Annotated in this window: 91 protein-coding genes (1 of these 91 cut by a window edge); 29 read left to right on the top strand and 62 right to left on the bottom strand. The window is 73.8% G+C overall.

All coding sequences use genetic code 11. The annotated features are described in order from the left end of the window. A protein-coding gene (locus J3473_RS04395) for a sulfite exporter TauE/SafE family protein (RefSeq protein ID WP_242525682.1) crosses the window boundary here: on the top strand, positions 1–581 show its 3' portion. It extends 169 nt beyond the left edge of the window; only the last 581 of its 750 coding nucleotides appear in the window; its start codon lies beyond the left edge, outside the window; it ends in the stop codon at positions 579–581. A gap of 46 nt (positions 582–627) precedes the next feature. On the opposite strand, the gene J3473_RS04390 is transcribed toward J3473_RS04395, so the two are convergent. The 9 genes from J3473_RS04390 to J3473_RS04350 form a co-directional block, all read right to left on the bottom strand. Then, positions 628–2,049 (bottom strand): L,D-transpeptidase family protein, encoded by a 1,422-nt coding sequence (locus tag J3473_RS04390; RefSeq protein WP_207022083.1) that lies wholly within the window; start codon positions 2,047–2,049, stop codon positions 628–630. Between the two features lie 242 nt (positions 2,050–2,291). Next, entirely contained in the window at positions 2,292–3,797 is a 1,506-nt protein-coding gene (locus J3473_RS04385; protein ID WP_207022082.1) for a CoA-acylating methylmalonate-semialdehyde dehydrogenase, read from the bottom strand. 77 nt (positions 3,798–3,874) lie between these two features. After that, entirely contained in the window at positions 3,875–4,936 is a 1,062-nt protein-coding gene (locus J3473_RS04380) for a Gfo/Idh/MocA family protein (protein WP_207022081.1), read from the bottom strand. After that, positions 4,933–6,891 carry a 3D-(3,5/4)-trihydroxycyclohexane-1,2-dione acylhydrolase (decyclizing) gene (gene iolD, locus J3473_RS04375; protein WP_207022080.1) on the bottom strand — a complete coding sequence of 653 codons (1,959 nt, stop codon included), beginning with the start codon at positions 6,889–6,891 and terminating at the stop codon, positions 4,933–4,935. The genes J3473_RS04380 and iolD overlap by 4 nt, the downstream gene beginning before the upstream one ends. Further along, the gene (gene iolB, locus J3473_RS04370; RefSeq protein ID WP_207022079.1) at positions 6,888–7,823 is read right to left on the bottom strand and encodes a 5-deoxy-glucuronate isomerase; all 936 of its coding nucleotides are present in this window, start codon (positions 7,821–7,823) and stop codon (positions 6,888–6,890) included. The genes iolD and iolB overlap by 4 nt, the downstream gene beginning before the upstream one ends. After that, on the bottom strand, positions 7,820–8,722 hold the full coding sequence (locus J3473_RS04365) for a deoxyribose-phosphate aldolase (protein WP_207022078.1): 903 nt from the start codon (positions 8,720–8,722) through the stop codon (positions 7,820–7,822). Before J3473_RS04365 ends, iolB begins: the two co-directional genes overlap by 4 nt. Before the next feature lie 5 nt (positions 8,723–8,727). Continuing rightward, positions 8,728–9,681, bottom strand: a complete 954-nt coding sequence (gene iolC, locus J3473_RS04360; protein ID WP_207022077.1) for a 5-dehydro-2-deoxygluconokinase — start codon at positions 9,679–9,681, stop codon at positions 8,728–8,730. Continuing rightward, complete coding sequence (locus J3473_RS04355; protein WP_207022076.1) at positions 9,678–10,583, bottom strand: TIM barrel protein; 906 nt, start codon at positions 10,581–10,583, stop codon at positions 9,678–9,680. The genes iolC and J3473_RS04355 overlap by 4 nt, the downstream gene beginning before the upstream one ends. Positions 10,584–10,594: 11 nt before the next feature. After that, positions 10,595–11,599, bottom strand: a complete 1,005-nt coding sequence (locus J3473_RS04350; protein WP_207022075.1) for a Gfo/Idh/MocA family oxidoreductase — start codon at positions 11,597–11,599, stop codon at positions 10,595–10,597. A 59-nt stretch (positions 11,600–11,658) separates the two neighbouring features. Between J3473_RS04350 and J3473_RS04345 the strand changes: the two genes are divergently transcribed. Then, positions 11,659–12,399 (top strand): GntR family transcriptional regulator, encoded by a 741-nt coding sequence (locus tag J3473_RS04345; RefSeq protein ID WP_207022074.1) that lies wholly within the window; start codon positions 11,659–11,661, stop codon positions 12,397–12,399. Between the two features lie 15 nt (positions 12,400–12,414). Here J3473_RS04345 and J3473_RS04340 read toward each other — a convergent pair whose 3' ends face one another. Further along, complete coding sequence (locus J3473_RS04340) at positions 12,415–13,182, bottom strand: AAA family ATPase (protein WP_242525681.1); 768 nt, start codon at positions 13,180–13,182, stop codon at positions 12,415–12,417. A 158-nt stretch (positions 13,183–13,340) separates the two neighbouring features. Between J3473_RS04340 and lysS the strand changes: the two genes are divergently transcribed. From lysS to J3473_RS04315, 5 genes are all read left to right on the top strand, one after another. Beyond that, positions 13,341–14,792 carry a lysine--tRNA ligase gene (gene lysS / locus J3473_RS04335; protein ID WP_084696547.1) on the top strand — a complete coding sequence of 484 codons (1,452 nt, stop codon included), beginning with the start codon at positions 13,341–13,343 and terminating at the stop codon, positions 14,790–14,792. A gap of 5 nt (positions 14,793–14,797) precedes the next feature. Continuing rightward, a complete protein-coding gene (locus tag J3473_RS04330) occupies positions 14,798–15,007 on the top strand; it encodes a hypothetical protein (RefSeq protein ID WP_207022072.1) in 210 nt (69 codons plus the stop codon). Between the two features lie 124 nt (positions 15,008–15,131). Next, entirely contained in the window at positions 15,132–15,470 is a 339-nt protein-coding gene (locus J3473_RS04325) for an Lsr2 family protein (protein WP_207022071.1), read from the top strand. A 56-nt stretch (positions 15,471–15,526) separates the two neighbouring features. Then, on the top strand, positions 15,527–16,135 hold the full coding sequence (locus tag J3473_RS04320; RefSeq protein ID WP_207022070.1) for a (2Fe-2S)-binding protein: 609 nt from the start codon (positions 15,527–15,529) through the stop codon (positions 16,133–16,135). Positions 16,136–16,349: 214 nt separating this feature from the next. Continuing rightward, positions 16,350–16,790, top strand: coding sequence for a hypothetical protein (locus tag J3473_RS04315; RefSeq protein ID WP_207022069.1), 441 nt, complete (start codon positions 16,350–16,352; stop codon positions 16,788–16,790). Between the two features lie 162 nt (positions 16,791–16,952). Here J3473_RS04315 and J3473_RS04310 read toward each other — a convergent pair whose 3' ends face one another. The 3 genes from J3473_RS04310 to ligD (J3473_RS04300) form a co-directional block, all read right to left on the bottom strand. Further along, a complete protein-coding gene (locus J3473_RS04310; RefSeq protein WP_207022068.1) occupies positions 16,953–17,207 on the bottom strand; it encodes a hypothetical protein in 255 nt (84 codons plus the stop codon). Between the two features lie 157 nt (positions 17,208–17,364). Continuing rightward, positions 17,365–18,249 (bottom strand): non-homologous end-joining DNA ligase, encoded by an 885-nt coding sequence (gene ligD, locus J3473_RS04305; RefSeq protein ID WP_207022067.1) that lies wholly within the window; start codon positions 18,247–18,249, stop codon positions 17,365–17,367. Further along, the gene (ligD, locus tag J3473_RS04300; protein ID WP_207022066.1) at positions 18,242–19,198 is read right to left on the bottom strand and encodes a non-homologous end-joining DNA ligase; all 957 of its coding nucleotides are present in this window, start codon (positions 19,196–19,198) and stop codon (positions 18,242–18,244) included. Before ligD (J3473_RS04300) ends, ligD (J3473_RS04305) begins: the two co-directional genes overlap by 8 nt. Positions 19,199–19,257: 59 nt before the next feature. On the opposite strand from ligD (J3473_RS04300), the gene J3473_RS04295 reads away from it, so the two are divergent. The 3 genes from J3473_RS04295 (at position 19,258) to J3473_RS04285 (ending at position 22,997) form a co-directional block, all read left to right on the top strand. Further along, positions 19,258–19,812 (top strand): hypothetical protein, encoded by a 555-nt coding sequence (locus J3473_RS04295; protein ID WP_207022065.1) that lies wholly within the window; start codon positions 19,258–19,260, stop codon positions 19,810–19,812. 108 nt (positions 19,813–19,920) lie between these two features. Then, positions 19,921–20,877 carry a Ku protein gene (locus tag J3473_RS04290; protein ID WP_207022064.1) on the top strand — a complete coding sequence of 319 codons (957 nt, stop codon included), beginning with the start codon at positions 19,921–19,923 and terminating at the stop codon, positions 20,875–20,877. 92 nt (positions 20,878–20,969) lie between these two features. Then, positions 20,970–22,997 (top strand): hypothetical protein, encoded by a 2,028-nt coding sequence (locus J3473_RS04285; RefSeq protein WP_207022063.1) that lies wholly within the window; start codon positions 20,970–20,972, stop codon positions 22,995–22,997. A gap of 37 nt (positions 22,998–23,034) precedes the next feature. On the opposite strand, the gene J3473_RS04280 is transcribed toward J3473_RS04285, so the two are convergent. From J3473_RS04280 to J3473_RS04270, 3 genes are all read right to left on the bottom strand, one after another. Beyond that, entirely contained in the window at positions 23,035–23,595 is a 561-nt protein-coding gene (locus J3473_RS04280; RefSeq protein WP_207022062.1) for an amino-acid N-acetyltransferase, read from the bottom strand. Between the two features lie 295 nt (positions 23,596–23,890). Further along, positions 23,891–26,410 (bottom strand): ATP-dependent Clp protease ATP-binding subunit, encoded by a 2,520-nt coding sequence (locus J3473_RS04275; RefSeq protein ID WP_207022061.1) that lies wholly within the window; start codon positions 26,408–26,410, stop codon positions 23,891–23,893. Between the two features lie 681 nt (positions 26,411–27,091). Then, the gene (locus J3473_RS04270; protein ID WP_051749951.1) at positions 27,092–27,709 is read right to left on the bottom strand and encodes a CGNR zinc finger domain-containing protein; all 618 of its coding nucleotides are present in this window, start codon (positions 27,707–27,709) and stop codon (positions 27,092–27,094) included. 70 nt (positions 27,710–27,779) lie between these two features. Between J3473_RS04270 and J3473_RS04265 the strand changes: the two genes are divergently transcribed. After that, on the top strand, positions 27,780–28,349 hold the full coding sequence (locus tag J3473_RS04265) for a hypothetical protein (RefSeq protein ID WP_207022059.1): 570 nt from the start codon (positions 27,780–27,782) through the stop codon (positions 28,347–28,349). Positions 28,350–28,359: 10 nt separating this feature from the next. Here J3473_RS04265 and J3473_RS04260 read toward each other — a convergent pair whose 3' ends face one another. After that, on the bottom strand, positions 28,360–29,187 hold the full coding sequence (locus J3473_RS04260) for an Fpg/Nei family DNA glycosylase (RefSeq protein ID WP_207022058.1): 828 nt from the start codon (positions 29,185–29,187) through the stop codon (positions 28,360–28,362). Positions 29,188–29,218: 31 nt separating this feature from the next. After that, entirely contained in the window at positions 29,219–29,920 is a 702-nt protein-coding gene (locus tag J3473_RS04255) for a DUF305 domain-containing protein (protein WP_207022057.1), read from the bottom strand. Between the two features lie 183 nt (positions 29,921–30,103). Between J3473_RS04255 and J3473_RS04250 the strand changes: the two genes are divergently transcribed. Beyond that, entirely contained in the window at positions 30,104–31,525 is a 1,422-nt protein-coding gene (locus tag J3473_RS04250) for an LVIVD repeat-containing protein (RefSeq protein ID WP_207022056.1), read from the top strand. Between the two features lie 94 nt (positions 31,526–31,619). On the opposite strand, the gene J3473_RS04245 is transcribed toward J3473_RS04250, so the two are convergent. Continuing rightward, a complete protein-coding gene (locus tag J3473_RS04245; RefSeq protein WP_207022055.1) occupies positions 31,620–32,291 on the bottom strand; it encodes a DUF305 domain-containing protein in 672 nt (223 codons plus the stop codon). A gap of 156 nt (positions 32,292–32,447) precedes the next feature. Between J3473_RS04245 and J3473_RS04240 the strand changes: the two genes are divergently transcribed. Next, positions 32,448–33,305, top strand: coding sequence for an HAD family acid phosphatase (locus tag J3473_RS04240; protein WP_207022054.1), 858 nt, complete (start codon positions 32,448–32,450; stop codon positions 33,303–33,305). Between the two features lie 78 nt (positions 33,306–33,383). Here J3473_RS04240 and J3473_RS04235 read toward each other — a convergent pair whose 3' ends face one another. The 10 genes from J3473_RS04235 to J3473_RS04190 form a co-directional block, all read right to left on the bottom strand. Continuing rightward, positions 33,384–34,298, bottom strand: a complete 915-nt coding sequence (locus tag J3473_RS04235) for an A/G-specific adenine glycosylase (protein WP_242525680.1) — start codon at positions 34,296–34,298, stop codon at positions 33,384–33,386. Between the two features lies 1 nt (position 34,299). Then, positions 34,300–35,382 carry a DNA integrity scanning diadenylate cyclase DisA gene (gene disA / locus J3473_RS04230; RefSeq protein ID WP_207022053.1) on the bottom strand — a complete coding sequence of 361 codons (1,083 nt, stop codon included), beginning with the start codon at positions 35,380–35,382 and terminating at the stop codon, positions 34,300–34,302. A 143-nt stretch (positions 35,383–35,525) separates the two neighbouring features. Continuing rightward, positions 35,526–36,929, bottom strand: a complete 1,404-nt coding sequence (radA, locus tag J3473_RS04225; RefSeq protein WP_207022052.1) for a DNA repair protein RadA — start codon at positions 36,927–36,929, stop codon at positions 35,526–35,528. A 214-nt stretch (positions 36,930–37,143) separates the two neighbouring features. Beyond that, a complete protein-coding gene (locus J3473_RS04220) occupies positions 37,144–38,850 on the bottom strand; it encodes a BCCT family transporter (protein WP_207022051.1) in 1,707 nt (568 codons plus the stop codon). A gap of 369 nt (positions 38,851–39,219) precedes the next feature. After that, on the bottom strand, positions 39,220–39,666 hold the full coding sequence (gene rplI, locus J3473_RS04215; protein WP_030526146.1) for a 50S ribosomal protein L9: 447 nt from the start codon (positions 39,664–39,666) through the stop codon (positions 39,220–39,222). A 21-nt stretch (positions 39,667–39,687) separates the two neighbouring features. Next, positions 39,688–39,924, bottom strand: coding sequence for a 30S ribosomal protein S18 (rpsR, locus tag J3473_RS04210; protein ID WP_030526145.1), 237 nt, complete (start codon positions 39,922–39,924; stop codon positions 39,688–39,690). A gap of 110 nt (positions 39,925–40,034) precedes the next feature. Beyond that, positions 40,035–40,622, bottom strand: coding sequence for a single-stranded DNA-binding protein (locus J3473_RS04205; RefSeq protein ID WP_207022050.1), 588 nt, complete (start codon positions 40,620–40,622; stop codon positions 40,035–40,037). A 46-nt stretch (positions 40,623–40,668) separates the two neighbouring features. Then, on the bottom strand, positions 40,669–40,956 hold the full coding sequence (rpsF, locus tag J3473_RS04200; RefSeq protein ID WP_030526143.1) for a 30S ribosomal protein S6: 288 nt from the start codon (positions 40,954–40,956) through the stop codon (positions 40,669–40,671). A 31-nt stretch (positions 40,957–40,987) separates the two neighbouring features. Beyond that, positions 40,988–42,226: a hypothetical protein gene (locus J3473_RS04195; RefSeq protein ID WP_207022049.1), complete on the bottom strand. Its 1,239-nt coding sequence runs from the start codon at positions 42,224–42,226 to the stop codon at positions 40,988–40,990. A gap of 113 nt (positions 42,227–42,339) precedes the next feature. Further along, positions 42,340–44,562 carry a transglycosylase domain-containing protein gene (locus tag J3473_RS04190; protein ID WP_207022048.1) on the bottom strand — a complete coding sequence of 741 codons (2,223 nt, stop codon included), beginning with the start codon at positions 44,560–44,562 and terminating at the stop codon, positions 42,340–42,342. A 285-nt stretch (positions 44,563–44,847) separates the two neighbouring features. Here J3473_RS04190 and J3473_RS04185 point away from each other — a divergent pair, with 285 nt between their 5' ends. Further along, the gene (locus J3473_RS04185) at positions 44,848–45,411 is read left to right on the top strand and encodes a PadR family transcriptional regulator (protein ID WP_030526140.1); all 564 of its coding nucleotides are present in this window, start codon (positions 44,848–44,850) and stop codon (positions 45,409–45,411) included. A gap of 80 nt (positions 45,412–45,491) precedes the next feature. Further along, a complete protein-coding gene (locus tag J3473_RS04180) occupies positions 45,492–46,583 on the top strand; it encodes an inositol-3-phosphate synthase (protein ID WP_030526139.1) in 1,092 nt (363 codons plus the stop codon). A gap of 277 nt (positions 46,584–46,860) precedes the next feature. Here J3473_RS04180 and J3473_RS04175 read toward each other — a convergent pair whose 3' ends face one another. From J3473_RS04175 to J3473_RS04135, 9 genes are all read right to left on the bottom strand, one after another. Then, the gene (locus J3473_RS04175; RefSeq protein ID WP_207022046.1) at positions 46,861–49,404 is read right to left on the bottom strand and encodes a transglutaminase domain-containing protein; all 2,544 of its coding nucleotides are present in this window, start codon (positions 49,402–49,404) and stop codon (positions 46,861–46,863) included. After that, the gene (locus J3473_RS04170; RefSeq protein ID WP_207022045.1) at positions 49,401–50,987 is read right to left on the bottom strand and encodes a DUF58 domain-containing protein; all 1,587 of its coding nucleotides are present in this window, start codon (positions 50,985–50,987) and stop codon (positions 49,401–49,403) included. Before J3473_RS04170 ends, J3473_RS04175 begins: the two co-directional genes overlap by 4 nt. A 61-nt stretch (positions 50,988–51,048) precedes the next feature. Continuing rightward, positions 51,049–52,020 (bottom strand): MoxR family ATPase, encoded by a 972-nt coding sequence (locus J3473_RS04165; protein ID WP_030526136.1) that lies wholly within the window; start codon positions 52,018–52,020, stop codon positions 51,049–51,051. A gap of 40 nt (positions 52,021–52,060) precedes the next feature. After that, complete coding sequence (locus J3473_RS04160) at positions 52,061–58,411, bottom strand: Ig-like domain-containing protein (RefSeq protein ID WP_207022044.1); 6,351 nt, start codon at positions 58,409–58,411, stop codon at positions 52,061–52,063. Between the two features lie 488 nt (positions 58,412–58,899). Further along, positions 58,900–59,616, bottom strand: coding sequence for a hypothetical protein (locus J3473_RS04155; RefSeq protein ID WP_207022043.1), 717 nt, complete (start codon positions 59,614–59,616; stop codon positions 58,900–58,902). A 46-nt stretch (positions 59,617–59,662) separates the two neighbouring features. Continuing rightward, positions 59,663–61,120, bottom strand: a complete 1,458-nt coding sequence (locus tag J3473_RS04150) for a serine/threonine-protein kinase (RefSeq protein WP_207022042.1) — start codon at positions 61,118–61,120, stop codon at positions 59,663–59,665. Beyond that, complete coding sequence (locus J3473_RS04145) at positions 61,117–62,766, bottom strand: FHA domain-containing protein (protein WP_207022041.1); 1,650 nt, start codon at positions 62,764–62,766, stop codon at positions 61,117–61,119. Before J3473_RS04145 ends, J3473_RS04150 begins: the two co-directional genes overlap by 4 nt. A 12-nt stretch (positions 62,767–62,778) precedes the next feature. After that, positions 62,779–63,585: a PP2C family serine/threonine-protein phosphatase gene (locus tag J3473_RS04140; protein WP_242525679.1), complete on the bottom strand. Its 807-nt coding sequence runs from the start codon at positions 63,583–63,585 to the stop codon at positions 62,779–62,781. Continuing rightward, positions 63,582–64,058, bottom strand: a complete 477-nt coding sequence (locus tag J3473_RS04135; protein WP_207022040.1) for a hypothetical protein — start codon at positions 64,056–64,058, stop codon at positions 63,582–63,584. The genes J3473_RS04140 and J3473_RS04135 overlap by 4 nt, the downstream gene beginning before the upstream one ends. 216 nt (positions 64,059–64,274) lie before the next feature. Between J3473_RS04135 and J3473_RS04130 the strand changes: the two genes are divergently transcribed. Genes J3473_RS04130 through J3473_RS04120 form a run of 3 tightly spaced genes read left to right on the top strand, consistent with a single transcriptional unit; the run spans position 64,275 to position 69,611 of the window. Further along, positions 64,275–65,996 (top strand): stealth family protein, encoded by a 1,722-nt coding sequence (locus J3473_RS04130; protein ID WP_207022039.1) that lies wholly within the window; start codon positions 64,275–64,277, stop codon positions 65,994–65,996. 34 nt (positions 65,997–66,030) lie between these two features. Beyond that, positions 66,031–67,596, top strand: a complete 1,566-nt coding sequence (locus J3473_RS04125; protein ID WP_207022038.1) for a stealth family protein — start codon at positions 66,031–66,033, stop codon at positions 67,594–67,596. After that, on the top strand, positions 67,593–69,611 hold the full coding sequence (locus J3473_RS04120; RefSeq protein WP_207022037.1) for a glycosyltransferase: 2,019 nt from the start codon (positions 67,593–67,595) through the stop codon (positions 69,609–69,611). Before J3473_RS04125 ends, J3473_RS04120 begins: the two co-directional genes overlap by 4 nt. 28 nt (positions 69,612–69,639) lie before the next feature. Here J3473_RS04120 and J3473_RS04115 read toward each other — a convergent pair whose 3' ends face one another. After that, positions 69,640–70,761 carry an SGNH/GDSL hydrolase family protein gene (locus tag J3473_RS04115; RefSeq protein ID WP_207022036.1) on the bottom strand — a complete coding sequence of 374 codons (1,122 nt, stop codon included), beginning with the start codon at positions 70,759–70,761 and terminating at the stop codon, positions 69,640–69,642. A gap of 113 nt (positions 70,762–70,874) precedes the next feature. On the opposite strand from J3473_RS04115, the gene J3473_RS04110 reads away from it, so the two are divergent. From J3473_RS04110 to J3473_RS04095, 4 genes are all read left to right on the top strand, one after another. Further along, positions 70,875–72,764, top strand: coding sequence for a glycosyltransferase (locus tag J3473_RS04110; protein ID WP_207022035.1), 1,890 nt, complete (start codon positions 70,875–70,877; stop codon positions 72,762–72,764). Between the two features lie 15 nt (positions 72,765–72,779). Next, positions 72,780–74,024, top strand: a complete 1,245-nt coding sequence (wecC, locus tag J3473_RS04105) for a UDP-N-acetyl-D-mannosamine dehydrogenase (RefSeq protein WP_242525678.1) — start codon at positions 72,780–72,782, stop codon at positions 74,022–74,024. A gap of 99 nt (positions 74,025–74,123) precedes the next feature. After that, positions 74,124–76,514 (top strand): glycosyltransferase family 4 protein, encoded by a 2,391-nt coding sequence (locus J3473_RS04100; protein ID WP_207022033.1) that lies wholly within the window; start codon positions 74,124–74,126, stop codon positions 76,512–76,514. Beyond that, positions 76,508–77,329 carry a hypothetical protein gene (locus J3473_RS04095; RefSeq protein ID WP_207022032.1) on the top strand — a complete coding sequence of 274 codons (822 nt, stop codon included), beginning with the start codon at positions 76,508–76,510 and terminating at the stop codon, positions 77,327–77,329. Before J3473_RS04100 ends, J3473_RS04095 begins: the two co-directional genes overlap by 7 nt. Positions 77,330–77,351: 22 nt before the next feature. Here J3473_RS04095 and J3473_RS04090 read toward each other — a convergent pair whose 3' ends face one another. From J3473_RS04090 to J3473_RS04020, 15 genes are all read right to left on the bottom strand, one after another. Next, entirely contained in the window at positions 77,352–79,019 is a 1,668-nt protein-coding gene (locus J3473_RS04090) for a DUF563 domain-containing protein (RefSeq protein ID WP_207022031.1), read from the bottom strand. A 43-nt stretch (positions 79,020–79,062) separates the two neighbouring features. Beyond that, positions 79,063–81,843, bottom strand: a complete 2,781-nt coding sequence (locus J3473_RS04085) for a heparinase II/III family protein (protein ID WP_207022030.1) — start codon at positions 81,841–81,843, stop codon at positions 79,063–79,065. A 212-nt stretch (positions 81,844–82,055) separates the two neighbouring features. Beyond that, positions 82,056–85,304, bottom strand: a complete 3,249-nt coding sequence (locus J3473_RS04080) for a hypothetical protein (protein ID WP_207022029.1) — start codon at positions 85,302–85,304, stop codon at positions 82,056–82,058. A gap of 147 nt (positions 85,305–85,451) precedes the next feature. Beyond that, positions 85,452–87,194 carry a glycosyltransferase gene (locus J3473_RS04075; protein ID WP_207022028.1) on the bottom strand — a complete coding sequence of 581 codons (1,743 nt, stop codon included), beginning with the start codon at positions 87,192–87,194 and terminating at the stop codon, positions 85,452–85,454. Beyond that, positions 87,191–87,589 (bottom strand): hypothetical protein, encoded by a 399-nt coding sequence (locus tag J3473_RS04070; protein ID WP_207022027.1) that lies wholly within the window; start codon positions 87,587–87,589, stop codon positions 87,191–87,193. Before J3473_RS04070 ends, J3473_RS04075 begins: the two co-directional genes overlap by 4 nt. Beyond that, complete coding sequence (locus J3473_RS04065) at positions 87,589–88,785, bottom strand: glycosyltransferase family 4 protein (protein WP_207022026.1); 1,197 nt, start codon at positions 88,783–88,785, stop codon at positions 87,589–87,591. Before J3473_RS04065 ends, J3473_RS04070 begins: the two co-directional genes overlap by 1 nt. A gap of 91 nt (positions 88,786–88,876) precedes the next feature. Further along, the gene (locus J3473_RS04060; protein WP_207022025.1) at positions 88,877–89,650 is read right to left on the bottom strand and encodes a DUF6270 domain-containing protein; all 774 of its coding nucleotides are present in this window, start codon (positions 89,648–89,650) and stop codon (positions 88,877–88,879) included. A gap of 5 nt (positions 89,651–89,655) precedes the next feature. Continuing rightward, entirely contained in the window at positions 89,656–90,798 is a 1,143-nt protein-coding gene (gene wecB, locus J3473_RS04055) for a non-hydrolyzing UDP-N-acetylglucosamine 2-epimerase (RefSeq protein WP_207022024.1), read from the bottom strand. A gap of 13 nt (positions 90,799–90,811) precedes the next feature. Beyond that, positions 90,812–91,726, bottom strand: a complete 915-nt coding sequence (locus J3473_RS04050) for an ABC transporter ATP-binding protein (protein WP_207022023.1) — start codon at positions 91,724–91,726, stop codon at positions 90,812–90,814. Further along, a complete protein-coding gene (locus J3473_RS04045; RefSeq protein ID WP_207022022.1) occupies positions 91,719–92,621 on the bottom strand; it encodes an ABC transporter permease in 903 nt (300 codons plus the stop codon). The genes J3473_RS04050 and J3473_RS04045 overlap by 8 nt, the downstream gene beginning before the upstream one ends. Further along, positions 92,618–93,904, bottom strand: a complete 1,287-nt coding sequence (locus tag J3473_RS04040; RefSeq protein ID WP_207022021.1) for a glycosyltransferase family 4 protein — start codon at positions 93,902–93,904, stop codon at positions 92,618–92,620. Before J3473_RS04040 ends, J3473_RS04045 begins: the two co-directional genes overlap by 4 nt. A 173-nt stretch (positions 93,905–94,077) precedes the next feature. Continuing rightward, positions 94,078–95,343 (bottom strand): glycosyltransferase family 4 protein, encoded by a 1,266-nt coding sequence (locus J3473_RS04035; protein ID WP_207022020.1) that lies wholly within the window; start codon positions 95,341–95,343, stop codon positions 94,078–94,080. Continuing rightward, on the bottom strand, positions 95,340–96,380 hold the full coding sequence (locus tag J3473_RS04030) for a hypothetical protein (protein ID WP_207022019.1): 1,041 nt from the start codon (positions 96,378–96,380) through the stop codon (positions 95,340–95,342). Before J3473_RS04030 ends, J3473_RS04035 begins: the two co-directional genes overlap by 4 nt. Then, complete coding sequence (locus tag J3473_RS04025) at positions 96,377–98,359, bottom strand: polysaccharide biosynthesis protein (RefSeq protein WP_207022018.1); 1,983 nt, start codon at positions 98,357–98,359, stop codon at positions 96,377–96,379. The genes J3473_RS04030 and J3473_RS04025 overlap by 4 nt, the downstream gene beginning before the upstream one ends. Positions 98,360–98,417: 58 nt before the next feature. After that, entirely contained in the window at positions 98,418–99,896 is a 1,479-nt protein-coding gene (locus tag J3473_RS04020) for a CCA tRNA nucleotidyltransferase (RefSeq protein WP_207022017.1), read from the bottom strand. Between the two features lie 116 nt (positions 99,897–100,012). Here J3473_RS04020 and J3473_RS04015 point away from each other — a divergent pair, with 116 nt between their 5' ends. From J3473_RS04015 to trxA, 7 genes are all read left to right on the top strand, one after another. Further along, positions 100,013–100,504, top strand: a complete 492-nt coding sequence (locus tag J3473_RS04015) for an NUDIX hydrolase (protein ID WP_207022016.1) — start codon at positions 100,013–100,015, stop codon at positions 100,502–100,504. Then, entirely contained in the window at positions 100,501–102,159 is a 1,659-nt protein-coding gene (gene murJ, locus J3473_RS04010) for a murein biosynthesis integral membrane protein MurJ (RefSeq protein WP_030527303.1), read from the top strand. Before J3473_RS04015 ends, murJ begins: the two co-directional genes overlap by 4 nt. A 76-nt stretch (positions 102,160–102,235) precedes the next feature. Then, positions 102,236–104,284 (top strand): protein kinase family protein, encoded by a 2,049-nt coding sequence (locus J3473_RS04005; protein WP_207022015.1) that lies wholly within the window; start codon positions 102,236–102,238, stop codon positions 104,282–104,284. Positions 104,285–104,295: 11 nt separating this feature from the next. Next, positions 104,296–104,883 carry an RNA polymerase sigma factor SigM gene (gene sigM / locus J3473_RS04000; protein WP_242525677.1) on the top strand — a complete coding sequence of 196 codons (588 nt, stop codon included), beginning with the start codon at positions 104,296–104,298 and terminating at the stop codon, positions 104,881–104,883. Positions 104,884–104,965: 82 nt separating this feature from the next. Next, positions 104,966–105,787, top strand: a complete 822-nt coding sequence (locus J3473_RS03995; RefSeq protein ID WP_207022014.1) for a hypothetical protein — start codon at positions 104,966–104,968, stop codon at positions 105,785–105,787. 117 nt (positions 105,788–105,904) lie between these two features. Further along, the gene (gene trxB / locus J3473_RS03990; protein WP_207022013.1) at positions 105,905–106,843 is read left to right on the top strand and encodes a thioredoxin-disulfide reductase; all 939 of its coding nucleotides are present in this window, start codon (positions 105,905–105,907) and stop codon (positions 106,841–106,843) included. 85 nt (positions 106,844–106,928) lie between these two features. Then, the gene (trxA, locus tag J3473_RS03985) at positions 106,929–107,255 is read left to right on the top strand and encodes a thioredoxin (RefSeq protein ID WP_207022012.1); all 327 of its coding nucleotides are present in this window, start codon (positions 106,929–106,931) and stop codon (positions 107,253–107,255) included. 93 nt (positions 107,256–107,348) lie between these two features. Here the strand turns inward: trxA and J3473_RS03980 are convergent, their stop codons facing one another. From J3473_RS03980 to rpmH, 8 genes are all read right to left on the bottom strand, one after another. After that, entirely contained in the window at positions 107,349–108,389 is a 1,041-nt protein-coding gene (locus J3473_RS03980; RefSeq protein ID WP_207022011.1) for a ParB/RepB/Spo0J family partition protein, read from the bottom strand. After that, positions 108,386–109,537 carry a ParA family protein gene (locus tag J3473_RS03975; RefSeq protein WP_306790176.1) on the bottom strand — a complete coding sequence of 384 codons (1,152 nt, stop codon included), beginning with the start codon at positions 109,535–109,537 and terminating at the stop codon, positions 108,386–108,388. Before J3473_RS03975 ends, J3473_RS03980 begins: the two co-directional genes overlap by 4 nt. 1,611 nt (positions 109,538–111,148) lie before the next feature. After that, positions 111,149–111,865 (bottom strand): 16S rRNA (guanine(527)-N(7))-methyltransferase RsmG, encoded by a 717-nt coding sequence (gene rsmG, locus J3473_RS03970; protein WP_207022010.1) that lies wholly within the window; start codon positions 111,863–111,865, stop codon positions 111,149–111,151. A 17-nt stretch (positions 111,866–111,882) separates the two neighbouring features. Then, a complete protein-coding gene (locus J3473_RS03965; protein ID WP_242525676.1) occupies positions 111,883–112,602 on the bottom strand; it encodes a R3H domain-containing nucleic acid-binding protein in 720 nt (239 codons plus the stop codon). Positions 112,603–112,676: 74 nt separating this feature from the next. Continuing rightward, positions 112,677–113,627 carry a membrane protein insertase YidC gene (yidC, locus tag J3473_RS03960; protein WP_207022009.1) on the bottom strand — a complete coding sequence of 317 codons (951 nt, stop codon included), beginning with the start codon at positions 113,625–113,627 and terminating at the stop codon, positions 112,677–112,679. Between the two features lie 57 nt (positions 113,628–113,684). After that, positions 113,685–114,005 (bottom strand): membrane protein insertion efficiency factor YidD, encoded by a 321-nt coding sequence (gene yidD, locus J3473_RS03955; protein WP_051750269.1) that lies wholly within the window; start codon positions 114,003–114,005, stop codon positions 113,685–113,687. Then, a complete protein-coding gene (rnpA, locus tag J3473_RS03950; RefSeq protein WP_207022008.1) occupies positions 114,002–114,367 on the bottom strand; it encodes a ribonuclease P protein component in 366 nt (121 codons plus the stop codon). Before rnpA ends, yidD begins: the two co-directional genes overlap by 4 nt. A gap of 9 nt (positions 114,368–114,376) precedes the next feature. After that, the gene (gene rpmH / locus J3473_RS03945; RefSeq protein WP_013885212.1) at positions 114,377–114,514 is read right to left on the bottom strand and encodes a 50S ribosomal protein L34; all 138 of its coding nucleotides are present in this window, start codon (positions 114,512–114,514) and stop codon (positions 114,377–114,379) included. Between the last annotated feature and the right edge of the window lie 829 nt (positions 114,515–115,343).

The raw sequence follows: 115,343 nt of genomic DNA, 5'->3' as shown, positions 1-115,343 counted from the left end.
TCGTCGGCGACCTCGTCGCGGTCGCGCACTACCGCCGCGACGCCGACTGGTCGCTCATCCGCCGGCTCCTGCCGGCCGTCCTGCCCGGGCTGGTGCTCGGGTCGCTGTTCCTCGGCGTCGTCGACGACACGACGCTGCGCCGCAGCATCGGCGCCATCCTCCTCGTGCTCGTCCTGCTCCAGCTGTGGGTCAAGCGGCGCAGCGACGGCGGTGGCAGCGACGTCCACGAGCGGCGCCCGGTCGCCTGGGCCGCCGGGACGGGGGTCGGCTTCGCGACGATGACGGCCAACGCGGCGGGGGCCGTCATGACGCTCTACCTGTCGGCCTCGGGCATCGACAAGCGGCGCTTCGTCGGGACCAACGCCTGGTTCTTCCTCATCGTCAACCTCGTCAAGGTGCCGTTCTCGGTCGGGCTCGGGCTGCTGCACCCGGCCGACGCCGGCCGCGCCGCGCTCCTCGCGCCGCTCGTGCTCGTCGGCGGCCTGCTCGGCTACGCGACGGTGCGGCGCATCGGCCAGCGCACCTTCGACGTGGCCGTGCTCGTGGCCTCGGCGGTGGCGGCCGCCGCGCTGCTGCTCTGACGCGGGCGGGCCGGGGCGCCGGCCGACCAGGTCCGGTCGGGTCCGGTCAGAAGTGGGTGGTGACGGTCGTGCCGACGGTGGCGAAGTCGTAGACCCACTTGGCGACCGGCACCGGCAGGTTGATGCAGCCGTGCGACGCGGCGTACCCGAAGGAGTCGCGCCACGGCGCACCGTGCAGCGCGTACCCGCGGTGGAAGAACGAGGTCCACGGGACGTCGGGAGTCTCGTAGTTCGTCCCGTCGGCGTTGGCGCCCCGCATCGTCATCAGCGGGTTCTTCAGGTACACCTGGAAGGTGCCGACGACGGTCGGCGTCGCGCTCGCGCCGTTGACCATCGACACCGGCCCGTAGACGACCTTCGCGCCGACGTAGGCGGTCATCGTGTGGCGGCTCAGGTTGACGTCGATCCACTTCTCGCCGACCGCGGCCGGGTAGGCCAGGTGCTCCGCGCCGGGAGCGACGGTGCGCTGCTCCCACGTGGCGGGGACGGTCGTGTAGCCGAGCTTGCCGGCGTACTTCTCGTGCGCGCCCAGCGCCGCGAGGACCTTCTCGGCGAGCGCGCCGGTGTCCTTGGCGGTCCGGCCGTCGACCGCCTCGGTGACGACCCGGCGAACCGCGCCGTCGGCGTCGACGTACCGCAGGCCGGTCGTCGGCGAGCGCTTGGCGTCGGCGGCGACCGAGTCGACCCAGGCCCGGACCTTCGCGGCGTCGACCTCGGGCGCGCCGATGCCGTCGGAGGTGGTGGGGACGGTGACCCACGACGCCTTGCGCGCTGCGGAGGCCGCGTGCTTCTCGGACCCGTCGCTGATGCTCACCGGCGTACGGACTACGGCGTTCGCCGCGGCCGCGGCCTTCTCGGCCTCGGCCGTCGTCACGGCCGGCGTGCGCTCGACGAGGTCGACGTGGGCGGTCGCGGGCTCCATCGCGCGGGCGGCACGCTCGAGGACGTCCTGGAAGCTGGCCGGGTCGACGGTGCGGCCGGGGACCGCGGGGACGACGGTGAAGGACTTCTTGCTCGACGCGAGGCGCACCTGCGCGTCGCGCCCCTTCTCGCCGGCCTCGCCGACGAGCCCGGCGACGGCGCGCTGCACGGCCGCGTCGTCGGTCGTCACGACGGCGGCGACGTCGTGGTGCGACACGAGCGAGCGCGCGTAGGAGGACCAGGTGCGGTGGTCGGCGGCGAGCACGGCGTCGACGGTGGCGTCGACGTCGACCCGGTAGCCGACGTCGGCCGGGTCGACGGACCGGGTGGTGCCGTCGGCGTCGACGGTGACGCGCAGGGCCTCGGCCCGCTGCCGGACGGCGGCGGTCAGCTCGGCGCGGGTCATCCCGGTGACGTCGACGCCCGCGACGGTGCTGCCGGGGAGCGCGCGGTCCTGGTAGTGCGCGGCGTAGGCGGTGCCGGCGCCCCCCAGCGCCAGCGGGACCGCCACGGCGGCGGTCAGCAGCAGGGTCCTGCGCGTGCTCATGTGTCGTCCGTCCTCGTCCCCGGTGACGCGCGCAGAGGTCACGCGCCGTCCCTCATGATGGAGCAGCCGTCGCGATCGGGCCACACGGCAGCGGCCCCGAGGGCGTCACGAAGTGACAACGATGCACCCACGCCCCACGCGCCCCAGCCACCCCACACACCCGCGTCCCCGTCGCGCGCTACACCGCAGTAAGTGTCGCCACAGCGTCACTTACTGCGGTGTAGCCGGGACCGCGGGGCGGGTCAGACGTTCTGGGGGAAGCCGAGCTCGATGCCGCCGTGGCTCGGGTCGAGCCAGCGCGAGGTGACGACCTTGCCGCGGGTGAAGAAGTGCACGCCCTCCATGCCGTGGGCGTGGGTGTCGCCGAAGAGGCTGTTCTTCCACCCGCCGAAGGAGTAGTACGCCATCGGCACGGGGATCGGCACGTTGATGCCGATCATCCCGACCTCGACCTCGTGCTGGAAGCGCCGGGCCGCGCCGCCGTCGTTGGTGAAGATCGCCGTGCCGTTGCCGTACTGGTTGGCGTTGATCAGCTCGATGGCCTCGTCGTAGCTCTTCGCGCGCACGACCGACAGCACCGGTCCGAAGATCTCGTCGGTGTAGACCGACATCTCGGGGGTCACGTCGTCGAAGAGCGTGGGGCGCAGGAAGAACCCGTCGCCGTCGGCGTCGACGTCGCCCTCGCGCCCGTCGACGACGAGCGTCGCGCCCGCCTCGACGCCGGCGTCGAGGTAGGACGCCACCTTGTCGCGGTGCTGCTTGGTCACGAGCGGGCCCATGTCGCAGCCGCGCGTGCCGTCGCCGGTGACGAGCTTGCCCATCCGGTCCTTGATCTTCCCGACGAGCTCGTCGGCGATCGGCTCGAGCGCGACGAGCGCGGAGATGGCCATGCAGCGCTCGCCGGCCGAGCCGAAGCCCGCGTTGACGGCGGCGTCGGCGGCGAGGTCGAGGTCGGCGTCGGGCAGGACGACCATGTGGTTCTTCGCGCCGCCGAGGGCCTGGACGCGCTTGCCGTGCGCGGTCCCGGTCTCGTAGACGTACTTCGCGATCGGGGTCGAGCCGACGAACGAGACGGCGCGCACGTCCGGGTGGGTCAGCAGCGCGTCGACGGCCTCCTTGTCGCCGTGGACGACGTTGAGCACGCCGTCGGGCAGGCCGGCCTCCTTCCAGAGGGCCGCGACGGCGTTGACCGCCGACGGGTCCTTCTCGGAGGGCTTGATGACGACCGCGTTGCCGCAGGCGATGGCGACGGGCACGAACCACAGCGGCACCATCGCGGGGAAGTTGAACGGGCTGATGACGGCGACGACGCCGAGGCTCTGCCGGATGGAGTAGACGTCGACCTTCGTCGAGGCGTTCTCGGTGAAGCCGCCCTTCATGAGGTGCGGTATGCCGCAGGCGAACTCGGCGACCTCGAGGCCGCGGGTCACCTCGCCGACCGCGTCGGAGAGGACCTTGCCGTGCTCGGCGGTGATGAGCGCGGCGATGTCCTCCTTGCGCTCGTCGAGCAGCTGGCGGAACTTGAACAGGACCTGCGTGCGCTTGGCGAGCGAGGCGTCGCGCCACTCGTCGAGCCAGGCCTGCTTGGCTCGGCTGACGACGTCACCGACGACCTGCGCCGAGGCGAGGTCGAGGACGCCGGTCTGCGCCCCGGTGGCCGGGTTGTAGACGGGGCTCGTACGCTCGGCGGTGCCCTCCCACGGGGTGCCGGCGACGAGGTGGGTGATGCGGGTGGGGGTCGAGCTCACGGGTATCGGTCCTTGTCCGTGTCAGTGGTGGATTCAGTGTGTCAGGTGCGGCCGCGGATGTGGAGTCCGCGCCCGCGTCACGGAACGGCGACGGGATCAGCAGCCGAGGCGTAGAGCGCCGGCCGCTCGGCCAGCGTGACGGCGACCGGCGCACCGGACGCGAGCGAGGCCATCCCGGCGGTGCTGACGGCGGTCGCGGCGTAGCCGTCCCACGCCGAGGCGCCGACCGCGCCGGTGCCCGAACGGATGCCGTCGACCCAGGCCTGGACCTCGAGGTCGTAGGCGCGGGCGAACCGGGTCCGGTAGTCGGCCGGGACGACACCGCCCCACGCCCCCTCGCCCCCGGCCGTGCTCGTACCGAGCAGCGCGGTCGAGTGCAGCCCCGCGGTGAGCGAGCCGCGCTCGGCCACCGCCTCGAAGCGCACCTCGTAGCCGACCTGGCTGTTGACGAACACCTCGTTGGTGACGAGCCCGCCGCCGGCCATCCGGAACAGGGCGACCTGCGGGTCGAGGACGCCCTGCGCGGCGTGCGACGTCGGGGCCGGCGCGAGGACCGTGACCTCGACGATCTCGTCGTCGAAGAGGAAGCGCGAGGAGTCGACCTCGTGGACGAGACTGTCGCGCACGATCATCTCGGAGCGAAAGTCGGCGTTGGGGACCGACCGGTTGCGGTGGACGTTGTGCAGGACGAGCAGCCGCCCGCGGTCGCCGGCCGCCAGGAGCGAGCGCACCTGGGCGTACTCGGGGTCGAATCGCCGCATGAACCCGACGGTGACCAGGCGCCGCCCGAGCGCCGCCTCCGCCTCGACGAGCCGCAGCGAGGACGCGTCGTCCATCGTCAGCGGCTTCTCGCAGAGCACCGGCTTGCCGGCCGCGAGGCACGCGAGGACCTGCTCCTCGTGGACGAAGCCCGGCGAGGCGACGACGACGGCGTCGACGGCGTCGTCGGCCACGAGGTCGAGCGGGTCCTCGTGGGCGCGCACCCCGAGGCGGTCGGCGAGCTCGTGGGCCCGCGCGTGGTCGGGGTCGGCGACGGCGGCCAGCGTGGCACCGGCCACGCGGGCCGCGAGGCGCTCGGCGTGGTCGGTGCCCATGAGGCCGACGCCGAGCACCCCGACGCGGACGGTGGACGGGCTCATCGGGCGGTCTCCTTCGGGAGGGTCGGGGCGAGGTGGTGGCGCTGAGCGGCCTTGGCCTGGCGGTACGCGGTGGACGCGCCCTGGGTGGACGCGAGCGACGAGACCTGCGCGACGGGGACGTCCCACCACGACTCGCTCGACGGGGCGTGGACGCGCGGGTCGGTCTCGACGTGGATGACGACCGGGCCGCCGTCGCGCGGAGCCGCCTTGGCCTGTGCCAGGGCGGCGACGAGCTCGTCGCGCGAGTGCACCTCGATGACGTGGGCGCCGAGGCTGCGGGCGTTCGCCGCGAGGTCCACCGGCAGGTGTCCGCCGTCCAGCCGGCCCTCGGCGCCCCGGTACTCGTACGAGGTCCCGAAGCGCTGCGAGCCCAGGCCCTCCGACAGCGACCCGATCGAGTGGAAGCCGTGGTTCTGGACGAGCACGACGACGAGCTTGACCCGCTCCTGGACGGCGACGACGAGCTCGGTCGGCATCATGAGGTAGCCGCCGTCGCCGACCATCGCGACGACGTCGCGGGTGTCGTCGGCGAGCGCGACGCCGAGGGCGCCGGGGATCTCGTAGCCCATGCAGGAGTAGCCGTACTCGACGTGGTAGCCCTTGCGGTCGCGCACCCGCCACAGCTTGTGCAGGTCGCCGGGCATCGAGCCGGCCGCGCAGAGGACGACATCGCGCGGGTCGGTGTGCTCGTTGACGACCCCGAGCACCTGGCCCTGGGTGAGCAGGCCGGGCGCCAGGGCGTCGGTGACCTCGGCGGGCGGGTCGTAGGTCGCGTCGACCTGCGCGTCCCAGGCGCGCCACAGCCCGGCGACCTCGTCGGTGTAGGCGTCGTCGACCCGGTGGCCGGCGGCGGCCTCGGTCAGCGCCTCGAGGCCCGAGCGCGCGTCGGCGACGAGCGGGATGCCGCTGTGCTTGCCGGCGTCGAACGCGGCGACGTTGAGGCTGACGAACCGGACCCCGGTGCGCGCGAACGCGGTCCGCGAGGCGGTCGTGAAGTCGGACCAGCGGGTGCCCACGCCGATGACGAGGTCGGCCTGCGCCGCGAGCGCGTTGGCCGCGGTCGTGCCGGTGGAGCCGACGGCCCCGACGAGCTGCGGGTGCCCGTGCGGCAGAGCGCCCTTGCCCGCCTGCGTCTCGGCCACCGGCACCCCGGTGGCCTCGGCGAAGGCGGCGAGCGCGGCCTCGGCGCCGGAGTAGTGCACGCCGCCGCCGGCGACGACGAGCGGCCGCTGCGCCGACCGCAGCGCGTCGGCGACGTCGGCGACCCGCGAGGGCTCGGCCGGCGGCCGCGCCACGTGCCAGACGCGCTCGGCGAACAGCTCGACCGGCCAGTCGAAGGCCTCGGCCTGCACGTCCTGCGGCAGCGAGATGGTCGCCGCGCCGGTCTCGGCAGGGTCGGTGAGGACGCGGCAGGCGCCGAGGAGCGCCGCGGGCAGCTGCTCGGGCCGGTCGACCTGGTCGTAGAAGCGCGACAGCGGCCGGAAGGCGTCGTTGACGCTGACGTCGGCGGCGTACGGCAGCTCGAGCTCCTGGAGCACCGGGGCGGCGACGCGCGTGGCGAAGGTGCCCGAGGGCAGCAGGAGCACCGGGATGCGGTTGATGGTCGCGAGCGCGGCCCCGGTCAGCATGTTCGTCGAGCCGGGGCCGACCGAGGCGGTGACCGCCCACGTCGTCAGGCGGTCGCGGTGCTTGGCGTAGCCGACGGCGGTGTGGACCATCGCCTGCTCGTTGCGGCCGAGGACGTAGCGCAGGCCGGGCTCCTTGCCGGCCTCGGCGGCACGCAGCTCGTCCTCGAGGAGGGCCTGCCCGACGCCGGCGACGTTGCCGTGGCCGAAGATGCCGAGGCACCCGGCGAAGAGGCGCCGGCGCTCGCCGTCCTGCTCGGTCCACTGCTGCGCGAGGAAGCGCACCACCGCCTGCGCGACGGTGAGGCGGACGGTCTCGGGCGCGGTCATCGGCTGCCTCCCAGGGGAAGTCGGGGGTCGAAGGGCTCGTCGGGCCAGGACTCCCGCACCCAGGCGTGGGCGGGGTCGTCGCAGATGCGCCAGGCCCGCTCGGGGCCGGGGCCGGCCATGACGTTGAGGTAGTAGAGGTCGGCGTCCGGGGCCGCGACCGCCGGACCGTGCCAGCCGTGGGGCACGAGGACGACGTCGCCGGTGCGGACCTCGGCGACGACGTCGAGGGGCCGCTCGTCGCTCGAGCCGTAGACCCGGAGGTAGCCGACGGGGTCGGTCCCGCGCGGGTCGGTCGAGCGGGTCTCGACGTAGTAGACCTCCTCGAGCTCGGTCTCCTCGCCGGGCCGCTCGACGTCGTGCTTGTGCGGCGGCCAGCTCGACCAGTTGCCGGCGGGTGTGACGACCTCGCAGACGAGGAAGGAGTCGGCGTCGAGGACGTCGGGCAGGCCCATGTTGCGCACCTCGCGGCTGGCCCGGCCGGCGCCGCGCAGCTCGACGGGGACGTCGGCGGCGGCCAGGTGCCGGAAGGGCCTCGGGGCGTCGGCCTTCGTCGCCGGGGCGCCGCAGAGGGCGACGCGGGAGGGCCCGTCGGCCGTGCCGGTGACCCGCAGGCGAGAGCCGCGGCCGGCGTAGACCACGTCGGTGGGGCCGTCGAAGACCGAGGCGCGGCCCGCGAGGTCGACCGCGTGCGTCGTGCCGTCGGCCTCGGTCACCTCGACCCGGACGGACCCGACGAGGGGGACGACGAGCGTCTCCTCCTCGCCGGCGTCGTGCTCGACCGCGGCGCCGTCGAGCGAGGCGACGCGCAGCGTCGTGTGGCGCCAGCCCGGGACCGGCGAGGAGGACGTCGGCGTGACGGCCACCCCGAAGTCACCGTCGACGGCGCTGCCGAGCGGGCGGACGTAGGCCTCGTTGTCGCGACCGGTGCTCATGACGCCCCACCGTGGACGAGGTCGGCCGCCACGTCCACCGCGGCGGCGACATCGCCCTCGCGCGGGTAGAGCAGCGCGCGCCCGACGACGAGCCCGCGGACCGACGGCAGCCCGAGGGCGTGCCCCCAGGACGCGTACGTCTCGGCCGGCGCGCCGGCGGGGTCGCCGCCGAGGAGCAGGGTCGGCAGGGTCGTGGCGTCCATGACCCGCTCGAGGTCGTCGACGACCGGCAGCTTGAGCCACGTGTGCGCGCTGCTGGCGCCGAGACCGGAGGCGACGTGCACGGCGCGCACCATCGACTCGGCGTCGAGCAGGTTGCGCACGCGGCCGTCCTCGCGCACCGACCAGAACGGCTCGACCATCGCGAGCAGCCCGGCGTCGGCGAGGTCGGTGACCGCCTGCGCGCACGCCTCGAGGGTGCGGACCGAGCCGGCGTCCTCGAGCGCGATGCGGGTGAGCATCTTGCCGCCGTCGAGCCCGAGCCGGCGCACGGCCTCGGCGGTGTAGGCGGTGAAGCGGTCGTCGAGCTCCCACGAGGCGCCCTGCAGCCCACCGCGGTTCATCGAGCCGATGACGACCTTGCCGTCGAGCGCGCCGAGCAGCAGGAGGTCCTCGAGGATGTCGGGGGTGCCGAGCACGCCGTCGACGCCGGGTCGCTCCAGCGCGGTGACGAGCCGGCCGAGCAGGTCCGTGCGGCTGGCCATCGCCATCGGGTCCGCGCCGACGCCGAGCGCACCGCGGGCGGGGTGGTCGGCGGCGACGAGGAGCAGGCGGCCGTCGGCGGGCAGCAGCGGGCGCAGCCGGCGCTCGTCCCACAGGCGGGCCACCTGCTGCGGCTCGCGGGCGCGCACCTCGGTGAGGCGGGCGAGGTCGGCGGGTCCGACGCGGCGGGCGGTCACGGCGGTCACCTCCCGGCCCCGGCGAGCGCGGCCTCGACCTCGTCGCTCGTCGGCATCGCGGTCGAGCACTCGAGCCGGCCGGCGACGATGGCGCCGGCGACGTTGGCGAAGCGGACGGTCCGCTCCAGGTCCCAGCCCTCGAGCAGCCCGTGGACGAGCGCTCCCCCGAACGCGTCGCCGGCGCCGAGCCCGTTGACGACCTCGACGGGGAAGGGGGCGGCCTCGACGCGCTCGTCGCGGGTGGCGGCGAGGACGCCGCGGGGCCCCTGCTTGACGACGGCGAGCTCGAGCCCGCGCTCCAGGAGGGCGTCGGCGGCGCGGTGGGGGTCGGTCTCGCCGACGGCGACCTCGCACTCCTCGAGGTTGCCGACCGCGACGGTCACGTGCTCGAGCGCCCGGCCGACCTCGGTGCTCGCCTCGGCCGGGTCGGCCCAGAACATCGGCCGCCAGTCGAGGTCGAGGACGGTGTGGCGGGCCCGGCCGCGCGCCGCCCACGCGGTGTGGTGCGCCCCGCGCGAGGGCTCCTGCGAGAGCCCGGTCACCGTCGCCCAGAAGACCCGGGCGTCGCGCACGGCGTCCAGCGGCAGGTCGTCGTCGGTGAGGAGCAGGTCGGGAGCGGTCGGCCAGCGGTAGAACGAGAGCGGGAAGTGGTCCGGCGGGTGCACCTCGCAGAAGGTGACCGGCGTCGGCGGCCCGTCGCCCGCGTGGACGGCGATGGCGGCCGGGTCGACGCCGAGCCGCTCGGCCTCGCGACGTACGTAGCGGCCGAACGCGTCGTCCGCGACCTTGGTGACGAGCAGGGCCGAGTGCCCGTGCCGGGCGGCGGCGACGGCGACGTTGGTCGCGCTGCCGCCGAGGAACTTCTGGAAGGTCTCGACGTCCTCGAGGCCCACCCCGTGCTGGAGCGGGTAGACGTCGACCCCGGTGCGCCCGATCGCGACGAGGTCGGGGGTGCTCACGGGCGGTCCCCGAGCCGGTCGGCGACCCCGACGACGTGCGCGACCGAGGCCCGGACGTCGGCGGCGGGGTCGACCCCGGTGGCGTCGGGGTCACCGGAGAGGACGGTGTCCTGCTCGAGGACGTACCAGCCGTCGTAGCCGGCCGCCTCGAGCGAGCCGATGATGGCGGCGACGTCGACGTCGCCCTCGCCGAGCGGCACGTACATCCCGGCGCCCACGGCGTCGGTGTACGAGAGCTCGCCCGCGCGCACGCGGTCGGCGAGGTCGAGGCGCACGTCCTTGAGGTGCACGTGCCCGATGCGGTCGGGGTGCTGCGCGGCGACCGCCACCGGGTCGCCACCCCCGATGAGGAGGTGCCCGGTGTCGAGGCAGAGGGCGATCCGGCTGCCGGCGAGGACCCGCTCGGTCTCGGTGCCGCTCTCGACCATCGTGCCGACGTGCGGGTGGAGCGCGGCGAGGAGGCCGCGCGCGGCGGCGGCGTCGCTGATCCGGTCGAGGTTGGCGAGGAGTGTCGCCCACTGGTCGTCGTCGAGGTCGGGGCGCTCGTCGTAGCCGTCGGCGCCGGTGGCCGCGGCGATGACGACGACGCCGGCCTGCGCGGCGACGAGGCCGGTCATCGCCTCCTCGACCGCGGGGAGGGGGTCGACCGCGGTGTCGTGGAGGACGACCGGCACGAACTGCCCGACCGCGCGCAGGCCGGCGGCCGCGAGCGTCTCGGCCTTCGCCTCGGGTGCGTCGGGGAGGAAGCCGTCGGGGCCGAACTCGGTGGCGGCGAGGCCGACCTCGCGCATCTGGGCGAGGACGAGGTCCGGGGCCAGCTGGTGACCCCAGCCGGGGACCTCGCAGACGCCCCAGGAGATGGGGGCGCCGGCGATGCGCTGGGCGACGGGTGCGGTGGTCATCGACGGTTCCTTCAGGTGGTGGGGATCTCGGACAGGGCGACGGTGCGGTCCTCGGCGAGGGCGAGCGTGGCGGCCTCGACGACGCGTGAGGCCTCGAGCGCGTCGCGGACGGTGCAGGGGCTCGGCGCCGCGCCGCGGGCGACGTCGAGGAAGGCGGCGAGCTCGGCGCGGTAGGCCGGCTCGAAGCGGTCCATGAAGGCCTCGTGCACCGGCCCCGCGGGGAAGCTCACGCCGTCCTCGACCGAGCGCAGCGCGAGGCTGTCGTCGAGGCCGACGGCCACCGAGCCCTCCGAGCCGACGACCTCGAGCCGGACGTCGTGGCCCTGGCCGGAGTAGCGGGTCGTCGTGAGCACGGCGATGGTGCCGTCGTCGAGCGTGAGCAGCGCGGCGGCGCTGGCGACGTCGCCGGCGGCGGCGAAGAACGGCTCGCCCTTCGTGCCGCCGACGGCCTGGACGGTGAGCACCTCGCGGCCGGTGACGAAGCGGACGGCGTCGGCGTCGTGCACCGCGCAGTCGCGGAAGATGCCGCCCGAGGTCGGTACGTAGTCGGGGTGCGGCGGGCGGCGGTCGGACGTCGTGGCCCGCAGGGTGTGGACGAAGCCGAGCTCGCCGGACGCGACGGCCTCGCGGGCCCGCCGGTAACCGGTGTCGAAGCGCCGCTGGAAGCCGACGTGCACGGGGGTGTCGGCGCCCTCGACGAGGCGCACGAGCTCGAGCGTGCCGTCGAGGGTCGCGGCGAGGGGCTTCTCGACGAAGACGGGGACGCCCGCCTCGACGCCGGCCCGCACGAGCGGGGCGTGCCCGGGGGTGGAGGTCGCGACGACGAGGGCGTCGAGGCCGGAGCCGACGAGCTCGTCGATGCCGACGGCCTCGGCGACGGGGAGCGTCGCGGCCACCTGCGCCGCGCGGGCCGCATCGGCGTCCGCCACGACGAGCGCCTCCACGCCCTCGAGCCCGGCCAGCGTGCGGGCGTGGAACGCCCCGATCCGTCCGGCTCCCGCGAGTCCGACCCTCATCCGACCTCCTTTGTCAGGACATACTGACACGACGCGGCGCCGGCTGTACAGTCCCCTCCATGGCGGCGCGACAGGTGACGGTGCGGATCGACCGCACCTCCCCCGTGCCGCTGTGGCACCAGCTGGCCGAGCAGCTCGGCGGGGCGGTGCGTGACGGCGTCCTCGCGCCCGGCGACGCGGTCGAGAACGAGCTCGACCTCGCGAGCCGCCTCGGCCTCTCGCGCCCCACCGTCCGCCGGGCGATGCAGGACCTCGTCGACCGCGGCCTGCTCGTGCGCCGCCGCGGCATCGGGACGACGGTGGCGCCGACGCGCGTGCACCGCCGGGCCGAGCTGTCGAGCCTCCACGACGACCTCCTGCGCACCGGCCGTACCCCGGGCACGACCGTGCTCTCCCTGGAGATGACGCGCAACGACGAGGCCGCCGCTGCGTTCGAGCTGCCCTCCGACACACCGCTGCTCGGCATCGTTCGGCTGCGGACGGTCGACGGGCGCCCGCTCGCCGTCCTCCACAACTGGCTGCCACCGGGCCTGTCGGACCTCACCGCCGAGGAGCTCGAGGCCACCGGCCTCTACGCCGCACTGCGCACCCGCGGCGCCGTGCCCGTCGTCGCCCGGCAGTCGGTCGGCGCCCGGATGCCGACCCCCGAGGAACGGCGGCGGCTCGCGCTCAAGGGCACGAAGCCGGTCCTCACGATGGCCCGCACGGCCTTCGGGGCACACGGCGAGCCGGTCGAGCACGCCAACCACTGCTACGACGCCGACGGCTACACGCTCGAGATGACCCTCGACGAGCGCTGACCCCCGGCGCCTCGGTCAGTCGTCGAGGTCGTCGACGACGTGCCGCAGGTACCGGCGCGGGGCGTCGAGGAAGCCGCGGTGGTGCGCCACGAGGTCGAGCTCGTCCCACGTGCTCGGCCGGATGCCGTGCTCGCCGAGCTCGAGCAGGTGCGCGCCGGGGATGGCCGCGAGCACCGGCGAGTGCGTCGCGAGGACGACCTGCGTGCGCGGCCGGCGGGCCATCTCGGTCAGCTCGGCGACGAGGTGCAGCTGCGCCGAGAACGACAGCCCGGCCTCCGGCTCGTCCATCACGAAGAGGCCCTCGCCGCGGAAGCGCCGCGTGCCGAGCAGCGCGACGAAGGACTCGCCGTGCGAGAGGCCGTGGAAGAGCGGGTCACGGCTCCACGGTGAGTCCGCGCGCGAGGTGTCGAGGTAGGTGAAGAGGCCGTGCATCGTCTCGGCCCGCACGAAGTAGCCCCAGCGCGGCGCCCCGGGGTCGCGGACGACGCGCAGCCACTCGTGCAGCGGCGACTCGCTCGCGTGGGTGCGGTGCGCGGCGCCGGTCGAGCCGCCCTCCGCGTTCATCCCGACGGCCATCGCGAGCGCCTCGACGAGCGTCGACTTGCCGGAGCCGTTCTCGCCGACGAGCACCGTGCAGCGGGCGAGGTCGACGCCGTGCGCGAGGACGTGCTCGACCGCGGGCACGGTGCGCGGCCAGACGTCGGGCGGCGGGAGCTCGACGGGGTCGGCGTGCTCGAGCCGGCGCGCGGGCAGCCCCTCCTCCCAGCTCCCGTGCCTCGCCACGCAGGTGACGCTACCGACGCGCCCCGACATCCGGACCTCGCCGCGGCGGCGGTCGCTGGGCGGGCAGGGGGCGGACCGGCCCTCGCGGGTCCGTAGGCTTGTCCTCCGTGACCGAGAACCCCACCACCGCCCTTCCCGAGGCCGAGCTGCCCGAGCAGATGCGGGTCCGGCGCGAGAAGCGCGACCGGCTGATCGCCGAGGGCGGCCAGGCCTACCCCGTCGCGGTCCCGCGCACGCACTCGCTCGCCGAGGTCCGCGAGCAGTGGGCGCACCTCGAGACCGGCGAGGAGACCCAGGACGTCGTCGCCGTCGCCGGCCGCGTCGTCTTCGTCCGCACCACCGGCAAGCTCGCCTTCGCGACGCTCCAGGAGGGCGTGGGCACCCGCCTCCAGGTGATGCTCAGCCTCGCCGAGGTGGGGCAGGAGGCGCTCGACGCCTTCAAGCGCGACGCCGATCTCGGCGACCACGTGTGGGTCGAGGGCAGGGTCATCTCCAGCCGCCGCGGCGAGCTGTCGGTGATGGCGACCCGCTGGGGCGTCGCGAGCAAGGCGCTGCGCCCGCTGCCGACCCTCCACAAGGAGCTCTCGGAGGAGTCGCGGGTCCGCCAGCGCTACGCCGACCTCGTCGTGCGCCAGGAGGCCCGCGACATGGTGCGCACCAAGGCCGCCGCGCTGCGCGCCGTCCGCTCCGTCCTCGACGGCCAGGGCTACCTCGAGGTCGAGACGCCGGTGCTCCAGCTGGTCCACGGTGGGGCCGCGGCCCGGCCGTTCCGGACGCACCTCAACGCGTTCGACCAGGAGATGGTCCTGCGCATCGCCCTCGAGCTCAACCTCAAGAAGGCCGTCGTCGGCGGGGTCGACCGCGTCTACGAGATGGGCCGCATCTTCCGCAACGAGGGCGTCGACGCGACGCACTCCCCCGAGTTCACGATGCTCGAGGCCTACCAGGCATGGGGCGACCAGCGCTCCATCGCCGGCCTCATGCGCGACCTCTACCTCGGCGTCGCCGACGCGCTCGGGTCGCGGCAGGTCGAGACGCCCGCGGGCACGGTCGACCTCGACGGAGAGTGGCGCTGGCTGCCCGTCTACGAGGGCGTCAGCGAGGCCGTCGGCGAGGAGGTCACCCAGGAGACCTCGAAGGAGACGCTGCTCGCGCACGCCGAGCGGCACGGCGTCGAGGTCGACCCGGCGCTCGAGAAGGACAAGGTCTTCCTCGAGCTGCTCGGCGAGCTCGTCGAGCCCGGCCTGCTCCAGCCGACCTTCCTCTGCGACTACCCCGCCATCGCGCAGCCGCTCGCGCGGCCGCACCGCGACACCCCCGGGCTCATCGAGGCGTGGGACCTCATCATCGCCGGCGTCGAGCGCGGCACCGGGTTCTCCGAGCTCGTCGACCCCGTCGTCCAGCGCGAGGTCCTCACCGCCCAGTCGCTGCGGGCGGCCGGCGGCGACCCCGAGGCGATGCAGCTGGACGAGGACTTCCTGCGCGCGCTCGAGTACGGCGCCCCGCCGATGGGGGGCCTGGGCCTGGGCGTGGACCGGCTCATCATGCTGTTCACCGGCGCGAACATCCGCGAGACCATCCTCTTTCCGCACCTGAAGCCGGAGGCCTGATTCCGATGGGTTCGATCGTCCCTTATCTCGTCGCGATCATCCCGACGATCGTCGCGGCGGCATTTTTCTACGTCATCGTCAAACGCATCATGGAGGCCGACCGCAACGAGCGCCTGGCCCAGAGCAAGTTCGAGGCCGAGCAGGACCGGCAGGCGGCCCGTGAGGCGTCCGCCGAGCACGGAACGACGACGGAAAACGACGAAAAGACCGACTGAGGAATGTCTCGGACTTTCCTTTCCTTTACCTGCGCTTTACCCTGTGGGAGAGACGCCGCGCACCTTTGTGCGGCATGCTCGGACCACCCCTGACATTCCCTTCTGCATTCGGAGGCACGACACCATGGCCAAAAAGGTCCAGGTCCTTCTCGTCGACGACGTCGACAAGGAGTCCCCTGCCGACGAGACGGTCACCTTCGCCCTCGACGGCGTCAGCTACGAGATCGACCTGACCAGCGACAACGCGAGCAAGCTGCGCGACGCGATGGCGGTGTGGATCGGTCACGCCGAGCGCACCGGCGGGCGGCGCAGCGCCTCCCGCGGCGCGGCCAGGAGCAGCGCCGGCAGCAAGCGTGACGTCTCGGCGATCCGCGAGTGGGCACGCGGCAACGGCTACGACGTCAGCGAGCGCGGCCGCATCTCGAGCGAGGTCCAGGAGGCCTACGACAAGGCGAACTCCTGAGCCACGGCTCGCCCGGCGCAGCGGCGGCACCCGACCCGGGTGCCGCCGCTGCGCGCATGTCCGCCCGCCACGCGTGGCTGCGGTTCGTCGTCGGGGGGCCGGCGCTGCCGCACGATCTCGGCGTCGACCCCGACCCGTGGCGTGAGGGCCTGCGGCGGATGCACGCGCGCTGGTACGACGGCGTGGCCCCGCCCTCGGTCGCGGCGGTGTTCGTCCTCCAGTGGCTGCTCCAGGTGCCGGCGCACGCGGCCGCGCACGCCGCCGCGGCCGGGCCCGTGCGAGCGGTCCTCGACGGGCTGACGTTCTCGCTCGCCCCCTCGCTGGTCCCCGACACCGTGCGGCTGGCGGGGCTCGTCGCCGACCCCCGGGAGCTCCCGGCCCGGCTCGATGCCGCCGAGGCCGACTTCCGCGCCGTCGCGACGCCGGTCGCCGACGGCTACCGCAGCCCGGTGCGCCTCGGCCCGCACGTGCGGGCGGCGCTCGTCGACGACATGTGGGCCGCCGCCCGGCGTGAGGCCGAGTCGGCGGCCGGGATGCTCCGGCCCGGCGGCGTCCCCCGCGCGTCGTGCTGCCTCATCTACGCCCTGCCCGGGTGCGTCGAGTGCGCCGGCTGCCCCCGCCTGCGCCGCACCCCCTCCCCTGATCCGACCCCTCCCCCGCCCTGAACCCTCCATCGACCCCGCCCTCGACCCCCCTTCATCGACTTCTTGCGAGTTGAGCCGCTCGACACACCGTCCGACGGCGCGTCGAGCGGCGCAACTCGCAAGAAGTCGGGGTTCTCCTTGGGTCGGCGGCGGGGGTCGGCCGATCGGACCGTCCTCGCGCGGCTGAGTACCGGTGCTCACGCCGGTCCGTGCCGGGCGCCGCCATGCTCGCGCCATGACCACCGCTCTCGCCGCCCTGCCGCGCACCGCCGCCCTCGCCGTCCTCGCCTGGGCGGCCCTCACCCTCGTCGAGCGGCTCTCCGGCCCCACCGTCGGTGCGAACATCGGGGCGGGCCTCGCCGCGATGCTCGCCGTCGCCGTCGCCGCCCTCGTGTGGGGCACGGTCGACGGGCTGCGCGCCCGGGCCGCCGGTCCCGTGCTCGCGCGCTGGGGCGTCGTCGCCGTCCTCGCCGTGCCCGTCTTCACCGCGGCCGGCCAGCTCGGCGCCCCGACCGCGTTCGACTGGGGCCTCTGGGCGACCGAGACCGTGGTCGGCGGTTGGTTCTGGGCGGTGCTCGTCGCCGTGCCGGCCCTGACGGGCGCTGCGGCCGGGTCCGCGCTCTCGGGCCGCCGCACCCCGACCGCGCCCACGACCCCCCGCCACCGCCCCGCCTGACGCGACTGGTTGCGAGTTCCGCCGCCCGACACGCGGTCCAGCGGCGTGTCGAGCGGCTCAACTCGCAAGAAGTCGATGGGTCAGCGTCGACGTGTTGCCCATCTGCCACCCGCCCCGGACCGGATCGGGCCCTCGGAGGTGGCGGATGGGCAAGAAGTCGGGTCAGGGGAGGCGCACCCAGCGGGCGCCGTCCCACCGCCACGTGACGCCGCGCGTGCTCGTCTCCGTCGGCAGGGCGGCCGGGTCCGGCGGACGCGGGACGACGACCGGCCGGTCGTCGTGGACGCCGGCCGCCTCCGCCGCCGCGGCGGGGAGGGCAGCCGTCCCGACGAGGGCGACGGCGGTGGCCGAGGTCAGGGCGCCGACGAGGCGCAGGCCGGTGGAGCGGAACGGTCCGGAGCGGGTCGAGGAGGTCATGGCTCCAGCCTCCGACCGGCCCGGATGACCCCGCTGTCCGTTCCCTGTGCCCCTCCCCTGACCGCGCACCACCCGACTGATTGCGAGTTCCGCCGCCCGACACGCGGTCCGACGGCGTGTCGAGCGGCTCAACTCGCAAGAAGTCGATGGGATCGGGTCAGGGGAGGTCGGCGAGGAGGTCGCCGTCGCGCTCGACCCGCTCGAGCACCTCGTCGAACATCAGCTGGGCCAGCGTGCCGTCGTCCTCGGCGCCGGCCTCGACCTCGTCCCAGGTGCGCGGCGCCGCGACGTGCGGCAGCTCGCGCCCGCGCAGCGAGTACGGGCTGATGGTCGTCTTCGCCGCGACGTTCTGGCTCCAGTCGAGGAACACCTTGCCCGGGCGCAGCGACTTGGTCATCTTCCACAGCACGAGCTCGGGGTGCTTCTTCGTCATCTCCTGCGCCAGCTGCTGCGCGAGGTCGCGCACCTGGTCGGAGGTCAGGTCGCCGCCGAGCCGCGCGTACAGCTGCATCCCCTTGCTGCCCGAGGTCACCGGGTGCAGCTCGAGGCCGAGCCGCTCCAGCCGGTCGCGCACGAGCAGCGCGACCCGGGCGCACTCGCGCAGGCCGGCCGGCTTGCCGGGGTCGAGGTCGATGACGAGCCGGTCCGGGTGCTCGGGCGCGCCGTCGTCGTCGACCGTCCACTGCGGGACGTGCAGCTCGAGGGAGTTGAGGTTGACGAGGTAGGTCAGCTCGGCCATCCCGGGCACGAGGGGGTAGCGGACGTCGTCGACCTGCACTCCGGGCAGCCACGACGGCGCCCCGGAGGGCATGTTCTTCTCGAAGAACATCTGGTCCTCGACCCCGTGCGGCCAGCGCACGCGCGTCACCGGTCGGCGCGCGAGGTGCGGCAGGAGCACGCCGGCGACGCGCGCGTAGTAGTCGAGGACCTCGCCCTTGGTCGTCTCGGTGGCGGGGTACATCACCTTGTCGAGGCTGGTCAGCTTCAGCCGCCGCCCGTCGACCTCGACGCGCGTCACCTGCGGGACGTACCGCTCAGCCACCCTCCTCGACCTCCTGCAGCTCGTCGGGCGTGAGGTCGGCGCGCACCCCGAGGAACGTGGGTTGGCGCAGCCGGTGGTCGGGGGTCAGCTGGAGCGTGCGGACCTCGACGACGACCGCCGGCTCGACCCACGTCGTCCCCGAGGCGTCGATGCGGGGCACCTCGTCGGCGAACGGCGGTGCGTCGCACTCGTGCCGGCGGACCCGGCGCAGCAGCGCCTCGCCGGCCGACCCCGCGAGCCCGGACCCGACCCGCCCCGCGTACCGCCAGCCACCCTCGCCGTCGGGCAGCCCGACGAGCACCGCCCCCAGCCGGTCCGCCGACGACGCCCCCGACCCCACCTCGGGCCGCCAGCCCCCGACGACGACCGAGTAGGTGCGCCGGTGCGCGACCTTGCGCCAGTCCGGCGAGCGCCGACCGGGCAGGTAACGCGCGTCCCGCCGCTTGCTGACGACCCCCTCGAGCCCCTGCTCACCCGTGACCCGCAGCAGCACCGCGCCGTCGTCGTGCACCTCGGGCACCCGCCACGCACGCCCGTCGAGCTCGAGCTCCTCGAGCAGCCGCCGCCGCGCCGACCAGGGCTGGCCGGTGAGGTCCTGCCCGAAGAGCCGCAGCAGGTCGAAGACCATGAGCGTCACCGGCCGCGAGCGCGCCAGGCGCTCGGCCTGCGCCCGCTTCGTGACGTGCATCCGCTCGGTCAGCGCGTGGAAGCTCGGCAGCCCCTCGTCGAGGGCGACGACCTCGCCGTCGAGCAGGAGGTCGTCGTAGGTGCCGGCGAGCGCGTCGAGCTCGGGGAAGGCCGCCGTCACGTCGCGCTCGGTCCGCGAGGTCACCGTCACCGACCCGCTGCGGACGTCGGCGAGCACCCGCATCCCGTCCCACTTCACCTCGTGCACCCACGCGTCACCGCGCGGCGGGGCCTCCGCGGCGGTCGCGAGCATGGGACGCATGGGCCCATCCTGCCGCCCGCGGGCCCCGGAGCGCCCCGGGCACGGGTTAGCGTCGCGCCATGGAGGCCGCGGGCGCCGGACCCGTCGTGCTCGTCGAGGGCGAGAGCGACGCCGTCGTCGTGCGCACGCTGCTCGCCGGCCGCGGCGTGCCGGCCACCGTCGTCCCGATGGGCGGGGTCACCAACCTCGCCCGCCACCTCGACGGGCTCGGCGGCCCCGGTCCGGGCGTCCTCGCCCTCGTCGACGCCCCCGAGATGCGCTTCGCGGTGGGCGCGCTGCGTCGGCACGGCGTCGTCGCGCGCGACGTCGAGGAGCTCGCCTGGCACGGCGTCTTCGTCTGCGACCGCGACCTCGAGGACGTCCTCATGCGCGCCCTGGGCGCCGACGCCGTCCGCGACGCGCTGGCCTCGATGGCCGAGCTCGGCGCGTTCGAGTCGATGGCCCGGATGCCGTACTGGCGCGGGCGCCCGGTGCTCGAGCAGCTGCACCGGTTCGCGGGCTCGGGGTCGGGGCGCAAGGCCCGGCTGGCCGCCCGCCTCGCCGAGCGGCTCGACGCCGACGCCCTGCCGGACCCGCTCGGGGCGCTCGTCGACGCCGTGGCCGCCCGCGCCTGACCGCCGACCCGACCCGCCGCGGGCCCTCCCCCGCCGGCGCCGACCGTCCTAGGCTGGGTGGACGTGCCGGGGGCACCCGGGGCGAGCGACGAGAGGACGGGACCGACGATGCGCGCGATCTGGAAGGGCGCGGTCTCCTTCGGGCTGGTCAACGTGCCGGTGCGGCTCTACTCGGCGACCGAGAACCACGACGTGCAGTTCCGGCAGGTGCACCGCGAGGACGGCGGGCGCATCCGCTACCGGCGCTTCTGCTCGATCGACGGGGAGGAGGTGAGCTACGACGACATCGCCAAGGGCTACGAGACCGAGGACGGCGACATGGTCGTGCTCACGGACGACGACTTCGCCGACCTCCCCTCGCGCTCGAGCAAGGAGATCGGCGTGACGAAGTTCGTCCCCGCCGACCAGATCGACCCGATGTGGCTCGACAAGAGCTACTACCTCGAGCCCGACAAGTCCGCCACCAAGCCGTACGTCCTCCTGCGCGACGCCCTCGAGAGCGAGCAGCGCGTCGCCGTCGTCACCGTCTCGATCCGGACCCGCATGACGATGGCGATCCTGCGCGTCCGCGACGGCGTCATCGTCATGCAGACGATGCTCTGGCCCGACGAGGTGCGCGCTGCCGACTTCGCCGCCGTCGACGAGCAGCACGCCACCCGCCAGGAGATGGACATGGCGAAGATGCTCATCGACCAGCTCGCCGGCGACTACGACCCGGCCGAGTACGAGGACGACTACGCGCTCGCGGTCAAGGAGCTCGTCCGGGCCAAGGTCGAGGGCGGCGAGGTGCGGGTCTCCGCGCCCGAGGAGGAGGAGTCCGGCGAGGTCGTCGACCTGCTCGCCGCGCTGTCGCGCTCGGTCGAGCGGGCCAAGGCCTCCCGTGGCGAGGCGCCGTCGTCCGGCGGGGGCCAGGGCTCGACGGTGTCGAAGAGCTCGTCCGGGAGCACGAAGAAGGCCGCGCCCAAGAAGTCCTCGACGACGAAGAAGGCGGCGTCGAAGAAGTCCGCCGCCACGAAGAAGTCTGCGGCGAAGACGGCGAAGAAGGCCGAGAAGAAGGCCAGCTGACCCGCACCGGACGGTCCGCCACGCCGCCGCGCGCCTACGATCGGGTGCGGCGCCGCAGCGCCGCGCCGCCCCGGGCGACGACGGAGGGACCGATGACGAGCACGCTGCGCCGCGCCGTGGCCGGCTCCGTCGTGTCCGCCCTCGTCGCGCTCTCGCTCGTCGTCGCGGCCCCGGTCGGCCCCGCCGCTGCCGCCGAGGAGGGGCTCGCGGTGTCGGCCGTCAGCCGCTACCGGCTTGACCCGGCGGCCGACCTCGTCCGCGCCACGATGACCCTCGACCTGCGCAACACGAGCAAGGACACGAAGGCCGACGGCGGCGTCTACGCCTACTTCTTCGACGCCTACACCGTCCCGATCCCGGCCGGCGCCACCGACGTCCGCGCGTCGACCGGGGGCAGCCGGCTGTCCGTCCGGACCTCGGGCACCGACGACCCGAGCACCCAGACGGTGCGCATCGGCTTCCCGGCCCTGCGCTACGACCAGCAGCGCCGGATCGTCCTGGAGTTCGACGTCCCCGGGGCGCCGCCGCGCTCGGCCAACAGCACGCGGGTCGGCCCCGGCTACGCCACGTTCGTCGCGTACGGCCCGGGCGACGAGGGCCGCAACCGCGTCGAGGTGATCGCCCCGTCGGCGATGTCGTTCGCGAGCACCGTCGACGGCTTCGACACGGCGCGCTCCGGTGGTACGGCGACGTACACCGCGACGGAGAACACCTTCGAGGGCGGTCTCTGGGCGACCGTGTCGCTGCGCGACCCCGCCCAGGTCACGGAGCGCGTGGTCGACGTCGGCGACCTCTCGCTCACGCTGTCGGCCTTCCCCGACGACGAGCAGTGGTCGCGCTTCGTCGCCGGCCGGGTCGAGGAGGGCCTGCCCGTCCTCGAGCGCCTCGTCGACACCCCGTGGCCCGGCGGGCTCCAGCGCATCCGGGAGGATGCCTCCCCGTCGCTGCGCGGCTACGACGGCTGGTTCGACCCGACCGGTGACGAGATCGTCGTCGGGGAGCAGCTCGACGACGACCTGATCTTCCACGAGCTGACCCATGCGTGGGTCTCCGCCGACACCCTCGAGCAGCGCTGGCTCTTCGAGGGGCTCGCCCAGGCCGTCGCCGAGCGCGCCGTCGACGAGACCGGGGGCACGCCGCGCGAGCACCGCTCCGTCGGCCCCGATGACCGCGACGCCGTCCCCCTCAACGAGTGGAGCGGGGACGCCGGCAGCCGCTCCGCCGACGTCGACGCCTACGCCTACCCCGCCTCCTACCGCGTGATGCACACGCTGCTCGCGGACACGACGGACGCCGAGTTCGCCGCCGTGGTCGGCGCCGCCGTGCGCGGCGAGCGGGCGTACGACCCCCCGGGCCTCGTGACCCCGAGCGGCGGGCGCACGTCGTGGCAGGACTGGCTCGACCTCGTCGAGGACCGGGCCGGGGTCGAGGGCGCGCCCGAGCTGCTCTCGACCTGGGTGCTCACGAAGGAGCAGCGCGCGCTCCTCGCGCCCCGCGAGCGCGAGCGCACGGCCTACCGAGCGCTGGACCGCGCCGACGGCCCGTGGCTGCCGCCCGAGGGGCTGCGCGACGCGATGACCGTCTGGGACTTCGACCGGGCCCGCCAGGTGCGCGAGGCGGTCGCCCCGCTCGGCCCCGACGTGGCCGCCGTGCAGCAGGCCTCGGCCCGCACCGGGCTCGCCGTCCCGCCGAGCGTGCGCGAGGCCTACGAGCAGGCGGCCCTGGACCCCGACTACCGCGAGCTCGCGTCCACGCTGCCCGCGACGGCCACGGCCCTGCGCGCGGTCGGGTCCGCCCGCGACACCGCCGCCCGCGAGCGCGACCCCCTCTCGGACGTCGGGACGACGCTGCTCGGCGTGCGGGAGCGGGCCGACGCGGCGCGCACCTCCCTCGCCGACGGCGAGGTCGGCCGGGCCACCACCCTCGCCCGCGAGAGCACCGAGCGGGCCGGGTGGGCCCTCCCGCTCGGGCTGGGCCTCCTCCTGCTCGGGGTCGTGCTCGTCGTGGGCACGACGACCGTGGTCGTCGTCGCGGTCCGCCGGCGACCCGAGGGGCGGCACGCCCACGCGCTTCCCGAGCGCAGCGTCGACCCCGCGCTGGACCCTTCCTCCGGTCGCTGAGGCTCCCGGCGGCCCGCGCCGCCGCAGCGCGACGGGGTCAGAGAACGCGGAGCATCCGGGTGTTGCCGAGCGTGTTCGGCTTGACCCGCTCGAGGTCGAGGAACTCGGCGACGCCCTCGTCGTAGGAGCGCAGGAGCTCGGCGTAGACGGCCGGCTCGACGGCCTGACCCTCGATGGCCTCGAAGCCGTGCCGCGCGAAGAAGGCGGTCTCGAAGGTCAGGCAGAACAGCCGCGACAGGCCGAGCTCGTGAGCCCGCTCGACGAGCCGCGTCATCAGGGCGCTGCCGACCCCGAGCCCGAGGACCGAGCGGTCGACGGCGAGGGTGCGGACCTCCCCGAGGTCCTCCCACAGGACGTGCAGGGCCCCGCAGCCGACGACCTGCGGCGGCGTCCCGTCGGCGCCGTCGGTCTCGGCGACGACGAAGTCCGCCACCGACTCGTAGTAGGCGACGGCCTCCTTCTGCAGCAGCACCCGGGCCTCGGCGAGCGGGGCGACGAGCGAGCGGATGGCGCGGACGTCGGCGGTGCGGGCGGGCCGGACGCGCACGCCGGTGCGGGACGTGGCGACGGCGTCGGGCGCGGCGTCGGAGGAGGCCATCCCGGCAGCGTAGCCGCGGCTCGCCGGCGGGTGGCGGCGGTGTCCGGACAGGGGCGCGGCCCGCCACCGCAGGGGTGGTGGCGGGCCGCTGCAAGGGCCCCGGAGGTCCTTGCTGCGTTCAAGTCTGCACAATCCGTCCATCCAGTGGGGTAAAGACCGGGTAAGGATTTCGCGGCGCGAACCCCGTTTTCGACGGAATCCGTGGGTCCGGCGGCGGCGTGGCCGGACGCTCAATGTCCCCCGGACACACCGAGGGCGCCCGACCATGTGGTCGGGCGCCCTCGGGGAGGCTCGGTCAGCCCTCGGCGGCCTCGGCCGCGACGACCGGGAGCTCGATGCCCCGGCTGTGCGCCGTGCCCTGGAAGGTGAACGTGTCGTCCTTGGTCTCGCCGGTCGCGTCGACCGCGACGATCTCGCCGGACTTCAGCTCGTTGAAGAGGATCTTCTCCGAGAGGATGTCCTCGATCTCGCGCTGGATCGTGCGACGCAGCGGACGCGCACCGAGCACCGGGTCGTAGCCCTTGGTGGCGAGGAGGTTCTTCGCCGCCGGGGTGAGCTCGATGCCCATGTCCTTGTCCTTGAGCCGCTTGTCCAGCTTGGCGATCTCGAGGTCGACGATCTGGACGATCTCGGCCTGCGAGAGCTGCGGGAAGACGATCGTGTCGTCGACGCGGTTGAGGAACTCGGGACGGAAGTGCTGCTTGAGCTCGTCCTGGACCTTGGCCTTCATCCGCTCGTAGTCCGAGCGGGTGTCGGGCCCGGCGGAGAAGCCGAGCGTGCCCTTGGAGATGTCCCGGGTGCCGAGGTTGGTCGTCATGATGATGACCGTGTTCTTGAAGTCGACCATCCGACCCTGGGAGTCGGTGAGGCGGCCGTCCTCGAGCACCTGCAGGAGGCTGTTGAAGATCTCCGGGTGGGCCTTCTCGACCTCGTCGAAGAGGACGACGGAGAACGGCTTGCGGCGCACCTTCTCGGTGAGCTGGCCGCCCTCCTCGTACCCGACGTAGCCGGGGGGCGAGCCGAAGAGGCGCGAGACGGTGTGCTTCTCGCTGTACTCCGACATGTCGAGCTGGATGAGGCTGTCCTCGTCGCCGAAGAGGAACTCCGCGAGCGTCTTGGCCAGCTCGGTCTTCCCGACGCCGGTCGGGCCGGCGAAGATGAACGAGCCGCCGGGGCGACGCGGGTCCTTGAGGCCGGCCCGCGTGCGGCGGATGGCCTGCGAGAGCGACTTGATGGCCTCGTCCATGCCGACGACGCGCTTGTGCAGCTCGTCCTCCATGTGGAGCAGGCGGCTGGACTCCTCCTCGGTCAGCTTGAAGACCGGGATGCCCGTCGACGCGGCGAGGACCTCGGCGATGAGCTCCTCGTCGACCTCGGCGATGACGTCCATGTCGCCGGACTTCCACTCGGCCTCGCGCCGCGCCTTCTCGTTGCGCAGGTTCTTCTCGTCGTCGCGCAGGCGCGCGGCCTTCTCGAAGTCCTGGCCGTCGATGGCCGACTCCTTCTCGCGCACGACCGCGGCGATCTTCTCGTCGAACTCGCGCAGGTCCGGCGGTGCGGTCATCCGGCGGATGCGCAAGCGCGCGCCCGCCTCGTCGATGAGGTCGATCGCCTTGTCCGGGAGGAAGCGGTCGTTGACGTAACGGTCGGCCATGTTCGCCGCCGCGACGAGCGCGCCGTCGGTGATGGACACCCGGTGGTGCGCCTCGTACCGGTCGCGCAGGCCCTTGAGGATCTCGATGGCGTGCGCGAGGGTCGGCTCGGCGACCTGGATCGGCTGGAAGCGGCGCTCGAGGGCCGCGTCCTTCTCGATGTGCTTGCGGTACTCGTCGAGCGTCGTCGCCCCGATGACCTGCAGCTCGCCGCGGGCCAGCATCGGCTTGAGGATGGAGGCCGCGTCGATGGCGCCCTCGGCCGCCCCGGCCCCGACGAGGGTGTGGATCTCGTCGATGAACAGGACGATGTCGCCGCGGGTGCGGATCTCCTTGAGGACCTTCTTCAGCCGCTCCTCGAAGTCACCGCGGTAGCGGCTGCCGGCGACGAGCGCGCCGAGGTCGAGCGTGTAGAGCTGCTTGTCCTTGAGCGTCTCGGGCACCTCGCCCTTGACGATGTCCTGCGCGAGGCCCTCGACGACCGCGGTCTTGCCGACGCCGGGCTCACCGATGAGCACCGGGTTGTTCTTGGTGCGGCGGGAGAGCACCTGCATGACCCGCTCGATCTCCTTCTCGCGCCCGATGACCGGGTCGAGCTTGCCCTCGCGCGCGGCCTGCGTGAGGTTGCGGCCGAACTGGTCGAGGACGAGGGAGCCCGCGGGGGTGCCCTCGGCGGGACCGCCCTGGGTGCCGCCGGCGCCCGGGGCCGCGCCCTCCTTGCCACCCTGGTAGCCCGAGATGAGCTGGATGACCTGCTGGCGCACGCGCGAGAGGTCGGCGCCGAGCTTGACGAGCACCTGGGCCGCGACGCCCTCGCCCTCACGGATGAGGCCGAGGAGGATGTGCTCGGTGCCGATGTAGTTGTGGCCGAGCTGGAGCGCCTCGCGCAGGCTCAGCTCGAGGACCTTCTTCGCGCGCGGCGTGAACGGGATGTGACCGGTCGGGGCCTGCTGGCCCTGGCCGATGATCTCCTGCACCTGCTCGCGCACCGCCTCGAGGCTGATGCCGAGGCTCTCCAGGGCCTTGCTCGCGACACCCTCACCCTCGTGGATGAGGCCGAGGAGGATGTGCTCGGTCCCGATGTAGTTGTGGTTGAGACCGCGCGCCTCCTCCTGGGCGAGCACGACGACGCGCCGGGCGCGGTCGGTGAACCGTTCGAACATGGTGCTTCTCCTGACGTCGAGTCCCCTCGATGCTAGTCGCGCTGCCTGTCGGTGGCGCCCCCGTTCCTCACGGAGGGGGGTGCGCGTCTACGAGGTGGTCAACGTCGTGAGCACGCAGGCCTGTTCCGCGTTCGCCCACGGCGTAGCGCCGGCCGGCCTCGGCGGCCGCCGTCCCACCCGCCCCACGCGCCTCCACATTTCGGGGTCACCCCGAAATGTCCACCGGGCGGGGCTTCGGAGCCGGGGTCTCGCGGACGAACCGGGGTCTCGACCCGGCCGGGGTGGTCCCGCCCTGCCGGGGTGCCAGGACGCACCGTCCGGGCGAGGTGACGGCGGCGAGGGGACATCGGTGCGGCCGGGCGAGGTCAGGGCGGCATGACGAGGTGGGGGCGACCCCGTCCCGCCGGGGTGGCCCCGCCGTGCCGGGGTGCCAGGATGCACCGTCCGGGCGAGGTCAGGGCGGCGAGGCGACATCGGGGTGGCGAGGCGACATCGGGGCGGCGAGCGGCAGCCGGGCACGCCGGCGTCGTCGGTCACCCCGGCCTCCTGCCGACCCCACGGTCCCCACGCGTATCGGGTGACCCGATACGGCCGCGCTGTACCCCGGAACCGTTCCTGGGTGAAGCGCAGGGGTATCGGGTCACCCGATACGCGTGTGACTCGTGAGGGGGCTGGGCGGGGTCAGCGGCGGGAGCGTGTGCGCTCGGCGTGCGCGCGGACCTTGGCCCGGTTGCCGCACCAGGCCATCGAGCACCACCGGCGCCGGCCGGAGGTGTCGAGGAAGACCCACCCGCACCCCAGCCCGGGGCACGCCCGCACCCGCGCCACCTCCGGCCGGGTCACGAGGTCGGCGGCCACCCAGGCGAACGCGTCGGAGGGGCGGTCGAGGTCGTCCGGCGAGATGCCCTGCACCCGCCAGCGCGCCGGGTGGCCGGGGACGAGCTGAACCCCGGTGGCCGCCGACCGGGTCGCGACCGTGAGCGCCCCGACCGCCTCGCCGTCGCTCGGGTCGAGCGCGGCGTCGCGGATGACGGCCCGGACGGTGCAGGCCCGCTCGAGCGCCGCCGCGGCGGCCTCGGGCTGGCGGTGGGCGGCGCGCCGCAGCCGCTGGACGTCTCCCACCGGCAGCAGGTCGAGCTCCCCCGCGAGCACCGCGAGGTGGTCGTAGGTCTCGAGGTAGTCGCTCGCGTGCGTGCCGTCCCACCCGGAGAAGGTGTTGACGAGCTCGAGCGCCGGGTGGCCCGCCACCGGTCGGGGCAGCACGAGGCCGTCGACCTCCACCCAGTGCTGCTCAGCCACCCGCAGAGCGTATCCGTGGGCTACGGTCGAACCTAACCGCTCACAGCGCATTACCGGTTAGGAGACCGTCATGACGACCACCGCCACCCGCACCACCACCCGCCGCACCCTGGCCGCCCTCGGCGTCGCGACCCTCCTCGGAGCCGGCCTCGCCGCGCCGGCCGCGAGCGCGCACCCCGGCCCGGGCCACCACGACGGGTCGCCGTGGACCCCGTACCGCACCGAGGAGGTCGTCGTCCCGGCCGCACGCTCGACCTGCGGCTTCGACACGCGCATCACGCCGCTGCGCGACGAGGAGGAGTACCGGACGACCTCGACCTGGCCCGACGGGACGCCCCGCACACAGCTGTTCCGGGGCGCGCTGGTCGAGCGCTACACGAACCTCGCCACCGGTGCCTCGGTCGTGCGCGACCTCAGCGCGACCGCCGTCTTCGCCTACCGCCCCGACGGCTCCCCGGAGTCGCTGACCTCGCTCCACGGCGCGTTCGGCACGACGATGCCGCCCGGCAGCCGCCCGGACACCGGCCTCTACGTCCTCGGCGGCCGCGGAACCCGCGTCGTCTTCGAGGCCGACGGCACCCGCACCTTCACCCTCGGCCGGCACGGCACGGCCGAGGACGTCTGCGAGGCCATCGACTGACCCCGCCCGCTCAGCGACGTCGCTGGCAGCGGCCGCACCAGAAGAGGTTGCGCCCGGCGACGACCTGGGTGCGGATGCGCGAGCCGCACCGCGGGCACTCCTCGCCGGCCCGCTTGTAGACCTGCGAGGTGCGCTCGGTCAGGTGCGGCCGCTCACCGCGCCCGAGCGCCGCCTCGACCTCGAGCACCTGCTCCTCCACCGTGACGATGCGCCCGGTCGCGACCCCGAGCGGCATGAGGCGCACGAGGTCGTCCCACACCAGCCGCCACGACGCCGGCTTCATCGCCCGCCCCTCGGTGAACGGCGAGAGGCGGTGGCGCCAGAGCACCTCCGAGCGGTACACGTTGCCGACCCCGGCGAGCACCGCCTGGTCCATGAGCAGCTCGCCGACGCTCCGGCTCGAGCGCTGGATGCGCCGCCACGCGCGGTCGGGGTCGGCGTCGGGGCGCAGCGGGTCGGGGCCGAGCCGGTCGAGCACCGCCGCGACCTCGTCCGGGGTGACGACCGCGCAGAGGTTCGGGCCGCGCAGGTCCGCCACGTGCTCGGGTGTGGCGAGGCGCATCCGCACCGCGCCGACCGGCGCGACCTCGGCCGTCCAGTCGCGCCCGTCGACCCGGAAGGTGCCGATGAGGCCGAGGTGCACGTGCACCCAGCGCTCGCCCTCGAACTCGAGGAAGAGGTGCTTGCCGCGCGAGGTCGCCGCGAGCAGCTCGCGCCCCGTCACCTGCGCGGCGCCCTCCTCGAAGCGCCCCTGCGGGCTCGTGACCTCGGGGCGGGTGCCCGCGAAGGCCGCGTGGAGGTCGCGGGCGAGCGCGAACAGCGTGTGTCCCTCGGGCATGGGCCCATCCTGCCCCGGCCCGTCGACCGGCTCAGCCCAGGCGGGCGAGCATCCCCGTCATCTGCTCGACCTGCTTGGCCTGCGTGACGTTGATGTCGGCCGCCAGCTCCTCGACGCGGGGGTCGCCCGCCGAGCGCGCGTGCTGCCCGACCATCTCGAGCGCGCCCTCGTGGTGGCGGACCATCAGCCGCAGGAACAGGCGGTCGGCCTCGGCGCCGCGGGCGGCCCCGAGCGCGGCGAGGTCGGCCTCGGACGCCATCCCCGGCATGCCGCGGTGCGCGGAGTGGTCCTGGATGCGCGGGTTCTCGGCCTGCGGGGGGACGTCCTGCCCGCGCTGGCGCAGCCAGGCCGCCATCGCGTCGATCTCGGGCTCCTGCTCGTCGCGGATGCGCGAGGCGATGCTCGCGACCTGGCGGTCGGAGAGGGCCGCCGACGCGGTGTCGACGAGGACGATGGCCTGCGCGTGGTGGACGACCATGTCCTGCAGGAACCGGGTGTCCGCCGGGGTCGCGCTCGTCGTGACGACCGGCGTCGCGGCCGGGCCGGTGAGCGTGGCGTTCGGCTCGCCGGGCTTCCCGGGCTGCAGGACCGGGACGTCGCCGGGGGACGCGGTGACCGCCGGCGTCGCGTCGCCGCCGCTGCAGCCGGTGAGCAGCACCGCCGCGAGGAGGGCCGGGGCGGCCGCGGCGCGCAGCACCGCACGACGCGCGCTCGGGGCGTGGGGGCTCGGCATCGCGCCACTGTAGGCGCGGACCGCGGACGTCACCAGTTGGCGGAGAGAACCCCCGACCTGTCATTTTTTGACCCGGACTTTGCCCCCTACCTCCCGGTAGCCCGCCATCGTGGGCCGTTCCACACCGCCAGGGGTGCGCACGGAGGGAACGTGTCGGGCACCCCACGACGAGGGAGACACCACATGGGAGCACGACGACGCCTCGGCGTCATCGCCGCGGGAGGGGTGCTGGCCCTCACCGGGGGCGTCGGCGCGGCCGCCGCGGGCGACGGGGTCGGGCTGGGAGGCCTGGACCTGCAGCCCGAGCAGATCGGGTACTCGAAGAACATCGAGCACCTCGCCAACGTCCCGCACACCGGGCCGTTCACCGGTCAGTTCGGCACCGACATGGCCTTCCAGGGCGACCGGGCCTACGTCGGGAACTACCAGGGCTTCATCATCTACGACATCTCGAACCCGAGGAAGCCGCGGACGCTCGCCCAGGTCAACTGCCCCGGGTCGCAGAACGACGTGTCGGTCTCGGGCGACCTGCTCTACCTCTCGACCGACAGCTCGCGCAGCGACTCCTCGTGCAGCTCGGTCGCGCAGTCGGCGACCGTCAAGTCCTCGTGGGAGGGCATCAAGGTCTTCGACGTCAGCAACCCGCGCGCCCCGAAGTACGTCGCGGCCGTCGAGACCGCGTGCGGCTCGCACACCAACACCCTCGTGCCGGGCAAGGACGCCGACTACGTCTACGTCTCGAGCTACTCGCCCCGCGCGGAGTACCCGGACTGCCAGCCGCCGCACGACGCGATCTCCATCGTCAAGGTCCCGAAGAAGAAGCCGGCCTCGGCGGCCGTCATCGCCGCGCCGAACCTCTTCCCCGACGGTGGCAACCCGGGTGGCACCAACCCCGCGGGCAACTCGTACTCGGCGACGACCGGGTGCCACGACATCACGGCCTACCCCGCGAAGAAGATCGCGGCCGGGGCGTGCATGGGCGACGGCATCATCATGGACATCAAGAACCCCGAGAGGCCGAAGGTCATCGAGCGGGTCACCGACACCGAGAACTTCGCGTTCTGGCACTCGGCGACGTTCAACCAGGCCGGTACCAAGGTCGTCTTCACCGACGAGCTCGGCGGCGGCGGCGCGGCGACCTGCAACGACGAGGTCGGCCCGACCCGCGGCGCGAACGCGATCTACACGCTCTCGAAGAAGAACCGGCTGACGTTCGCCTCGTACTACAAGATCCCGCGCAACCAGTACGACACCGAGAACTGCGTCGCGCACAACGGCTCCATCGTGCCGGTCAACGGGCGCGACGTCATGGTGCAGTCCTGGTACCAGGGCGGGGTCTCGCTGTGGGACTTCACCGACGCGAAGAACCCGCGTGAGCTCGGATGGTTCGAGCGCGGCCCGCTGGAGCCGGCGAACACCGGCGGCACGTGGTCGGCGTACTACTACAACGGGTACGTCTACAGCTCCGACATCCAGAAGGGCTTCGACGTGCTCGAGCTCAAGGACAAGAACCTCAAGCAGGCCGCGAAGGTCCGCCTGAAGGAGCTCAACCCGCAGTCCCAGCCGGTGTACTCCGGCAAGGGCGGCGGGCACCACCACCACTGACGCCCGTCGCACGGCAGCGACGGCCCGTCCCCATCCCGGGGGCGGGCCGTCGTCGTCGTGGTCGGCCCGACCCGGTGACAGTGAGGCCCGGGGGTCAGTCGGTGAGCGTGACGAACAGGTCGTCGATGCGCCGCAGCTGCTCCTGCCGCGTCTGGCGGATGCCGGCGAGGAGGGCCTCGAGCTCGGCGTCGGCGGAGGCCGGTCGGCCCTCCAGCAGCGCGAGGGCCTTCTCGTGGTGGGTCATGAGCAGCCCGAGGAGCAGGCGGTCGGCATCCGACCCGCGGGCGGCCGCGAGGTGCTCCAGCTGCGTGCCGGAGACGAGCGCGGCAGCGGCCCCGGCCCCCTCGTGGGCGACGCGGCGCGGGTCCTCGACCTCGGGCGGGACCTCCTCGCCGCGCGCCCGCAGCCACCGCGCGGTGTCGTCGAGCTCGCGCAGCCGCTCGGCGCGGACCTCCTCGGCGAACTCGGCCACGGCGGGGCGGTCGAACGCGCGGACGGTGTCGACGAGGACGACCGCCTGGGCCTGCTGGGCGACGAGCGAGCGGGCGAGGGCGGAGTCCTGCGGGCTCGCCGTCGTCGGCCGCCCGGCGTCGGCGCCGTCGGTCGTCCCGTCCGCCACGCCTTCGGGCACGGCCGCGGGCGCCGGGGCCGACAGGGCCCCCGACGTGCGCTCAGCGCCACCGGAGGAGCAGCCCCCGAGCAGCACCACGGCCACGACGAGACCCGTCAGCAGCCGACCGGGACGGGCCGTGGGGGCGGGAAGCACCCGGACACCCTACGCATCCTCCCCGGGCGCCACCCCCGGGAGGGGTGGTCTGAGAGGGGCCTGAGCACCGCTCGCCGATGCGCCGTCACGCGGCCCCCGTCGGACCGGGGACGGGTCTAGCGTCCCGGCGTCCGGTCACCACCGAGAGGACCTCCCATGCCGAACCGATCGCTCTCCCGCCGCGGCCTCGCCGCCACCGCCGTCGTCTGCTCCGCCCTCGTCGGGGGTGGCGTCGCGTACGCCGCCACGACGCCCGAGCCCGCCATCAAGACCTTCACCCCGCGCTCGGCCGACCAGGTGACGAACATCGACGTCCTGCGCCAGCAGATCCGCAACTACTACGGCGACCCGCTGGGCACGGGGACCTTCGGGCCGGACTCGAACTACGTGCGCGAGGCCACGTCGGTGGCCCGCGACGCCGGCCGCTGGCTCTCCGCGCGTGGCCACGAGCGCGGCGAGGACCGCCACCACCACCGCGGGCAGAAGGCGATCGTCCTCGACGTCGACGACACGACGCTCACGACCTGGAACTACGAGGTCGCGAGCAACTGGGCCTACAACCCGACGACGAACGGCGAGTACGTCACGGGCCAGCGCTTCCCGGCGACCCCGGGCATGGTCGACCTCGTGAAGAAGGCGAAGCGCGAGGGGTACGCCGTCTTCTTCCTCACCGGGCGCCCCTCGTCGCAGGAGGCCGCCACGCTCGGCAACCTCACGTCCGACGGTGTCGGCGTCGACGCCGGCTACCCCGCGCCGACGACCCTGCGCAACGGCGAGGACGGCCTCTTCACCAAGCCCGACGTGTCGGCCTACCCCGGCTACCTGCAGAAGGCCTGCACCGCCGACCCCGGTGGCAAGTGCACGACGATCCACTACAAGTCGGCGACCCGTGCGCACATCGAGTTGCTCGGGTACGACATCGTCGCCAACCTCGGCGACCAGTACAGCGACCTCAAGGGCGGGTACGCCGACCGCACCTTCAAGGTGCCGAACCCGAACTACTACCTGCCCTGATGCTCCGGCGGCCGGGGGTGTGAGGGCCCCCGGTCGCCGGCGGTCGGGCCCGCGTGCGCCGACGTGCCGCGGATCCGCTCAGGCCGGCAGCCGGTAGCCGCCGGCGCCGTCCGGCTCGACGAGGCCGTCCTCGACGAGCGAGGCGAGGCAGCGGTCGACCTGCCCGAGCGCGCCGGGGTCGGTCCGGGCGAGGCGCTCGAGCACCGTCGCCTCGAGGACCTCGCGGCCGACGGGGTCCGCGCTCTCGCGCAGCACCTGGACGAGGGCGCCGCGCACCTGCCGGTCGGTGCCCTCCCACGCCTGCCCGCGCCGGGGCGGCCCGTCGTCGGGCGGGCTGCCGGCGGCGACCCAGGCGCAGACGTCCTCGAGCGGGCACCGGCCGCACTCCGGCCCGCGGGCGCGGCAGACGAGCGCGCCGAGCTCCATGACGGCGACGTTCCAGCGGGCCGAGGTCGCGGCGTCGTCGGGCACGAGCGAGGCGGCCAGCCGGGTCTCGGCCGCCGTGAGCGAGGGCGAGGCCATCGCCCGTCCCTCGACGGCGCGGGCGAGGACCCGCCGCACGTTGGTGTCGACGACGACCGCGCGCCGGCCGAAGCCGAAGGCCGCGACGGCCGCCGCGGTGTACGCCCCGACCCCCGGCAGCGCCCGCAGCGCCTCCTCGTCGGCGGGCAGCTCCCCGCCGTGCCGCTCGACGACGGCCACCGCCGCGTCGCGCAGCCGCAGCGCGCGCCGCGGGTAGCCGAGGCGCCCCCAGGCCCGGACGACGTCGCCGGGGCTCGCCGCGGCCAGCGCCGCCGGGGTGGGCCAGCGCTCCATCCACGTCCGCCACACCGGCTCGACGCGCGCGACGGGTGTCTGCTGCGCCATCACCTCCGAGACGTGCACGCCCCACGGCGTCGTCGACGGGTCGCGCCAGGCGAGCGGGCGGGCGTGCTCGTCGAACCAGGCGAGCACGTGGCGGTGGAGGACCTCGCGGTCCGGCGCCGGGGCCACGTCAGACGTAGCGCTCGAGGATGCTCGTCTCGGCGAGGCGCGAGAGGCCCTCGCGGACCAGGCGCGCCCGGCCCTCGCCGACGCCGTCGACGTCCATGAGGTCGTCGATGTTCGCCGCGAGCAGCTTCTGGAGGGAGCCGAAGTGGACGACGAGCCGGTCGACGATCGCGCCCGGCAGGCGCGGCACCTTCGAGAGGAGCCGGTGCCCGAGAGGGCTGACCGAGGAGTCGAGTGCGTCGCCGACGACGGTGAAGCCCATCGCCTTGGCCCCGCCGGAGGGGTCGAGCAGCTCGGTGGAGTCGATCGCCGTGAGGTTCGCGACGGCCTCCTCGAGCGTGAACCCGGCCTTGGCCTCGTGGAGGTAGTCGCGGATGACGAGCCCGAGGTCGTCGGACAGGCCCCCGGTCAGCTCCTCGAGCTGCAGGCTGAGCAGGCGGCCGTCGGTGCCGAGCTGGACGACGTACTCGGCGATCTCGTCCTTGATCCGCCGGACCATCTCGAGGCGCTGGAGGACGTTGGCGACGTCACGGACCGTCACGAGGTCCTCGATCTCGAGCGCCGACAGCGTGCCGGTGACCTCGTCGAGGCGCGACTTGTAGCGCTCGAGGGTCTGCAGTGCCTGGTTGGCCCGGGACAGGATGGCGCTGGAGTCCTCGAGGACGATGCGCCGGCCGGCGATGTAGAGCTGGATGATCCGCATCGACTGGCTGACCGAGACGACGGGGAAGCCGGTCTGCTTGGCGACGCGCTCGGCGGTGCGGTGCCGCGTGCCCGACTCGCTCGTCTCGATGCCGGCGTCGGGCAGCAGCTGGGTCGCCGCGTGGAGGATGCGGGTGACGTCACGGTCGACGACGACGGCGCCGTCCATCTTCGCGAGCTCGCGCAGGCGCGTCGCGGAGAACTCGATGTCGAGGGGGAAGCCACCGGTCGCGATCTGCTCGACGATGCGGTCGTGGCCGAGGACGATGAGCGCGCCGGTGCGGCCGCGCAGGATGCGCTCGAGGCCGTCCCGGAGCTCGGTGCCGGGCGCGACGGCGCCGAGGGTGACGCGCAGCAGCTCGTCGTCGGTCGGTGACCCGGCCATCCGTGCTCCTCCTGCTGCGTCCGTGGGCGTGCGTCTCGTGGGGCCCGTGGGCGGGATCCCGCTGGATCCTATCGGCCGGGCGGTCACGGCACGGTCTCGATCTGCGGGAGCTCGCAGCGGACCGTCCCGCCGGGGCGCCGGGCTCAGGGCACGGGGACGTCGTGCAGCGCCCGCCCGACGGCCTCGGCGACCGTCCCGACCTCGAGCACCGACAACCCCTCGGGCACCGGCCCGGCCCCGAGGACCCCGCTCGGGACGACGGCCCGGGTGAAGCCGAGCCGCGCGGCCTCGGCGAGGCGGCGGTGCGCGCCGGTGACCGGCCGCACCTCGCCCGCGAGCCCGACCTCGCCGAACGCGACGGTGCCGGGCGGGAGCGGCCGGTCGGTGATGGCGCCGGCGAGCGCCAAGGTGATCGCGAGGTCGGCGGCCGGCTCGGTGAGCCGCACCCCGCCGACCGTCGAGAGGTAGGCGTCGCTGCCGCCGATCGGGGCCTGGGCCCGCTTGTCGAGGACGGCGAGCACCATGTTGACGCGGGCGGCGTCGAGCCCGCTCGTCGCGCGGCGCGGCGTGGCGAGCGAGGACTGGGTGACGAGGGCCTGCACCTCGGTGACGAGGGGGCGGCGTCCCTCGAGGGTGACGGTGACGCAGGTGCCCGGCACGGCGGCGGTGCGCCCGGAGAGGAAGAGGCCGCTCGGGTCGGCGAGGCCGACGATGCCGACGTCGGAGAGGTCGAAGCAGCCGACCTCGTCCGTCGGGCCGTACCGGTTCTTGACCGCCCGGACCAGCCGCAGCCGCGAGTGCCTGTCGCCCTCGAACTGCACGACGACGTCGACGAGGTGCTCCAGGACGCGGGGGCCGGCGATCGAGCCGTCCTTGGTCACGTGCCCGACGAGCAGCACGGCGATGCCCCGCGCCTTCGCCGCCTGGATGAGGGAGGCCGCGACCTCGCGCACCTGCGCGACGTTGCCGGCCGACCCCTCGACCTCCCCGCTGGAGATGGTCTGCACCGAGTCGACGACGAGGAGCTCGGGCTGTACCTGCTCGACCTGGCCGAGGACCGTCGCGAGGTCGGTCTCGCTCGCGAGGTAGAGCGTGCGGGCCATCGCCTCGATGCGCTCGGCGCGGGCGCGCACCTGCGCGGCCGACTCCTCGCCGCTGACGTAGAGGACCGTGCGGTCACCGTGCTCGGCGGAGCGGGCGGCGCGCCCGGCGACGTCGAGCAGCAGCGTGGACTTGCCGATGCCGGGCTCACCCGCGACGAGGACGACGGCGCCGGGCACGAGACCGCCACCGAGGACCCGGTCGAACTCGGGCACCCCGGTCGGGCGGGCGACCGCGTGGCTGACGTCGACCTCGCCGATGGGGGTTGCAGGGCGCGCGACGGTGCTCGCGGCGGTCGTGCGGACGGTGACGGCGCCGACCTCGGCGACGCTCCCCCACGCCTGGCACTCGCCGCAGCGGCCGACCCACTTGGCGGTCTGCCAGCCGCACTCGGAGCAGCGGAAGGCGCCGGCGCCCTTCGCGCGTCGTGTCGTCGTCCCGGCCATGGCGCCCAACCTACGGCCCGCCCCCGACACCGCCCCGCACCCCGCCCGTCGGCACACCAGCACCCCCGGGTCCGGGCTCTTCTCCCGGCGACCTGCGCGGGTCCGCGTGCGGTCGCACGCGCAGGAGCGCATCTCGCGGGGAGAAGGGGCCGGGATGCGCGAGGGCCCCGGACCGCACGTGCGGTCCGGGGCCCTCGGGGCGAGCCGGGTGCGGCTACTCGCGCGTCGGGACGCTGCGCGTCTCGGACGGGTCGGGCGTCGCCGCCGGGACCGTGGCGCGCAGCCCGTCCGTCGTGCCGTTGCCGTACGCCTTCTCGCGCAGGTCCGGCGTGCGGGCGATCTGGCCGGCGATCTCGTCGGCGAGCAGGCGGCGCTCGGCCCGCTCGGTGCGCCCGTGCTCGGCGAGCAGCGCCCGCGTGATCGACATGACCATCCCGATCATCACGAGGCTGAACGGCAGCGCGAGGAGGATGGCGGCCGTCTGCAGCGCGGTCAGCCCGCTGTCGCCGCCGGCGACGAGCAGCGCGATCGCGACCGCGCCCTCGAGCACGGCCCAGAGCACGCGGCTCCAGGTGGGCGGCTCGGGGTCGCCACCGCTGGCGAGCATGTCGACGACGAACGAGCCCGAGTCCGAGCTCGTGACGAAGAAGACGACGACGAGGACGATGGCGACGATGCTGAGCAGCGAGGACCACGGCAGGCCGCCGAGCATCTGGAAGAGCGCCGCGTCGGTGTCGACGGCGCCGTCGGGGCCGACGAGGCCGCCCTGGCCGAAGATCTCGCGGTGGATGCCCGAGCCGCCGAAGATGGCGAACCAGGCGAAGGTGACGACCGTCGGCACGAGCAGCACGCCCGTGACGAACTCGCGCACCGTGCGGCCGCGCGAGATGCGCGCGATGAAGACACCGACGAACGGGGCCCAGCTCATCCACCAGCCCCAGTAGAACGTCGTCCAGCCCGAGAGCCACGACGTGCCGTCGTCACCCTGGAACGAGAGCGTCCGGAAGGAGAGGGTGAAGAAGTTCGTCAGGTAGCTGCCGACCGAGGAGACGAAGTCGCCGAGGAGGAAGACGGTCGGGCCGAGGACGAGGACGAGGAGCATGAGTGCGCCCGCGAGCCCCATGTTGAGGTTCGAGAGGTACTTGATGCCCTTGTCGAGGCCGGTGACGACCGAGGTCGTGGCCATCGCGGTGATGGCGACGACGAGCGCGACGAGCAGGCCGGTCGTCACCTCGCCGACGACCCCGAGGTAGGCCAGGCCGGCACCGACCTGCTTGACGCCGAAGCCCAGCGAGGTCGCGACGCCGAAGAGCGTGCCGACGACGGCGATAACGTCGATGGCGTCCCCGAGGCCGCCCTGCACGCGCTTGCCGAGCAGCGGCTCGAGCGCCCAGCGGATGGAGACCGGGCGGCCCTTGCGGTGGATCGCGTAGGCCATCGCGAGGCCGACGACGACGTAGATGGCCCAGGCGTGCAGGCCCCAGTGCAGGTAGGTCGCGTCGGTGGCGGCGCGGGCCCGCTCGGCGGCGGTCTCACCGGTGCCGGGCGGGGGCGAGGCGAAGTGGTTGAGCGGCTCGGCGACGCCCCAGAAGACGAGGCCGATGCCCATCCCGGCCGCGAAGAGCATCGCGAACCAGGCGGTCAGCGAGAACTCGGGCGCCTCGTCGTCCTTGCCGAGGACGACACGGCCCATCGGGGAGACGGCGATCCAGACCGAGAAGAGGACGAAGCCGCTGACGACGAGGATGTAGTACCACCCGAGGTCGCCGACGACGGTGTTGTTGAGCGTCGAGAAGAGCTCACCCATCTGCTCGGGCAGCGCGAGGGCGAGGACGACGAAGGTCGCGATGATGGCCAGGGCGGGCCAGAAGACGCGCGGGGCGGTGATGCGGCGGTCCGAGCGCGGTGGCTCGGGGGGCATGGCGGCTGGTGCGTCGGGTAGGGGTCGTTCGGGTGCGGACACGGTCTTGCTCCTCCGGGGACGGCGGTCTGGGGCACGGTCGGCGATCGACGCTAACGGCGCCCGGGGGCGCCTGGCCAATGCCTCGCGCCGTCGCGCGGCTGCGGACGCGCGCTCGCCGCGCGGGCTCCGGTGTCCCGGAGCGCGGTTGGGCCGGAGGTCACGATCCGGTCTCGGGCCCCCCCGGGACCCCGTCGAGTGAGCAGGACACGCCGTCTGCACACCGGCCCGGACGGCGTGTTCTGTTCGCTCGACGGGTGGGTGGGGATGCACGAGGGCCCCGGACCGCTGGTGCGGTCCGGGGCCCTGCGTGCTCGCGAGGTGTCGGCGTCAGCCGGCGACGACCTCGAGGGAGACGGTCGCCTGGACCTCCGGGTGGAGGCGGACGAGCGCGGTGTGCGTGCCGGTCGTCTTGATCGGGGTCGGGACCTCGATGCGGCGACGGTCGAGCGACGGACCGCCGGCGGCCTGGACGGCCTCGGCGATGTCGGCGGTGGAGACGGCGCCGAAGAGGCGGCCCCCGGTGCCGGCGTGCGCGGTGACGGTGACGGCGTTGGCCTCGAGGTTGCCCTTGATGGACTTCGCCTCCTCGAGGGACTTCACCTCGCGGGTCGCGCGACCCTTGGCGATCGAGTCGACCTGCTTCTGGCCGCCCTTGGTCCACGCGGTCGCGAGACCACGCTTGAAGAGGAAGTTGCGGGCGTACCCGTCCTTGACGTCGACGACGTCACCGGCGGTACCGAGGCCGGTGACCTCGTGGGTGAGGATGACCTTCATCTGTCTGGCTCCTTCGGCGGGTCAGCGGGACGAGCTCGAGTACGGCAGGAGCGCCATCTCGCGCGCGTTCTTCACCGCGTTGGCGATGAGGCGCTGCTCCTGGACGGAGACGCCGGTCACGCGCCGGGCGCGGATCTTGCCGCGGTCGGAGATGAACTTGCGCAGGAGCGCGACGTCCTTGTAGTCGATGTTCTCGACCTTCGCCGCCTTGAGCGGGTTGGCCTTCTTCTTCGGCTTGCGAATGGCGGGCTTGGCCATCGTGGTGCTCTCCTTCTGCCGGCCGGAGCCGGCGGATGAGCCCCGGTCACCCGGGGATGGTGTCTGTCTGTGTCGTGTCGACCGTCAGCGGGCGGGGTGCCCGGCGTCGGTCAGAAGGGGGGCTCGTCGTAGCTCGGGGCCTGACCCCAGCCGCCGCCCTGCTGGCCACCCTGCGCGGGCTGCTGCTGCTGCGGGGCCTGCTGGCCACCGCCCCAGCCGCCGCCCTGCTGGCCGCCGCCACCCTGCTGGGGGGCGGAGCCACCGGTGGCCCACGGGTCGTTCTGCTGGAAGCCACCGCCACCGCCGCCGCCGAAACCGCCGCCACCCTGGCCGCGCTCGGCCTTGGTGACCTTCGCGGAGGCGTACCGCAGCGAGGGGCCGACCTCGTCGACCTCGAGCTCCATGACGGTGCGCTTCTCGCCCTCCTTCGTCTCGTAGGAGCGCGACTTCAGCCGGCCCGAGACGATGACGCGCGTGCCGCGGTGAAGCGACTCGGCCACGTTCTCGGCCGCGTCACGCCAGATCGAGCAGCGCATGAAGAGGGTCTCGCCGTCCTTCCACTCGTTCGACTGGCGGTCGAACGCGCGGGGGGTCGACGCGACGGTGAAGTTGGCGACCGCGGCACCCGAGGGGGTGAAGCGGAGCTCGGGGTCGGCGGTGAGGTTGCCGATGATCGTGATGACGGTGTCGCCTGCCATGACGGGCGTCCCTTCGGGGGTTGGTCGTGGGCTGGTGACGGAGTGCTCAGGCGCCGGGGCGCAGGAGCTTCGTCCGCATGACCGTCTCGTTGAGGCCGAGCTGGCGGTCCAGCTCCTTGGCCGTCGCCGGCTCGGACGTGAAGTTGACGACGGCGTAGATGCCCTCGGCCTTCTTCTTGATCTCGTAGGCCAGGCGGCGCCGGCCCCAGACGTCGACGGTGTCGATCGAGCCACCATCGGTGGTCACGACCTTGAGGAGCTTCTCCAGCGACGGCTGGATGGTCCGGTCGTCGAGCTCCGGGTCGAGGATGACCATGAGTTCGTACTGACGCATGTGCTAACCCGCCTCCTTCGGTCTCAGGCGGTCACGGTCTTTCCGTGACAGGAGGGTATGCGGTGTCGCCCACAGCCCCCCGTGGTTCGTCCACAGGGTGCCCGGCGGGCAACCGCTCCAGCCTACCGGCAGCGCGGCCGGGCTCCCAATCCGTGCGGGAGGAGGGGTCCGGCGCCCCCGTCCCCCAGGTGGCGCGGGCCCACACGACCCAACCCAGACGACCGAGCGCGAGGAGCCGCAGCGCGAGCGCCGTGGCGTACCAGCCGGCGGGCAGGCCGTGCGCGGGGTCGGTGGCGGCGGCCAGCCACGCGAGGAGCGCCACCGCGTGCACGACCTCCGCGCCGGCCCAGAGCAGCTGGTCGCGCCACGGCACGCCCGCGAGCGCGAGGAAGGGCACGAGCCACAGCGCGGCGCCCACCGGCAGCGCCGGCGCGGTGACGAGGGCGACGACGAGCGCGAGCACGACGACGTCGGCCACCGGGGGGCGGGCCCGGTGCCGCAGCAGCAGCCCGGCGAGGACGGAGGCGAGCAGCATCCCGAGGACGGCGAGCCCCGCGACGGCCGCCCCGGGGAGGGGCCGCCCGACGAGGGAGGGGAGGAACCAGGGCGAGCCGGGCCCGGCCCCGCCGGTCCACCACGCGGCGACCGGGCGCCCGAGCAGGCCGGGGTCGAGGGCGGCGGCCGGGCCGGCGACGAGCACGACGGCCGCGCCGGCTCCGGTGAGCAGGCGGCGCACGTCGGCGCCCCGGGCGAGCAGGGCGAGCGCGAGGAGCGGGGCGAGCCCGGACGGACCGCCGAGCACGGCGAGCCCCGCCAGCGTCCCGGCCACGGCCACGCGTCCGCGGCTGCCCGCCCAGACCGCGAGCACCGCGCACGTGACGGGCACGAGGTCGGTCGAGGTGAGGACGGCGAGCCCGAGGACCGGCGAGAGCGCGAGCGGCAGCGGGTCGGCCAGCGGGTGGCGGCGCGTGGTCCCGACGAGGACGACGACCGCGGCGAGCAGCAGCGCCGCCGCGACCGTCCACAGGACCAGCACCCAGCGGTGCTCGGGCATCCCCGTCCCCGGCGCGGCGGTGCGCAGGAACCCGACGGCGAGGCGCTGCAGCAGCGGCAGGTCGGGCGTCCCGGTGCCGGCGAGCAGCGGCGAGGCGCACTGGCCCCACAGCGCGGTCCGTCCGTCCCACCCGGTGGTGGCGCAGGCCGCCTGGCGCAGCGCGGCGAGCCCGACCGGCAGCGCGAGGAGCGCGACGACCGGTGCCAGCGCGGCCACCCCCCGCGCGGCGGCGGGGGCACGAACACCGCGCCGCCCCCCGAGGGCCGTCAGGAGACGGGCGGGGAGCGGCGCGGCGGGGTGGCGGTCACTGGCCACGGTCGCGGCCGGGGTCAGCCGGTGTTCTGCGACGCGTTCGGCGACGGGCTGCTCGACGGTCGGCCGGGGACGGTCGGCAGTCCGGGCGACTGCGTCGGCGTCGGCTGGTCGGTCGGCGTCGGCGGGTCGCTCGGGGTCGGGGTCTCGCTCGGCGTGGGCGTCTCGCTCGGCGAGGGCTCGGCCGAGCTCTGCGTCGGCCGCGGCGCCTGCGTCGTGCGGGTCGGCTGCGGGGGCAGGACGTCCCGGTTGATGTAGGCCGGCTGCGGGAACTGCTCGATGTCCGTCTGGTCGAGCGCGGCCTTCATGTACGCCGTCCAGATGCGGGTCGGGAAGGTGCCACCGGTGATGCTGCCGGCGTTCGGCAGGTTCTCCATGAGGAGCTCCTTGCCGGTCTCGTCGTCGGAGCGGTAGAGCGCGACCGCGGTGGCCAGCTGCGGCACGTAGCCGTCGAACCAGGCCGAGCGGAAGCTCTCGGAGGTCCCGGTCTTGCCGGCGGCCGGGCGGCCGAGGTTCTGCCCGACGTAGCGGGCGGTGCCGCCGTTGACCGGCTCCTGCATCGCCGTGATGACGTCGGCCATGAGGTCCTCGTCGAAGACCCGCTTGGTCTTGGCCTTGGCCTTGACGACCGGCTGCTCGTCCTTGGGGAAGCGGATCTCCTTGACGATGTACGGCTCGGAGCGCACACCCTGCGCGGCGATCGTCGCGTAGGCGTTGGCCATGTCGAGGACGGTCACGTAGTCGGTGCCGAGCACGTCGGCGACGTTGGGCTCGAGCGGCGAGCGCACGCCGGCGTCCTCCGCGGCCTGCATCGTGTTCTTCGCGCCGGCCTCGATGTTGAGCTTGGCGTACACGGTGTTGACCGAGTGGCCGGTCGCGGTGAGCAGGTCGATGTTGCCGAACTGCTCGTTGCCGAAGTTCTTGACCCGGCCACGGCGGGAGTTCTCGTTCGACGCGTTCGGGTCGGCGAACTCCTCGAAGTACTGCGGGCTGTAGCCGGGGAAGGTCGAGCGGATGCTCGCCTTCTTCTCCTGCAGCGCCGCGATGAGGGTGAAGATCTTGAACGTCGAGCCGGCCTGCATCTTCGCCTGCGTCGCGTTGTTGAGCGGCCGCTTCGCGAAGTCCTCGCCGCCGTAGAGCGCGACGATGGCGCCGTTGCCGGGCTTGATCGAGACCAGGCCCTCGTGGACGTCCTCGACGTCCGGGCGCTCCTCGCGCACGGCCTTGACCGCGTCGTTCTGGCGGCCGCGCTCGACGGTGGAGGTGATCTTCAGGCCGCCGCGCTGGATGTCGTTCTCGCTCAGCTTGTACTTGCTGACGAGCTCCTTCTTCACGAGGTCGACGATGTAGCCGTTGGTGCCGCCGAGCTGCTTGGGCGTGTACTTCTTGATGCCGTCGAGCGTCTTCTCGACGTCGGCCGCCTCGCGGTCCTGCGGCGAGAGCCACTTCTTGTCGACCATCGCGTCGAGGATGTAGGCCGAGCGCTTCTCGGCGTTCGCCTTCTGCTCCGCCCCGAGGGTCGGGTCGTAGAACGAGGGCCCACGGATGACGGAGGCGAGGATCGCGGCCTCGGCCGGGGTGAGGTCCTTCGCGTTCTTCTTGAAGTAGGCCTGCGAGGCGGTCTGGATGCCGTACGCGCCGCGGCCGTAGTAGATCGTGTTGAGGTAGTTGGTGAGGATCTCGTCCTTGGACTGCTGCTTGTCGATCTTCAGGGAGATGAGGATCTCCTTGGCCTTGCGGGTCAGCGTGCGGTCCTGGGTGAGGAAGTAGTTCTTGACGTACTGCTGCGTGATCGTCGACCCGCCCTGCGTCGCCTGCCCGCCCTTGACCGCGACCCAGACGGCGCGCGCGATGCCCGTCGGGCTGATGCCGCTGTTCTGGTAGAAGTCGCGGTCCTCGGCGGCGAGGATCGCGTGCTGCATGTTGGGCGAGATGTCCGCGAGCGGCACGGACTGGCGGTTGCCGCCCTCGTCGGACAGGCGCGCGAGCACGGTCTTGCCGTCGGAGTAGTAGACGGTGCTGGCCTCGGCCGTCACCATCTCGTTCGGCTGCGGGATGTCGGTCATCGCGTAGGCGACGAAGAACCCGGCCATGCCGAGGACGAACGCCCCGAGGCCGGCCCAGACGACGCGGCGCAGCCAGCGGCGGGTGCGCGAGGTCGTCGGGGCTCCGGCGGCGCCGGAGCGGGCGGTGGGCCGTCGCTTGGCGTCGGAACGGGTGCGTGGCTGTCGTTGGCTCATGGGCTTCCGGGGCAGGGAACGGGGGGACAGTGAACGACGCGGCTCGCGCCGCGTCCACCCGCCAGTATGACCACGCAGGCTGGGAAATCCCCAAGAACGGACGCTCCGGCGGTCCGTCGACGTGCCCTGCCACCGCGACCGCGGGCCCGCCCGCCGCTCGCGCCCGGTCCGTCGCGCCACCCCGTACGAGATGTATCGCCCCGATATATCTGTGTTACGTTCGAGGTGACAAGGTCCGAGTTTGTCCGGTCGGCCGGCGACAGTGGTGAGGAGGAGCAGCAGCCCGTGGTCTCGCGTCGCGCCCAGCTCCTCGAGCTCGCCGTCCTCGGCCTCCTCCACGAGGGGCCCACGCACGGCTACGACCTGCGCCGGCGCCTCAACACCGCCCTCGGGCCGTTCCGGGCGCTCTCCTACGGCACGCTCTACCCGGCGCTCAAGGGCCTGCTGGCCCGCGGGCTCATCGCCGAGGCCACGGACGCCCCCCGCCCGGGCAAGCGCCCGCGCGTCGTCTACGAGCTGACCGCCGCCGGCAAGGAGCACTTCGCCGAGCTCGTCGCCCGCACCGACGCCTCCTCGTGGGAGGACGACGGCTTCGACGTGCGCTTCGCCTTCTTCGCCCGCACCGAGCGCGAGGTGCGCCTGCGCATCCTCGAGGGCCGCCGCTCCCGCCTCGAGGAGGACCTCGAGCGGGTCCGCGAGCGCTCGGCCCGGCACCGCGAGCGGCTCGACTCCTACACCGCCGCCCTCCAGCGCCACGGCGAGGAGACGACCGAGCGCGAGGTCCGCTGGCTCTCGGAGCTCATCGACGCCGAACGGCGCCACCCCACCGACCCCGGCCCCCAGCCGTAGGCGGTCTCCGGTCCGCGGCTCGTCCGCGGCCCGGCGCCCGTCGCCCCACCCCCTCCACCACCGACCCACCAGGAGAAGCCATGGGTTCCATCCGCGTCGCGATCGTCGGCGTCGGCAACTGCGCGTCCTCGCTCGTGCAGGGCGTGCACTACTACCGGGACGCCGACCCCGCCACCACCGTCCCCGGCCTCATGCACGTCCGCTTCGGCGAGTACCACGTGAGCGACGTCGAGTTCGTCGCCGCGTTCGACGTGGACGACAAGAAGGTCGGCAAGGACCTCTCCGAGGCCATCAACTCCTCCGAGAACAACACCATCACCATCGCCGAGGTACCGACGACGGGCGTCACCGTCCAGCGCGGCCACACCCTCGACGGGCTCGGCAAGTACTACCGCCAGACGATCGACGAGTCGGGCGCCGAGCCGGTCGACGTCGTCGCCACGCTGCGCGACGCGCAGGTCGACGTGCTCGTCTCCTACCTCCCGGTGGGCTCGGAGCAGGCCGACAAGTTCTACGCCCAGTGCGCCATCGACGCGGGTGTCGCCTTCGTCAACGCGCTGCCAGTCTTCATCGCCTCCGACCCGGAGTGGGCCGCGAAGTTCGAGGCCGCGGGTGTGCCGGTCATCGGCGACGACATCAAGTCGCAGGTCGGCGCCACGATCACCCACCGCGTGATGGCGAAGCTCTTCGAGGACCGCGGCGTGCAGCTGGACCGCACCTACCAGCTCAACGTCGGCGGCAACATGGACTTCAAGAACATGCTCGAGCGCGAGCGCCTGGAGTCCAAGAAGATCTCCAAGACGCAGGCCGTCACCTCGAACCTCACCGGCTCGCTCGCCGGCAAGACCGAGGACCGCAACGTCCACATCGGCCCGTCGGACTACGTCGCCTGGCTCGACGACCGCAAGTGGGCCTACGTCCGCCTCGAGGGTCGCGCGTTCGGCGACGTCCCGCTCAACCTGGAGTACAAGCTCGAGGTCTGGGACTCCCCGAACTCGGCCGGCATCATCATCGACGCCATCCGCGCGGCGAAGATCGCCAAGGACCGCGGCATCGGCGGCGCCCTGCTGTCGGCGTCGAGCTACCTCATGAAGTCCCCGCCGGAGCAGCGCCCCGACGAGGTCGGCCGCGCCCGCCTCGAGGCCTTCATCTCGGGTGACGAGGAGCGCTGAGGCACGTCCTCCCCCCGGCCCATCGCGGGCTACACCGCAGTACGTGACGCTCTGGCGGCAGTTACTGCGGTGTAGCAGGCACCGGGCTCGCGCACGATGGGGCGGTCTCCCACACCGGGAGGCCGCCCCGTCGGCGTTCCTCCGCCGGGGTCGAGGGCGGAAGAGGTTGCCGGGGCTGCCGCTTCCGCACTCGACTGCGGGAGGCGTGCGGGTCGAGGGCGGAGGGGGTTGCCGGGGCTGCCGCTTCCGCACTCGACTCCGGGATAAGGCGAGAGGGTCAGGCCGGGGTGGGGTCCTCGCCGCGGCGGCGGGGCAGCGAGGGCAGGCGCAGGCGCCGCCACCAGCGCACGCGCGGGCCGGTGCGCTCGCGCTGTACCCACAGGGGACGGGGGTCGGCGTCGGAGCGCAGCCGCGCCCAGCGGCTCAGGCCGGCGCGCATCGTCGTCCGCGCGGCCTCGGCCTGGGCGTGCAGGGCCGTCGTGGCCTCCGGGTCACCGTCACCGGGCCCGAAGACGACGGCGTCGACGGACGCCGCGACCTCGCTCACCGCCACCGCACCCTCCGGCGCGGTGGCGTACGCGGCCGCCTCCCCCGGCTCCGCCTCGGGCACCGAGCGCAGCGCGACCGCCGCGTCGATGCCGTGCGCCTGCTCGCGGCGGGTCACCCCGCGCGGCACGGCGACCCCGAGGGACCGTGACTCGGCGACGAGGTCGCGCCACACCCACGCGGCCCGGCCGGGCACCGGCCCGAGCGAGGCGTGCCGGCGCCGGCGCCGCGCCTTGAGCAGGCGCAGCACCACGACGTAGAGGGCGACCAGGAGCAGCAGCGCCGCGACCCCGGCGAGGACCTGCAGCCACAGCGGCCAGGCGGTGACGTCGAAGGGGTTCTTCTTGCGCTTGGTGACGTCGGTGGCGTTCTGGGCCTGGTCGGGGCCCTGGAGCACCGACGGCGGGCTGACCCCCGCGGGCGGCGGCACCTGGGCGCCGACCTTCTGCTCCTCGGTCTTCAGCTGCTGCTCGCTCGGCGTCTTGTCGCGGCTCGGCACGAAGGACCGGTAGTCCATCGGGAACCACGTGCCGTCGTCGAGCTGGACCTCGACCCAGGCGTGGACGTCCTTGCCACGGACCTCGCCGCCCGCCTGCGGGATGCCGCCCATGACGACGCGGCTGGGGATGCCGAGCCGCTGGCCGACGAGCGCCAGCGTCGCGGCGTACTGCTCGTCGTTGCCCGCGAGCTTGCTCGAGCCGGCGAACCGGGTGAGCCGCGACACCGCGTGCCCGGGCAGGTAGACCTTCTCGAAGCTGTTCGGGGTGCCGCCGTCGGTGTACGTGCCCTCGGTGCGCATCGCCGTCGCGAAGGCGCGCAGCTTCGACCACGGGCCACCCTCGGCGCGGCTGGTCAGCGCGTCGATCTTCGCGTCGAGGAAGTCGGTGTCGACGACGCTCGAGGCGCCGGTGCGGACGTCGAGGTCCTCGGGCAGGGTCGTCGCGGGGGTCGGCGGCACGAGGGCCGTCATCCGGTAGGAGTCGCCGCCGAGGAGGCCGGCCGGCACGACCGCGGTGTCGGTGGCGGTGTTGAGCCAGAGGGCGTCGGCGAGGTCGGTGGCCCGCGGCCCCTCGAACTGGATGCGGGTCGGGTCGCCGACGGTCGGCAGCCAGACCGAGCGGTAGCCGCCGTCGGGCACCGTGACGTCGACGTCGACCTCGCGCCCCTCGGCCCCGGTCGGGGCGATGCGGGAGCCGACCTGCTGGAAGGGCGTGCCGTCCGCGGTGCGGTCGGCCGCACCCCAGACGAGGCCGTCGTACCGGTCGAGGGTGGCGAAGCGGACGGGCGTGCCGGCCGGCAGCCCGGTGACCCGCAGGACGACCTGGTCGTAGAGCTTCGCGTCGTTGGGCTCGGTGTACTGCCGGTACCCGGGCAGGGGGCTCGCGAACTGCGAGACGACGAACGGCGGCACGAGCCGCTCGCGCACGACCTCGCGGGTGGCGGCGGCCGAGGTGCCGGGCAGCAGCGGCCCGGCGAAGGCGCCGGCGACGAGGGCGACCACCGCGAGGACGCCGGCGGTCGCGAAGCGCACCCCGCGGCCGGCGCCGTTCTGCACCGGCGGGCGCGTACGGTGGGCACGGACGACGAGCCACGCCACGAGCACCGCCGCGAAGCCGACGCCCTGGACGAGCAGGGCCGCGGGCTGCGTCGTCCCGAGGGCGATCGAGCCGGCGAGCAGGGCCAGCGGCGCCACCGCGGTGAGCGGCACGTTGGCCCAGCGGCGCGCGAACCCGAGGGTCGTCGCGCCGCCGAGGAGGCCGGCGAGCCACGGCAGCGCGAGGACCGGCCCGCGGGCGTCGACGGGCGGCAGCAGCGTCAGCCACTTCTTCCAGCCGGTGACCGCCCAGGTCGCGAGGTCGACGAAGGTCTGCCCGGTCGGGACGAACCCGGCGAGGAGGTTGTCGCGCACCGCGAGCGGCCCGCCGAGGAGGAAGTAGATCGCGACGAGGACGGCGAAGGTCGTCAGCGCCATCCAGCGCAGCGTGCCGGCGACGTGCCCGACGACGAGGCCGAGGACGAGCCCGGACCACGCGGCGACGACCCACTCGACGCCGAGGAAGCCGGTGCGCATCCCGAGCAGGGCGATGCTGCCGAGGACGAGCGCGAAGGCGAGGTCGACCGACGCGTCGCGCCCGGGGACGAGGCTGCGCCACACCGACGGTGCGTCGGCGGCGCGGCGGCGGGGGCGCCGCTTCTCGCCGCCGCGCAGGGCGGTCGCCAGGCTGGGCTGCCGGCCGGTGCGGCCGGCGCCATCGGTGGACGGCTGGTCGGTCATGCGAGCGCTCCGGAGAAGAGGACACGGCGGACGTCGGTCAGCTCACGGACGTGGAGGATGACGATGGACCCGAGGCGGCGGACGCCCACGGGCACGTCGGGGTCGACGACGAGCGCGACCTTGACGACCTCCGGCTCGAACTGGTCGAGGGTCCGCTGCACCTGGATGAAGGGCCGCTCGACCCCGGTGACGAGCACCGCGATGCTCGCGTCCGGCGCGAGGGCGGCGGCCTGACCCACCGAGCCGTAGAGGTCGAGGGGGCCGACCTCGGCGCGGGCCAGCGCGTCGAGGGTCAGCGGCGCGGTCGTGCGGGACGCGGTCTCGCCGTGGCAGACGACGGTCGTGTCCTGCTCGTCGAGGATGGAGCGCAGCGCCAACGACGCGGCGCACGAGATCGCGAGCTCGACGTCGTCCTCGTCGTTCGTGTACACCTCCGGCGTCGTGTCGACGACGATCGCGAGGTGGCTGCGGCGGGTGTCGAGGAACTGCCGCACGAGGAGGCGGCCGTGCTTGGCCGAGGAGCGCCAGTGCACGTAGCGGCGGTCGTCACCGGCCTGGTACTCGCGCAGCGCGTGGAAGGCGAGGTCGGACATCGACAGGTCGGGCGTCACCTCGCCCTCGAGGTCGCGCAGCAGGCCGGCGCCGAGGTTGTCGAGCGAGATCGTCCGCGGGTGGACGTAGAGCTCGGAGCGCTCGGTCCACTGCACGGTGCGGCGCACGAGCCCGAACGGGTCGCCGTGGACGGTGGTCGCCGGGCCGACGGGCACGACGCCGCGGCGCGAGGTCGGGACGACGAAGAGCTCCTCGTGGGTGCGCCCGGCGGACAGGGCCGGCAGCGTGAAGCGCGCGGCGGTGCGGCCGACCGGCAGCTCGACGAGCAGCGGGAGCATCCCCCGCTTCGAGGTGTTGGTGACGGCGATGCGGCCGGTCGCGGGGTCGCCGACCGTGACGCGGGCCGGCTCGACGTCGGCCCGGATGCGGACCTTCGCGCGGTCGAGCGCCAGCAGCACGCAGGCGATGACGAGGACGAGGCACGCGGCGGCGACCATCCCGAGCTCCGCCCAGGCGAACCGCGCCGTCATCCACCAGGCGAGCAGGCCGACGACGAGCACCGTCCAGCCGAGCGGCGAGACCCAGCGCAGCACCTCGACGACGGGGTGCCAGACGCGGCGGGTCTGGTCGGCGATCGGCTTGATGCGCTCCCCGGTGAGGACGAGGATGCGCGCGCCGGTGTCGGTGAGGGCGCTCGGCACCTGGACGCGGGGCAGCGTGACGGTCCGGGTGCTGCCGTCGGCCTTCGTCTGCGTGCGGGTGGCCGCGCGCGCCGCGGGGCGCGAGCGGCCGGCGTCGTCCCGGCCGGGGCCGGTGGTGCGCAGGCGGGGCAGCGAGAGGCGGCGGCCGGCGCGGGGTCGCCCGGACCCGCCGGAGGGTCGCCGGGCGGAGCGCGAGGTGGCCCCCTCCGCGGCGTCGTCCACCGGGCGTGCGGCACCGCCCCCGGCGCCGCGCGGCGCGGGGGGAGGCGTGAGGTCCGAGCGACGGACCGTCGACTCGGCGTCCTCGGGCAGCCCGGTGGGGTCGCTCATGCGGGGTCCTCGCGAAGTATCTGGAGGAGCGAAGCGGGGGAAGAACTTCGTGGGGCGCCTCTCATGCGGGGACGCGCTCCGTGGGCGGCGCCACCTCGGCGAGGATCTGGTCGATGACCTGCTCGACGGTGATGCCGGCGAACTGCGCCTCGGCGGTCACGAGGAGGCGGTGGTTGAGCACCGGCTGCGCGAGGAGCTTGACGTCGTCGGGCACGACGTGGTCGCGGCCCTGGCTGATCGCCCACGTCTTGGCGCAGCGGACGAAGGCGAGGCAGCCGCGGACCGACAGGCCCAGGCGGATGCTCACGTGGCGACGGGTCTCCTCGGCCAGCCGCGAGACGTAGTCGAGGATCGCGTCGTCGACGTGCACGCCATCGGCGAGCTCGGCCATGTCGCTGACCACCTGGGCGGTGACGACCGGCTCGAGCGAGCGCGTGCGGTCACGGGTCGCGGCGTCACGCAGGACCCGGACGGTCGCGTCGTGGTCGGGGTAGCCGAGCGTCGTCTTCATGAGGAAGCGGTCGAGCTGCGCCTCGGGGAGGCGGTAGGTACCGGCCTGCTCGATGGGGTTCTGGGTCGCGATGACCATGAACGGCTCGCCGACCGAGTGGCGCGTCTTGTCGACGGTGACGTGGCCCTCCTCCATCACCTCGAGGAGCGCCGACTGGGTCTTCGGCGAGGCGCGGTTGATCTCGTCGGCGAGGACGATCGTCGCGAAGATCGGGCCCTCGTGGAACTCGAAGACCTTGCTGTTGGGGTCGTAGATCGTCACGCCGGTGACGTCGCTCGGCAGCAGGTCCGGCGTGAACTGGATGCGCGAGTTCGTCCCCTTGACCGTGCCCGCCATCGCCCGCGCGAGCTGCGTCTTGCCCGTGCCGGGGAAGTCCTCGAGCAGGAGGTGGCCCTCGGAGAGCATGCAGGTCAGCGCGAGGCGGATGACGTGCTCCTTGCCGAGCACCGCCTTGTCGACGTTGGCGACCATGGCGCCGAAGGTCTGCGAGAACCAGGCGGCCTGGTCGGTGGTGACGGTCATGCGGAGGGTGTCCTTTCGACGGAACGGGGGATGGAGGGGCTCACCACGGGGTGGGCGCTGACTCGTGGCACGTGCCGCCCCGGCAGAGTCGCACGATGACGGGGCCGTTGCCGTCGTCGAGGACATAGCCCTGCGAGCTCCAGTTGGAGCGGTTCGTGCTCGAGCCGGTGCCGTCGCCACTGACGTTGAACGGCGTGCTCGAGTGGAACCCGGGCGACGGCGAGGCCCGGCTGATGAAGTACACGTCCCACCCGCCGCCACCGCCGGGGAAGTCCTTGACGTCGAACGAGACGCGGGGGCAGGCCTTCGTCGTGCAGCTGCCGGTGGCGTTCGGGGGGATGTACCCCGGGGTCTTGCGGACGTTGTAGACCGACGGGTCCGGCGGCGGCGGGGCCGGGACGGTGACCTGGCGCGAGACCGGGTCGGACCATCCGGCGTCGGAGTGCGCCTCGACGGTCAGCGTGTAGGTACCCGGGCCCTTGCTGATCGAGTGCTGCGTCTTGTTGCCGCCGAAGGTGCCGGTGTCGGCGCCGGAGAGCCGCACCTGGTCGATCGGGCGGCCGTTGGTCGGCAGGTTCCAGGTCCAGGTCGCGCCGGTCGTGCCGTCGTTGCGCCCGTCGAGACCGGAGGGCGAGAGCGTCGGGCCGTAGGGGGTCGCGTTGGTCGACGCAGGGTTCGAGGAGGCGCCGGCCGAGTTCTCGGTGCGGACGGCCACGTTGTACGCCTGGGTCGGGCTGGTGTCGAGCGGGCCGATGTCGAAGGTCACCTGCGAGCCGGGCGCGCACCCGCACTGGTGGGTGCCCGAGGCGCCGTTGGCCGACCACCGGATGACCGAGAAGGACGCCGCGCGCGGCTGCCCGACGGTGACGGTCACGCGGATCTTCCGGTCGGCGGCGGGGGTCGACGCGGTGACCGACGGGTCGGACGGGACGCCGTTGGAGGTGAAGGACGACGAGTTCGTCCTGTGCCCCTCGAGGTCGGCGCCGTTGGTCAGCGTCACCGTGTAGCGGTAGTCGCGACCGTCGTAGGGGACGACGACCTTCGTGGTGCGGCGGTCCGGGGCGAGGGTCTCGACGGCGGTCCAGCCGCCCCCACCGACCTGCTGGTAGAGGGTGTAGCCGGTCGTCGGCGGGCCGTTGGGGCTGCCCTGCTCCCACGAGATGGTGAGCGTCGCCGAGTCCTGGGCCGGGCCGGGGCCGCTGGCAGTGATCTTCGGGGCCGCCAGGGCCGGCGGCGTGCCGGCGGACTGCATCGTCACGGCCGGGCCGAACTGGCCCGCGCCGAGCTCGTTCCACGCCTGCACCTGCACGTCCTGCTCGGCCATGTTGTCCAGCCCGGTCACGGTCGCCTGCCGGGTGGCGGCGGCGACGTCCTGGGTCTTGGTCTGCCCGGTCGAGGAGATGAGCCGGACGACGTACTTGCGCAGGGCGCTGCCCTCGTTGACCGGCTGGTCCCAGGCGATGGTCAGGGTGCCGTCGCCACGCGAGACCATCCGGACGCCGGACACGGCCTCGGGCAGCCGGTCGGGGCGCACGGCCGCGCTGGGCGCCGACGGCTCCCCCTCGCCGATGCCGTTCACCGCGGCGACGGTGAAGGTGTAGTCCTGGCCGTTGGTCAGGCCCTGGATGGTGCACGGAGACGCCGAGCAGGTCTGCTCGCCCGACGAGCCGCCGCTCCAGCGCACGACGTAGCCGGTGACGACCGACCCGCCGTCGTACGTGGGCGGCAGCCAGCGGACGCGCGCCTGCCCACCGGCGTCGCGGTCGGCGACGGCCTGCACCTGTCGCGGCGGGTCGGGCCGGCCGAGCATCGTCACGGTGACCCGGCCGGAGGTCTCGCGGCGCGGGCCGTCGGTGACGACGAGGCCGATCGACGCGGTCGGCGAGGGCCGGTCGCCGGCGGTGAGCGTGAGGGAGCAGCCGTCGGAGGAGGCGGTGATGCCCGAGCCCGACTCGACGGTGGCGCTGACGATCTCACAGGTCGGGGCGAAGAGCGGCGAGTCGAGGTAGCCGGAGACGTCGACGGTGCGCGACTGCCCCTCCTCGAGCCCGGAGACCGAGATGGGGCGCAGCCGGGCCGGGCCCTGGGCGTCGGCGCCGACGACCCGGACGGTGAGGGTCGACGGCTGCGTCATCCCGCGCGAGGAGATCTCGACCTTGCCGGTGGAGGTCTGGGCGTCGGCGTCGGCGTGGAGGGTGAGGCGGCGGTTGCCCTGGCCGTCGACCTCGAGGTCGGCGTCGGCCTCGGTCTGCCAGCGGGCCTCGAAGTCGATGTCGTCGAACGTCATGCCGACCGGGAGCCAGGCGTGGCAGACCGTCGGGATGTCGACCGTGCGGTCCAGGCCGCCTGCGGTGACGGTGACGGCGCCGTCGGGGCAGCGCAGCAGCGGGACCAACGGCCCGACCTGCACCGGCACCGACACGTACGCCGTGCCGAAGTCCTTCTGGTCCACCGCGCTCTGGTCGGTGACCTCCAGCATCACCGCGGCCGGGCCGACATACCCGTTGGAGGAGGTCAGCTGCAGGGTCCGGTTGTCGGTGAGGCTGACCGAGAGGTTCTCCGCCGGGGAGGCCGAGACCGTCGAGGCCGTCGTCACCGACACCACCCGACCGCGCGGGGAGCGCACGTAGTCGCCCAGGTTGACGGTCTTGGACGAGTCGGGGTCCATCGTGATGAGCGAGCCGGCCACGACGAACGGCTGCCCGTTGGCGCCGGTCGGGACGTGGATGAGCGCCATCGCCTCCTCGTCGTCCTCGTCGACGATGACGTACGGCACCGAGTAGGCGTGGTCGAGGATCTTGACGCTGACTCGCCCGTCGGGCGTGACCTGCGCGTCCGGGGAGAGGACCTCCTTGACCCGCAGCGTCGCGGGGTCGGAGTCGACGTCGGTGTCGTTGGCCAGCGCGTCGACCACCGTCGAGGTCTCCCCCGGCTTCGGCGCCGCGACGTCGTCGTTGGCCACCGGCGGGTTGGTGTAGCCGGCCACCGGGCGCACGAGCACCGTGGCGCGGGAGGGGTCGAAGAGCCCGTCGCTGATGCCGTAGACGAGCTGGTGGAGGGACGAGGTGTCCTCGGGGACCTTCGTGCGGACGGTGTGGTCGGCGTCGACCGTCCACTTCTTCAGCTCGCCGGCGGGGTTGAGGCCCTCGGTCTGCACGTCGACCACGTCGCCGCGGGCGATGAGGTCGTTGACGAGCGGCTTGACGGTCACCGTCTTGCCGGGCGCGGCGAAGACCTCGTCCGGCACCGCCACCGGGGGCTGCGGGTCGCCGGGCTGCACGACGCCGACCCGCACGAACGCGCGGCTCGTGGCGCCGAAGCGGTCGCGCACCTCGTAGGTGATGACCTCGGTACCCGCGGCGAGCGGGAAGGCCTCGTACCGGATGGTGGTCGGACCCGTGCCGACCACGCGGCCGAGGCGCAGGTCGACCGGACCGCCGTCGCTGCCGACCACGCCGGTGACCGACACCGAGTCGCCGTCGGGGTCGACGCCGAACGTCGGGATGGTCATCGTCAGGGGGTCGCCGGCGGTGACCGTGGCCGTGAAGCTGCGCGCGACCGGGGCCTGGTTCACCTGCTGCGCGGTCGGGAGAGGGTTGACCTGCACCCGGACCCGCGCGGTCTGGGCGCGTTCCTTGCTGCCTTCGGCGTAGGCGGCGTACTCGATCGTCACGAACTTGGGGGCACGGAGGCCGCGGGCCTCGGGCACGTAGCGTACGACGTTGCCGGAGGCGAAGGCGCGCTGGGCGTCCCCCTTGCTGACGACCTTGACCGAGCCCGGGTCCAGGCGCAGCGGGATGCCGTCGGCCATCGTGTCGTTGTCCAGCACCGGGATGCTCACGGTGTCGCCCTCGCGCACGGTCGCCTTGTCGTCCTCGACGAGGGGGAGGGAGTCGGCGAGCGGACCCTGCTGGAGCACCTCGACCTGGCCGGTCGTGCGCTGCGTGCCGTCGCTGACCGTGTACCGGATGGTGCCACGGCGCCCCTCGGTGCCGGCGGGCGCGGGGTCGCGGGCCTCGAGCCGGACCCATCGGCCCTGGTAGATCGAGGGCTGGAGCCACTGCGAGTCGTCGGTGGTCTCGACGGCCGCCGTCACGAGCACGTCACCGCGGGGCGAGTAGTCGTTGGCGAGGACGTCGACCATCGCCGGGGCCTGGTCGTGCAGGGTCGCGTTGTCCGGCACCGAGACCGGCGGTGCACCCTCGGGCGGGGCGGTGAGGTCGACGCGGATGCGGCCGGGCGCGGCGCCGGCGCCGGTGACGGCGGAGTAGCTGAGCTCGAACGTCCCCGGCGCGTTGCCGGTGACCGTGACGGTGCCGGTCGCGAGGTCGGTGTCGACCTGGAGCGGACCGACCGGCCGGACCTCGGAGCGCAGCCGCAGCGACGCGTCGGGCTCCCCCGGGTCGGCGCCGGCGATGTCGTTGCCCAGCGGCTCGACCTGCAGCGGCTTGCCGACGACACCGCGCACGGCATCCGGCTGCGTGCGGGGAGCGACGAACGTGCTGTCGCCGTTGGTCGACAGGACGCGGGCGTTGACGCTGCCCCTGGTCTCACCGCCGCGGCCGTCGCTGACGACGTAGCCGATGGGCTGTCGGCCCTCCTCGCCCGGGGCGGTGACGGTGACGCGGCCGCCGCCGTCGACGACCGCCCCCTCGACGTCGGCCCGCGCGGCGAGCGTGTCGTTCTCGGGGTCGCGCCAGTCCGCGAGGACCGGCACCGACAGGCGCTTGCCGGCGATGACCGGGTACTGGCGCTGCGCGAGCTCGGCGCCGCCACGCCGCAGCTGCGGGGGCGAGTTGACGTCGTCGCCGACCACGCGGACCGTCACCTTGCCGGCGGTCTTCGACGTCGCCCGGCCGTTGTTGACCTTGTACGTGAACTCGAGCTGCTGGTTCGCGGTCCCGGCGGGGACGGAGAGGTCGATGGCCTGGCCGTCCGACGAGACGGTGGCGGTCGCGCCGCGCATCGTCGGTGCGGTGACGTCGCGCTGGTCGATCGCGAGCACGGACCCGGCGACGTCGGTGTCGTTGTCGAGGACGTGCAGCTTGCTCGTGCGGCCGGGGCGGACCTTCTCGGAGTCGTCGACGGCCTTCGGCGGCTGCTGCGCGGACGCCTCGTCGACGAGGTTCTCGTCCTTCTTCTGGTTCTTGTCGTCCTGACGCGTCGGCGGGGTCAGCGCGTCCCAGTTGTCGATCTTCGTCGGCTTGTCGTCGAGGTCCCAGACCCCGCCGTCGTCGAGCTCGTTGAGCACGACGAGCCCGCGGTTGACCCGGAAGGCCACGCCCTCGCGGATGGGGTCCTCGGAGCCGGTCGGGAGCGTCGCGGTCGGCTCGTCGCCGGTGCGCCCGCAGTTGGCGCCGTAGAAGACCTGCGTCTGCTCGGCCCACGCCGCGTGGACGCAGCCGCCGAGGACGACCGGCCGTGTGACGAGGGTCGCGCCCGGCACGCGGTTGACCCGCTCGCCGATGACGACGCCGCCCGGCGAGAGGCCACCGTCGAGCGGCACCTGGACGGCGCGCTGGGCGGACTCGACGACGACCGTGTCGGCGTCCGGCCCGGGCACCTGGAGCGCCGCGAGCCGGGAGCCGTCGGCGGTGACCTGCGCGTCGACGCCCTCGGGCTCGTCGGCGGTGTAGACGCGGTCGGTCTCGGGGTCGTAGGCGACCCAGTCCGCCCCGACGGCGGTGATGTCGGGGTGCGGGCTGCGCAGCGCCGAGGGCGTGGTCGTCGGCTTCGCGAAGCCGGTGGGGGTCGGGGCGATGGTCGTCACCGTGCCGTCGGCGCCGGAGACCGCGTGGACGACGCCGTCGAGGCCGACCGCGACCGCGGCGCTCCTGCCGACCGTGGCGACGGGCTTGGCGCCGACCGCGACCCCGGGCAGGTCGGTCGTGCCGGTGCGGGTGTCGACGCGCTGCGCGTAGAGCTTGCCGCTCGCGGGGTCGAGGAGCGCGAGGGTGCCGCCGCGCAGGTCGACCGGCTGCGGCGTGAAGCGACCGGACCGCTCGTCGACGGCGGGCACGGTGGCGGCCGGGTCGCCGGCGGTCGAGGTGCGCGGGTCGAGGGGGAAGAGCTCGCCGCCGGCGGTCGAGACGCCGAAGACCGCGGCCCCATCCTGGAGCACGTCGAGGCCGCCCCCCGTGCCGCTGTCGGTCGCGACCCCGGTCTCCAGCTGGCCGATCGGGATGTTGGCCTTGGCGAACTTGGCCTGCTGCGCGGAGCTGACCCAGACGCCGGCGTCGTTGAGGTCGGCCTCGTGGACGGTGGTGCCGTCACTGGCGACCGCGGCGTACCCGAGGCCGGCGGCGACGAGCGCGACGACGACGGTGCCGGCGGTGCGCCGGCGCGCGCGGCTGCGCGCACCACGGACCCGCGCGGCACCCACCCGTGTCACGTGCGGCTCCTCGTCCTGTGCTGGTCTGCTCCCCCGAGCGGCCCCGTCCACCACCCCGGCCCGTCCAGAGTAACCAGAGAACGCGGGGCATCAGGCCCGGTCCGGAGGGGAGCACTCCCCGAGTGCTGCCGGGCATCCGGGCCCGTCGGGCGTCGTCGATACCCCCACGGGTGCCGGTCGGTGACGAGTCCGCAGGTCAGCCGCCCGCGCCGGCCCTGTCGCGCGCTACACCGCAGTAGGTGTCGTGCTGGCGACCGTTACTGCGGCGTAGCCCCGTCCGAGAAGCGGTGATGCGGTCGGATGCCCCTCCGCGCCGGCGCCCTGTGCCCGCACGTGCGGGGTTATCGCTGTCAGAACCCGAGCCGGACCACGAAAAGCCTGCACGTGCGGGTTTCTGAACGACACGGGGGTTCGTCCGCGAAACCCCGGCTCGGAAGTCTTGTCTCGTCGACATTTCGGGGTGACCCCGAAATGTCGAGGCGCGTGGGTCAGGGGGTGGGGGCGGCGCCGGGCTCGGGGAGGAGGCGCAGGTCGACCTCGGTGACCATCCGGGTCGAGAGGGCGTGCTCGACGAGCCGCGACTTGCGGTTGCTCGCGAGCTTGCCGGGCCCACCGTGGAGGCCACGCGTCCCGGCGTCGGCGAGCTTCTGGCAGACGTTGTCGAGCTTGCGGTTGAACTTCGTCGTCGTCCACCCCAGGCGCGCAGCGGCGTCGGCGGACGAGGGGATCTGTCCCCCACCGGCGTACGTCGTACGCAGGAAGCTCTCGCAGAGTGCGACGACGAGCAGCTTCTGGTCCGGGGTCATGGAGATCCGGCCGACGGTCGTCTGCGCACCGGAGTCCTCCGGCTCGGTCTCCGCCGCGGTCTCGACCGACACGAACGGGGTGTCGTCGACGAGCACGTCGAAGTCGTACGTCGTCGGCCCGGCGGTGAACCACACGGTGAACGCCTCGAGCGCGAGCGGGATGCGCGCGCCGGGGCTCAGCCAGGCCTGGAACAGCCCCTTCTTGTCGGCCACCGTCGCGGTGAGCGTGGACCCGACGTTGGTCAGCCACCAGAGCCCGTGCTCGTGGTGCACCTGGAGGAAGACGCGGTGCAGGTACGGGTTGTCGTCGACCTCGACGTCGGCCACCCGGCCGATCGTCATCGGGCGGTCCTCCGGCGCCACGTACAGCTCGCCGCAGTAGTCGACGGTCACCCCCATCGGGTCGTCCTCTCTCGCAGGGAAGTCGGCATCGACAGGCTAGGCGTCACGGCGCGGTCTCGCAGCGCACGGGCGAGAGGGGGGACGTCACGCCGGAGCTCCGCGACACCTGCACCTGGGCGCACACCGTCTGACCGGAGCCCGCCTTCGCGGTGTAGCGCGGACCGTCCTTGACCGTGATGATCTCGGCGTCTGCCACCCCGCCCTCGTTGTCCGCCAACCGGATCCGGAAGAAGTCACCACTCTCGGCGCCGACGTAGTTCCACGTGAAGGTGACGCCGGAGCCGGACCCCCGGGCGTCGATGGCGGGCTGCTCGGGGTAGTCGACCGCCCGGCTCGGGGCGGCGGTGCGCGTCAGCGTCCCGGCGGCACTCGGGGTCGGCGCGGCCTCCTCGTCACCGCGGCCGAGGGCCCACACGACGACACCGACGGTGACGGCGACGAGCGCCGCCAGCACGCCGAGCACGACGCCGCCGCTGACGGTCGTCGGGGCGTCGTCGTCCTCGTCGTCCTCGGGATGCGCGGCCGTGGGAGCAGGGGCCGCCGGCGCCGGGACGGACACGGCGCGGATGCTCGTGCGGTCGTGGTCGTCGGCGCCGCGCGCGACGGGCGACTCGGCGACCGTCGTGTTGCCCTGCTCGTCGAGGACGACGACCGCGGTCGGCGCCAGCCGCTGCTCGCGCTCGACGGCCTGGAGGCCGCGCGCCAGCTCGATCGCGCTCTGCGGGCGGCCGTCCGGGCTCTTGGCCATCGCGTGCGCGAGCAGCCGCTCGAGCGAGACGGGCACGTCGGCCCGGCCGGTGGCGGGCACCGGCGTCGCACGGATGCGGGGCATCAGCGCGTAGGCGGAGTTGTCGCCGCCCGGCTGCTCGAAGGGCGAGCGCCCCACGAGCAGGTGCCACAGGGTGGCGGCGAGCGAGTAGACGTCGCTGCGGGCGTCGCCGTTGGACATCCCGTAGAGCACCTCGGGCGCGGACCACGGGACGGAGACACCCACGTCCTCGTCGACGTCCTCGGCGTGGCCCCCGCGCCCCGCGATGCCGAAGTCGGTGAGCCCCGGCTGCCCGTACTGGCTGACGAGGACGTTGGCCGGCTTGATGTCGCGGTGGACGATGCCGGCCCGGTGCGCGGTCTCGACGGCGCTGGCCAGCTGGATGCCGGTGCGCAGCACCTCCTCGACCGTGAGCCGCTCCGCCTTGGCCCGCTGCGCGAGGTTCGGCGGCGGGTAGTACTTCATGACGAGGTAGGCGCCGCCGTCGGCCGTCTGCTCGGACCGGAAGACCTGGACGATGTACGGGTGGTCGGCGAGCTGGGCCATCGTGTTCGCCTCGTCGACGAACTGCCGCCGGATGCTCGCCGTGAGGCCCTGGCGCTTGAGCACCTTGACCGCGACGTTCATCCGCGGCGACTGCTGCTCGTAGAGGTAGACGTCGGCGTAGCCGCCCGAGCCGAGCGGGCGCACGAAGGTCAGGCCCGGGATGACCGGGGCGTCGGCTGGGGTCATCCCTCGACCTCGTAGGTCAGCGAGACCTCGTCGGCGAGGGTGATGACGGCGCCGGGCTCGATGCCCTGGTCCTCGGTCGGGCGCAGGCGCACCGGCTCCTCGCCGGGCAGCGCGACCGTGGTGCCGTTGGTCGACCCGAGGTCGCGGACGAGGACGTGCCAGCCCTCGAGGACGACCTCGGCGTGGTTGCGGCTGATGTCGCGGTCGACGCCGCCGACGCGCACGAGGTGGGGACGCTGCGCCGCCGGGAGCTCCTCGTTGACCCGCGGCGAGCGCCCGAGGAGGACGCCGCGGTCCAGCGGCACCGAGCCGCCGGTCGAGATGCGCAGGACGCCGAGGGTCGGGCGCGGGATGGGGGTCGGCTGCTGCGGCGGGATCTCGCGCCGGCAGGTGCGGCACCGGCCGGCGTGCGGCGGCGAGTGGTGCCCGGCGGGGCAGAGGACGGCGAGGACGACCGGGCGGTCGAGGTCCTCGTCGTGCCGGGGCAGCGCGGCGCGCGCGGTCGTCACCTCCGGGGCGGCGTCCGGGACGGAGGTCGCGGCGAGCGGGGCCGGGACCGGCTCGGGGTCGGGGGTCGGTTCGGGCTCGGCGTGGTGCTCGGGCTCCGGCTCGGGCACGACCGTGCGCTCGACCGGCGGGGGCGGCGGCCCGGCGGGCGGCGGCGGGGGGACGTGCGCGGCGGCTGCGGCGGCCTCGGACGGCGCTCCGCCGGGGCGGCGCCACGGCACGGAGTCGATGATCGTCCGGTCCGGCGGCGGGGAGGCGGGCACCCGCTCGGCCGGGGTCTGCCCGGCGGAGTCCTCCGGCGGGGGGAGCGTCAGGTCGGCCGGCGGAACGACGGGCTCGAGCTCGGGCTCGGGCTCGGGCTCGGGCTCGGGCTCGGGCTCGGGCTCGGGCTCGGGCTCGGGCTCGGAGGCAGCCTGCGCATCGATCGACACATCCGACGATTCCTGCACGTCCTCGAGCTCAGGCCCGACCTCCGGCTCCGGCTCCGGCTCCGCATGGTCGGGAGTCGACACATCCGACGATTCCTGCACGTCCTCGAGCTCAGGCCCGACCTCCGGCTCCGGCTCGGCGTGGTCAGGAATCGACACATCCGACGATTCCTGCACGCTCTCGAGCTCAGGCCCGACCTCCGGCTCCGGCTCGACATGGTCGGGAGTCGACACATCCGGCGAGTCCTGCACGTCCTCGACCTCGGGCCCGCCCTCCGCCCCCGGCTCGGGCACCGGAAGGACGGCGGCAACCGTGCCGGCGCGCAGCCGGGCCGGCCGGCGCCACCCACGGGCGACCTCGGGCTCGGGCAGCACCGCCGAGAGCACGACGTCGGACGCCGGCGCCTCGAGCACGACCTCGCGCCAGGGCAGCCGGTCCTCGGCACCGACGACCGAGCCGTCCGGCAGCGCCGCCGTGGCCACGCCACTCAAGAGCACCCGGACCCCGTCACCGTGCGCGGTGGCCAGCGCGAACGCCGGCATGACGAGCAGCCCGCGCGAGCACAGCAGGTCGAGCAGCTGGAGCATCCCCTCGGAGGCCGCGTTCTCGAGCGCCTCGCGGTGCCGGTCGGCGACCTCGACGACGGCCACGACGTCGGCCCCCCGCACCTCGACGAAGCCGTCCGGCACCGAGGTTCGCACGTCGGTCACGGTCGGCTCCTGTCAGGGTCGGTGCAGGCCGGCGCGCGGTGCGGTGTCCGCGTCGTCGTCGTCCTCTCCGGGGTCGACGGCCACGACCACGACGGACACGTTGTCGCGTCCCCCGGCCCGCACGGCGGCACCGACGAGCTCGTCGGCTGCTGTCTGGGGGTCAGCGTACTGGCGCGCCAGCACCATGATGTCCCGGTCGTCGAGCTCGTTGCTCAGCCCGTCGCTGCAGATGACGAACCGCTCCCCCGGCGTCGGCGCCAGCACCCACACGTCCACCCGGGGCGCGGGGTCGGTGCCGAGCGAGCGCGTGATGACGTTGCGCAGCGGGTGCGTCGCGACCTCCGACGGGTCGAGCAGCCCGGCGTCCACGAGCTCGCGCACCTCGGAGTGGTCGCGCGTCACCTGGTGCATCCGGTGGTCGGCGAGCCGGTAGACCCGGGAGTCGCCGACGTTGAAGACGACCCACTGCTCGCGCCCGCCGGTGTCGATGACCACGACGCCGGTCGCGGTCGTGCCCATGCCGCGCTTCGCGGGGTCGGCATCGACGGTGTCGAGGATGCGCCGGTTCGCCTCGCGCAGCGCGGCGCTCACGTCGTCGGCGCTGGTCGGCGGGTGCTCCTCGAGCTCGCCGAGCGTCTCGACGACGATGCGGGAGGCGACCTCGCCGGCGGCGTGGCCACCCATCCCGTCGGCCACGGCGAACACCCGGCTGGCCGCGACGAGGCTGTCCTCGTTGTGCTCGCGCACCCGGCCGACGTCGGTGGCCCGCCCGGAGCGCACGAGCATCGAGCTGCCGCGCAGCACCCGCCCGGCCCTCACGCGTCCACCCCGTCGACGACGACGGACTCGAGGACCTGCTGGAGGAGGTCGTAGTCGTCGTCCAGGCCCTCGCCCGACACCCGGCCGCGCACGTGCACCGCCGAGACGGCGTCGTCGTCGGCACCGACCACGGCCACGAGGTGCACCTCGACGACGGCGCCGTCGGCGTCGTCGCGAGAGACGTTGTGCGCGGTCCACTCGCGGTCGGCGATCTCGACGAGGAACACCTCCTCGACCTCCCCCGATGCGCCGGCGGCCGCCGTGGCGACGGAGGACGCGACCGTCCCGGCGACGGCGTCCGGCGCCTCGACCCGGTGCCGGACCTCGACGACGACCTCGTCACCGGCGCTGCCCCGGCCGACGACGCGGACGAGCGCGTCCCCGGGCGGCGGGCACGCCCAGCCGTCGGGGACCTCGAGCCGCAGCGCGGGCGGCGCCGGGCGGACCCGGGAGGGATACGCGACCACGGGCATCAGACGGTTCCCCCTCGGACGGCGGCAGGTGACCGACCGAGCCTAGACCGCGCCGCCGACCCCGACGATGGGGAGCGCTCCCCGGCGGTCGGTCGACGACGACCTCGCGGCACGCCCCCGAGCCGGACCGGCACCCGCCGGAGGACCGCCTATCATGGGCGCGCGTCGTCGGGGTGACGGCGCAGGTCACCACCCGGGGGAGAGGAGCAGTCCGGCATGCGCCTGGCCCGAGCCGTCCCCGTGCCCGCCCGCGAGTGGGTCCGCGCGCACGTCCCCGACCCGGTCTGGCGCCAGATCCGCGACGTCGCCAACGGGCGCACGCTCCCCCAGCGGGCCGTGCGCGACCTGCGCGAGACCTCCGCGAAGGCCCGCGTCGCCCAGCACCGCCGCGGCTGGAGCGCGGTGACCGTCGCCGGGCAGGTCTACGTCGCCAAGCAGGTCGAGTCCTTCCGCGCCGGAGACGTGCTCGACGCCAACCTCGCGGTGGTCGCCGACGCCTTCGAGGCCGCGGACGTCCCCTACTTCGTCCTCGACGCCGAGCCGGGCACCCGCCGCGTCGTCGTCGTCCGGCAGCCGCACCGGGCGCAGGCCCTCAGGGCGCTCGCCGCCGCGTGCCGCGGTGACGTGGTCTACGTGGGCCGGGTCGGGGGCCAGCAGGTGCGCGGCGTCCGGGTGGTGCGCCCGCAGACGCTTCCGCGCCGGGCCAAGGTCGTCCGGGTGTTCCGCGCGTACGCGAGCCCGGACGGCCACTTCATCGGCGGGCCGGCGCTCGGCTGCGACCTCGAGTTCTGGCCGGTGGCCTCCTCGGACCGGCCCGCGGCCGAGAACGGCGAGCCGATCCCGGCCGGCACGCTCGTCGCGCCCCGCGTCAACCGCTGGATCGACCTCATCACCCCCGACGAGCAGGAGACGACGCCGCGCCGCATCGGCGACACCGAGCGGCCGACCCTCGCCTCGGTCCGCCACCCGCACGTCCAGTCCGTCCAGTTCCCGGTCGACGTCGTCTACACGTGGGTCGACGGCAGCGACCCGGCCTGGCTGGAGCGCAAGGCCCGCACCCTCGAGCAGCGCGGCGGCGACGCCGGGGAGCTGCACGCCCTGGCCACCAACCCCAGCCGCTTCGTCTCCCGCGACGAGCTGCGCTTCTCGATGCGCTCGCTCGACATGTACGCCGACTGGGTGCGCCACGTCTACCTCGTCACCGACGACCAGGTCCCGGAGTGGCTCGACACCGACAACCCGCGCATCACCGTCGTGTCGCACCGCGAGCTGTTCGGCGACCGCGGCCGGCTGCCGACGTTCAACTCGCACGCCATCGAGACCCAGCTGCACCACATCGAGGGCCTGAGCGAGCAGTACCTCTACCTCAACGACGACGTGTTCTTCGCGCGCCCGGTCAGCCCCACGCACTTCTTCGTGGCCAACGGGCTGAGCACGTTCCACATGTCGAAGGCGAAGATCGGCCTGGGCCACCCCTCCGCCGAGGACGCCCCGGTGATGAGCGCCGCCAAGCGCAACCGCGACCTGCTCGCCGAGGCGTACGGCGTGACCATCGCCAACAAGTTCTGGCACGTCCCGCACGCGCTGCGCCGCTCGACGATGACCGACCTCGAGCAGCGCTTCGCCGACGAGTTCCGCGCCACCTCCTGCGCGCAGTTCCGCAGCCCGATGGACCTCTCGGTCGCCGCCTCGCTCGGGCACTACTACGGCTACCTCACCGGGCGGGCCGTCCCCGGCCGGCTGCGCTACTTCTACGCCGACATCGCCAAGGACGACACGCCCGCGCGCCTCACCGGGCTGCTCGACGAGCGCAACTTCGACGTCTTCTGCCTCAACGACCACGACTCCAGCGGGATGGACCCCGCCGCGCAGGCGAAGATCGTCCGCGACTTCCTCCAGGCCTACTTCCCGCTCAAGAGCTCCTTCGAGCGCGACTGAGCGGGGCCCTGCCGCCGCACCGCAAGGAACCCCCATGTCGTCCACCTCTCCCCCGGCCTCGACGGTCGTCCACCACGAGATGCAGGACTGGACGGCGCTCGTGGCGCCGGGGCTGTCGCCGCTCGGCGCGCGCCGGCGCAACCTCGTGATGGTGTCCGAGGCGCTCACCGCCGCCGGGGTGCGCCACTTCGCCGTGCGCGGGCTGCACGACCTCGCCAGCGCGGTGGGCGTCGACGACGTCGACCGCGAGCGCGCGCTCGACGCGCTGGCCGGCCTCGCCGCGAGCCCGGTCGCCTACGTCCGTCAGGTCGTCCCGCACGACGTGGGCCAGCACCGCCTGATGGACGGCTCGGACCCCGCCACGTGGCGGCGGCTCGCGGACGCCCGGGTCCTGCGCCTGGCGTGGTTCCAGACCGACGCCGCCGGCGCCACGGTCCTCGGCCCGGACCACGGCTGCGACGTCGAGTTCTGGACCCGGGGCGACCACGGCGACCTCGTCGGGCCGCGCCCGAACCGGGTGAGCCTGCGGCTGGCGGACGCCCCCCTGGTCCCGGTCGACGCCGACGCCTACTCGCGCCTGGCACCGGTGCCCGCGACGTCGGGGTCACAGGTCCCCACCCACCCGGACATGGCGGTCCGGCTCCCGGAGGACGTCACCTTCCCGATCGACCTCGTCTACACCTGGGTCGACGGCACGGACCCCGCGTGGGGCCGACGCCGGGCCGAGACGCTCGGCGAGGCCTACCACGCGGAGTCGTCCTCGTCGGCGCGCTACCTGAGCCGGGACGAGCTGCGGTACTCGCTGCGCTCGGTCGACCAGTACGCGCCGTGGGTCCGCAAGATCTTCGTCGTCACCGATGACCAGCGGCCGGCGTGGCTCGTCGACCACCCGCGGGTCGAGGTCGTCGACCACCGCGAGGTCTTCGAGCGGGCGTCGTGGCTGCCGACCTACAACTCGCACGCCATCGAGAGCCAGCTGCACCACATCGAGGGCCTGAGCGAGCACTTCCTCTACCTCAACGACGACATGTTCTTCGGGCGGCCGGTGGTGCCCAACGCGTTCTTCCACGCCAACGGCCTGAGCATGCACTTCCCGTCGATGTCGCGGATCCCCCAGGGCCCGATCACCGGGCTCGACACCCCGGTCGACGCCGCGTGCAAGAACAACCGCGCCCTGCTCGAGCGGGACTTCGGCCCGGTCATTGTCCAGTCGATGCAGCACGTCCCCTACGCCCTGCGCCGCAGCGTGCTGGAGGAGATGCAGGAGCGCTACCCGCAGGCCTACGAGGTGACGGCCGCCAGCCGCTTCCGCAGCCCCTCGGACCACTCGTTCACGTCCTCCTTCCACCAGTACTACTCGTTCCTCACCGGCCGGGGGACCCGCGGGTCGGTCCGCTACGGGTACATCCAGCTGGCGGTGCCCGACCTGTCCGCGCGGCTCCAGCGGCTGCTCGCGCGGCGTGACTGGGACACGTTCTGCCTCAACGACGCCTTCTCGGCCGACGAGGAGCTCGAGGCCCAGACCCGGCGCCTGCGGGAGTTCTTCGAGGCCTACTACCCGGCGCCGGCGCCGTGGGAGGCAGGGGCGGACGCGTCGTGAGGATCCAGTTCCTCATCCAGAACTACTACGGCGTCGGCGGCACGAACACCGCGGTCCACAACCTCGCGCTCGGCCTCGCGGAGCGGCACGAGGTCGAGGTCGTCTCGGTCGTGCGGCGGCAGGACCACTGCCACCAGGACCCGGCCGGGAGGTACACGGTCCGCCCCCTCCTCGACCTGCGCCGCGGCCGACCGGACGCCACCGACCTGCGCCTCACCGAGCGCTCCCGGCTCGTCCCCCCGGACGAGGAGTACTACGGCCAGTACAACGCGCTCACCGACGAGCGGATCGTCGAGCACCTCGCGGCCGGTCGCAGCGACGTCGTCATCGGGACGCGTCCCTCGCTCAACCTCCTCATCGCCCGGCACGGCCACCCGCGCGCGCTGCGCATCGCGCAGGAGCACATGACGCACGACCTCATGGCGCCGGGCGTCGTCGACGCCCTGCGCGCCGCCTACCCGGGGCTCAGCGCATCGGTGACCCTCACCGCGAGCGAGGCGACGTGGCTGCGCGGCCTCGTCCCGGGGCACCGCGTCGAGACGATCCCCAACGCGGTCCCGGAGGCCGTCGTCGCCCCCTCCACGTGCGAGCAGCCCCTCGTCGTGGCCGCCGGGCGGCTCGACGTCGTCAAGCGCTACGACGTCCTCGTGCGGGCCTTCGCGCTCGTCGCCGACGAGCTGCCCGAGTGGACCCTGCGCATCTACGGGGACGGCGAGCGCCGCGACGCGCTGCGGGCGCTCGTCGCCCGGCTCGACCTGCACGACCGGGTCCTGCTCATGGGCCGGGTGGCCCCGCTCGAGGTCGAGTGGGTCAAGGGGTCCGTCGCGGCGTCGAGCTCGACGCACGAGTCGTTCGGGATGACGATCGTCGAGGCGATGCGGGCGGGCCTGCCCGTCGTGTCCACCGACGCCCCGGTGGGTCCGCGCGAGATCGTCACCGACGGAGAGAACGGCTACCTCGTGCCCGTCGGCGACGTCGAGGCCCTCGCGGACCGGCTGCGCGTCCTCATGCGGGACACCGCCCTCCGGCAGCACATGGGCGCGGCCGCCGAGGCCTCCTCGCACCGGTTCCTCACCCCCGCCGTCGTCGACCGGTACGAGGCCCTGTTCGACGAGCTGGCGGCCGACATCCCGCGCCGCCCCTCGATGCGGTCGGTCCGCTCGGTGCTCGAGCGCCTCACCCGACGGCGCGACGAGCCGGTCGCCGGGCCCGTCGACGCATCGCCCCCCAGGGCGAGCGTCGTCGCCGAGCACGGCAGGCTGCGCGTGCACCCCCCGGCCGGCTGGACGCCCGGGTCGACACTCCTGCTGAGGAGCCGCGTCGACCGGTCGAGGCGGACCTACCCGTTCACCGGCCCGCCGGAGGCCCCCGTCTGCGAGGTGGCCGAGGCCCTGCCGGACGGGCGGTGGAACGCCTACCTCGTCGAGGGCAAGGAGGCCGTCCGCCTCGACGCCTTCATCGACGCCCGGGCGCTGCTCGCCCCGCCGCAGGAGCGGGGGCCCCTGAGCGTGCTGCTGCCCTACCGCACCGCCGACGGCTTCCTCGCCGTCCGCTCGTGGACCCGGGAGTCGCACGTCGAGTGCACCGGGACCCGGTTCGAGGGCTCCGTCCTCGTCCTCGACCTCGAGCCGCACGGTCCGGCGTGGGACGAGGACCCCGGCGTCACGCTCCGCGCGGTGCGCCGGGGCGCCGTCGAGGTCGACGTGGAGGTTCCCCTCGAGGCGAGCGGTGCCACGTCGTTCACGGGCCGGCTGCCGCTGCGCGACCTGGTCGACGCCCGCCTCACCCGGCACGACGACTGGGACCTGTGGGTGGTCCGGCGCTCCGGCGCCCAGGTCCGGGTCGCCCGCTTCCTCGACGACGTCGCCGAGCGCAAGGCCGTCTACCGCCACCCCCGGCTCACCTTCCACCCCGACGAGGGCTCGACCCTGGTCGAGACGCACCCGGCGTCGACGGTGGCGGTGCAGGTCTACTGGACGGTCGACAGCGAGGTGTCGGTCTTCGTCGCCGAGTAGGGCTCGAGGAACGAGCCGGGCGCCCGGGTCAGGCCGCCGCGGACGTGAGCGCCGGCCCCGGGAGCCAGACGTCGGCCTCCCCGGTGCCCGGGTCCGTGGTCGTCGGCTCCGGCGTGCTCGGCGGCGGGTCGGTGGCCGGCGGCGGGGTGGTCGGGGTCGGGTCCGCGCTCGGCGTCGCCCCGCCGGTGGGGGTCGGGTCGACGTTCGACGGCTCCGGCTGCGGCGCGACCGGCCCGGTGCCACCGCCGGTGCCCGTGCCGCCCGTGGTGCCGCTGCCCGCGGGGGTGCCGGCTTCCGTGGTCTGGGAGGGCTGCGGGGCGTCCGGCGTGGCGGCCTCCTTGCCGGTGAGGAGCCGGTAGACCTCGCGGCCCCACAGCTCGTCGCCGGCGCTGGACATCACGAGGGGGTCGCGGCCGGAGACGTAGGAGTCGGCCCGGCCGGTGTCCTCGAAGGCGGCGGCGATGTCGAGGGTCGGCAGGTCCGACTCCTCCGCCCAGTCGCTGACCGCCTCGCGGACGTCCTGCTGGCCGTCGCCGGCCGTCGGCGCCTGGAGCGTGACGAGCACCCGGGCCTGCGGCAGCTGCCGGCGGACGGCCTTCGCCGTCTTCTCGAGCCGGCCGGCGACCTTGTCGGCGGAGTCGTTGCGGCCGTAGTTGAGGATGACGAGGTCGGCCTCGACGGGCACGAGCAGCGGGAGCCGGGGCGCGGCGTAGTCGGCCTTGACCCCGGCGCGGCTGGCGTTGCGGATGGAGATCTTCGACCCGGAGGAGCCGTAGGAGCGCTCCTTGGCGTAGACCGTCGGGTCCGAGGGGTCGAGGCCGCGCAGCTCCACCCGGTGGTCCTGCCCGAGGAGGGCGGCCATGACCCCGACCCACTCGGCGTCGCCGTCGCTCGTCTGGTCACCGAGGACGGCGAGGCTGACCGGCTCGCCGCTGGTGATGAGGCTGCGAGCGCTCGGCGGCGAGGGCGCCTCGGTCGGGTCGACGGTCGTGCTCGTCGAGGGGCTGGCCGACGGCGACACCGCCACCGTCGCCTCCGTCTCGGGGGTCTCGCGGTTGCTCGTCATCGCGACGACCCCGACGACGAGCCCGATGTTCACCGCGACGGCCACGAGGCCGAGCGCGACATCGGTCCCCCGGAAGCGATTCACACGTCAATTGTGCCGCACCCGGCCCATCGGCCCCAGCCGGTCGGTCTCCTCTACCCTTGATCACCCGGGGTGGAGCCACACGGGCCGCACCCGTCCGACGGGTGGAGGACACGGTGCGACGGGCCGGCCGATCGCAGGACCTACGGCGACTCCTCTGGCACGTCCGCCGGGGTGGTCTGGGCCAGGCCCGCCGCCACCTGACGCGCCGCCGCCTCGACGCGGCCCGCCTCGAGGGCTCGGTGCACGTGGGGCCGGACGGGCTCGAGGTGCCGCCCTGGCCGCTGCCCGAGCGCGCTCCCCGGCGCCCGGACCTGCGGGTCGGCGTCGTCCTCGACGACTTCTCGGCCCTGGCCTACCGCTACGAGTGGGACCAGGTGGCCCTGACCCCGCAGGGCTGGCGGGCGCAGGTGGTGGAGCCGCGACCCCTCGACCTGCTCTTCGTCGAGTCGGCCTGGCACGGCAACGGCGACGCCTGGCAGTACCACCTCGCGGGCCCGAGCGCCCCGCGGCCGGCGCTGGTCGAGCTGGTGGCGTGGTGCCGCGATCATGGCGTCCCGACGGTCTTCTGGAACAAGGAGGACCCGGCCCACTACGACGACTTCCTCGCCACCGCGCGGCTGTTCGACCACGTCCTCACGACCGACGAGGGCCGGCTACCGGCCTACCGCCGCGACCTCGGGCACGAGCGGGTCGGGCTGCTGCCGTTCGCGGCACAGCCTGCGGTGCACAACCCGGTGCGCCTGCCCCCGGACCAGCACCAGTCCCGCGACCTGTTGTTCGGCGGGATGTACTTCGCCCACAAGTTCCCCGAGCGCCGCGCCCAGATGGACCTGCTCCTCGGGGCCGCCGAGCGCGTCTCGGCGCGGATGGGCACCGGGCTCGAGATCTTCTCCCGCTACCTCGGCGGGGACGAGCGCTACCAGTTCCCCGCGCCGCTCGATGCCCGCGTCGTCGGCTCCCTCGACTACGCCCGGATGCTCACCGCGACCCGGGCCTACAAGGTCGTCCTCAACGTCAACTCCGTCGTCGACAGCCCGAGCATGTGCGCCCGCCGGGTCCTCGAGGCCAGCGCGTGCGGCACCCCCGTCGTCTCCGCGCCGAGCGCGGCGATCGACCGGGTCTTCGCGGGCGACGAGGTGCTGCGGGTCGCGACGCCCGAGGAGGCCGAGTGGACGTTGCGCGCCCTCGTCGGCAGCCCGGAGATGCGCGACCGGACGGTCCACCTGGCCCAGCGGCGCATCTGGGCGGCCCACACCTACGGCCACCGCGTCGACGACGTGCTCGCCGCGACCGGGACGGCCACCCGGCGCCGCGCGCGGCCCACGGTCAGCGCCCTCGTGTCGACCAACCGCCCGCAGCAGCTCGACCACGTCCTGAGCATCCTCGGAGCGCAGGTCGACGTCGACCTCCAGGTCGTGCTCCTCGCGCACGGCTGGGACCTGCCCGCCGACGTGGCCGAGCGGGCCGCCGCGCACGGCGTCACGGACCTCGTCATCCTCACCGCACCGTCCGGGCTGACCCTCGGCGAGTGCCTCAACCGCCTCGTCACCGCGGCGGACGGCGATGTCGTGGCCAAGGTCGACGACGACGACCTCTACGGCCCGCACTACCTCTCCGACCAGCTGTACGCGCTCGACTTCTCCGGGGCGGAGGTCGTCGGCAAGCAGGCGCACCACATGTACCTCGAGGGTCAGGACGTGACGATCCTGCGCTTCCCGGACCGCGAGCACCGGTACACCGACCTCGTGATGGGCCCGACGATCGTCACCGGGTGCGACGTCGCCCGCGCCCACCCGTTCGCCGCCGTCGGGCGCGGCGAGGACACGGGTTTCCTGCGCGACGTCGTCGCCGGCGGGGGCCGGGTCTACTCGGCCGACCGATTCTCGTTCCTCCAGATGCGGCATACTTCGGGGCTGCACACATGGGAGGCCGGTTCGACCGAGCTGCTTGCAGGGGCCCGTGTCGTGGGATACGGGCTCATGCGGAGCCATGTCGTCTTCTGATTGGGGAACCCGAGCGTGAGCTCAGACACCGTCGCCGTCATCGGCCTCGGCTACATCGGCCTGCCGACCGCCGCCATCCTCGCCACGAACGGGGTGACCGTGGTGGGCGTGGACGTCAGTGACCGGCACGTCGACGCGGTCAACCGCGGCGAGGTGCCGTTCGTCGAGCCGGACCTCGCGACCCACGTCGCGGGCGCCGTCAGCCAGGGCACCCTGCGTGCCCAGAAGGACACCCCGGCCGCGTCGATCTACGTCGTCGCGGTGCCGACGCCGTTCAAGGACGACCACGCCGCCGACCTGTCGTACATCGACGCGGCGACGGACGCGATCATCCCCCAGCTGCGCGGCGGCGAGCTGCTCATCCTCGAGTCCACCTCCCCGCCCGGCACGACCGAGCACATGGCCGAGCGCGTGCTCGCCGCCCGCCCGGACCTCTCCCTCGACGGCAGCGACGACCGCCCCGTCGTCCAGTTCGCGCACTGCCCCGAGCGCGTCCTCCCGGGACGCGTGATGATCGAGCTCGTCACCAACGACCGCATCATCGGTGGCCTGACGCGCGAGGCGGCCGAGCGGGCCCGCGACCTCTACGCGATCTTCTGCCGGGCCGAGCTGCACCTGACCGACGCCACCACCGCCGAGATGGCGAAGCTGACGGAGAACTCCTTCCGCGACGTCAACATCGCGTTCGCCAACGAGCTCTCGGTCATCGCCGATCGCCTCGGCATCGACGTCTTCGAGCTGATCGACCTGGCGAACAAGCACCCGCGGGTCAACATCCTCCAGCCGGGGCCGGGTGTCGGCGGGCACTGCATCGCGGTCGACCCGTGGTTCATCGTCAGCGCCGCCCCGGAGGAGTCGCGGATCATCCGCACCGCCCGTGAGGTCAACGACGACAAGCCGGAGCTGGTGCTCGCCAAGGTGGCGGAGCACGCGGCTCGCTTCGAAGGGCCGGTCATCGCGGCGCTCGGCCTGGCCTTCAAGCCCGACATCGACGACCTGCGCGAGTCGCCGGCCCTGGCCATCACGCGCCGGCTGGCGGAGCGCCACCCCGAGGCGCGTGTCCTCGCCGTCGAGCCGAACGTCGACGAGCTGCCCGGGTCGCTGACCGGGTTCGACAACCTCGAGCTCGCCGAGACGACAGCGGCCCTCGACGCCGCGGACGTCGTCCTGCTGCTCGTCGACCACCGCGAGTTCAAGCAGCTCGACCGCTCGCTGATCGCCGGCAAGGACGTCGTCGACACCCGCGGCGTCTGGCGCTGAGCGGATGACACCCCGCGGCCGCACGACCATCATGGACGGGCAGCCGTCGGCTGCGGCCACCCGTCCCCACACGCTCTCGACCCCTCCAGGAGGCGTGGCATGACGTCACGGCAGCGGATCCCGATCGTCCTGGCCACCGGGCTCACGGCCGTCAGCTACGCCACCTTCGTGGTGCTCCTGCTCGTCATCGGCGCGCGGAGCGACGACGCCCTCCTCGCGCTCGGCGTGGTCGGCCTCGTGGCCCTCGTCGCCACGGCGCTGGCGGCGGCCGTCCTCGTGCAGGACTTCCGGCGCAGGGCCAACGCCCAGGCCACCCGCTCCGCCAACCTCGAGCGCCGGCTCGCGGGCGTCACCGCGACGACCGCGTCGGCCGAGGCCCTGGCCCTGCTCGAGGGCCGTCTCGCCGAGCTGGACGCCCGCCTCGCCGCTCACGCGCAGCGCGCTCCCGCCGACCCCCGGGTCGACGGCCTCCTCGCGCGGCTGGACGAGCTGGCGGAGCGGGTCATCGCGGCCGAGCAGCGCCCCGTCGCCGACACCCGCGTCGACCAGCTGACGGCGCGCGTCGACGGCCTCGAGGTGGCGGGTCGCACCCCCCACCCGGTGACGACCGAGGACGTCTACGAGCTGACCGAGTCGCTGGCGACCGTCGCCGAGCGGACGGGCCTCCCGCTGCACGACCTCCTGAGCCGTCGGCAGGCGACCCAGCAGGTGCGGGCGGCGGTGGCGCACAGCGCCCCGCTCGACACCATCCGTCTCCTCGACGCCCACCCCGACCTCGTCAGCAACCTGAGCCTCACCGAGTCGCGCCGGCTGATGAAGCGCCTGCGCCAGCTGGGCTTCATGAGCCAGGCCGTCGTGCTGATGCGGAGCATCGCCGAGCGGTTCGGCAAGCCCGAGGACGCCCACGCCGCGGCGCTCATGGCGTCCGAGATCGACCTCTACAGCGGACGGGTGCTGCCCGACGTCGCGATGCCGCCGCTCGAGGGCCCGACGAACCCGACCACCGTCATGCACGTGGTCGGCAGCGCGATGCCGGACCGCCAGTCCGGGTACACCCTGCGCACGCAGTACACCGTCGAGGCCCAGGCGCGCGCCGGCGTGACGCCGGTCGTCGTCACGCAGTCGGGCACGACCGGACGCCCGAGCGAGCGCACCGAGACCTACGTCCACGGGGGCGTGCGCTACTTCTCCCTGCGCGGTCCGCTGCGCGGCGCCGTGACGTGGCACGAGTGGATCGAGGCCAACGTCGTCGCCCTGGCCGAGGTGGTCGCCATGGTCCGGCCCGCGGCCCTGCACGTGCACTCGGACTTCATCAACGCCGTCATCGCCCACCCCGTCGCGCGCCACTACGGCATCCCCCTGGTCAACGAGACCCGTGGCTTCTGGGAGGAGAGCTGGCTCTCGCGCACGGCGACGGCCGAGGGCTGGAACGACCTCGACGACCTCACGACCCGCGTCGGCCTGCCCGACGTCTACCGGCTCCGCCTCGAGCAGGAAGCCCGCATGCGCAGCGTGTCCTCGGCGGTCGTCACGCTGGCCCGCGTCATGCGCTCGCACATCGACGACGTCGCGGCGGAGCTCGACCTCCCCGTGCCCGCGGTGAGCATCGCGCCCAACGCGGTCGACGCGGACGAGTTCCCCGTCGTCGAGCCGAACCTCGCGCTGCGCGAGGAGCTCGGGTTCGAGCCCGGGACCCGGGTCGTCGGCTACATCAGCTCCATCGTCGAGTACGAGGGCATCGACACCCTCGTCCGCGCGATGGCCGACGTCGAGGTCGCCCTCGACGCGCTGCGGGTGACCGAGCCCGAGCCCGGCAGCGAGGACGAGGACGCGGAGCCCGAGGCGGACGCCGTCGCTCCGGTCGCGGTGGAGACGCTGGCGCAGCGCCTGCGCCGCCACCACCCCACGCTCGACGACGAGTCGCTCGAGCTCTACGCGGACGACCTCGCGCAGCGGCTGGCCGACCTGGCAGGGACGCCCGTGCGGCTGGTCGTCGTCGGTGACGGGGCGGAGCTGCCCAACCTGCAGGTCCTCGCGCAGAGCCTCGGGACCTCGAGCATCACCTTCACGGGGCGGGTGCCCCACGACACCGTGCTCGGGTACTACGCGGCCATCGACCTGTTCGTCGTGCCGCGCAAGCGGGCGGCCGTGACGGAGCTGGTGACCCCGCTCAAGCCGTACGAGGCGCTGTCCACCGGTCGCGCCTGCCTCTTCTCCGACGTCGCGGCACTCGCGGAGATCGCCACCGACAGCGGCGCCGCCGAGCTCTTCCGGGCCGACGACGTCCGCCACCTGGCCCTGACGGTCGCGACACTGCTGACCGACCCGGACCGCATGGCCGAGATGTCGCGTCGGGGTGCCGAGTGGGTCCGTCGGGAGCGCACCTGGGACCACAACGCGTCGGTGTACCTCGACGTCTACCGCTCCCTCGGCCTCGAGCTCCCGGAGGGGCGACCCGCCGACGAGCAGCAGAGCGTCGCTCCGTGGTGACCCTGCCGCAGCGTGACCTCACCCGCTGGCGTCGTCCCGAGCACGTCTACGGTGACCTCGCCGACATCGAGGCCCGCCGAGGGGAGCACGTCGTCTCGGTGCGAGCCGGCGACGGCCCCCGCCTCGACGCGATGGTGGACTTCGTCGGGTCGGACGTCACGTTCGTGTCGTTCCACGCGGCGGTGGCCCGCGACGGCCTCACCATCCCCCACTTCACCGGCGCCTCCCTCGCCGCCCGGCAGGCCAACCGGATCCTCGTCTCCGACCCGTGCCTCGCCGAGGGAGTCCTCCTCGCGTGGTTCGCGGGCTCGACGTCCGTGAGCCAGCAGCGGATCCACGAGTTCATCCGTCGTCTTGTCGAGCTGTCCGGCGCCCGCCACACCGTCTTCTTCGGGGGGTCCGGTGGTGGGTACGCGTCCCTCGACATCGCCCCGACGCATCCCGGCAGCGTCGCCGTGGTCGCCAACCCGCAGACGAGTGTCCTGCGCTTCTATCCCCGGTGGTGGCAGCCCTATGCCGCCCAGTGCTGGGGAGCGACCGGGTCGGAGGACGACATGGCGGAGGTCCTTCGCCGTCACACCAGGGACATGGTCGAGGTGTACGGGGACGACCGACCCGACGTCGACGTCGTCTACCTGCAGAACCGGGCGGACGAGCACCACGTCGAGAACCACCTCGGCCCGTTCCGTGAGGCGGTCGGTGACCGTCGCCTCCGGCTGGTCGAGGGGGACTGGGGCCCGGGCCACGCGCGGCCTCCGCGCGACCTGATCGCCGACGTCCTCTCCGACGTCTTCACGCGCCTCCGCAACGGCTGAGCGCGCACGACCCGGGCGCGGGTCAGGACCTGGCCAGCCGCCGGGCGTGCTCGACGTCACCCGCGAGGACGGCCAGGCGGAGCTCGGTGAGTGCGGTCTGGGGACGCCCTGCTCGCACCTGCGTCATCCTGCGGTGGGCGTCGTACGACGTGGGCTCGAACGCCGGGTGCTCCCGGTGTGCCTCGAGCGCCTCCAGGTTGGTCGTGAAGCCGTCCGTGTCCGTGAGGGCGCGCTCGAGGCCGACCAGGTCCAGGTCGACGGGCTCGCGCGCTCGCCGGATGGGTGAGCGCAGGAAGTTCAGGGTCTCGTAGCGCAGCCCCTTCGCCTGCCGGATGTGCTCGAAGAGCCCGGCCCCCCGACGATGGCGGGTCAGCGCCCAGAACCGTGTGTGCAGAGGATCCCTGAGCAGCAACGGCGTGTGCAGCGACGATCCCTCGAACGCCACGACGGTCTCGGCCGACGAGATCTCGGACAGCTGCTCCTCGATCGGGTGGCGCTGTGGGTGGAAGACCGTGAAGCCGTGCTCCTCCATTATCCGATCCGCCTCCCGCTCCGCACCCTCCGGGAAGCCGGCCACCCCGGTCCGGGTGAGGAACAGTCGCTTGCCGGGGACGGGAGGCGCCGGCGGGACGACCCCGATGCTCTCGACGAAGCCGGGCGTCACGTAGTCGCCGATGCACACTCCGGGAAAGGGGAACACCACTCGCTCCCACCGCGCCGGTTCCGTCAGGAGGATCTGGTCGTTCTGCACGCCGACCAGGTCGAGGACCTGCTGCTGGTAGGGCCGCAGCCGACCCGGGCTGTCCCACACGACCGGCAGCTCGGGGTGGCGCTGCGCGTACCAGACGCGGGCGAGCCCCTGCGTCAGGAAGTGCCCCCACGAGCTGTGGGGCCGCCCCAGGTAGACGACGGTTCCCGGTCGCACCTCCGGCTCAGGGACGGACGGCTGGAAGAGCATCTCCTGGCGACCGAGGACGAAGTCGACCGCCTCGACCACCGGCTCGTCGCCCGACCACGCGCCGACGAAACCCTCGGTCCGCAGTGGACCCTCGCCGGCTCGGACGAGCGCCCGCGGGGCGAGCGTGACGTCTTCCCTCTGGGCGGCTCGCAGGCCACCGGCGTGCTCCGACACGTCCCGCGTCGGCGCACCGCGCAGGGCGACCGGCGACCAGCGCAGCGTCGGCCCGACCCGCGGACCGAGGCCGACCCCTTCGTCGGTCCGTCGGTTGAACTCCAGCACCAGCTCGGCATCATGCGCCGCGGGATAGGTGAACGGCGTCGAGCCACCGGCGGCCACCGCGCGTCGGAGCACGACCTTGCGCGTCGCGGGTTCACGCAGCACGGCCACGCAGGATTCGTGGACCCCCCACGTCCCCGGCGTGATCACGTCGCGGTCGAAGTCCCCCGCGCCCCGGAGCGACGTGTACGGGCGCAGCTCGACCCAGGTCCCGTCGTCCCGCTCCTGCTCGAGCCGTACCGAGAAGGACGGCAGGGGCCACACGTCCCCCAGGTCGAGGCGCAGGTGTCCACCGGCGGGGACGACATGGCTCGCATCGGCCGTCGGTGGGTCCTGTCCGCGCACCACGACCTTCGTCGGGCCCGACGCCCCGGCGAGGGCGGGGACGACCACCAGCCGATCGCCCTCGAGGTCGACGAAGAAGAAGGGGCCGGCGCTCGTCGTCGACGTCACGCCGTCTCCCCCGACGGCACCACGGCGATCGTCACGGACGGCCTCACGCGTCGAAGGGTGACGTCGGGCGGCCGCCGAGGGGAGAGCCGAGACTCAGGAGCGTGACGAACGTGTGCTCGCGAACCTGTGCCGTCCGGTACCCGAAGGACCAGATGGGCGTGAACTCGTAGTCCACGGCAGCTCGCCAGCCCCTCAGCGGCTCCTCCTGCCCCTTGACCACGGGGACGAGGACGTCCTGCGAGAGCGACTCGACGTACAGGCGGCGTTCCTGTCCGGAGAGGCCGAACGAGAGGGTGGAACCGTCCACCGCCGGGTCGCCGAGGGCTTCGGACAGGTTCCACCACGTGGTGAAGTCGTGGTCCTCCGCGGCTGAGACGACGTCCTCCACCAGGAGCCACGACCCCGGCTTGAAGGTGACGGAGCGCTCGTGCCTCCACCGCGTGTGCCGGACCTCACCGCGCAGGCGGAAGACGCCCTCCCGCTCCTCGCCGGCGGAGATCCCCGATCCGTACGGCGTGCGGTCACGCCGCTCGTGGTCGGTGTCGTCCATCTGGACCGTGTTGTGCGCCCGGGTGCTCTCCACGTACTGCCGCTCCGGGCGGGCGTAGAAGAAGCCCTGCCTGCGCTGGGGGGAGTCCGGAGGCAGCGGGTCGAGGTAGCCGTACCGCCCGGAGTCGACGAGCAGCTCCTGACCGCCGTCGAACCAGGTGAGCGACAGGTCGTCACAGTGCTTGTGCGCGCGGGAGTGGAACGTGGCTGCCAACGTGAGGTAGCCGGCGCTCGAGTGGTCGTCGCGGCTGCGCGGCTGGGGCGATCTGACGATCCCGTATCCGGCCTCGGGGAGGACGAGCAGGTCGGTGTCGTTGGGTGTCCCCGCACGCCCACCGCTGGCCAGGAACTGCGTGTGCTCGGACTGGGCCGCCTTGTCCTCCGGAGAGATCAGCCGGGCCGGTGAGTCACCGATCTGGACGATCCGTCGGTCCGGCTGGATGAACCAGCCCATCACCTCCTCGGCCCGGGACAGGCGCGCGGACAGGTCGGGGTCGGTCAGCAGACCGTCCTCCATCGCGTCACGGAAGGAGGACAGGAGCATCCGGTGGTAGTCCGGCGAGTGCTCGCGGTGACCGCCGTCCTCGGCGAACTGTGTGGCCACGACCACGGCGAGCCTCTCCTCGCCCTGCCGCCGCACGGCATCCATGGCGGGAACCGAGGCCAGTCGGCGGGCGAAGCTCAGCTCCCCGACGGCGGTGTAGAAGCCGTGGTTGGTCCCGGCGTTGAAGGCGCGGCCCGCGAAGATCTCCTGCTGGTGGCGCCCCACCGCCAGCCACAGTGCGCGCACGACCTCGACGGCGGCGCCCTCGTGGACCGCTTCCTGGAGCAGGTACGCCAGCCGAGGCGCACGCAGACCGATGGCCATGTCGTACCAGGCCATCGTGCCGCGGGCGTCACCCTCGGTGAAGGTCGTCGCCCAGTCGGCTGCCCGCTCGAGGCACCAGTCGAGGGACTCGCGGTCCCTGTTCCGGTCCCAGCTCTTCAGGAACGGGACCATGAAGTCCCAGGCGTGCAGGTGGAATCCCTGCGACCGGTTGTCGAGACAGGACCCGACCCAGTCGAAGGGGGTGGTGATGACGAGTGGCTCGAGACTGCTGTGCCGCCACCCCTCCTCGCGGATGCTCCGCGTCGTCCCGAAGCCGCCGAACCCGGCGATGCGGTCGAGTGGCAACCTCGGCGCCTCGCCCAGCACCCGGGCCACCTCCGCCTCGTCGAAGCCTCGACGCGTGGCGACGGCCACGGCCGCGGCGCCCGGTTCGAGGGCGCCGAGGGACTCGAACACCTCGAGCCACCGCTGGGAGTCACCCTCCGGGTCGGCGATGACCGTGAGCCCTGCCGACTCCGCGCCCAGGTCGAGCAGCTTGGCGGCGACCTCGTCGCTGCTCGCCACGACGGCATCCGCCTTCGCCACGAGCTGCAGCTCCCGCTCACGACGACGTGACCAGGCCTCCGGGAGGCCCCACCGACCGGGCACCTGGTCCTCGCTCCAGTCGTACTCGGCTCGCTGGCGGGCGAGCCAGGAGTCCTCCCAGAGCCCACGGACGTCGTAGACCATCGGGATGCCGTACGCCCGACAGACGGCGTGCGCGGCCATGCCGTTCACGAAGTCCGAGGACGCGACGACGACCGCGGGCCGGACCTTCCGGACGACGGCGGCCAGTCGCTGGCTGAAGGCGAGGAGCCACTCGTCGAGTGCGAGGTCCTTGCGCTGCGTCCCCGGGATGCGGTGGTAGCCGACGCCGTCGAACGACTCCACGGAGTAGCCGTCCGGTTCGTAGGCACCCATCTGGGTGACGACCGCCACGTCGAGGCCCAAGCCGGACAGGCTCTGCGCGACCGCGTGGGTGCGTCGGGTGAACGTCGAGTCGACGTGCGGCAGCGACGTGCCGACGACGTTGAGCACCTGACCCGCGCGCGGGACGTACGGAGACTCGGGGGCGGGCACGTCGAGGCGGACGACGCCGTCGAGGACGCTCAGCTCGGCGGCGAGGGAAGCACCCAGGTCGTCGCTGCCCTCGATGGCCCTCGCGAGGATCCCTGCGACCCGTTCCGCGCGAGTGAGGAAGCCCTGGCGCCGCAGGAGCACCGCGAGTCGGCGCAGGTCGGCGGCGGGCATCCGCTCCGTCGCGCCGAGCTCCTCGAGGAGCTCGAAGGCCGGGACGGCCGCACCGGCCCTGACCAGCCCGTCGACCGCCTCCGAGAGCCACGGACCGACCTGGGGGACGTCGCTGCCGTTCGGGGTCGCCGACTCCTCGGTGCCGGTCTCGGTCACGACTCTCCTCACTCGACTGCGGGCCGTCGGGCGACGACTCGGCATGGGCACCGGACACCCCGCGGTCCCCGGTGGCTCGGCTCCTCGCGGCCGCGACCGCTGCACGGGCAGCATAGTTGCGGCGCGTCGCCCGCTCGGCGTCCCCCACGGGCGGAGGCGAGGATCGGTCGGCCGGACGCCCGAGGAGGGGTCCGACGCCGGGGTCGGGCGGGTCAGCCGGAGACCGAGACGGACGTCGTGCTCACCGCGTCGGGCAGCCCCGGCGACGAGGCCACGACCCGCAGGTCCCATCGGCCGACGGTCAGCGACACGGGCGGCAGGTCCCAGCGGCCGGTGTCGCGCACGAACGTGCTGACCGACCGGCCGGCCACCGTGAGCGCGACCCGGGCACGCGGGGTGCCCTTGCCGCTGACGACGAGGGCACCTGCCGCGACGGAGGACCCGGAGGCGGGGGAGGTCACGACCGGGGCGGTGAGGGACGCAGGCGCGGAGCCGAAGTGGACCTCGACCGCGGCCTCCTGATCCTCGAAGCCGGGGACGGTGGAGTGCAGGGTCATGGCGACCGGCGCGCTGCCGATCGTGACGGCGCGCATGGTCCAGCGTCCGGTCGTGCTCACGGCGGCGAGCCGCGTCTGGTTGCCGACGATCAGGGTCACGAGGGCTCCCGGGGTCCCCTTGCCCTTGAACACCGTCGACCCACCGTCGTACCAGTCGGTCGCGGTGTGGCTGACGAGCAGCGGGCGCACGTGCGCGGCCGGCGGGGTCGCGAACCAGGCGTCGACGGTGCGCGTGACGTCGCGGCACCCGGGGAACGAGGCGGTGAAGGGGACGGAACCGGCCCACCAGCCGAAGAAGACCGGGGCCATCGCCCAGGTTCCGTCGTCCTTGACGGTGGCGCTGCGGGTCCGGGTACCGCTGACCATCGTGACGACGGTCCCCGGGGTGCCTTGCCCCTCGAAGGCGTAGTCGGCGTTGGGGGCGTTGTAGCCGTCGGCCACGAGGTTGGTGACCGTGGGGGCCGGCCAGTCGCAGGCCTCCGCGGTCGGGGTGGCGACGACGACGGGCACCGTCGAGCTCCGGGACGGGACGTCCGCCATCGTCGCGGTGACGGTGACCTGGTACCGCCCGCTGGCGAAGTCCATCGGCGCCACGGACCACGTCCCGTCGTCCTGGACGCTCGTCGAGCGGGTCCGGGTGCCGTCCGTCACGGTGATGGTCGCGTTCCTCGTCGCCGTGCCCTCGAACGTGACGGCGCCGGGCGCGACGGACGTGGCGACGTCGGGTGCGGTGACGACGGGCGCCTCCATCTGGGCCAGCGCCGACACGGTGCTCACCCGGTACTCGAAGAGCCGTGCCCCTCGGGCGTAGAAGAGTCGGTTGGTGCCCGCCTTGACCAGGCCCGTGACGGGACCGTCGGCGTTCTTCGGGGCGACCACCGTCTGCTCGCCGGTCGCGGGGTTGATCGCCGACAGTCCACCACCGACCGTGGCGAACATGACCCCGTCGACGAACTCGATGCCGAGCTCCTTGCCCGTCGGGGAGGACGTCCCCGGGAAGCCACCCAGGTTGCGGGTGACCGTGATGCTCCCGTCGGAGGCCACGCGGAACTGCACGAGGTAGCCGGTCGAGATGGCCCAGTAGCGGTCGGCGGCGACCGGGTCCGGGGTGATGGCGGCGACCCACGAGTACGTCGCCGTCGTCGCCCGAGGCGGCGCGATCGACTTCAGCGCGCCGGTGGCGGTGTTGTACGTGAAGAGGCGCCCGCTCGTGGCGGTGGGCGTCGAGCCGGTGCCGCCGGCGTTCGAGGTACCGCCCACGACGAGGCCACCCCGCCCGACGAGCGAGACGATGCTGTGGTTGGCGACCAGGTTCCGCTTGACCGTCAGGGTGTTGGCCTTCGGGTCCCACAGGCTGAGGGCCCCGCCGAGCGTGTTCTTGATCGGGATGCTGCCGATCGCGACCTTCGAGCCGACCTGGGTGATGGCGACCGGGCGTTCCTGGCTGTTGTTGAGGTAGGTCTTCAGCTGGGGCTGCCCGGTGCCGGACCACAGGTACAGCGGCGCGGAGCTCGAGGCGTTGCCGGTGTACCCGCCCATCACGGTCGAGCCGTCGAACCGACCGAAGCCCTCGATCTGGGGGCCCGTCAGCAGGCTCGTCGCCCCGGACGTCACGTCGAACCGGCCGATGCCGGTCGGCAGGTCGAAGCCTCCGGACAGGACGTTGCCGGCGGCGTCGGTGCCGAGCCGGTTGATGACCGACGGGGCGGACCGCGCAGGCAGGACGAGGGTGGACGGGGCGGTCTGGCCCGGCCCGTTGACGACGACGCGGCCGTCGATCGTCGTCGCCACGAGGGCGCTGCCGGTCCGCCCGGGGACGCCGGTCATCCAGGCCCACGAGACCGGTCCGGGGATCGAGGCCGACGGCCACTGCGTCGTGTTGTCGCTCGCCGACCACTTGTCCATCCGGATGGCCTTGAGCCCGCTGCGCAGGTCGATGCGCATGACCCCGGCGCCCGAACGCTGGAAGAAGACGTACCGCCCGTCGACGAGGGGTGACACGGTGTACGGCGAGACGCCGTCGATGTAGGGCTTCGGGTTGGGGGTCTCGGGGACGGTGCGGACGCGGGCCACCTGGTCGTCGAAGGTGGCGAAGGTGCGCGTGACGGTGTTGAACGCGAACAGGCGGGGGTCGTTGACCGTCCGCAGGAAGAGGTAGTCGCCCGCGCGGCTCATGTCGAAGGCGGCCCACTGCGACGAGAAGGAGGACGGCGTGGCCATCGCCGTCCTGGCACCCGTCGCACGGTCGACCCGGACGAGCTTCGCCGCGCTGTCGCGGTAGTTGGAGACCCACACGGCCGTCGTGTCGACCGCCAGGGAGCGCACGTAGGACTCACCGGCCATCGGCTGGCCGAGGTCGGTGAGCCGACCCCCCACCCAGCGGTAGAGGCGGCCGTTGGACGGCGCGAAGGTCCCGAGGTAGACGCCGCCGTCCGGCGCGGCCACGGTGTGGAGGACCGTCTGGCCGGCGATGCTCGTGCGCTTCGTGAGCGCGGCGCCGTCCCACTCGTAGAGGTAGGTGTACGTCGGGCTGTTCGCCGCGAAGAAGACGGTGCGGCTCACCGGCGAGTACGCGACGCTGTTGATGGTCGTGCCCTGCGGGACGGCGACCTCGGCGACGAGCGAGCCCTGGAGGTCCATCGCGAAGAAGCGGGCGCTCAGCCCGGCGCCACCGTTGTTGACGAAGTACGTGAGGTAGCGGCCGTCGGCCAACGCACCCTGCGCGGAGCCCTCGGAGCGCAGGCCCGTCAGCTTGCCGGGGACCTGGATGCCGCGGTCGGCCTCGCCGCCCGAGACCGCCGGGGCCGACGCCTCGGCCGAGGCCGGCCAGGCCGCGGCCCAGGCACCGGTGAGCAGGCACGCGAGCACCAGCGCCAGGAGGCGCCGGTGGGCAGGAAGGGTCACGTGGTCCTCCGTGGGACGGACGGCCCCTGCCAGCCGTTACCAAAGGGTCGTCCTCAGGCTACGGCGGCGCGCCGAGCGGGCGGTCGGCACCGTCGCGGCGCTGGACGTTCGGCCGACCCGCTCCCGCCCACAGGGTCCAGGGCCGCGTCAGGGACGGGCTCGACCCCGGGACCGCCGACGCAGGCGCCAGTACCGGCGCTGGAGGCGGCCCAGCGGGCTGCCCGCGAGGGCGTCGAGCCGGTGGCGCAGCCGCTCCACCTCGGCCTCGGCCCGCCGCGCGCGGACCAGGGCCTGCTCGGCGTCGCCGGCCGGTCCACCGACGGCGTCGGGGCCGGGCGACGCCAGCCGCACGCGCCCCCCGACGTCGTGCGCCACCGCCGTGGCCCCGGCCGGACCCACCTCCACGGCCGCGGGACCGCGCCCACCGAAGGTCTCGCCCAGCAGCCCGACGAGGGTCTCGCCCTCGACTTCGGCGGCGGAGCCGGCGGCCTCGAGCGGCTCGGTGGACCACCGGATGAACGGCCCCCGCCGCTCGACGTCGTGGACCGACGTGTCGGGACCGACCGTCGCGAGGACCCGCACCGCGTCGCGCGGGTCGGTGAGCCACGCCACCCACCGGCCGTCGTGGTGCAGGACGCGCTCGGGGCCGGAGGTCAGGGCGGCGATGTCGGCCGAGAACCCGCCCGCCACCCCGGCCGTCGTCCCCGACGCCTCGAGGAGCGTGGGGAAGACGGAGCCGAAGACCTTCTCGTACGTGTACTCCACGGCCACGTCGTGGGCGATCGCCGCGGCGTGCTCGACGAGCCCGCGGTCGCGGTCCAGGCGCAGCAGCAGGTCGACGAACTCCGTCATCGACGAGGCGAAGAGCGGGTAGTCGACGCCGAAGAGACGCTGGTGCATCGGGGTCGGGTTGATGATGCACGGCCGGCCGAGCACGCCGTGCTCGAGCAGCTTCGTCGACAGCTCGAGGCTGGAGTCGAGCGAGGCGTGTCGCCAGCCGACGCCGACGTCGGCCCCGGACACCAGGGCCCGGGCGTCCTCCCGCGTGATCGCTCCCGTCCAGGTGATCGCCGGGTGCGAGCCGAGGAGGTGCCGGACCTCGGAGGGGAAGGTCGGCCAGTCGGCGGGTCGCTTGAAGTGGTCCCCCGCGACGAGCAGGCGCAGGTCGGCTCCGGCGGCGGCGGCCTCCTTGACCGCGGAGAGCATCTCGACCGTGTGCCAGGCGGGGGCGAACTTGCCCGTGTACGCGAGGACCAGCGGGCCGCCCTGCCGGACGGGGGCGACGGCGGCGGCCGACGGGACGGCCGGGGTGAGGACGGCGACGTGGTGCTCGCGCTCCGCGGGGCGGAGCAGCCCGAGGAGGTGCTCGCGCATCTCCGGGGTCTGGCAGAGCAGGGTCGCCCCACGGTCGGCGAGCGCCTGGAGCCGGTGCAGCACCCCGGGGTCGACGTCCTGGTCGTCGGCGACGACGCCGGTGACGTACACGCACAGCCGGGGGCCGAGGTCCGGGCGCAGTTGCGAGAGCGCGTGCGCCACCTCGGTGCTGCGCACGACGACCACGTCGTGGTGACCGGCCGCGTCGTAGTGCGCGAGCACGCGGGCGAGCATCGGCTCGTCCATCCGCGTCGCGCCGTCGAGCTCGGGGATCACCGCCGTCAGCGTCCGGTCCCGGAACGGGTCGGTCAGCGTCACCCGGTCGTTGACGAGCATCTCCTGCACGACGACCGGTCGGCGGATCGGGGTCGCCGCCACGACGTGCACCTCCATGCCGGGCGCGCTCGTCAGGAGCGAGGCGACGCCGGCCACGAAGAACGCCGAGCCGTCGATGACGTTGAGGTCGACGTAGGCGGAGAGCAGGACCCGGAAGGGCTGCGTCCGGGCTGCGCTCACTGCGGGACCTCCGTGACGGTGAGGGTGGCGGAGGTGCCCTCGGCCGAGGTGCGCCCGGTGCCGCTGGTCGCCGAGCCCTCGACCCGGTACGCCCCGCGCTTCGCGGGTGGCCACACGAGGGTGTTGGAGGCGCCCGTGCCCTGCTCGCGGACGCGGACGCCGTCGCGGTAGACGACGAAGGAGTACGTCAGGTCCTCGCCGTCGGCGACCACGACGCTCTCGAGCTCACCCGACTCCCGCTGGTGCAGCGTGACCGCGCGCACGCGGACCTCCCCGGAGCGGCCGGCGCCCCGCTCGAGGTGCTCCATGCGGTCGGCGACCCGCGCCAGGACCGACTCGAGCTCGTGCTCGAGGTAGCGGTAGGCCGCCCGCCAGTCGACGGTCTCGTCCGCCATCACTCCCCCGTCCCGATGAGCTCGATCTCGCGCCCCACGGTCGCCTCCGGTCCGCACTGCGCCCGCACGCGCCGGGCGGCGCCGGCGGAGAGGCGGTGGAAGAGCTCGGGGTTGTAGTACAGCGACTCCACGTGGTCGGCGAGCGCCGAGGGTCGCTCCGGTGGCGCGAGCAGGCCGCTCTCCCGGTGCCCGACGAACTCCGGGATGGCCGCGATGTCGGAGGTCACCGGGACGAGCCCGCTCGACATCGCCTCGCCCATCGACACTCCCTGCGAGTCGAAGCGGGTGGGCGCGAGGAAGACACCGTGCGTCGCGTGCAGCTCGGCGATCTCCTCCTGGCGGAGGAAGCCCTCCTCGACGTCGACGTTCTCGAAGGCATGGAGGGGGGCGACGGTCTCGGCGAAGAGCGGGCCCTCGCCGCGGACGGTGAAGGAGAGGCGGTCGAAGTAGGGACGCTCCGACAGCGCGACGATCGCCGCGACGGTCTGGTCGTTGGCGTACTTGTGCGACGCGTACGGCCGGATGCTGAGGACCCGGGTGCGGTCCTCGTCGGTCTTGGGCCGGTACGGGAAGAGGTGCCCGTCGACGACGTTGGGGATGACGTGGGGCCGCCGCGTCGCCCGACCCACGTCCGGCTCCACGACGTGACGCCGGAACCACTCCGACACGTGCACGACCTGGACGTCGATCTCGTCGGTGGAGAGCAGCCAGCCCATCAGCTCCAGCTGGTCGGCGTGGTAGGTCTCGCGCTTGGCCAGCGCCTCGCGGATCTGGCCGGAGCTGTCGAGGAAGTTGAACCACCGCCGGTGCCACGCCTCGGCCTCGAAGCCGTGCACCCACACGACGAGCGGGGTGTCGGGAGCGAGGTCGACGACCGGGCGGATCATGTCCTCGCTCGCGAAGTGCACGAGGATGCGCCGGTAGCGGGTGCCGGCGATGCGTGCGGCGTAGTCGGCGGCGCCCCCGACCGTGACCCGCACCCCGTCGAAGACGTAGTCGTAGGGCTGGGCCACCGGCGGGTGCAGGTAGAACACCTCGACGTCGATGCCCGCGTCGAGGTAGGCGAGGACGCGACGGTGGATGAAGGCGTTGCGGTACAGCGCCTGGTCGCTCGGGTAGGCGTTCGCGACGAGCAGGACGTCCGCCCGCCGGTCCGGCAGGGGCTCGGCGGTCGGCGACTCCGTCTGTGGCGTCATGGTCCTCGATGGTTGCTCGGGCGGGGTCGTCCCGCCACCGTGGCGCGCCTGCGCGGCGCCCGCTCGCCCCTGCTCACTGACGGCGTCCACCCTAGAGGGCCGGTGCACCGGCACGCGGCAGGCCCGACGCGGCGTCGTCGATCGCCCCGGCGAGCCCGACGTAGGTCTCGGCCGCGTAGTGGAACGGGGCGAAACCCCACTGGTGACCGGGGTCGCTGCGGACCGCCCCCTCGTCGCCGGTGACCACCGGGCACCCGATGACCTCCGCCGCGGCGTCGACGTACCCGGCGAAGAGGGCGTTCGCCTCCTGCGCCGTCCGGCCGAAGCTCGTCGGGGACGGGGTGCCGTCCCCGGCCTCGACGGCCCAGGGCGGGGCGAGCAGCACGACCCGGTCGAGCAGACCCAGCCCGCCCAGGAGCTCGCGCCAGCGCCCCAGCGCGTCGTCCCACACCGCACGGTGGGCGGGGTCACCGAGCTCGAGGACGACGCTGCGGTCCTTCAGACGCCCGTCGACCCCCGTCGAGATGAGGTCGACCGACCGCGTGAGGTAGCGCCCCTCCCCGAGGTCGCGCAGGCCGAGCCGCTCGTCGCACAGGTCCCAGAGCAGGACGTCGACCTGGTCGGCCCGGGACTCCAGGAGCGGCACGAGGCCGCCGCGCCAGTCGCTCTCGAGCATCCGCCGCTGGAAGGAGGAGGTCGTCTCGACCGTCCCCACGTCCGCCAGCCCGGAGGGCGCGAAGGCGCTCACGAGGCTGGTGCGGGCGACGTAGTCGAGCAGGGCGTACCCGCCCGGCCGCAGGAACTCGAAGGTGTCCCGCGAGACGCAGCTGCCGTAGATGAACGTGCGCAGGGGGGCGGGGGCCATCGGCATCAGCTGCCGAAGTCCGCGAGCCGCTCCCCGGTGCCGAACAGCGCGGCGATCGCCGCCACGGAGCGCTCGGCGGCGCGGCCGTCACCGTAGGGGTTGACCGCGTTGGCCATCTCGGCGTACGCGGCAGGGTCGTCGACGAGGCGCGAGACCTCGGCGACGATGCGCTCCTCGTCGGTGCCGATGAGACGGACGGTCCCGGCGTCGACGGCCTCGGGTCGCTCGGTGTTCTCGCGCATGACGAGGACCGGCTTGCCGAGCGAGGGCGCCTCCTCCTGCACGCCACCGGAGTCGGTGAGCACGACGGTCGAGGCGGCCATGAGGCGCGTGAACTCGCCGTAGGCCAGCGGCTCGGTGACGAGCACGTTGTCGCGACCCGCGACGTGCGGCAGGACGGCCTCGCGGACCACGGGGTTGCGGTGGGCGGGCAGGACGATGGTGTGCCCCGGGTAGGCGTCGGCGAGGCGCCCGAGGGCGCGACCCACGCCCTCCATCGCGCCGCCCCAGTTCTCGCGACGGTGGGTGGTGACGAGCACGACCGGCCGCTCCTCCTTCTCGAGCAGCGCGAGCCGCTCGTCCGAGAAGGGCACGTCCTGGGCCACCGTGTGGAGCAGGGCGTCGATGACCGTGTTGCCGGTGACGGCGATGGTGGCGGGGTCGGTCGCCTCGCGCAGGAGGTTGTCGCGCGAGGTCGGGGTCGGGGCCAGGTGCAGGGCCGTCGTCTGCGTGGTGATCCGCCGGTTCGCCTCCTCGGGGAAGGGCGAGTCGATGTCCCCGCTGCGCAGGCCGGCCTCGAGGTGGACGACCGGGATGCGCCGGTAGAAGGCGGCGATCGAGGCGGCGGCGACCGTCGTCGTGTCGCCCTGGACGAGCACCGCGTCCGGCGCCTCCGAGACGAGCACGTCGTCGAGGCCGGCGAACACCTTGGCCATGAGGCCGTTGAGGGTCTGCCCGTGGGCGAAGACGTCGAGGTCGTGGTCGGGCTCGATGCCGAAGATCTCGTTGACCTGGTCGAGCATCTCGCGGTGCTGACCGGTGACCACGGTCACCGACTCCAGCTCGGGGTGGGCCTCGACGGCCCGGATGACGGGGGCCACCTTGATGGCCTCGGGCCGGGTGCCGTAGACGGTCATGACGCGGTGCACGAGCGGATGCTCCTCAGGTCGGTGAGTGCCGGGCGATGTGCCGGCCGGTCTCGAGGTCCTCGTGGTGGACGATGGTGGCGCGGAAGTGGGCCCTCGACTTCTCCAGGACCGACGCCGCCACCTCGTGCTCCCCCTTGGCGATGTTCCACGCCCACCAGCGGTAGGCGCGGGCCGTCTCGACCGCGGGTCCGTCGAGGACGAGCTCGCCCTCGTGGATCCACAGCGCCCGGGTACACATCTCCTCGATGGTCTGGGCCGCGTGCGAGACGAGGAAGACGGTACCCGCGTGCCGGCGGATCTCCGTCATCCGGGCCTCGCTGCGCTCCTTCGACGCGACGTCACCCGTGGCGAGCGCCTCGTCGATGAGGAGGATCTCGGGCCGGGCCGCCGCCGCGATGGCGAAGCGCAGCCGGGAGCCCATCCCCGACGAGTAGGTCTTCATCGGGCGGTGGATGGCACTCCCCAGCCCGGCCAGCTCGAGCACGTCCGGCGTCGCCTCGCGCACTCCCGCAGGCGTCATCCCGATGGCGAGCAGCCCGATGCGGACGTTCTGCAGCCCCGAGAGCTCGGGCAGGAGCGCGGCGTTGACCCCGAGCAGCGTCGGCGGTGAGCTGGCCAGCACCTCGCCGGACGTCGGGGTCTCCAGCCCGGCGATGACGCGCAGCAACGTGCTCTTGCCGGAGCCGTTGTGCCCCACGACCCCGACCGCCTCACCCGCACGGGCCACGAACGACACGTCGTCGACGGCACGCACCGTGACGCTGCGGCTCAGGCCCACCTTCCGGGCGACCCGGCGCAGCCGCCCCGGCCGGGAGGTCTCCGCCTCGGCGCTGGCCACCTTGTAGTGGACGGAGAGCCGGCGCACGGAGACCGTGGGGTGCCCGATCGGGGCCTCGGGCGCGGTCGGGGCGGGAGGTCGGTCACTCACGGCCGTACTCCTCCTCGCCCTGCCAGAAGTACAGGAAGCCCAGGACGGGGGTGGCGACCGCCCAGGCGACGAGGGTCAGCCAGAGGCTCGCCTCCGGCATCGTGTCGTAGAGCAGGAGGTCACGGCTGATCTCCAGGACGCAGTACGCCGGGTTGAGCTCGAAGATCGTCATGAGCGTCGGGTGGCTGACGAACCGCTCGATCGAGTACATGACCCCCGAGCCGTACATCCACAGCCGCGTGAAGAAGCCGAGGACGAGGCGCAGGTCCGGCACGGCGAAGGTGAACCGCGCCGCGTAGAGCACCAGCCCGGTGTTGAGCATGAGCTGGAGCAGCAGCACGACCGGGAACAGCAGCCAGGTGCGGGTCGGCAGCGTGTGCGGCGGGATGAGCATGATGAGCGCGAACATCGTGAGCAGCCGCGGGACCATCGAGAACGTCTCGCGGGTGGCGTAGGCCAGCGGGATGGCCGCGCGGGGGAAGGCGAAGGCCCGGATGAGGTTGCGGCCCGAGGACATGACGGCGGCGCCCCCGCTCAGGGACGACGAGCTCCACGAGAACATGAAGACGCCGATGAGCAGGAAGCCGATGTAGTTGTCGATCCCGCGCGAGACCTTGAGCAGCAGCCCGAAGATGACGAAGAAGGTCAGGCCGTCGAGCAAGGGCTTCCCGACGAGCCAGAACCGCCCGAGGATGGTGTTGCGGTTCTCGGACAGGGCGCGCGCCCGCGAGTCGGCCCAGATGAAGTAGCGGCGCTGCCACAGCTGGGCGACGTAGCTCCCCAGCGGAGGGCGCCGTCCCACCGGTTGCAGGCGCGAGACGTCGACGCGCTCGACGACGACCGCGCCGGGCTCGTCCGGCGGCGTGGAGAGGGTCGTCCCACGGTGTCGTCTCACCGCTCGCTCCCCAGGTTCTCGTAGACGGTCCGGTACCGCAGGGCCATCGTCCGCCACGTCCGGGTGGCGGCGAAGTCCCGCCCGCGGTCGGCCAGCCGGCGCCGGAGCGCGGGGTCGGCCTGCAGGTCCCGCAGTGTATCGGCGAGCGCCCGGGGGTCCTCCGGCCGCACGAGCAGCCCGGCCCCGGGGGCGCCGACCACCTCGGCGAGCGCGGGCAGGTCGCTGGCGACCACCGGGCGGCCCAGCGCCATCGCCTCGACGGGCTTGAGCGGGGTCACGGTGCGGGCGACCTCGACGTCGCGGCGGGGCACGACGAACACGTCGAGCGCCCGGTGCCAGCGCACGGCCTGCGCCGGGGGGACCCGCCCGGGCATGACGACGGCGGCCCCGAGCCGCAGCTCGTCGACCAGGCGCACGAGGGAGGGCCGCGAGACCCCGTCCCCCACGACGGCGCACCGCGCGTCGACACCCTCGGCCCGCAGCAGCGCGACGGCGTGCAGCAGCACGTCGAGGCCCTCGTAGCCGACGAGCGAGGAGACCGTCCCGACCCAGAAGCCGTCGTCGGGCAGGCCGAGGTCGCGGCGGGCGGCGGCCGGCTCGGTGGGTCCGGCCGCGTCGTCGAGCAGGGTGGCGTCGACCGCGTTGGGGACGACGGTGACCCGCTCGGGCGGCAGGCCGCGCGCGACCACCTCGTCGCGCAGCACCTCCGACAGGACGACGACGTGGTCGGCCGCGCAGGCCATCTCGAGCTCGCGGTCGCGCCAGAGGCGGTACCGCTCGCTGGCGGCGGCGTGCTCGCGCAGGCCGTCCGGGCGCCCGGCGACCCAGGTGCGCTCCAGCTGCCCCCGCATCTCGTAGACCCACGGCAGGCCAGTGGCCCGCGCCGCGGCCTCGGTGACGAGCGCGTTCGGGAAGTGCGTCGTCGTGTGCAGCACGGTCGCGCGCTCACGGCGCGCGTGGTCGGCCAGGAGCCGCGCGCCCTGCTCGAGGCGCTGCTCGGCGGTCGGCGCCAGCCGGGGCGGCAGCATCCGCGTGTAGGCGACGCCGTCGACGACGTCGCGGTCGGCGGCCCAGGGCAGGCCGACCGTCACGGGGTAGCCCACCCGGGTCGTCGCGCCCGCGGTGAGGCCGAGCTCCGCCTGCGCGCGGAGCACGGCGTGCGAGCGCAGGGCGTAGCCCGACTGCGTCCACGGCAGTGAGTTGGTCAGCAGGTGCAGCGAGCGCGGCCCCTCGCCGGTCGAGGACGAGGCCGAGCGCGTGCGCCGCCGGTCTCCCCGTGGCACGCCCCGCCCGCTCGAGCAGGCCGCCGACCGGTCCCCGGACGCGCGGCGGCAGGCGGCGGACGGCGAGCAGCGAGGAGCGGACCGGGTCCTCGTCGACGAGCTGCGCCGCCGTCCGCCCGAGCATCAGCAGGTGCGAGGCGAGCCGGCGCGGCGTGGCCCGGGCCGGCCGGGGGTCAGGCGCCACGACGGGCCACCACCGAGTCCAGGACGCCCACGTAGGCCTCGGCGAGGGCGTCGGGGCGGGCGTTCTCGGCCACCCACGCGCGCCCGAGGGCCGGGACCTCGAGCAGCGTGCGGTCGGCCGCCAGGCGCTCCCACGTGTCAGCCAGCTGCTCGACGTCGCCCGGGGTGCTCACCGCGCCGGCGTGGCGGCCCTCGACGATCTCGCGGGCCTCCCCCGCCACGACGGCGGTCGCGTGGACGCCGAGTCCCATGACCTCGTAGAGCTTCGAGGGCACCGCCATCTCGAGCGCCGCCCAGCCGCGCAGGCTGACGAGGACGGTGTCGCACCACGCGTAGTGCTCGGTCATCCGCGAGCGCGGGACGGGGTCGCACCAGACCACCGGGGCTCCGAGCTCGCGGGTCAGCGCCTCCAGCCCCCGGCGGTCGGCGCCGGCACCGACGACCCGCAGCTCGAGGCGGACTCCGCGCGCCTGGGCCAGCGCGGCGGCCCGGACGGCGGTGGCGAGGCCCTGGGCGCGACCGACGGTCCCGCCGTAGAGGACGCGCAGGACGTCGTCGTGGTGCTCGGCCCCGGCGGGCCGGTCCGGCCACCCCGGCAGCTCGTGCGCCGCATTGCGGACGACGTGCACCGGCTCGACGCCGCGCGAGCGCAGGACCTGCGCGAAGGCGTCGGTCGTCACGACGACGGCGTCGGCGCGGCGCTGGAGCCGGGTCGTCGCCGCACCGAGGGCGCTCATCCCCCGGCGGGCCGCGCGGGCGGGCAGGGAGGGGCGGCCGTGGGCGTCGGCGTGGTCCCAGTCGTCGGCGACGACGAGCAGGTCCGGCCACGCGTCACGGACCTCGGCGACGAAGGGCACGCCGAGGTGGCGGGCCGCGCGGCCCCCGGCCCACAGCATCGGGAGGGACGGGACGGTGGCGACGACGACCTCCGGGCGCCAGCCGCCGAGGCCCCGCCGCACGGTCGCCACCGCGGCGGACGCGACGACCGCCTCGTCGGCCATCCGCGGCCGCACCCGCTCGTCGTAGGGTCGGAACCGGACCCGGTGCACGACCTCGCCGTGCTCGCCCGCGTGCGTGCGGCCCGGCGCGAAGGCCCGGTGCTCCGGCAGCAGGTGGCCGTGCGGGTAGTGGGGCGCGGGGGCGACGACGTGCAGCTCGTGGCCGGCGGCCGTGAGGCACCGCGCGAGCCCGGACCACCGGTGCTGCGGGGCCCCCACCTCGGGGGCGTAGTACTGCGAGAGCAGGAGGATCCTCACGGGGCCTCCCGCGAGGCGCGCCACCGGGCTCCGCCGCCGACGACGGCGGTCGTGCCGAGATAGGCGAGGCAGAGCAGGACGCCGACCGCGATGGCCGGCAGGCGCACCGTGGCCGGGGCGTGCAGCACGCTCGGGAGGGAGAGCGCGCACAGGGTGGCGGTCGCCGCCACGACCGTGGCCGTCACCCGTGCGTGCGACCACCCGCCGCGCACGAGGCGCTGGTAGACGTGCAGGCGGTGCGCGGTCGTGATGCGGTCGCCCGCCAGCGCGCGGCGCAGCATGGTGGCGCCGGTGTCGGTGAGCAGGACGAGGAGGGGCGCGAGGACCGCGACGAGGGAGGCGCCGCTCGCCGCGAGCCACGCCGCGAGGACCGCCCAGGAGGCACCGAGGAGGTAGGAGCCGACGTCGCCGAGGAAGGCCTTGGCGACGGGGAGGTTGACCGGGAGGAAACCGAGGGCGGCCCCGGCGACCGCCGCGGAGGCCACCGCCGCCGACGGCACCGCGGCGTGGGCGGCGAGCACCGCGTACCAGCCACCCGTCACCACCGCGTGGCCGGCCACGAGGCCGTTGGCCCCGTCCATGAAGTTCGTCGCGTTGACGAGGGCGACGACGAGCACGGTGACCACCGGCACCCACGCCCAGGCGGAGCCGGTCGCCTGGACGAGCGCGACGCCGACGACGAGCCCGATGGCCACCTGCGCCGCCATCCGCACCGTGACCGACACCGAGCGCAGGTCGTCGAGCAGCCCGAGCAGCCCGAGCACGAACGGCCCGGCGAGGAGGACGACCGGCCACCGCCCCGCCGCGTCGAGGACGTCCGGGGCGACGACCCGGGTCAGCAGGACGACGACCGGCACGGCGACGAGCAGGCCCACGCCGCCACCGCGCACCGTCGGCCGCTCGTGGAGCGAGCGCGAGCCCGGCACGTCGAGCACACCCCGCCGCCGCAGCGCGGGCAGAGCCACCCGGAGCGCGAGCGCGCAGACGGCCAGGGCGGCCGCCGCGACGAGCGCGAGGGCCGTGGGGGATGGGGTCATCGCCGCCCGCTGGGCACGCCGCGGGGCGCCGCGGCGGTGGTCAGCGTCCGCAGCAGCTCGGGGACGAGCACGTCACCGTGGCCGCCGTCGAGCTCGGCGCGGATCCGGTCGATCTCGCTCAGCGCGTCGGCCGGCAGGGCCGGCATCGGCACGTGCGTGACGAGGGGGTGGTGCGGACGGACGTCCGGCTCGTCGGCGGCGAGCACCCGCTCGGCCGTCTTCTCGCCGGGCCGGGCACCGGTGTAGACGATGGCGGGGTCGGGGTAGCCCTGGAGCTCGGCGAAGCGTCGCGCCACGGACTCGATGAGGTGCGGGTCGCCCATGTCGAGGACCAGGCCCTCGCCGGTGCGGCCGTGCACCCCGGCCTGGAGGACGAGCTGGGTCGCCTCGTGCACCGTCATGAAGTACCGCGTCATGTCGGGGGTCGTGATGGTCAGGGGGCGCCCGGCGGCCAGCTGCGCCGCGAAGGCGGTCAGGGCCGACCCGCGCGACCCGAGGACGTTGCCGAAGCGGACCGAGATGTACCGGCTGCCCTCCGGCGCCACCGACCCGTAGGTGGCGGTGAGCCGCTCGGTCAGCCGCTTGCTGTAGCCGAGGACGCTCTGCGGGTCGGCGGCCTTGTCGGTGGAGATGTTGACGAAGCGGTCGACGCCGTGGTCGACGCACGCCGCGAGCAGGTCCGAGGTGGCGGCGACGTTGGTCCGGAACGCCTCGGCCGGGAAGCGCTCGGCGAGCGTCAGGTGCTTGAGGGCGGCCGCGTGGAAGACGACGTCGGGGCGGTGGCGCCGCAGGAGGCTGCGGACGAAGGCCGGGTCGCGCAGGTCACCGAGGACGAGGTCGTCGGAGTCGAGCTGGCCACGGCCGTCGACCGACAGCTGGACGCCGTGCAGGAGGCTGTCGTCGCGGTCCGTCATCACCAGGCGCGCGGGCCCGAAGGCGTTGATCTCGCGGCAGAGCTGGGAGCCGATCGAGCCACCGGCCCCGGTGACGAGGACGGTCCTGCCCCGGAGGTACTGCGCGATGCCCTCCTGGTCGATCTGGATGACCCCGCGGCCGAGCAGGTCGTCCAGGAGGACCGACCGGAAGGCCGGGCGGGCGAGCTCGACCGAGCCGCCGGCGGGGATGCCCTCGCGGGAGCCGCCACCCGAGGTCGGGGTGGAGACCATCTCGTCGAACGACGGCAGGACGAGCAGCTCGACGCCGATCTCCGTCGTCGTCTCGACGACCCGCTGGACGAGCGCCGACGGAGCGGTGGGCGCGGCGAGCAGCACGACCTCGGCCCCGACGCGCCGGCACACGGCCTCGAGGTCGCCGACCGTGCCGTGCACCCGGACGCCGAGGATGGACAGCGACCGCTTGCGAGGGTCGTCGTCGACGACCGCGACGGGGGTGAGGGTGCTCGTGCCGTCGTCGAGGAGCATCGAGACGGCCCGTCGGCCCCCGGCCCCGGCCCCGACGACCACCGCGCGGCGTCGTTCGCCGCGCTGCCGGGTGCGGGCGCGGTGGACCTGCAGCGCGAGGTAGCGCAGGACCACCCACGAGAAGGCCGCGGTGGGCGGGGCGGTGAGCGCGACGCTGACCGGGAGGACGGCGGGGGTGGTGAGGACGGAGGCGGTGGTCAGGCACGCGACGAGCACCATCGTCACCAGGCCCAGGCCCACGGCCTCGTCCTGCGAGCCCCAGTGGCAGCGCCGGGCGACGACGAGCCCGTAGGTGACGAGGTACACCGCGGCGGCGAGGAGCATCGCCAGGCCGAGGCCCTCGCGGTTGACCCGGGCGGCGTCGAGGTCGTAGCGGACGACGGCGAGGACGGCGATGGCCGCGACGAGGACGGCGACGTCGACGAGGACGAGCGCGAGCACCGGCCAGCGGCGTGCGTGGGGGGTCGGCGAGGGCACCGTCCGGCCACCGAGGTCGGCGCGCTCCGTGCCCCCGGCGGCGGACGAGGCGTCGGCCGGCCGGCCCGCTCCCTCGAACACCTGCGTCATGCTACTGAGTTCCCCCCGATCCGGCTCCCCGGACGAGTCCCCTCGGGCCTCAGCCGTCACTCGCGGCGCGCGACTCCGGCTGCTCCACCCACCACGCGAGCAGCCGCTCGCGAGCGACCTCCGGGCCGACCGGCCCCTCGTCGAGCCGCAGCGCGAGGAGGAACTGGTAGGCCCGCCCGAGCACCGGCCCGGGTCGGATGCCGAGGACCTGCGCGATCTCGTGGCCGTCGAGCTCGGGCCGGACGGCCTTGAGCTCCTCCTCCTCCAGCAGGCGGGCGATGCGCTCCTCGAGCTCGTCGTAGGCCCGCGACAGGCGCCGCGCCTTCTTGACGTTGCGCGTCGTGCAGTCCGCGCGGGTCAGGCGGTGCAGCCGGGGCAGGAGGTCACCGGAGTCGGTGACGTAGCGGCGCACCGCCGAGTCGGTCCAGGCGCCGTCGCCGTAGCCGTGGAAGCGCAGGTGCAGCTCGACCAGCCGGGCCACGGCCTTGGTCGTCTCCTTGTCGAAGCGCAGCGCCCGCATCCGCTTCGCGCTGAGCTTGGCACCGACGACCTCGTGGTGGTGGAAGGACACCCCGCCGCCGTCCTCGAAGCGCCGGGTCGCGGGCTTGCCGATGTCGTGCAGGAGCGCGGCCAGGCGCAGGACGAGGTCCGGCCCCGGCACCGACTCCGGCGGCCCGTCGGCCGGCCCCTCGAGGTCGATGGCCTGCTCGAGGACGGTCATCGAGTGCTCGTAGACGTCCTTGTGCCGGTGGTGCTCGTCGACCTCGAGCTGCAGGGCCGGAAGCTCGGGCAGGACGATCGCCGCGATGCCGCTCCGGACGAGGAGCTCGAGGCCCGCGCGGGGGTGGGCTCCCATGAGCAGCTTGACGAGCTCGTCGCGCACCCGCTCCGCGGACACGATGTCGATGGAGGAGGCCATGTCGCGCATGGCCGTCAGCACCTCCGGCGCCGGGACGAAGCCCAGCTGCGACACGAACCGGGCGGCGCGCATCATCCGCAGCGGGTCGTCGCCGAACGAGACCTCCGGGGTGGTCGGGGTGCGCAGCACGCGGGCCTGGAGGTCCTCGAGGCCACCGTGGGGGTCGACGAAGGCGAGGTCCGGGAGCCGCAGCGCCATCGCGTTGCACGCGAAGTCACGGCGCACGAGGTCGTCCTCGAGGGTGTCGCCGAAGGCCACGACCGGCTTGCGGGTGACGCCGTCGTAGGCGTCGGCCCGGTAGGTCGTCACCTCGACGACGACGTCGCCGCGGCGGGCGCCGATCGTCCCGAAGGCGCGGCCCATGTCCCAGGTCGCGCTGCCCCAGGCCGCGAGGATCGCCTCGGTGTCGTCCGGGCGGGCCGAGGTCGTCAGGTCGAGGTCGTTCGAGGTCCGGCCGAGGAAGGCGTCGCGGACCGGGCCGCCGACGAGCGCGAGGTCGTGCCCGGCCGCAGCGAAGCGCTGCCCGAGGTCGGTGAGCACGGGCAGCGCGGGGGCGAGGTGGGCGACGGCCTCGCGGAGCAGCGCGGCCGGGGGCTGACGGTCGGACACGAGGGTCAAGCCTAGGGGCGCGCCGCCGCGGCCCCGTCCGGAGGACCCTCGGCGGGCACCGCACCGGGGGCCCCGACGACCCGGCCGGGAGGTGCCCCAGTGGTTACAGTGACCAGATGAGCCACGCAGCAGCCGACCCCGCCGGGTCACCGCCGCGCCGGCTCCCGGCGGTCGAGGAGCGCAGCGCGGGCGGCGTCGTCGTCGACGTCCACGAGGGCCGCGCCCGGATCGCCGTCATCGCCCGCCGCAACCGGGCCGGCCGGGTCGAGTGGTGCCTCCCCAAGGGCCACATCGAGGGCCAGGAGACGCTGCCCGAGACCGCCGTGCGCGAGGTCGAGGAGGAGACCGGCATCGAGGGCCGCGTCCTCATCGAGCTCGGCACCATCGACTACTGGTTCGCGGCCGGCGACCGGCGCATCCACAAGTACGTGCACCACTACCTCCTCGAGGCGACCGGCGGCTACCTCACCATCGAGAAGGACCCCGACCACGAGGCCATCGACGTCGCGTGGCTGCCCCTCGAGGACGCCCACCGGCACCTGACCTTCCCCAACGAGCGACGGATCGCCCGGCTCGCGTGGCAGCGCCTCGCCGGGGACGCCGGGTGAGCACGACGAACGCGACGGCCCCCAGCGTGGGCCGCTCCGGAGCCGTCATGGCCGCAGGCACCCTGGCCAGCCGCCTGGCGGGGATGCTGCGCGCCCTCCTGCTCACCTCGGTCATCGGCAGCACCGGGCTCGCGGCCGAGGCCTTCACCGTCGCCAACACGCTGCCCAACAGCCTCTACCTGCTGCTCGCCGGCGGGACGCTCAACGCCGTCCTCGTGCCGCAGATCATCCGGGCGCGCACCCGGCCCGACGCCGGCGAGGACTTCGTCAACCGGCTCATCACGGCCGCCATCGCCCTCTTCGTCGTCGCGACGGTCGTCCTCACGCTCGCCTCGCCGCTGCTCGTGCGCCTGTACTTCAACACCAACGACGCGCAGGCCCTCCAGCTCGGCACCGTCTTCGCCTTCGTCTGCGTGCCGCAGATCCTCTTCTACGGGCTCTACACGATCTTCGGCCAGGTGCTCAACGCCAACGGCCGCTTCGCCGCCTTCACCTGGGCGCCGCTCGTCGCCAACGTCGTCGCCATCGCCGGTCTCGGCTGGTTCGTCGTCGCGGGCCTGCCCGTGCGCGCCGAGCCGGGCGCCTGGACCCCCCAGATGGTCGCGATCCTCGCCGGCACCTCGACCCTGTCGATCGTCCTCCAGGCCGCCGCCCTCGTGCCCCCGCTGCGGCGGATGGGCTTCCGCTACCGCCCGCGCTGGGGGTTCAAGGGGCACGGCTTCGAGGGCGTCTCGGACGTCGCCAAGTGGAGCTTCGGCTCGATCGTCGTCGTCCAGCTCGGGTTCTGGGTCACGACGCAGGTCCTCACCGACGCCGCGAGCAAGGGCAAGGCGCTCGGCCTGCCCGCGGCCGGCATCGCGGCCTTCAGCCCGGCCCAGCTCCTCATGATGCTGCCGCACGGCATCGTCACCGTCAGCCTCGTCACGGCGCTCTACACGCAGCTGTCGGAGGCCGCGAGCCGCGGCGACCACGAGACCGTCATGCGCCACCACGAGCAGGGCCTGCGGATGCCTGCGCCGCTGCTGCTGCCGGTCGTCGCCCTCGTGCTCGCGACCGTGCCCGTCGTCACGGCCACCCTGTTCTTCCGCAACCCGCTCTCCGACACGCAGGCGATCGCCGCGGTGCTCGTCGGCCTCTTCGGCGGCATCCTCCCGCTCGGCTGGGTCTACCTCAACGACCGCGTCTTCTACGCGCAGCAGCAGACCTTCTGGTCCTTCCGCACGCAGTGCGTCGTCACGGGCATCTCGATGGCCGTCGCCTGGTTCGCCTCGACCCTGGCCCCGCAGCGCACCGCCACCGTCCTCGCCTTCGGGCAGACCAGCGCCTACGTCGTCGGCGCCGTCGTCGGATGGCTCGTCCTGCGCCGGCAGCACGGGCGGATCGGGCTGCGCGGCGCCGCCCGCGTCTACGTCCGGGTCGGTGTCCCCGCGGTCGTCACCGCCGCGCTGCTCGGCCTCGCGATCCACGCGCTCTTCCCGGACTTCGGCACCGAGCGCGGTCTGCACACCTTCCTCCTCGGCGCGCTCGTGCTCGGTGTCGCCGGCGTCGTCGAGCTCGCCGTCACGTGGGGGGTCGCGCACGCGCTCGGGGTCGAGGAGGTCGGGCGCCTGCTCGCGCCCGTCGCGCGCCGCCTGCCTGGCCTGCGCCGTCGCTGAGACGACCCCCTACGATGGACGGACCCCGCCGCACGCCGCGGCGGGCCGCCGTGACCGACGACGGAAGGAGCCCGCGGTGAGGGGTGTGGGACCCGGCACCGTGCTCGGGGGCAGGTACACGGCGCAGCAGAGGGTCGCGCAGGACCGCGGCACCGAGCGCTGGCTCGCCGACGACACCACGCTCGGGCGACGGGTGTCCGTGCTCGTCGTCCCGGCCGACGACCACCGCGCCGCCGCCTTCCTCGACGCCGCGCGCCGCGCCGGCTCCGTCACGCACCCGGTCCTCCTGCGCGTCCTCGACGTCGGTCGCGACGACGAGATCGCGTGGCTCGTCGAGGAGGAGCTCCCCGAGGCCCGCACCCTCGCCGACCTCGTCTCCGACGGCGGGGTCCCCGGCGACGAGGTCCGCCGCATCACCGGCGAGGTCGCCGCCGCGCTCGAGTCGGCCCGCGGCCGCGGGATGCACCACCTCGACCTCACCCCGGACGACGTCCTGCGCACCAGCGACGGCGAGGTGCGCCTGCGCGGCCTCGAGGTCGCCGGGGTGCGCGCCGGCGAGGACGGCCTGGAGCCGGACGACGCCGCCCGCCGCGACGCCGTCGGGGTCGTCGCCCTGGCCTACGCCGGGCTGACCGGCCTGTGGCCCCTCGGGGCCGGCGCCTCCGGCCTCGCCGCCGCCCCCCGCGTGCCCGGCGGGGTCGCCTCACCGTCCGAGATCGCCGCCGGTGTGCCGCGCGACCTCGACGCCCTCTGCCGCCTCACCCTCTCCGACGACCAGGGCCCGACCTCCCCCGGCGACTACGCGTCGCAGGTCGCGCCGTGGCCCTCGCGCCAGGTCGTCGGCCGTCCCGTCGTGCCCGTGCCCGCACCGGTGCTGCCGGAGCCGGTCGGCGTCGAGGAGCCGGTCGAGGACGAGCCCACACCCACCGTGTCCCCCGAGCCCGAGGAGCCCGGCACGCCGGAGGACTCGCCCGACGACGACGCCACCGCGCAGCTGCCGGTCGTGCCGGCCGCCGCGGCCGGTGCTGCTGCGGCCGGTGTGGCTGCGGGTGCCGTCGCGGCCGGCCGAGGGACGCCGGACGACGAGGCGCCGACGCGCGAGCAGCCGGTCGTCACCCCCGAGGCCGACGAGGCCGACGAGTCCGACCCCGAGGCCGCCGACCCGGCGCAGGACGTCGACGACACCGAGGTGACCCGGGTCGTCGAGCGGCCGACGCCCCCCGCGTGGGCCGTGGACGAGACCGCGGACCGCGAGCCGGCCGACGGCTCCCCCGAGGACGCCCGCTCCGACGACGACGCACCGGGCCGCGCGGCCGCGTCCGGCGCCGCCGTGACCGCCGCGATGACCTCGGTCGGGACGAGCGTGAGCTCCTTCGCCCGCCGCGCCGTCGACAAGGTCACCGAGCTCTCACCGGACACCCGGCGCGACCCCGACGCCGACGACGACCTGCTCTCCCCGCTCGTGCCGGCCGAGCCGCTGACCCGCGACCAGTCGAAGCTGGCCATCGGCATCATCATCACCTTCCTCGTCGTGGCCCTCGTCATCGGCATCGCGGGCATCCGCCGGATCGGCGCCAACACCAACCTCGGGCTCGACGGGCCGATCGCGACGAGCCCGACCGGCGGCGCCTCGCGCAGCCCGTCGGCGAGCGCGTCGAGCGACGAGGGGGACGGCGCGGACAGCGGCGAGCCCGAGCCGCTCGCCATCCTCAAGGTCGAGGCCTACGACCCCGAGGGCGACGGCTCCGAGAACGACAACCTCACCCCGAAGACCTACGACGGCGACACCTCGACCGGGTGGTTCTCCGAGAACTACCGGACCGACGCCTTCGGTGGGCTCAAGAAGGGGCTCGGCCTCGTCGTCGACCTCGGGCCGAACAAGAAGCCGCAGAACGTCGAGCTCGTCGTCCCGCAGGACGTCGACCTCGAGGTGTACGTCGGGCCGGACGCCACCCGCGACGGCGCCACGAAGATCGGCGAGAAGACCGACGCCAAGGGCACCCTGGAGTTCCCCGTCCCCGAGAAGGTCAACGGGCAGTACATCATCCTCTGGTACACCGGCCTCCACGCGGACGCCGACGGCAAGCGTCGGGCGTGGCTCGACGAGGTCGTCGTCACCGGGTGACGGGTCCGCGCGTGAACGTGCCGGAGCCGGCCGACCCCGACGACGCCACCCTGCTGGCGCGGCACGTCGCGGGGGACGCCGAGGCGTTCGGCGAGCTGTTCCGCCGGCACCGGGACCGGATGTACGCCGTCGCGCTGCGCACCACGGGGCAGCGCGAGCTCGCGGCCGACGCGGTGCAGGAGGCCTTCATCTCGGCCTTCCGCCGCGCCGACGCCTACCGGGGCGACGCCGCCGTCACGACGTGGCTGCACCGCATCGTCGTCAACGCCTGCCTCGACCGGCTCCGCCGCGAGAAGGTGTCCGTCCGGCGCGCCGGTGACCTCGGCGAGCTCGACCTGCCCGACCGGCACGACCACCACGCCTCGACCGAGACCGCGCTCGTCGTCCGGGAGGCCCTCGCGCGCCTGCCCGAGGGGCAGCGCAGCGCCCTCGTCCTCGTCGACATGCACGGGATGCCGGTGGCCGAGGCCGCCGTGGTCCTCGGGGTCGCGGAGGGCACCGTCAAGTCACGGTGCTTCCGGGGGCGCGAGGCCCTCGCCGCGATGCTGCGTCCCTCCGCAGGAAGCTCGGACGCGACGGAACCGCAGGGGGCCACGTGACGTCACAGCCCTGGCCCGCATCCTGCGTGCCGTCCCCCCGCCCCACCTGCCGCGTCCCGGACGCCACCGACCGGAGGAGCTCGTGAGCCACCCCCACGACGAGACCGACCCGGTCGAGCACGACCCCACGGGGATGCGCGCCCTCCTCGGCTCGCTCCCCGAGCCCGGTCCGATGCCCGCCGACCTCGTGGCCCGCATCGAGGCCGCCCTCGCGGCGGAGGCGCGGGCCCTCCAGGACCCGGCCGCCGGACCCGAGCGCCGCCCGGCCGCGCCGGACGACGTCGTCGTCCCGTTGCGCCGGCGCTCCCGCTGGCAGCTCGTCGCCGTCGCCGCGTCCGTCCTCGCCGTCCTCGGGCTCGGTGGGGTGGTGCTGCAGACGATGGGAGACGGCGGCGTCACCGCGAGCCTCGGCCTCGCCGGGGGGTCCTCCGACAGCGCCGGCTCCGGCGCCGCGCCGCAGACCTCCCCCGAGGCCGGGTCCGCCCTCCTCGCCGAGGACGACGACCTGGGTGTCGTCGTGCTCGAGAGCGGGCGGGGCTACGCGAGCGCCGACCTGTCCACCCAGGTCGTGCGCGGCCTGCCGTGGGACCGGACCGGACGCGACGCCACCGACGCGCCGACCGCGTCCCCGACCGCCAAGGCGCAGGTCGAGGCCCAGGACGGCGGCGGCCCGACCGCGTCGCTCGGGGTGCTCGCCACCGCGGCCGGGGCGCGGGCCTGCGCCGAGGGGCTCGACGTCCCCGACGCCGACACCGTCGTCGTCGACCTCGCGACCGTCGACGGGACGCCGGCCGCGGTGCTCGTCGCGACGGCCGAGTCGGGGCGTCGCACGGTCTGGGCGGTCCAGCGGGACTGCACCCGGGCCGCCGCCCACGTCCTCACCGGTCCGCTCGTCGTCGGCTGACGCTCCGCGCGCTGCCGTCCGGCGGGGCGCGGGCGTGTCGGGAACAGCGCGGCCCTAGGATCGGTTCAACGAATCGCACCGCATGTTGCGGTGTCCACCCGCTCGCACCACAAGGGGATGTGTCCCGTGACCACCGACGTCCGCAACGTCATCATCATCGGCTCCGGCCCGGCCGGCTGGACCGCCGCCGTGTACGCGGCCCGCGCCAACCTCCAGCCGCTCGTCATCGAGGGCTCGGTCACCGCCGGCGGCGCGCTGATGAACACGACCGAGGTCGAGAACTTCCCCGGCTTCCGTGACGGCATCATGGGCCCGGACCTCATGGAGAACATGCGCGCCCAGGCCGAGCGCTTCGGGGCCGAGATCATCACCGACGACGTCGAGCACGTCGAGCTCGAGGGTGACGTCAAGCTCGTCCGCGACGGCATGGGCAACGAGTACCGCGCCAGGGCCGTCATCCTCGCGATGGGCTCGGCCTACCGCGAGCTCGGCCTGCCCGACGAGAAGCGCCTCTCCGGCCACGGCGTCTCGTGGTGCGCCACCTGCGACGGGTTCTTCTTCCGCGACCAGGACATCGTCGTCGTCGGCGGCGGCGACTCCGCGATGGAGGAGGCGACCTTCCTCACGAAGTTCGCCCGCTCCGTCACCGTCGTCGTGCGCCGTGACGAGCTGCGCGCCAGCCGCATCATGGCCGAGCGGGCGACCGCGAACGAGAAGATCCACTTCGCCTGGAACAGCGCCGTCGACGCCATCCACGGCGAGTCCAAGGTCTCCGGTGTCACCCTGCGCGACACCGTGACCGGCGAGACCCGCGAGCTGGCCGCCACCGGGCTCTTCGTCGCGATCGGGCACGACCCGCGCAACGAGCTCGTCAAGGGCCTGGTCGACCTCGACGCCGAGGGCTACGTCCTCACCGAGGGGCGCACCTCCAAGACCAACGTCCCGGGCGTCTTCGCCTGCGGCGACCTCGTCGACCACACCTACCGCCAGGCCATCACCGCCGCCGGCTCCGGCTGCGCCGCAGCCCTCGACGCCGAGCGGTTCCTCGCCCACTGATCCGTCGGGTGTCGGACCCCACCGGCATCCTCGAGTCACCACCTCGTCCCGCAGACCCCACCCGCACCACCCGGAAGGAACTCCCATGGGAGCCGTGAGCAGCACCACCGACGCCACCTTCGAGGCCGACGTCCTCAAGAGCGACAAGCCCGTCCTCGTCGACTTCTGGGCCGAGTGGTGCGGTCCGTGCCGCGCCGTCGCCCCGGTTCTCGAGGAGATCGCGCGCGACCACGGCGACAAGGTCGCCGTCGTCAAGCTCAACACCGACGAGAACCCCGGCATCACGGGCCAGCTCGGCATCACGAGCATCCCGACGATGCACGTCTACCAGGGTGGCGAGATCGTCAAGACGATCATCGGTGCCCGCCCGAAGCCCGTCCTGCTCCGCGAGCTGGAGCAGTTCCTCGGCTGACGCGCCCAGACGCACGGAGCGGCCCCGGACCATCAGGTCCGGGGCCGCTTCGCTGTTCTCAGCAGGGTTCTGGCAGAACCAGATTCGCTGGGGTCAGGCCGGGATCTCGCCGCGCAGGCGCATCAGCTCGAGGATGCGGTTGAGGTCGTCGACCGACGCGAACTCGACCGTGAGTCGGCCCTTCTTCTGCCCGAGGGCGATGCGCACCCGGGTGTCGAGGCGGTCGGAGAGGTCGGCGGCCAGGTCGTCGAGCTGCGGACGCCGGGAGCCGGCCCGCGGCGCGCTGCGCCGGGTCGGGGCCTCACCCTCGCCGAGCGCGACGAGCTCCTCGACCGTGCGGACCGACAGGCCCTCGGCGACGATGCGCTGGGCGAGGCGCTCCATGGCGGCGGCGTCGGGCAGACCGAGCAGGGCCCGGGCGTGGCCGGCGCTCAGCACCCCGGCCGCCACCCGGCGGGCGACGAGCGGGGGCAGGCGCAGGAGGCGCAGCGTGTTGCTGATCTGCGGCCGCGAGCGGCCGATCCGGGTCGCGAGCTCCTCCTGCGTGCAGCCGAAGTCGTCGAGCAGCTGCTGGTAGGCGGCGGCCTCCTCGAGCGCGTTGAGCTGGCTGCGGTGGAGGTTCTCCAGGAGCGCGTCGCGCAGGAGGTCGTCCTCGTCGGTGCTGCGCACGATCGCCGGGACGACGTCCTTGCCGGCCTCGCGCGAGGCGCGCCAGCGCCGCTCGCCCATGATGAGCTCGAAGCGGACCTCGTCGTCGGGCCCGGCGTCCGGCACGGGGCGGACGACGACGGGCTGGAGGACGCCGATCTCGGTGATCGAGTGGACCAGCTCGGCGAGCTCGTCCTCGTCGAAGACGGTGCGCGGCTGCCGCGGGTTGGGCCGGATGGCGTCGAGCGGGATCTCCGCGAAGCGGGCGCCGGGCACGGGGGCCAGGCCGTCGGTCTCGGCGGCGGGGGCCACCGCGTCGTCCGGGGTGGACGGCGTCGGCGTCGGGCCCGTGGCCTCCGGCCGCTCGTCGGTGGTCACGCCACCGTCGCGGTCCTTGAAGAACACGTCGACCGGGCGGTCCGTGGCCGGCTGCGCGGGGATGAGGGCGCCCAGGCCTCGCCCGAGGGCGCGACGCTTCTCGCTCATGCGGATTCCTCCGTCGTCGGGGCGGCGGCGCCACGCTCGGCGAGCTCGACGGCCGCCTCGAGGTAGGACAGCGCACCACTGCTGTTGGGGTCGTAGGTGATGACGGTCTGGCCGTGGCTCGGCGCCTCGCTGATCCGGACCGACCGGGGCACGGTGGCCCGCAGGGTCTGCTCACCGAAGTGGGCCCGGACCTCGTCCGCGACCTGCGCCGACAGCCGGGTCCGCCCGTCGTACATCGTGAGGAGGATCGTCGACACGTGCAACGCCGGGTTGAGGTGGTTGCGGATCAGCTCGATGTTCTTCAGCAGCTGGCTCAGCCCTTCGAGCGCGTAGTACTCGCACTGGATCGGGATGAACACCTCGTTGGCGGCGACGAACGCGTTGACCGTCAGCAGGCCGAGGCTCGGCGGACAGTCGATGAGCACGTAGTCGAGGCGGTCCCCCGCGGCCTCACGCTCCTCGACGTAGGCGGCGACCGCCTTCTGCAGGCGAGTCTCGCGCGCGACGAGCGAGACGAGCTCGATCTCGGCCCCCGCGAGGTCGATCGTCGCCGGCGCACACGTCAGCCCCTCGATGTCCGGGCACCGCTGGACCACCCCGCTGATGGGTGCGCCGTCGACCAGGACGTCGTAGATGCTCGGCACCTCGGAATGGTGGTCGATCCCCAGCGCCGTGCTGGCGTTGCCCTGGGGGTCGAGGTCGATGACGAGGACCGTGCTGCCCGCCTGTGCGAGGGCTGCGGCGATGTTGACGGTCGTCGTCGTCTTGCCCACACCGCCCTTCTGGTTGGCCACGGTGAGGACACGGGTCTGCGCCGGGCGCGGCACCGGGCGGCCGCTGAGGGTCACCCGCTTGCGCTCGTCCGCGGCGACGGCCTGGGCGAGCGGCGTGTTGCCGTCGGCTTCCGGGATGGATGCGGCGATGGCGGCTCGCTCCTCGTGGTCGGGTCTGGCGGGTTCCGCGTCGACGACCTGTCCGGTCGGTTCGACGGGGTCCGTGGAAATGGACGCCTGCTCCTCCGGCGGCTGCGGCGTTTCACGTGAAACGGCGGGCCACCCGACGCCGACGGACGACGCGACATCCCCGAGGGGGAAGCCAAGTCCGTCGACGACGCGGGGTGCGTCCGTGGGGTTGAGCACAGAGCTCACCGGTACCTCCTGCGACATGTTCAGCCCCCATCCAACCCCACGGGGGGTCGACACGCCAAAGCGAGCAGAGGCTGTGGACGACCCGGTGGACAACCACCCTCGATGGGGATCGACCGCGTGGCTCACGACCCCGAAAACCCTGTCGTGGCGCGGGCTTGCGGTCGTTGCCGTCCGCAGGAGCGGGGGGCCGGCGGCGGTGGACAACCTGTGGACAGCGTGCCTACTCCAGAGGTGTCGTGCCGGTGGGCTCCGTCGTCCGATGGGTCACGGGGCCCGCGGGCGTCGTCCATGTGGCCACCGACGCCGCCTGACGTGTGCCTGCCGCGACTGCCCCCCATCGTGTCGTCGCCGAGGCCCCGTCGGCCCGCTCGACCTGCTCAGCCCGGACGTCACTCTGTGTTTCACGTGAAACGTCCGCGCACACCACATCGAGACGTTTCCGTCCCCTGACTGGGCGCAGGCGCCCCGTCGTGCACGGGGAGTCGACGAACACCTTGCGGTGTGCCCGCGTGGCGTCTGCGATCGCCCTGATGGGCTGTTTCACGTGAAACGTGAGCATTGACCCGCCCGGGGTCCCTTCGGTCTCCTGCCGACCTGGTGGCCATCGTCGTCGTCGACGATCAACCGCAGCACGGTGTTGCTCTAGCACCGCTAGCTCGGCGATGTTGCAGATGGCATCCTTGTTTCACGTTAAACGGCCTCGATAGGTGGTGGAGCAGGACTGATCTCCCTCTCGGCGAGGTGTTGCCACGGGGCCCCGCGGTCGCGCCGCCGCCCGATCGGCCTCGTCGAGCCGGGTGGCGCACGATCAGTCACTGCGGACCGCCTGATGGTTCGTCCACATCCGCTCGTGATGCGTGATGCGCGCACGGTTGCCGGTGGGCGTGGTGCCCTCACGGCCGGCCAGTAGCTCGGCAGTCGCGTTTCACGTGAAACGCGTTGCGCAGGACCGTGCGACCTGTTGTGCGCCGAACCGGGCGGCCACCTCCACTCGCCAGCCAACCCGGGTCACCGTGCCCGCTCACGAGGGCTGAGCCCCGGCGGTGGACATCGCCCGCTCGTCGACCGCGAGGAGATCCTCGGCGACGAGGACGACGGGCGCCCGTCCTCAGTCAGGACGGTGGCTCACCCCGTCCACCCCCGTGCTGCACGGACCTCGAGGCAGGAACGGGCCAAACCGGGCGCACCCACGGCGCGGCCGGCTCATGACGCCACCGTGCTGTCGTCGGCAGGTGCGGGGTGGCGTCGAGTCAGGGGGCCGTGCCGCTGGACCCTTTCGCGCTGTGCGCCCGGAGCCACGACCAGCGCTCGACGCTCGGCACCGTGGCGCCGCTTCTCCCCTGCGGGCGCTCTGAGCACCCGGCCGATCGACCAGCTGAGGTGGGTGCGGCGCACGCCACCGCTGACAGAGGCTCCGAGCGGCCGACGACACCACGGAGTCGGTGATGACGGCTGTCCCGTGGTCCCGGTCCCGCCGACCATGGCCCGTGCTGCGCACGACCGGCGGTGTCGGCGTCGACGTTTCACGTGAAACACACCGCTCCCGGCCGGTTTCACGTGAAACAGGCCGCCCCCCGGCCGCGCCGCCCGTTCACCGCGCGACGCGGCGTGTCAGGAGCGGGGCCGCTTGGCGCTGCGACGACGGGCTGCCGTCGTCGCGCGCGCTGGCTTGGCCGGCTGTGGCCGGAACCGCAGGTCGACGGTGAGGACCGGCTCGTCGAGCACCGCACCCCCGTGCTCGCTCACGCGCGCCACCTCCAGACCCAGGCGCTGCAGGGCGCGGCGGTCCTCGTCCAGCTCCTCGCCGGCGCTGCGGCCCTTCATCGCGACGAGCGTCCCGCCGTCCGCGAGGAGCGGCACGCACCAGCGCGCGAGCTTGTCGAGGCGGGCCACCGCCCGCGCCGTCACCCACGGCGCCGAGACGGAGCCGGCCAGCTCCTCCGCGCGGCCCCGGTGAACGGTGACGTTCTCCAGCCCGAGGTCCTCGACGACACCAGCGAGCCACGTCGTGCGCCGCAGCATCGGCTCGACGAGGTGGACGTCGAGGTCCGGACGCGCCACCGCGAGGGCGACGCCCGGGAGGCCGGCGCCGGACCCGACGTCGACGAGGGACGCCCCGTGGGGGAACGCGTCCTCGATGACGGCGCAGTTGAGCACGTGTCGCTCCCACAGCCGCGGAACCTCACGCGGACCGATCAGCCCGTGGGTGACCCCCGTGTCGGCGAGGATCGCGGTGAACCGCTCGGCGAGGGCGAGACGGTCACCGAACACCGCGGCCGCACCCGTGGGTGCGGCCGGTGGCGTGAGAGGACGCTCGTCCTGCTCCATCGTGGGGTCCTCGTCGGTCAGGACGCCGTGATGACGACGTAGCGGCGGGGCTCGCTGCCCTCGGACTCGCTGTGCAGCCCGGCGCTGAGCACCTCGTCGTGGACGACCTTGCGCTCGAAGGCCGACATCGGCTCGAGCGAGGTGGACTCCCCGGAGCTCTGGACCGTCGCGATGGCCTCCTTGGCGATGCGCACGAGCTCCGCGCGACGGCCGGCGCGGTGGCCGGCGACGTCGAGCATGAGGCGGCTGCGCTCACCGGTCTCGCTCTGCACGGCGAGGCGGGTCAGCTCCTGGAGGGCCTCGAGCACCTGCCCGTCCTGTCCGACGAGGCGCCGCGGCACGCGACCCTCCTCGCTGTCGACGATCGCCACCGCGGCGCGGTCGCCGTCGATGTCGACGTCCAGGTCCCCGTCGAGGTCGCAGATGTCGAGGAGGGTCTCGAGGAAGTCGGCCGCGACCTCACCCTCGCGCTCGAGCTGCTGACGTCGCGCCGGGCGGCGCTGGCCGGCCGCCGGGACGTCCGTCTCGTCGCCCGCCTGGTCGGCGCCGGCGTGGGCGTCGTCCGAGGTGGCGTTCGCGGCGTCCGCGGACGTCTCGTGCTGGACACCCCCGGGGGTGTCCGTGGTGGCCTCACCCGGCGTCACCGCGCCGGCGGTCTCGGCCGCGCCGAGCTCCGCCGCCAAGGGCGTGGTCTCGTCGGCGGTGGGGGCGGTGCCCTCGGTCGTGTTCTCGCTCATGTGTGTGCCCTCCGTGTGGGACGTCGTACCGGTGTCGTGGGGCGTCGACGGCACCGAGGTGCCCGACGCGGTGCTCACTTCTTGCCCTTGGACCGCTTCTTGGACTTCGGCTGGACCCGCTGACCGACGATCGTCTGGTCCTCGACCTCGGCGGCCACCGCCGAGGCGCCGGGGACCGGCTTGCCCTTGCGCGCGAGCCGCGCGTGGTAGGCCCGCTCGGCGGCCGAGCCGGGCGCCGGCATCCGGCGGATCACGTAGAACTGCTGCGTCATCGACCAGACGTTGGTCGTGAACCAGTAGACGAGAACACCGATCGGGAAGTTGATGCCGGAGACGGCGAAGATGATCGGGAAGATGTAGAGCAGCATCTTCTGCTGCTTGGCGAACGGGCTGTCGAGCGCCGACTGCGGCATGTTCTTCGTCATCAGCTGGCGCTGGGTGAGGAACGTCGTCGCCGACATGAGGATGATGAGGACGACGGTGACGATCTGGGTCGCCAGGTTGTTGGCCCGCAGGAACGAGTCCGAGAGCTGCGCACCGAAGATCGTCGCCGACTCGGCCTGGGCAGCCACCGACTTCGTGATCGGCCCGATCTGGTCCTTCTTGCCGTTGGCGATGTCCGAGAGACCGTTGAGGACGCGGAAGAGGCCGAAGAAGAACGGTGACTGGACGAGGATCGGGAGGCACGAGCTGAAGGGGTTGGTCCCCTCCTTCTTGTACAGCTCCATCGTCTCCTGGGTCATCGCCTGGCGGGACTCGGGGTCGGACTTGCCCTTGTACTTCTTCTGGATCTTCTGCAGCTCGGGCTGGATGAGCTGCATCTTGCGCGATGCCTTGATCTGCTTGACGAACAGCGGGATCATCGCAGCGCGCATGACGATGACCAGGCCGACGATCGAGAGCGCCCAGGTCCAGCCACCGTCGGCGGGCAGCCCGATCGTCGTCAGGGCTGCGTGGAAGCCGTACATGATCCAGGCCACGAGCCACTCGATCGGGGCCAGGATGCTGTTGAACAGGTCGCCCATGATGTCCTTCGCTGGGCCGGCCTCAGCCGGCGTGTGGGGTCACGGTCGTGACGGGGGTCAGGGGTGCGACGGGCTCGCCGGGCCCGTGCTCGGTCGGTACGGCTTGGGCCCGGTCGTGCCGGCCACCGGAGCACCGGTCACCGGGTCGCGGTCCGGCACGTGGTCGACCCCGCCCGGGGTCCACGGGTGGCAGCGACCGATCCGACGCACGGCCATCCAGGACCCGCGCAGCGGGCCGAACCGCTGGAGCGCGGTCACGGCGTACTGCGAGCACGAGGGGTAGTACCGACAGGTCGGCGGACGCAGGGGGCTGATGAACCGCTGGTAGCCGCGGATCATCCAGACCAGGGGCGCGGCGAGGAGGCGTCCGACGCTCACGAGGCACCTCCGACCCGACCGACCACCTTGTGCACCAACGTGTCGAGCGCACCCCCCAGTTCCGCGGAGGAGGCCTCGGCGGCGGCGGGGTTGGCCCGGACGACGAGGTCGACACCAACCGGCACGCCCGCGAGGCGAGCGGCGACGAGGTGGCGCAGCCGGCGCTTCGTCCGGTTGCGCACCACGGCATTGCCGACGGCCCGTGACACGACGAAACCGACCCGCGGCGGGCATCCCGCGCGCGCGTCGGTCCGGGTGGCGTGCACCACGATCAGCCTCGAGCCGGCCCGGGTCGTCCCCCGGCCGCGGACCGCCGACGCGAAGTCCGCCCGCTCACGCAGACGGTTCGGCGCCGGCAGCACCGGTCGGCCTCAGGCCGAGAGCTCGGAGCGACCCTTGCGACGCCGGGCGGCGAGGATGGCGCGACCCGCACGGGTGCGCATCCGCAGACGGAAGCCGTGCGTCTTGGCGCGACGGCGGTTGTTCGGCTGGAAGGTCCGCTTGCTCACGATGTATCTCTTTCGCGGTGTCGGGCCGGACGGCCCGGGGGCTGGGAAGACGGCCTGGTCGGCCGCAGTCGGAGACCCACGACGTGCTCGGGAGCAGCGTTCGCGGGCATGCGAAAACGGCCGGAACAGGCCCCCCCAAGGTACCCGAGGCGCCGCTCACCGACCAAACCCACGGCCGGGTACCGCCGGACCCGCACCACGCTCTACCATCGCACGGAGCATCGGGCGGGCGCGGCACGACACACGCGGAGCACGACTCCGGCGGCGTCGACCGCACCATGATGTCCCCACAGGCTGTGGACAATCGTGTGGACGACCATCCCTCCCACGCAGTGCCGACCGGCGCCGCGACCACCACCAGGGCATCGGAAGGACGGGAACCACGTGCCGGACGCGACGATGACCCAGGTGTGGCAGGCCACGCTGGAGGCGCTCGACGAGGACGGGATCCCGGTCCAGCAGCGGGCCTTCCTCTCCCTCGCCCGCCTCGTCGGCCTCCTCGACGACACCGCCCTCATCGCCGTGCCGAACGACTTCACGAAGGACATCGTCGAGACCCGGCTGCGCGAACGTGTCACGCAGAGCCTCGGCGAGCGCCTGGGGCGCGACGTCCGCCTCGCGGTGACCGTCGACCCGACCCTCGGCGAGGTCGGGGAGCCGACGTCCAACGGCGTCGGCGACGACGGGCACGAGGCACGGGCCGCGGACCGCCGTCAGCAGATCGACGACCTCGAGCTCGACGACGACGGCGACGGGACCGACCACTCCGCCGGCCTGGCCACGGCCCACGCCGACCAGGACGGCGGCGGGGGCGACGGGCGCCGAGACC

Origin of the sequence: Phycicoccus sp. DTK01 (assembly GCF_017312765.1) — a bacterium.
Taxonomy (GTDB): Bacteria; Actinomycetota; Actinomycetes; order Actinomycetales; family Dermatophilaceae; genus Phycicoccus; species Phycicoccus jejuensis.
This window is presented reverse-complemented; position numbering and strand designations above follow the sequence as displayed.

Excerpts from the sequence above, each read along its gene's own strand:
- J3473_RS04390 (WP_207022083.1), bottom strand. The coding sequence starts at position 2,049 with ATGAGCACGCGCAGGACCCTGCTGCTGACCGCCGCCGTGGCGGTCCCG.
- J3473_RS04380 (WP_207022081.1), bottom strand. The coding sequence starts at position 4,936 with ATGAGCCCGTCCACCGTCCGCGTCGGGGTGCTCGGCGTCGGCCTCATG.
- iolD (WP_207022080.1), bottom strand. The coding sequence starts at position 6,891 with ATGACCGCGCCCGAGACCGTCCGCCTCACCGTCGCGCAGGCGGTGGTG.
- iolB (WP_207022079.1), bottom strand. The coding sequence starts at position 7,823 with ATGAGCACCGGTCGCGACAACGAGGCCTACGTCCGCCCGCTCGGCAGC.
- J3473_RS04355 (WP_207022076.1), bottom strand. The coding sequence starts at position 10,583 with ATGACCACCGCACCCGTCGCCCAGCGCATCGCCGGCGCCCCCATCTCC.
- J3473_RS04350 (WP_207022075.1), bottom strand. The coding sequence starts at position 11,599 with ATGAGGGTCGGACTCGCGGGAGCCGGACGGATCGGGGCGTTCCACGCC.
- J3473_RS04345 (WP_207022074.1), top strand. The coding sequence starts at position 11,659 with ATGGCGGCGCGACAGGTGACGGTGCGGATCGACCGCACCTCCCCCGTG.
- lysS (WP_084696547.1), top strand. The coding sequence starts at position 13,341 with ATGCGGGTCCGGCGCGAGAAGCGCGACCGGCTGATCGCCGAGGGCGGC.
- J3473_RS04330 (WP_207022072.1), top strand. The coding sequence starts at position 14,798 with ATGGGTTCGATCGTCCCTTATCTCGTCGCGATCATCCCGACGATCGTC.
- J3473_RS04325 (WP_207022071.1), top strand. The coding sequence starts at position 15,132 with ATGGCCAAAAAGGTCCAGGTCCTTCTCGTCGACGACGTCGACAAGGAG.
- J3473_RS04320 (WP_207022070.1), top strand. The coding sequence starts at position 15,527 with ATGTCCGCCCGCCACGCGTGGCTGCGGTTCGTCGTCGGGGGGCCGGCG.
- J3473_RS04315 (WP_207022069.1), top strand. The coding sequence starts at position 16,350 with ATGACCACCGCTCTCGCCGCCCTGCCGCGCACCGCCGCCCTCGCCGTC.
- J3473_RS04310 (WP_207022068.1), bottom strand. The coding sequence starts at position 17,207 with ATGACCTCCTCGACCCGCTCCGGACCGTTCCGCTCCACCGGCCTGCGC.
- ligD (WP_207022066.1), bottom strand. The coding sequence starts at position 19,198 with ATGCGTCCCATGCTCGCGACCGCCGCGGAGGCCCCGCCGCGCGGTGAC.
- J3473_RS04295 (WP_207022065.1), top strand. The coding sequence starts at position 19,258 with ATGGAGGCCGCGGGCGCCGGACCCGTCGTGCTCGTCGAGGGCGAGAGC.
- J3473_RS04290 (WP_207022064.1), top strand. The coding sequence starts at position 19,921 with ATGCGCGCGATCTGGAAGGGCGCGGTCTCCTTCGGGCTGGTCAACGTG.
- J3473_RS04285 (WP_207022063.1), top strand. The coding sequence starts at position 20,970 with ATGACGAGCACGCTGCGCCGCGCCGTGGCCGGCTCCGTCGTGTCCGCC.
- J3473_RS04280 (WP_207022062.1), bottom strand. The coding sequence starts at position 23,595 with ATGGCCTCCTCCGACGCCGCGCCCGACGCCGTCGCCACGTCCCGCACC.
- J3473_RS04275 (WP_207022061.1), bottom strand. The coding sequence starts at position 26,410 with ATGTTCGAACGGTTCACCGACCGCGCCCGGCGCGTCGTCGTGCTCGCC.
- J3473_RS04265 (WP_207022059.1), top strand. The coding sequence starts at position 27,780 with ATGACGACCACCGCCACCCGCACCACCACCCGCCGCACCCTGGCCGCC.
- J3473_RS04260 (WP_207022058.1), bottom strand. The coding sequence starts at position 29,187 with ATGCCCGAGGGACACACGCTGTTCGCGCTCGCCCGCGACCTCCACGCG.
- J3473_RS04255 (WP_207022057.1), bottom strand. The coding sequence starts at position 29,920 with ATGCCGAGCCCCCACGCCCCGAGCGCGCGTCGTGCGGTGCTGCGCGCC.
- J3473_RS04250 (WP_207022056.1), top strand. The coding sequence starts at position 30,104 with ATGGGAGCACGACGACGCCTCGGCGTCATCGCCGCGGGAGGGGTGCTG.
- J3473_RS04240 (WP_207022054.1), top strand. The coding sequence starts at position 32,448 with ATGCCGAACCGATCGCTCTCCCGCCGCGGCCTCGCCGCCACCGCCGTC.
- disA (WP_207022053.1), bottom strand. The coding sequence starts at position 35,382 with ATGGCCGGGTCACCGACCGACGACGAGCTGCTGCGCGTCACCCTCGGC.
- radA (WP_207022052.1), bottom strand. The coding sequence starts at position 36,929 with ATGGCCGGGACGACGACACGACGCGCGAAGGGCGCCGGCGCCTTCCGC.
- J3473_RS04220 (WP_207022051.1), bottom strand. The coding sequence starts at position 38,850 with ATGCCCCCCGAGCCACCGCGCTCGGACCGCCGCATCACCGCCCCGCGC.
- rplI (WP_030526146.1), bottom strand. The coding sequence starts at position 39,666 with ATGAAGGTCATCCTCACCCACGAGGTCACCGGCCTCGGTACCGCCGGT.
- rpsR (WP_030526145.1), bottom strand. The coding sequence starts at position 39,924 with ATGGCCAAGCCCGCCATTCGCAAGCCGAAGAAGAAGGCCAACCCGCTC.
- J3473_RS04205 (WP_207022050.1), bottom strand. The coding sequence starts at position 40,622 with ATGGCAGGCGACACCGTCATCACGATCATCGGCAACCTCACCGCCGAC.
- rpsF (WP_030526143.1), bottom strand. The coding sequence starts at position 40,956 with ATGCGTCAGTACGAACTCATGGTCATCCTCGACCCGGAGCTCGACGAC.
- J3473_RS04190 (WP_207022048.1), bottom strand. The coding sequence starts at position 44,562 with ATGAGCCAACGACAGCCACGCACCCGTTCCGACGCCAAGCGACGGCCC.
- J3473_RS04180 (WP_030526139.1), top strand. The coding sequence starts at position 45,492 with ATGGGTTCCATCCGCGTCGCGATCGTCGGCGTCGGCAACTGCGCGTCC.
- J3473_RS04175 (WP_207022046.1), bottom strand. The coding sequence starts at position 49,404 with ATGACCGACCAGCCGTCCACCGATGGCGCCGGCCGCACCGGCCGGCAG.
- J3473_RS04170 (WP_207022045.1), bottom strand. The coding sequence starts at position 50,987 with ATGAGCGACCCCACCGGGCTGCCCGAGGACGCCGAGTCGACGGTCCGT.
- J3473_RS04165 (WP_030526136.1), bottom strand. The coding sequence starts at position 52,020 with ATGACCGTCACCACCGACCAGGCCGCCTGGTTCTCGCAGACCTTCGGC.
- J3473_RS04155 (WP_207022043.1), bottom strand. The coding sequence starts at position 59,616 with ATGGGGGTGACCGTCGACTACTGCGGCGAGCTGTACGTGGCGCCGGAG.
- J3473_RS04150 (WP_207022042.1), bottom strand. The coding sequence starts at position 61,120 with ATGACCCCAGCCGACGCCCCGGTCATCCCGGGCCTGACCTTCGTGCGC.
- J3473_RS04135 (WP_207022040.1), bottom strand. The coding sequence starts at position 64,058 with ATGCCCGTGGTCGCGTATCCCTCCCGGGTCCGCCCGGCGCCGCCCGCG.
- J3473_RS04130 (WP_207022039.1), top strand. The coding sequence starts at position 64,275 with ATGCGCCTGGCCCGAGCCGTCCCCGTGCCCGCCCGCGAGTGGGTCCGC.
- J3473_RS04125 (WP_207022038.1), top strand. The coding sequence starts at position 66,031 with ATGTCGTCCACCTCTCCCCCGGCCTCGACGGTCGTCCACCACGAGATG.
- J3473_RS04100 (WP_207022033.1), top strand. The coding sequence starts at position 74,124 with ATGACGTCACGGCAGCGGATCCCGATCGTCCTGGCCACCGGGCTCACG.
- J3473_RS04070 (WP_207022027.1), bottom strand. The coding sequence starts at position 87,589 with ATGGCGGACGAGACCGTCGACTGGCGGGCGGCCTACCGCTACCTCGAG.
- J3473_RS04065 (WP_207022026.1), bottom strand. The coding sequence starts at position 88,785 with ATGACGCCACAGACGGAGTCGCCGACCGCCGAGCCCCTGCCGGACCGG.
- J3473_RS04060 (WP_207022025.1), bottom strand. The coding sequence starts at position 89,650 with ATGGCCCCCGCCCCCCTGCGCACGTTCATCTACGGCAGCTGCGTCTCG.
- J3473_RS04030 (WP_207022019.1), bottom strand. The coding sequence starts at position 96,380 with ATGACCCCATCCCCCACGGCCCTCGCGCTCGTCGCGGCGGCCGCCCTG.
- J3473_RS04015 (WP_207022016.1), top strand. The coding sequence starts at position 100,013 with ATGAGCCACGCAGCAGCCGACCCCGCCGGGTCACCGCCGCGCCGGCTC.
- trxB (WP_207022013.1), top strand. The coding sequence starts at position 105,905 with ATGTGTCCCGTGACCACCGACGTCCGCAACGTCATCATCATCGGCTCC.
- trxA (WP_207022012.1), top strand. The coding sequence starts at position 106,929 with ATGGGAGCCGTGAGCAGCACCACCGACGCCACCTTCGAGGCCGACGTC.
- J3473_RS03980 (WP_207022011.1), bottom strand. The coding sequence starts at position 108,389 with ATGAGCGAGAAGCGTCGCGCCCTCGGGCGAGGCCTGGGCGCCCTCATC.
- rsmG (WP_207022010.1), bottom strand. The coding sequence starts at position 111,865 with ATGGAGCAGGACGAGCGTCCTCTCACGCCACCGGCCGCACCCACGGGT.
- J3473_RS03965 (WP_242525676.1), bottom strand. The coding sequence starts at position 112,602 with ATGAGCGAGAACACGACCGAGGGCACCGCCCCCACCGCCGACGAGACC.
- yidC (WP_207022009.1), bottom strand. The coding sequence starts at position 113,627 with ATGGGCGACCTGTTCAACAGCATCCTGGCCCCGATCGAGTGGCTCGTG.